Here is a 115,343-nt window from a genome sequence, read left to right as displayed (position 1 = left end):
GATTCTGGGCGCAAATTGTTCAACTGGTTGCATTCTGTTCTCACAACATGGCTATTCTCAGCTTTTTCACTCAGAACAGACTGTTAAGTTTCTCTTTTACTTTCTCTTTGAGGCGTTCTTCTTCCGCTTTGCGCTTGGCTTCCAATTTTGCTTTAAGGCGCGCTTCCTCCGCTTTACGCTTGGCTTCAAGTTCTGCCCTCAATTCCGCTTTTTTTTGTGCCAACTGAGCGTTGAGTTTGGCCTTTTCTTCCGCCAATTTTTGTTTCGCTTCTTGCTTAGCAAGATTAGCAAACAACTGCCCAAACCCTTTCAAGTCAGGACGACACAAACCCGCTGGATCATCACTAAACTGACCTTGACAGACAATTGGAAATGTCAATTTTGCTAAGGTGTCATTAACCCGACAGGCCTTGTCTAACTGACTGCCAGCCATACCAACGTTGGCTTGATAATCCAGCGAATGATTCGGCAAGGAAATCACACCATCACCCGTCACTTGCAGGCCCGCTGAGCGAATCGCCAAACCTGGAGTGGAAACCTGCCCTTGCTGTACGTGAGCTGGGAAACGTAAGGTTTCAAATGGCGTGTCTTCGCCAAACTGAGCGCCATTGATTTTTTCTTTGCGTGTGGCAGCAATGCCTTCACACACGGTTTTGGTCAGGTTGGTGCCCACTAAAGCTCCCTTTTTGATTTCAACCAAAAGATCCCCTTGCAGTGATGACATCAAGGCATCCACACTGTTGCCGCGACTCTTTAGCTCACCATTTAAGTAAGTGGCCCCCGCCACTTTATCCATGTCCATCAAGTCCTTCAGCAAAGGCTGGATTTGCACACCATCTATGGCTGGCTGAATAGCCATACTCGGTGTAGCACTGCGTACATCAAGACTCAAGTGAACCGACACCTTGCCTTGATACAAACTGGCTTGCAGAGGAGAAACCCTCACCAAGCCCCGTGATTGTGTGCTGTCCATTTCCAGTTTGTCTATGGTCAGATTTTTTACCTTGATATTATCAAATACCAAACCCAGATGGCCGCTCAAGCTTCGAATCAGTTCCTCTGGAATGAGTTCCTGTATGGCTGAGGAAACATGGTTACTTGACGATTCACTGTTGTTTTTTTGTTCTGTAATAACGACCTTTTGCTCAACCTTCTCCGCTTCCTCTTCGCTTGGCTCTGGCAAATAACGATCTAGATCCAAATTCGCTCCTGCCAGTTTGATGTCCCAATGCAAAGGCGACAAAGATAAGACAGCATTGGCCTCCATCTTAGTGTCATCCAATTGTATTGAGATAGGCTGCGCTGTGATGCCATCAAGACTGCCTTCCACTGCCACCTCAGCTTTTAAACGAGTCAAGGCTTTTTCATCGGCCATCTCTGGCACAGTGAGGTTTAATTTTTCCATCAGAGTACGAGGGTTAAACTCATTAACAGACAAACCCACAGTAAATTGTGGCGCGCTCAATACTTGGTAAGCTTCAATTTTGGCGTCCACATCCATACCCAAGGTACTGATGGCCAAACCATCCACCAAGACATTTTCTTGCGGTAGATCCAAGCTCACTTTGGCGGCACTGACCTTCGCCTCAAGCGGGCTGGCTGGCAAGCTTTGCGAGGTCACCTTGGCATTAACTTGCATGCCATCAAACTGCATAGATTCTCGCTCAGGAAATACGGTCAGCAAACTTTTCAGATCCGTTTCAATTTGCGTCACTTGTGCGCCGTTTAAATCACTCTGAGTGACTTTGGCTTGCAGCTGCATCGGCCAAGCTTTATCCCATTGCACATCTTGCAACTGAACATCTAACTGAGCCTGAATCCATTGTTTACTCTGCTCATCGCGGTAACTGACTTGCGCGTTTTCGATACGCAACTCATCCAGTTGAATGTCTGGAATGGTCAACTGGGTATTAGGAGTCGAAAAGTCCTGCACACTTGTTACCTTGGTCGCATTGCTTGCTTTGGCGTCCTTCTCTGTTAATTGAGCTGAAGTCGTTTGAGACGCTTCTGTATCTGGTAGAGTGAATTGCCAATTGCCTTGGCCTTGGGCGTTTTTCACTAGGTTGGCTTTTAGGTTCATCAGATTGACTTTATCCACCTGGATACGACGCTCGAACAAGGGCAAAATGGCTAGCCCAAATTCTGCTCGTCCAAACTCCACCACCTCAGCTTGCCCCCCTAAAGCCACACCTATGTTTTCCAATTGCAGCCCTAACCAAGGGAAGAAAGACCATCGAATGTCACCGTCCAAGCGTAGAGTAATATTGGCTTTTTCCAATGCCATGTTTTTCAATTCGTCTTTAAAATCGTTAGGGTTTACAAACAACCCAACGTAGGCCAATGCAGCTCCCAGTAATCCAAAGAGTATCAGCAAAAAATACGCTACTCGTTTCAACCAAACCATAAAAAAACGCTCCCTATTCAACGCCATACCACGCGCCATTGATAACAAAAAAACACCCGTAGTGAACAAGATGGGGGTATCATCATATCATTGCTAACCAATCTTAATCGATGCAATAGGGAGAACTCATGAAAAAACCTCGCTTCAAGGCATAGCCGCTAACCTGCCCTCGTTCTATAATAGGCGCACTATGTTAATAAAGTGGCGGTCAGTCGCCATCTACTGTGGAGAAACCAATCAATGTCCGATCGCGTTGCCAGTGTCGAGCGCAATACGCTTGAAACTCAGATCAAGGTGTCGATCAACCTAGACGGTACCGGTAAATTTAACTGCGTCACAGGCGTACCTTTCCTTGACCATATGCTTGAGCAAGTCGCTCGTCATGGATTAATCGATTTAGACATTCATGCAGTAGGCGATCTCCACATTGACGCTCACCACACAGTGGAAGATTTAGGCATTACCCTTGGACAAGCCTTTGAGATCGCTGTGGGCGATAAAAAAGGCATCAAACGTTATGGTCACGCTTATGTACCGTTAGATGAATCACTTTCTCGTGTGGTCATCGACTTCTCTGGTCGTCCTGGTTTGGAAATGCACGTGCCCTTTACTCGTGCTTCCGTTGGTGGTTTTGATGTGGATTTGTTTTCAGAATTCTTCCACGGTTTTATCAATCACGCCAAAGTCACCCTGCACCTAGACAACTTACGTGGTAAGAACACTCACCACCAAGCTGAGACAATATTCAAAGCTTTCGGTCGCGCTTTGCGCATGGCATTGGAAGTGGACGAACGTATGTCAGGTCAAATGCCTTCTACTAAAGGTTGTTTGTAAGCCAAGTTGTTTTAGGACGAGAAAATGAGCCAAGTAAAGACATCAACCGTTGCTGTCATCGACTACGGCATGGGCAACCTCCACTCGGTAGCCAAAGCGCTAGAACACGTAGCCGATGAACACACCCAAGTGATTGTCACCAGCGACCCGAAAGTGATTGATGCGGCCGATCGCGTATTGCTGCCCGGTGTCGGGGCAATTCGCGATTGTATCGGTGAAATGCACAACACAGGTTTGGTCCCCAGCATTCGCAAAGCCATGCAAGAAAAGCCATTTTTGGCCATTTGTGTGGGCATTCAGTCACTGATGTCACACAGTGAAGAAAACGGCGGCGTGGATTGTTTAAATCACTTTGAAGGTAACGCGTTATTTTTCGGTGATAATCACAAAGACCACGATGGCAGCAAACTCAAAGTGCCGCACATGGGATGGAATCAGGTCAAACAGACGATTGATCACCCGCTTTGGCAGGGCATTGCTGACAATGCTCGCTTCTACTTTGTACACAGTTACTACGTTGTACCCAGCAACCAAAACGAAGTAGCCGGGACCTGCGACTATGGTCTGGAATTCTGTGTGGCACTGGCTCGCGATAATGTCTTCGCGGTGCAATTCCACCCAGAGAAAAGCCATAAAGACGGTTTGCAACTCTACAAAAATTTCATCCATTGGGATGGTAAAGCTTAACGCGCTCTCTGCATTGCAGTATTAGGAACCAATATGGGCTTAGCAAAACGAATTATTCCTTGTCTGGATGTCGATAATGGTCGCGTTGTAAAAGGCGTGCAATTTGTCGATATCCGTGACGCCGGTGACCCAGTTGAGGTTGCCAAACGCTACGACGAGCAAGGTGCCGATGAAATCACCTTTCTTGATATCACCGCCAGCTCGGATGATCGTGAGACTACAGTACACATGGTGGAAGCCATTGCCGCGCAAGTCTTCATTCCCTTAACCGTAGGTGGCGGCATTCGTACCTGTGACGACATTCGCCGCATGCTGAATGCTGGTGCTGACAAAGTGGGCATCAATACCGCGGCCGTCTTCAACCCAGAATTTGTGCGTGAAGCGGCACAACGTTTCGGCTCTCAATGTATCGTGGTGGCGATTGATGCCAAGAAAGTCAGCGCCGATGGTGAACCAGACAAATGGGAAATCTTCACCCATGGTGGCCGCAAACCAACGGGCTTAGACGCTGTTGAATGGGCGAAAAAAATGGTCGACTACGGTGCCGGTGAAATTCTTCTTACCAGCATGGACCGTGACGGTACCAAGAATGGTTTTGATTTAGGCGTCACTCGCGCCATCAGCGAAGCGGTTCATGTGCCCGTCATTGCTTCTGGTGGTGTGGGGAATTTGGATCATTTGGTTGACGGTGTTACCAAAGGCAAAGCCGATGCCGTCTTAGCCGCCAGTATTTTCCACTTTGGCGAATACAGCATCCAGCAAGCCAAACAACGCATGGCTGACGCTGACATTGAAATGCGCCTATAGATCAAATGTGAAATTGTATTGTCCTAAAAAAAGCCTACTCGTTTTAAGTAGGCTTTTTTTATCACTGTTTGCCAGAGGGCAAATATGTCGAGTTAAAAAACTCACTCTTTAAATCTAGACGTTATCTGAACACTTCGCCACCTTGGATCGATTGAATTTTATTATCAATTTCCAACCTCTTACATTCAGATTCAATTTCTTACAATCGACTCCTTGTTCACATATTAAACAATTTAATATAGTAAATGCGATCTATTTGTGGAAAGGAGGCAATCATGAAAAAAAATCTACACATTATTGATCGTTCGTTACGTGGCATTATTGGCGTGACAGTTACCGCTTTCGCTTTGCTTAATGGCGACTATCTTCAAGAGCCAATATTGGAAATATTGCTTGGCGTTTTTGGTGTACTCAATTTAATATCGCTCGCGACAGGTTGGTGTCCTGTTTATCACCTAGCCAACATTAGCACTCGAAAGCCTGAATAAACTTATTTGAATGCCAGATTTCAAAGAGCTTGATCAAGACAAATCGCCAAAACTCAGACTCATTCTAGGCTGTCTAGCCATGGCATTTTTTGTTTCTGCTATTTACATCACGGTGTCATACCGACTCGCCTCTGATTTGGGGCTCAAAACAGAACTCAACGCGTTGCACCAGCAAACCATGCTACTGCAATCTGAAATCACACAAGACCCAACGCTTTCTGAACAAAAACTCACACAGTTTGTGAACACCATATACTTACACGATCATGTGCAGCTACCGATTCTGTACGTTCAGATAGAAGGTGAAGAATTCAGCTGGTCTAAACGCCAAGGCATCACAGAAACCGACCTAGTAAAACTGTTAGACAGTATACAAAACACTATCAAGGCCAAAGCTCATACAAGCCAATATCACTCAATGCCTAATGGCAATGAGACCTTCGCTGGAAAAAAATATTTATGGCAGGTAAGTCGCTTAGGCCAGTATAAAACAACCGTCATAATTCAGTCGCAAAGTCTTGAAGACACCTTGTCTTACATTATCAAAAGACTGTCTATCACTTCATTACTGGTTTTTTGGTTGGCCATTTGGCTTGCCTTAACCATTTCGTCATGGATTAACCAAAAAATCGAAGAAAAGAACCACGCCCTACGCAAACTGGCAACCTATGATGCGTTAACCAATTTACCCAATCGTCTATATCTCAATAAGGTGATGAGTCAGTTCATGGGCAAAAAAGTATCAAGCAAACACCAGCAGCCTGCGAAAGAAGGCTGTTTGTTTGTTATTGATTTGGACAACTTTAAAGAAGTAAATGACACCTTTGGTCATGCAGCAGGTGATGAGTTACTCCAATCCGTCGCCAATAAACTTGCAGGCAATATAACAGAACAACAAATATTGTTTCGGATCAGCGGTGATGAATTCATCGTCTGGTCACCTGATACAGGTATTGAAGAAGCAAAAGCCACAGCTCAAGCTCTGATTCTTGCCTGCAATGAACCTGTCATGATCAATCAGCTTTACATCAATACTGGAGCCAGTATTGGTTTTGCCCATTATCCATCCCATGCTAATGATTATGAAACCCTAATGATTTGTGCAGATACCGCCATGTACGATGCCAAACAAGGCCGTAAAGGTTGGAGTGTGTTCAGCCAACATAATAGATCACAAGGTGTACATCGTTTGGAACTAAGAGCGGACTTGGAAGAAGCGTTTAGTTCACAGCATATCTTGTTAGATTATCAACCTAAGGTGAATCTTGCCGACGGTAAAATCGTTGGTGTTGAAGGCTTAGCGCGCTGGCACCATCCAATTCATGGTGTACTTTCTCCTGATCACTTTATTGAGCTGATTGAGCAAAGCGGTCGCATTCAAGAATTTGGTCGCTATATCATTAAACAAGCAATAGAACAGCTGGCCATCTGGCAAAAACAAGGCATCAAGACCCCAATTGCCATCAATATTTCGCCTTTTAGTTTGTTGGATCCTGAACTGCTGGAATTCACCATAGCGCTTTTGAAACAGCATACTATCCCTTCACACAGGTTAGAAATTGAACTGGTGGAATCGTCCATTAGTATCAACCTAGAGTACATTTTCAAACGCTTGCATGAGTTCAAACAAGCCGGCATTAAATTGGCTATTGATGACTTTGGTACGGGTATGAGTTCTCTCTCTTATATCAGCCATCTGAATGTGCATTTCATCAAGATAGATAAATCATTCATACGAGATGTGGAGCAGGACACCAAGAAAAAAGCCGTCATTTCGGCCGCTATTCAGCTCGCTAGAAACTTTAATAGTGCAGTCATTGCAGAAGGTATCGAAACGCAACAACAAGCGGATATTATTAAAGAAATGGGATGTGAGTATGGCCAAGGCTACTACTTTGCCAAACCCATGTCAGCAAAGAAAATGACTCTGTTGATACAAGCCGATCAACCTCTGCCTTTTACAACAGAGTCATAGCGATACAGTAATTTAGACTAGTCCAAGTCTAGACCATCAAAATCACTGGCATCATGACGTTCGTGTAATTGAGCACCATCACCGAATGCACGGTTCACCACACGACCACGCTTCACCGCTGGACGCTCTTCTAGGGCTTTCGCCCAACGCAGCAGATGGGTGTAACTCGATACGTCTAAGAACTCAGCGGCATTGTATAAGTTACCTAATACCAAGTTGCCATACCAAGGCCAAATAGCGATATCGGCAATGGAATACTCATCACCAGCAAAGTAGGTATGTTCAGCCAAATGCTTGTCCAAGACATCCAGCTGACGCTTGGTTTCCATGGTAAAACGGTCTATCGGATATTGCATCTTTGTCGGCGCGTAGGCATAGAAATGTCCAAAACCACCACCCAAATAAGGCGCTGAGCCCATCTGCCAGAACAACCAATTTCGGCACTCGGTTTTCGCTTTATGATCTTTTGGAACCAAGGCATCAAATTTTTCCGCCAGATATTGCAGTATGGCACCCGACTCGAAGACACGAGTAGGTGGTGTGGTACTGTGGTCCATCAAAGCCGGAATCTTGGAATTCGGGTTAATATCAACAAAACCTGAAGAGAACTGATCACCTTCACCAATGTTAATAAGGTAGGCATCGTATTCCGCTTCCTTAATGCCCATTGCCAATAGCTCTTCCAACATAATGGTGACTTTTTGACCATTAGGCGTTGCCAAAGAATGCACTTGAAGTGGGTGCTTACCTACCTCCAAAACCTTTTCATGTGTTGCCCCTGAAATGGGGCGATTGATGTTAGCAAACTGGCCGCCATTCTTACTTTGCCATTGCCAAACTTTTGGTGGTACGTATTCCTGCTTATTGTCATCACTCATACTACTTTCCCATTAATACTCTGTAAGAAATGTTCGATCTTGATCGTCTATTCTCTATGGTTATTAAAGATACTTAATTCATTATGGGCTTGAATCATCTCTAAACAAGCACATAACGCAAATTTAATGGGCAAAAAAATAAAAAGCCCACATGAGGTATACAAATGAAGCGTCTTAATTCTAAAGCTCTATTCCATAAATTAGCGTTAACAGCAGGGATAAGTTTGTCTCTGACAATGGCGTCATCCGTCCAAGCAGAGCAACAGAGTATGGTAGTGGCAGGTGGCTGTTTTTGGTGTGTGGAATCTGACTTTGAAATGGTGCCTGGCGTCATTGATGTCATCTCGGGTTACACAGGTGGACAAACGCCCAATCCAAGTTACAAACAAGTCTCTATAGGTAACACGGGGCATTTCGAAGCCGTCACTATTTTATTTGATGACGAAAAAGTATCACTAAACACATTGGCTGAATACTTTTGGAAAACCATCGACCCGACGGATCCAAATGGACAATTTTGTGACAAAGGTGAACCTTATCGAACTGCCATGTTTTATCAAAATGCCGAACAAAAAGCGGTATTTGATGCGTCACTGGACAAGGTAAAGTCGACCAAGCCTTTTTCAGCAGACATAGTCACCCCCATTTTGCCCGCGGCGAAATTCTACCCGGCGGAGGAATATCACCAGAGCTATTACACTAAAAATCCTATACGTTATGCTTTCTATCGCTCAAGCTGTGGGCGCGACCGACGTATTGAACAGCTATGGGGAGAAGTGACTAGCAAGGCATATCATTAATACGAAAAAACAAGGAGTGAATCCACAACGGCTTGTAGAGAAGGGGCTCAGCTTCTAGTATAAAACCCCATCATCCATTAGAGGTAATGACGTTTGAATCCCATTCTACAAGCCCAAAAATCTCATAAATCGATCCGTCAGTATACCGTCCAAAGTATCGACAACGCGCTTTTAGAGGAACTGATCGCCGCAGCACAAGGTGCGGCTTCTTCCAGTTTTATCCAAGCCTATTCCATCATTCAAGTCACTCAAGCCGAGCAGCGCCAGCAAATCGCCAGTTTGTCTGGCGGCCAAAAATGGGTCGAACAAGCGGCTGAGTTTCTTGTCATTTGTGCCGATTTGACCCGTGTTGAATATTGCAGTCATAAACAAGGTCTGGGCGCTCTTGAAGGTCAAACCGAACACTTTATTGCCGCTACCACAGATGCCACCTTTATGGCGCAAAACTTGATGTTGGGTGCAGAATCCGTTGGCTTAGGTGCGGTGTTTATTGGCGGCATTCGCAATGATCCGCAACAAGTTGCCGAGCTGTTGGCGCTCCCCGATCAGGTGTATCCCATCTTCGGACTTTGTTTAGGCTATCCAGACGCAGAGCCAGAATGTAAGCCTCGTCTGCCCGTAGCCAGTATTTTACACAAAGACCAATATGATTCCTCACGTTGTGCCGCAGACGTCGAAGCCTATGACGCCCAAATGCAAACCTATTACGCCAGTCGCAACAGCAATCAAAAGCAAAGCAACTGGTCTGAACAAACCGCCGCAGCGGTTCAAAAGAAAAAACGCGAACACATGCTAAGCTTTTTACAGGCTCGCGGTTTTCTGAAGCAATAACCCTTTACTATCTAGATTAAATCGAAAAAGGAAAGCTCATGTTAAAACATGTCCCTCAGGTCACTTTCAAAACTCGTATTCGTAATGAAGCCCTTGGTGGTCCAAACCCCTTCGAGTGGAAAGACGTTTCCACAGACGATTTGTTTAAAGACAAAAGCGTGGTTGTCTTTTCCCTACCGGGCGCCTTCACACCAACTTGTTCAACCTCACATTTACCTCGTTACGAAGAGCTTTATGATGAGTTCAAAGCACAAGGAGTCGATGCCGTTATATGTATTTCGGTAAACGATGCGTTTGTGATGTTCCAATGGGGTAAAAGCCAAAATGCCAAAAATGTCTTCTTATTACCAGACGGTAATGGTGACTTCACCCGTCAGATGGGCATGCTAGTGAAAAAAGAAAATCTAGGCTTTGGCATGCGCAGTTGGCGCTATGCGATGCATGTTGAAAACGGCGAAATTAAGAAAATGTTTGCTGAACCAGGTTACCAAGACGATGCACCAAGCGATCCATTTGAGGTATCCGATGCTGACACCATGCTGAATTATCTAAAAAGCCGTTAAACTGAAACCCTAGACACACAATACTTAACAAAAAGGGATCGCTTCTTATCACGCTGTCCCTTTTTTATAAACTCGCTTTAAGGTCTAATTTTACTATGTTTTAAATTGATAAAGTCATTATAAGTGGGAGTCGATTTATCATGCTAAATTTTTTAAAGCAGAAATCCATTCTCATTAATCTGGCACTTTCTACCAATCATTTGCCATCTTGGCGGAAACTGGTCGCCTATATGATTCTCTTCATACTTGGCGGCATTTTTATCAATCGTTATCTCTACATTATTACTGAAAAACAGGCATTAGAAAATTACGTGGGTCGTGTTATTGACAGAACACAGCAAGCGATTTTTCAGATGAGCTCAGGACTTAATCAGGCAAATAATATAGAAGAGGATCTGTGTTCTATTGAAGGCCTCACGCAATTAAAAATCCTGATACTAAAATACCCTTATGTTGAGGACATAGGGCACATTAAAAACAACCAACTTCGTTGTTCCGCTATTTGGGGAGAATTTTCGCCCGCCATCACCTTGCCAAAAAACTTGTCACAGGATTCCAGTTTTGATCAAACCTGGCCTGATATCGAAAACCTTTTTCATGAACAACAAGATCGTATGGTAGTGCGTTATCAAGAAGTGTTCGTCATTCCCTCACCAACCATCTTTCTTGATATTCCTCGTAACAACCCAAAAACCGGCAGTGTATTGTTTTCATCACAAGAAAATAACATCTACCAATTACTAAACGACATCAACATGGAAGAAGCACAGCACATCATTAATCACCCTAATGATGGCATCCCATTTATGCCATCAAAAGACAGTGGCATTTCCATTAAAATTTGCCCGGCTGGCTTTAGTTTTTGTGTGGCAGGCATAGATAAACGCATTGGCATTTTTGATATGCCGGTTTGGCAGTGGTTTATCAGCATCATCATAGGGATAGTATCTTGTTTATTGTTTTTAAATAGCACAACTCGGATTAAAGAAAGCCGTTTATCGCTACTCAGACGTCTAAAAAGAGCGATTAAAAACAATGATATATATTCCCTTTATCAACCCAAAATAGAATTAGCAACAGGAAAAATTGTTGGCGTGGAAGCCCTTGCACGCTGGAATGACAAACTGTTGGGCTTTGTGTCTCCTGACCAATTCATCCATTGTGCCGAACAAAAAGGCTTAATTACAAAGCTCACGCGCCAGTTAGTCGAAAAAAACATCAAAGACATGGCGAGTATTCTCACAACCCATCCAGACTTTACGCTTAGCATCAATCTCTCTATCCAAGATTTGGCTGACAATAGTTTGTTGCATTACATTGATCGTCTAATACACAAACAAGGTATTCATACGGAACAAATTGTACTTGAAGTGACAGAGAGATCCGCTGTAGAAAACAACACACTGAAACAAACCACCAAGCGCTTTCTTCGTAAAGGGTATCAAATGTCGATTGACGATTTTGGTACGGGCTTTTCCAATTTATCTTGGCTCACAGCATTCCAGCCAAATGAAATCAAAATCGACAAAATCTTTATTCAATCGATTGGCACCCAATCCGTTAATCAAATTACCTTGAATGGTATCTTTCAATTGGTCAGCAACTTGGATGTGAAATTGGTGTTTGAAGGCATCGAGTCGTTGGATGAAGCGAAATACTTAGTACAACATTCACCTCATGCCATTGGCCAGGGCTGGCTTTATTGCAAAGCCGTAGCCCCTAAATCCGTACAAGAAATGATCATCAATGCCCCCTTTAAAGGAGTTAATGATCAATCGATAACCGAAATACTAGACGTCACTGATGATGAGTCTTAAAGCTCAAAAAAACCTCCTACTCACTTTATTAAGAGCTGTAGAAGTCCAGAAACTCTAACTCATTTTCTATTTTGCCTGCATCTTGTTGCAGTTCATGCAGCACTTCGTTCATCTTAACCAAGCAAGCTTGCACCTCATTTAGCAGAGCAAAAACTTGCGTCATCGTTTGTTCCGCAGAGCCCTCAGTGTCATTATTGGCATCCATCTGCGCTAATTGAGTTGCAATGTCTGAAACCTGCTTCTTCAATTCTTCCGAATTCGCCAGCCATTCAGACTCCAACAGACCAGTGAGCATGTGTTTTGCTCCCACCAAATGATTCATTACCCTGTTGTTTTTCTTAACGGCATCGGCCACTAACTGCTGCACAGACTGACCAGAAGCAGATAATGAATCGGTATTCTGTTCTATGGTTTTAGACACCCGCTGGAGACTGTCTAAGGTGTATTTAATGTGCTCAAAGTTGTCTTTGATTATAGCCAGCACACTGCCTTTCGTAAAATGCGCTTCCATGAAATGGTATAAGCCTTCCCGCTCAACCTTGCCCATTAATTCGTGCACCTTCTTAGGATCAGTACCGATCAATTTCCCTGTGCTTCTAAAAGCCCAGAACAAGCTCAACACAATCAACACCACAAGGATAGCCATAATGCCAATAAGTTGTGCCATGAAGGAATATACCTTGCTATCAATACTGTCCATGTAAACCCCGATACCCATCATCCACTTCCATTCCGGCAGTAAGGTCATACCATTAATCTTGATAAACAACTGGTCTGAATTAGGCTTGGTACTCTCCCCTACGGTAAAAGCAAAAGTAGACTTGGTCAGCTCACCAATATATTTAGGGTAGGAGGATTGGAACTCTCCAATGACATTCTCTTTAACATGTACTCTGGCAATACCATGCTCATCATTGGCCCAAATAAAAGAATCGCCGTAACGCATTCCTGATAACAGCTGCTCTATATTCTGTTCTGCTTGTTCGCGTGAGATCTGCCCAGATTTTTCTTTATCTATGTAATGTTTCGCTTGATTCATTGTAAAGGCTAACACGGTTTGCAGTTCATGCTTCCTTGCGTCAATCATTTCGCTCTTCATGCCCTTTGCTGTGAAATACACAATAACAGACATGGATACGATAATTAGGAGAGTAATTACTATTAACTTACTAGACAGTTTCATTGAGCTAAACCTCAAATACAAGAATGCATAGTGAACTATATCCGCTCTCCCTGAGAAGTATCGTTTCTTTATGTAGTTTTTTTGCAAGTCAGCACCCTACTTCTGGCAAGTTTATTGGGCAACAAACTTGTTTTGATAAACGCTTAAACACAACTCTACAAGCACTTCTTAAACCATCTCCTACTAATCAAAAGGCAGGAGTAATGGACTGAAAACTGGAGCAAATCAATCAAAGCTCAACTGGATCAACATGGTAAACCGATATTAAAGGAGTAAGTCGTGCTGCGTATGCTTTCAAGTAATCTGGACTGGTCATCAAGAATAGCGGCGCATCACAGATCGTAAAACCTCATATCTCATATATTGACGTCTGTTGGTTCATCATAATGCAGCCGCCCCTTCGATGTATGACGATAAAAATCAAATTTGGCGTTACCCAATGGAAGATGATTTTAAAGAGTAAGAAACAAATAATTTCATTAGCAATGCGGCTTAATATTCCATATAGGCAAATAATAGTTTTTTATGATGAATAATCAATGTCTGCTTTACGGATCAAACTAAAAAAGACTAAGGAGTTTGGGTAAGGGAACTCGTCTTTATCTTTTTTATGTTATTGATTTCGTGTTTAATGGGCTGTAGCTGCATATTTCTATCTTTTTCACCTTTATTAGGATCGTTTTCAGTAGGTGCTAAATTTATTAAGGCAAAAGTCTAGTCAATTGGACGATTTCGTCAGGTCTATTTTTTTGCCCTCATGGCAAAAAATGGTCTGTTGTCTTTTATTGTCTATTTTTCTCTCTCTCTACCTTCACCATCACTACTATCTTTATCAAGAAGTACGTTCTCTCGAAAACTATATCGGGGCGATTCGCTACAGAACAGAACAAGCATCATTTCAGATGAGAAGAAGTGTCGCGCAGGTACAGAATTCGGTGAATATTTGCTCGACACAGGATTTAAATCAACTACGAAAACTCGTATTACATTATCCCTACATTGAAGACTTAGGACGCATCACACCAGACAATAAACTGATTTGCTCCGCAATATGGGGACAGTTTACTCCGCCAATCCAGTTACCCGATCCCATCATCAGTGACGGCATATTGACACAAGCTTGGCCGAATCTAACCAACACTTTTGACACGGGTCAAATACGCGATATTTTAAGTTCTTCCGATGTATTTGTTGTCGCTTCGCCCACCATTTATTTGGAACTATCTCGTCAAATGCACAGCACTGGAGGAGTCCTTTACAACAAATACTCCAAGCATATTTTTCACATTTTTGATGACATGACTCACCAAGAAGCCATTGATGCCATACAAACAGCACCTCAATCCTTCTCATTATTTTCGACGAATCAAACACTTACCCTTACTACGTGCCCGATTGGTTTTAATTTTTGTGTATCCGGAATAGATAAAAATATTGGTGTCTTTGATATGAACTTTTGGCAGTGGCTAAGTGGTATGTTACTGGGGATTTTGATGGGAGTTTCATTGATTTTTCAGTGGATTTTTATTCATTCAAAACATCGTTCTATGAAGTACCGTCTTAAACTTGCCCTTAAACATCAGCAATTCTATTCACTCTATCAACCTAAGATTCAACTGAAAACAGGCAAAATCATTGGTGTTGAAGCCTTAGCTCGTTGGCAAGATAAAGAACTAGGAGATGTACCTGCCGATCAATTCATTGCTTGTGCTGAACAAAATGCACTAATCACACCGTTAACCCGTCAGTTATTCAGTCAAAACCTAATGGAAATGCAACACATTTTGCATGAAAAGCCTGATTTTACTCTCAGCATAAACCTATCTATCCAAGACCTGACTGACCAAAGCTTACTGTTATTCGTCGAAAAACAGATTACACAATATAAAATTAAGCCTGAGCAGATTATCTTTGAAGTAACAGAACGTTCAGCCGCCCAAAGTGATACCCTCAAACAAGCAACCAAACGCTTCATTCGCAAAGGTTATCAAATTTCCTTAGATGATTTTGGTACAGGCTTTTCAAATCTATCTTGGCTAACTGCCTTTAAGCCTAACGAAGTAAAAATTGATCGTATGTTTATTCGATCTATTGGCACACAAACCGTTAATCAAATCACTTTGAACAGTATTTTTCATTTAGTCAGTAAACTCGATGCTACTCTGGTATTTGAAGGCATTGAATCTTTACAAGAAGTCAATTATCTACTGCAACACACAAGCAATGCGATAGGGCAAGGGTGGCTGTATTCTAAAGCAATTGAAGCGACCACCCTCAATACACTGCTAAAGAATCAACCTTTTATGGATAATACCTTTTTAGAAAGTATAAATAAGTAAAATTAAGGCAAAGCCACTTTGTTTTAACTGTCCAAATGTTCCATCTCTTCTATTACTTTGACAAGATTTTGCCTTAGTTCACGACTATGTTCCGTCAGATGAGATGATTTTTCTATTAATTCACTTAATTGCAATGCTAAGCTCTCGCCTTCAAAAGCCACCGAACCATTGTCTTTAAGCAAGGAAATCAACTGTTCCGCTTTGTCTTGCGTCGTCTTCTGCTCCTCCAATACAGATTGCAAAGATTCATCAAGTATGGCGCTGTGCGCCATGACTTTCTGCATTATATCTTGTATCTCATAGCAAACCTGTTGAGATTGATAAAAACGCTCTTGAACCAGTGATAACAAACTCTCTTTGTTAAACTCATTCCTAATAAACTGTTCAACCCCTTCTGTTTCTACTTTCTGCAACATTGTCAGTGCTTGCTGAGGATCTCGACCAACCAGACTCAAAGTACTACGATAAAGCCATAGCAATATTAGGGCTAATACAATCCATAAAACGCCCCCTGCCATGACCAGCAATAGAATAGTAGGGGAAAGAATGTTATCCAACTCGTCTATATAAACCCCAATTCCTATCATCCATAGCCATTCAGGCAATAAGGTCATACCATTCACTTTAACGTATAAAGCATCCGAGTGAGGTTTTTTGCTTTCACCTGTGGTAAATAAAATGGGCGACTGCTGAGTAATGGCATTTATATACTTAGGATAGGAAGGTTGAAAAACCCCTAGAACCGAATCTTTAACATGCACTCGTGCAATGCCGTTGGCATCATTCGCCCAGATAAAATAATTGTCATACCTTGCATGGGATAAAAGAGTCATCACTTTATCTTCCGCCTCTTGAAGAGACAATTGACCCTTTTTTTGTTGTTCAATATAAGGCTGCACCTGACTCACAGTAAACGTCAGAATAGACTTTATTTCGTGTTTTCGGGCTTCTATTAAATTATGTTTAAGAAGCTCAATGGAAAGATAAATTAACCCAGATACGATCAAGGTCATCACCATCAACATCAAAGCAAACTTACTGGTAAGCTTCATACCTACTCCATCCAACTCACACTCAAGTAACGCAATTCTTCAATGACTCTAAAAAAATTTTGCCAGTTTACACAAAGTATCTTAAAAACTGCAGATCAAAATACTCATTCACATGAAGGGTAAAGGTAAAAAGAATAATTAAAAAATCTATATATCCGTTACCCATGCAATGCCTTTAGCGCATGCTCAGGGTCGGCATCGACGATTTTGAGTAAGGCACGAGCTGGCCCTGTTGGCTGACGGCGGCCCTGTTCCCAGTTCTCTAAAGTACGCTTGCTGCCCCCTAGCAAGCTAGCAAAGCGGCTTTGGCTTAAACCGGTTTTAGCCCGAATCGCTTTCACTTCTGGTTCGGCAAATTCCGTGATGCGTGCTGCTGTGTTTTGGCCTTTTATGATGTCATCGGCTTGTTGTACGCTTTCAAGCAATTCATTGAACATCTCGTTATTCACAGTGATCACCTTTCAATAACTACCATAACATTACCAAACTATACGTCATTGACGTAATATGTCGATTAATAATTAAACAATGATTGATAGCCGCAGATGACGTTCCATTCCCTTGTCGTCAAGAGAAATGAAAGCGAGTAAATCCTATGATCAAAAAAATCCCCATATCGACTTGCGACACGGGGATTCTCAGTAAGGAACAGAAAAGATTAGAGTTTTACCTGCAGCAGGCCTTCGATTACTTCCCTAAGCTGTTGTTGGATAAAGGGTAATTTACTTTTATCCAAGTGATATTCGTTTTGCTGCGCGGCGATTTCGTCGAGGTAAGTGGCTTGAGACAGTTCCAGCTGAATGGCGTGGATGCCCTTTTCTGGTTGGCCGAAATGGCGTGTGATGTAGCCCCCTTTAAAGCGACCATTTAGCACTTGCGTGTAATGTGGGCCAAGTAATTGCGTCACTAGGCTGGGCAATTGACTGTCGCAGGATTCTCCATCATTAGTGCCCCAGTTAAAGTCGGGCAATTGCCCTTCAAACAGCATGGGAACGTGAGAAGCAATACTGTGCGCGTCAAATAAGATAGCGTACCCAAATTTGTCTTTAAGACGCTTTAGTTCATTACCAATGGTGTCATGGTAAGGTCGCCAAATTTGTTCTTTACAGGCGAGTCGATGGGCATCCGAAGGGGTTTTTCCCGTTTTAAAAATCGGCTCATCGGTGAACAAGATATCTGGAAATAAGCCGGTGGTTTTGCTGCTGTACAAGGGCTTGTCATCATAAGGGCGATTCAAATCGATCACATAGCGAGAGTAATTGGCCTTGATGCAGCCCACGCCTAACGCAGCCAAATCCCCATACAATTCAGGAATGTACCAGTCGGTATCCGGTAATTTGGCGGCTTTTTCTGTCAAGCCTTCTGCCACTTCTGGGGTTAGATTGAGACCAGAATGGGGCATGCTGACCAACAGTGGCGAGTCGCCTGCATGAAAATCAAAAGGCGACGGAATAATGGGATTATCTAAACTCATGTGATGTTACCCTGCTGAATACGGTGTTTAAGCAACTGACCTCCCAACCAATAGCACAGCTCTCCCGGGCTTTCCACATCCCAGCAAACAAAGTCCGCCACCTTGCCAACCTCTAAGCTACCATGAGACGCAGATAACCCGAGAGCTTGCGCCGCATGAAGCGTCGCTCCTGCTAAAGCTTCTTCGGGCGTTAAGGCAAACAAGGTACAAGCCATGTTCATCATCAAGCGCAAAGACAAAGCGGGTGAAGTGCCCGGATTCGCATCGGTGGCAATGGCCATAGGAACCGCATGTTTACGCAGCCAAGCAATGGGCGGTTTTTGCGTTTCTTTCAAGGTGTAAAAAGCACCAGGTAACAAAACCGCTACCGTGCCCGCTTGTGCCATGGCTTTAACATCCGCTTCTTCAATGAACTCGATGTGGTCCGCCGACAACGCCTGAAACTTAGCCGCCATGCGAGTACCACCTTGTGAAGTAAGCTGCTCAGCATGGACCTTCACTGGCAAGCCTAATACTTTGGCCCTTTGAAAGTAGCGTAAGACTTGCTCAGGGCTAAAGGCAATGCCTTCACAAAAAGCGTCCACCGCATCCGCCATGCCTAGCTTGGCGATTTCCGGCAACACTTGGTCACACAGATAATCTATGTAAGCACCTTTATCATCAAACTCTGGTGGCATGGCATGGGCAGCCAAACAGGTGCGTTGAACGTGTATTGGCAACTGTTCCCCCAATTCACTGGCCACACGCAGCATTTTTAACTCACTGTCTAAGGATAAACCATAGCCAGATTTGATCTCGACCATGGTCACGCCGTCTTGCATGAGACTGCTCAAACGACGTTTGGCTGACGCCAATAAACTCGCTTCAGTAGCCTCACGGGTTGCCTTCACCGATGCAGCAATGCCACCACCTTGAGCGGCAATCTCTTGATAAGACACGCCATTGAGACGCTGTTCGAATTCACCCGCACGATTGCCACCAAACACCAAATGGGTGTGACAATCAATTAAACCGGGCGTCACCCAGCCACCCTCGAAATCCTGCACTTGCAAGGCCTCGTAAGGTGGTAAATCCGCCTGTTGACCAAGCCAGACAATACGACCATTCTTAACGCCAATGGCAGCATCTTCAATGACGCTGTATTGCCCATACTGCATGGTCGCCACATGAGCACCATACCAAAGGCTATCAAAACGAATAGGCGTATTGGACGAATGGCTAGTCTGACTCATTTTCTTCCTCTTATTCTCGTTGACGAGCGTATCGCTCTATTAGCCGTCAAGGCTCGGCAATAAGCCAGTAGGCATCATGCTGTTGTGAGAGGCTTCTTGCAGTAGCGCATTGGCTTTCTCAATGTCCGGCGCAAAGTACCTGTCTTTGTCATAAAACGGTACTCTGGCGCGCAATGCAGCGCGGGCTTGCTCTAATGGCTCGCTGGTTTTGAGTGGCTTACGGAAGTCCAAACCTTGTACGGCAGACAAAATTTCCACCGCCAAAATACCCCGCGTGTTTTCCGCCATGTCTTTCAAACGGCGAGCCGCAAAAGTCGCCATGGAAACGTGATCTTCTTGGTTGGCCGACGTCGGCAAGCTGTCGACCGAAGCCGGATGCGCGTAGGTTTTGTTTTCGCTGGCCAAAGCCGCAGCAGTCACTTGCGCAATCATAAAGCCAGAATTAACGCCACCATTGTCTACCAAGAAAGGCGGTAATTTACTCAAATTACTGTCGATCAGTAGCGCCATACGACGCTCAGATAAACTGCCGATTTCAGCGATTGCTAAGGCCAGATTATCGGCCGCCATCGCCACGGGTTCCGCGTGGAAGTTACCACCAGAAATGATGTCGCCTTGCTCAGCAAACACCAAAGGATTGTCCGACACCGAATTGGCTTCCACACACAGAGATTTCGCTGCATTGCGGATTTGCTCCAAACACGCCCCCATCACCTGTGGCTGACAACGCAGAGAGTAAGGATCTTGCACCTTCTCACAAGCTTGGTGTGAATCCCCCAACTCACTGCTTTCGCCCAATAAATGACGATAAGCAGCGGCCGCGTCCATTTGTGTTTGATGACCACGTACTTGATGAATACGCGCATCAAATGGACTACGACTGCCCAACGCTGCTTCGACTGATAAAGCACCACAAGTGATGGCCGAAGCGAATAAGTCTTCCGCTTCAAACAAGCCTTCCAGAGCAAAAGCCGTCGACGCTTGCGTGCCATTTAGTAATGCCAAGCCTTCTTTTGGCGCTAGGGTAATGGGTGACAAACTCGCCACAGCCAGAGCCGCTTGTCCCGAGATAATTTCACCGCGATAACGGGCTTGGCCTTCGCCTAATAAAATCGTGCTCATGTGCGCCAAAGGCGCTAAGTCACCGGATGCCCCCACCGAGCCTTTCTTTGGAATACAAGGGTAGACTTCCTTGTTTATCAAGGTGATAAGCGCTTGAATCACTTCCAGACGAATACCGGAAAAACCGCGCGCTAAGCTGTTCACTTTCAGCGCTATGATGAGTTTAACCGTGCCGTCTTCCATCAGCTCACCAATGCCCGCTGCATGAGATAACACAATACTGCGCTGTAGCGCTTCGAGATCATCCGCTGCAATGCGCGTATTGGCCAACAAACCAAATCCAGTATTGATGCCATAAACCGTTCTGTCTTCGGCAATTACATCGTTTACCACTTGGGTGCTGGCGTGAATGGCTGGAATGGCGGCGTCATCAAGGGTTAAGGTTATCTGGTGGCGACGAATGTGACGTAAATCACTTAAGCTCAATTGGCCGGGGTTAATAGTCAGTTCAAACATGCTGTTTCTCTCTTAATGTGATTTATCGCCAGTGATCATCGGCAAATTCAAGTTTTGTTCATGGGCACATTCTATCGCAATGTCGTAACCCGCATCCGCATGACGCATCACACCAGTGGCTGGATCATTGGTTAATACACGGGCGATTCGCTCTGCTGCTTGGTCGCTGCCATCACACACTATCACCATGCCGGAATGTTGAGAAAAGCCCATACCGACACCACCACCATGATGCAATGACACCCAAGTCGCGCCAGAAGCGGTATTTAATAAAGCATTCAACAAAGGCCAATCGGACACGGCATCCGAGCCATCTTGCATATCTTCCGTTTCACGGTTTGGACTGGACACGGAACCTGAATCCAGATGATCACGGCCAATAACGATAGGCGCTGACAATTCCCCTGATCTCACCATCTCGTTGAAAGCCAAACCTAACTTGGCGCGCTGTCCTAGTCCAACCCAACAAATACGCGCAGGCAAACCTTGAAATTGAATACGCTCTCGTGCCATATCCAGCCAATGATGAAGATGGTCATCGTCAGCAATCAATTCTTTGACCTTAGCATCGGTTTTGTAGATATCTTCTGGGTCACCGGATAAGGCCGCCCAACGGAAAGGCCCAATTCCACGACAGAATAATGGTCGAATGTAAGCGGGCACAAAGCCTGGGAAATCAAAGGCATTGTCGACCCCTTCTTCCATCGCCATTTGACGAATGTTATTACCATAATCAAAGGTCGGAATGCCCATTTGCTGGAAAGCCAACATGGCTTTTACATGCTCTGCCATGGACTGTTTGGCGGCTTTTACCACGGCTTGAGGTTCGCTTTGTGACTTTTCACGGTAAGTTTCCCAGCTCATGCCTAGTGGTAAATAGCCATTTAGTGGATCGTGTGCGGAGGTTTGATCGGTCACCATGTCTGGGCGAACACCACGTTTTACCATTTCCGGCAATATTTCGGCGGCATTACCACACAAGGCGATGGAAATGGCTTTGCCTTCTGCTGTGTATTTCTTAATACGTGCTAGAGCATCATCCAAATCGTCTGCTTGCTCATCCACATAACGCGTGCGCAGACGGAAGTCGATACGACTTTGCTGACATTCAATGTTCAATGAACACGCCCCTGCCAAGGTCGCCGCCAATGGCTGAGCGCCTCCCATGCCGCCTAAGCCAGCGGTCAATACCCAGCGGCCAGTCAAGTCACCGTCATAATGTTGACGTCCGGCTTCCACAAAGGTTTCATAGGTGCCTTGCACTATGCCTTGGCTGCCAATGTAAATCCACGAACCTGCGGTCATTTGACCGTACATGGCCAAGCCTTTGGCGTCTAATTCGTTAAAGTGTTCCCAATTGGCCCAGTGAGGTACTAAATTCGAGTTGGCAATCAAAACACGCGGCGCATTGCTGTGAGTTTTGAACACCCCAACCGGTTTACCGGATTGCACTAAGAGGGTTTCGTCTTCTTCTAGCTGAGTCAAAGACTCGACTATCTTGTCATAACATTCCCAGTCACGCGCTGCACGGCCAATGCCGCCATACACCACTAACTCTTCTGGGTTTTCTGCAACATCTGGATCCAAATTATTCATCAACATGCGCATGGGTGCTTCCGTCAGCCAAGACTTAGCCGTGAGTTGTGTTCCTGTTGCGGCCTTTACCACGCCAGCGCGGTAACGCTTTGCTGCATTGCTTGAGTGAGACATATCAACTACCTCATGTGTGCGTTTTATTAGATACCATTTGACGGACAGCGCTTAACAAGATGTCTTCAATGGAAAATTAAATGTATATACAACTTAAAATCTAAAATAGTGTCCTATTTCGCAACATGCAAGCATTTTTTAGAAATAAATTAAAATGCACCGCTAGATAATCCAGATTGAAAACCAAGCTTGTATATACAATATAAATATAGAATACTTACTCCATTTTTCTAATCTTTGAGTTTATGCTGAGCTTTCTTAAAGGGGATGCAGATGAATACCAGCAAACAGCGTCAAACCTTCTTTGCCAAACAAGCATGGCTAACCACGGGCTGGCAGAGCAATGTGCTGTTTCAGGTTGAAGACGGCATGATTACGAAATTGGCCATCAATCAAACAGCGACCGACGAGAGTGTGGTGTTATCTGGTCCAATATTGCCTAGCATGCCGAACTTACATTCCCATGCGTTTCAGCGCGTCATGGCAGGTATGGCGGAGGTCAGTTTGAACCCCAATGACAGCTTTTGGAGCTGGCGAGACTTAATGTACAAGGTGGTGCAAAAGCTGACCCCAGAAGACACGCGAATCATCGCCACTCAGTTATACATAGACTTGCTCAAAGCAGGATACACACAGATCGCAGAATTCCATTATTTGCATCATCAGGTGGGCGGCAAGCCTTATCAAGACAAGGCCGAAATGTCGAAGCAAATGATCCAAGCCGCCAATGACGCAGGCATCGGCATAACCTTGTTACCTGTGCTCTACAGTTATTCCGGTTTTGGCGGGCAAGCAGCAAGCCACGGACAAGCCCGATTTATCCACACCACAGAGGATTACTTACAGCTCTTGGCGAATTGTGGACAAGCGTTACAAGCTGAGCCGCTGCACAAGCTGGGGGTGTGTTTTCATTCCCTGAGAGCCGTCACCAAAGTACAAATAGAAAGCGTATTGAGCTCGATAAAAAGCGAATGTCCAATTCACATTCACATCGCCGAGCAGCAAAAAGAAGTGAAAGATTGCTTAGCTTGGAGTGGCCAACGCCCAGTGCAGTGGTTGCATAATGAAATCGGCTTTGATGCCCGCTGGTGCTTAGTACATGCCACCCATTTAGATTCGCAGGAAATACAGAATATCACTCAGCAACAAGCCGTAGTCGGTTTGTGCCCAACTACAGAAGCCAATCTTGGCGATGGCATTTTTCCCGCCACGGATTTTGAACAAGCCAATGGTCGCTGGGGCATAGGCTCAGACAGCCATGTAAGTTTGTCGCTGGTGGAAGAGTTACGCACCTTGGAATATACCCAACGCTTGCGCGATCAGCAACGCAACCGACTTCATCGACCGACTCAGTCACACATTGGCGATAATCTCTATCAGCAAGCCTTACTGGGTGGCAATCAGGCTTGTCAGGTGACCATTGGCTTACAAGAAAATCATCGCGCCGACTTTATTGTGCTGGACGAAAACGCGCCATTTGTTGCCGCCAGCCTGCCAGACGACTTAATTAACCGTTGGCTATTTGCTTGCAATGACCACCTTATTAAAGACGTCTACGTGGCGGGCAATGCAATCATTAAAGACTTTCATCATGCCGAAGAAGCGCAACACAAAGCGAACTTCATTAAGGTGATCAAGAAGGTCATGTATGACGGTTAAACTACGACCAAGAGTTCATTGCGCTTAACAGACAAATTCTACGGGATTGCGATTCATACTGTCTGTTAAAAACAGACCAAGTTATCCACATTTGTTTGCAAACACCGGAAAGTTAGCGGCCAAAATGACCAAACAGCTGAAAGCGTGAGCCTGGGTGCAACAGACGAGCGACCGTCACAATATCGTCTCCAGACCAAGTGCGGCGTTTAATTTGCAAACAAGGTTCTTGTGCGGATATTTGCAGACGTTGGCACTCTTCGGCACTCGGTAAAATGGCTTCCACCAAGTGTTCCCCTTCCGTCATGGGAGCAACACTCATCAGGTATTCATAAGAAGTATGTGCGACAAAATCTTGTTGATCATACTCAGGGGCCAAACTGGCATTGACGACACGTTCTTCAATTTGAATCGGCAAATCATTCTCGTAATGCAGTACCACAGAACGGAAAATACTGTGATTGGTGCGCACCCCTAAGCTAACCGCTTCTTCAATACTGGCTTGTGCAGATTCCAATACTAAAAGCTCAGACTTGTGTTGATGACCTCGGGCGGCGATTTCTTCGGCAATGTTGTGTACTTCAAACAAAGCAGAATGGGCTTTTTTTTCTGCCACAAAGGTACCTAGCCCTTGATGTCGAACCAAAAACCCTTCCGCTGTTAACTCACGCAGAGCGCGATTGACCGTCATGCGGCTTACGCCCAAGGCTTTCACCACCTCCAATTCTGAAGGAACACGCTGGTTAACCGGCCATTCTCCAGTGGTAATTTTCTGCATAATGGCCTGCTTTAACTTGGCATAAATAGGCTGTGATGCATTGGGCAAATCATCAAAAAGATTCGCGACATTAATCCTAGTTGCTGGCTCAGACACAAAAAAATCCATTACTGCTTGAAGGTATGCAAATTATACCGTTAGTCAATCGAAACAAACAATTACCCCATACTTATAGCGGCATTAGCCATAAAGCAGACAACCAACACAGTCCCATGGTTAAGGAAAAAATAACCCCCCAACGTGGTGTATGCGCGGGTATACCGGGTTGCTTTTTGAGGCCTCGAACCATGCCTTCAATAAGACGCTCATTAAGGCGAATCTCATGATACAAGACAGCCAAAATATGAATCGCGACCAGGGCTAATAAATAGTCAGGCAATGTATGGTGAATCGACACTAAAAAGCTGGCGGTGTCTTCGGACACTAAACTATTGAAAGGGCCGAACCAGAAAATATCGTCACTGGAAAAAAGACCGCTTGCCCACTGCGCCGTCAAGGTCACTAGTAAGGCAATCACCATGAGCGCTCCCAAAGGATTGTGCCCAAGGTAATGTAAAGGCTTGCCAATGATCAAAGATTTCGCAAAGTGCCAAACCACTTTAGGGCCGCGCACAAACTGACTAAAGAGCGCATAACGAGAGCCGTAAAAACCATACAAAACTCGCGCAATCACTAGGCTAGACAATCCGTAGCCAAAGTAGAAGTGGTATTGCATATAATCCTCCTCCGCTTTGCCTGTTAGAATCAAACCCGTAAATAACACCACCAATAACCAGTGAAAAATCCTTATTGGCCAATCCCATACCAGTGTCGATTTCATTTTCATCCCCTGCCCGTTTGAAAATCGTTTTCTACTTGTAAAGTAGGTTACATAACCACTATGCTTCAAAAGTATGTTCTTATAAAGACAACCATGGCGAAGTAAGTTCAATGATGATACTGATCTTGTTAGTAATTTTAGCCCTTATTCTGGCTTTATTGATATACAGCAAACTTTTCAGTGGCCGTTTTTTCAAACGTCATCACTTATTAGTAGAAGCCGATCAGCAAGAATTAATTGAACATTTGCAGGATTTGAATAATTGGTTAAGTTGGCTACCTTGGTTACTTTTTAATAAGTCCGCAAAAGTGGAATTCGAATACGCCAACCCTTTATCTCCCTTGGCCTCTTGCTTAGTTTGGCAAGGTGATTTGATCCAATCTGGTTGTGTTTACTTAGAAGCCAGTCGCCCCAATGCGCCATATTTTCACTGCTTAATTGAAGCGCCTGCTTTCTATCCAAGCGACCTTCACTTCAATATCGATGTCACCAAGCAAAAACAAGGCACCTTGATCAGTTTCCAAATCACCGGAAAACTGCCTTTCTGGCGTCGTTGGCAACAGGCTAATTACGCCATTCGCGCTGACAAGGACGCGGAGCTGGCGATGCTATTATTACACCAGCATTTACAACACAGCACCTTATCAACGAACTTCGCAGATCAAGCTAAGCATTCGTCTGACGTAAAGATACAGACCATCTTTGATTTTTTAGGCGCTACCCAATTAACGAACCTAGATGCGGTCACTCGACCCTTTACCGTCAACCATCAACCCATGTCACAAAAAATGGATCAAGGCTTTCATGAATTGATCACCGCATTAGGGCCAGAAAATCCACCCGCAGGTCCCAGCTTCGCTCTGTACCGACAAGTTGATCTTGCTCATCACGTGTTTACTGGTAGATTAGGCATTCCCGTGCAAAATATGGTGCCATGTGAATTGTGTCCGGAGCGAATCGCACTCAAGGGCGACTATTTAACCTTACGCTATACAGGGCGTTATCAATTCTTATCTGTAGCCTGGCATGTTTTATACAGTTACATGCGTCTTAGCAAAATCAAACCCCGTCGCCATCATGAAGGTCTTGAGATATTTGAGACTGGTCCAAATCAAACCGAACAACCTAAAGATTACGTTACCAAAATTTATCTACCTGTTAAATCATAGCAGTGTTCCATCCTAAAAAAGTGATGAAAAAGCGACTCTGATGGAGTTTAGGCCTTCAACCCAGTTGAAAACATCAACCTATTCGCTTTAGTATCCAAATAGATTGCTCTTGTTATGCCTCGTTGAAATTTGCCTTGATGAGAATAAACGCCTCACAGCAAAAACAAACGCCAGAAACATAAGCTTCACCTTCCCCCTGAACGTTACGACAAGGTTCAATGGATGATTTCCCATGTCGTGTTTAAATTGTCGAATGTTGACTCATTCGCATCTTCTTTTAACGACAAGAGTTTGCTATGACTACACTATATAAAAATCACATTGCTACCTTATGTGCTCGCTACGAAGCGGCCATGCAGCATTTCGCATTAGATGCCATTGTATTAGCCTCAGGGAACAAGACGTATTACTTCCAAGACGACCACAGCCATCCTTTCCGCGCCTATTCTGGTGCTCAACAATGGCTTCCCTTTAGCCTAGGCGCCGAAACCTTCATCGTACTCAAGCTGGGGCAAAAGCCAGAATTAATTTGGCCTGTCCGTGATGATTTTTGGCACGCAACAAATTCCATTCCCGAAGGTGATTGGCAATCCTCATGGCAACTTACCCCCTGTCGAAAAACAGACAATTGGCATTTGGACTTACCCACTAAAACCGCTTGGCTTGGTCCAAACAAACTCGTATCCATTCCAATATGCGAAGGATTACAAGCCTATGTGGACTTTGATAAAGCGATAAAAACGGATTTTGAGATTCATGCCATGGAGCAAGCATCCAATGCTGCCGTAGCAGGTCATTTGGCGGCTCATCAAGGGTTTCTTGAGGGGAAAAGTGAATTGGATATTTATCTCGCCTTCTTGTCTGCTAGCCAACAATCCTCCTCACAAGAACCCTATCCTGGGATAGTGGGTTTAGATCAACATGCAGCGGTACTGCATTACGAACATAAAAGCACGCAAGCCCTTAAAAATTCTCGTACCTTGCTAATCGATGCTGGTGCCAACTGCCGCGGTTACGCCAGTGATATCACTCGCACTTACAGCCGCCATCAAGACGATTTTGCCGCACTCATTTCTGGCTTAGATGAGCTGGAACAGTCACTTTGCCAACAAGCCATCAGTGACCTTGCTTTTCGAGACTTGCATTACACCGCACTAAAAGGCATAGCCGCCTTGTTACAACAACATGATATTTGTTCTTTGAGTGTTGAAGAGCAACTTGCCAAACGCATTCCTCAAGTATTTTTACCACACGGTTTAGGCCATTTATTGGGATTGCAAGTACATGATGTGGGCGGTCATCAACAAGATAAATCGGGCACCCTGAGCCAACCCGATAGAAATGCACCTTTTTTGCGTCTTACCCGTACCTTGCAGGAAAATATGGTAATCACCATTGAACCTGGGCTGTATTTTATTCCTATGTTGTTGGAAAAAATGCAGTCCGAGATCAAGCAACATGGCTGTAATCTAAAACGTATTAAAGATTTCTTACCTTATGGCGGAATCCGCATCGAAGATAATATACAGGTCAAAAAGAATACTTCTATAAACCTCACTCGTGATGCTTTTGAGCGTAAAAATAAACTCACCTAACAACTTTAAATTGATCGGCCTGCACCTCACCAAAGAACAAATTTGGTGCAAGGCTATCAAGCTCAAAAATACGGGCAAATCGACTATAACTCATTACTTTATATTATATTTTTATTCATTTTAGATATAAAACACTGTTCCAAATTGAGCCATAAATTCAATAAAACACCAAATCAGTGCATAAAAAATAATAATTTAATCCATTAAATATTTAGAATCTACTATCATTCAGTCAAGTTTCAGTCAAAGAATCTAGATAAATGTTTAGTTACTAGCAAATAAAACTAAACTTCAATTGACACCAAACAAGTGGCAAAACTTTTGCTTTTTTCTGTCCTCCCCTTTCGCAATTACATCGAACGTAGTTGAACAAAGTGCAACGGAGCATAAAAATAATGACATTAAAAAGTAACAATATGGCGCTTTCCCCAAAAGAACGAAAATGGCTTCCTTGGTTTGGAACCAATGGCCGTTTATCTCTCTTTAAATCTTGTTATCTCAACCGACACACCTACGCAAATGTTGAAAAAACCTTTGAAGGTATTGCCAACACTCGAGTAAAACTACTCAATACTTGGGTAAATAATCAGTGGTCACAGTTAGAAGTATTATTGGAAATCATCTCTGAGAACTTTCCCAACATTGACTCGGCAGCACTGGAAGAAAGGTTCAATATCGTCGCCGACGTAAGTGAATATTTTGTCATTGATGAGCAAGGAATAGTCATCAACTCGACCGAGAAAGCTCGAATAGGCCAACAGGATCTCAATCCAAAAGCGGTTGATGAAGGGCTAAAGGACTATTTTCTACATGGGCCATATGTGGATCAAAACACATTGAAAATTGGCCCATCTAGCTCAAAGTTCCATGACGCAGTGACGCTCATGTTTTATCTGCCAATAAAGCATAATGGTCAAGCACTGGGTGCCATTTGCGCACGGGTGCCAAATGATGTCTTAGGGGACATCATTCAGCGTGAAGCGGGTCACATTTATAAAGAATCTGGTGACAATTATTTGTTTATGGTCAAACCCCATTTTGATCCGAACATTTTGCCAGGAATAGCCTTATCCAGATCACGCTTTGAAGATGACACCTTCAGTCATGGTGAAAACCTCAAAAGTGGTGTTAACACAAACTGGGGCATCGTCAAAGTACAACGACATACTGAGTTCGAGATTCGCTTTACCGACCCTGCCACTCAGCAATTGCATCCAGGTGTAAGAGAAACGATTAAGAATGGTCACAACCTTTTTGTGACCTATCCGGGTTACTCCGACTATCGTCACATTCCCGTCATAGGTAAGGGTGTAACTTTCCAACTCAAAGGCAGTCCAGATATTTGGGGCATGATGTGTGAGGGAGATTTAGAAGAAGTCTACCGACGTCGCTCCATCAATATAAAATTGATGGAAGGTTATCTTTTAGCCTCCACCTTTCCCTTACTGATTTGCTCTGCTTTACATGCCTATACTGACCTTTCTATTACCAGTGATTTAGCCATTTCATTTGCTTGTCTGCTCTTTGCTGGAATCTTGTTCAACCGCTTGGGCACGCATAAAATCAGTCGCAACATGAGCCAAATGACGGAAGTCATTCAAACCATCGCAGAAGGCGAAGGCAATCTTAAGCAACGTTTGCATGGTGAGCTGAGTAATGATGAAACAGGGGATCTTGGACGCTGGATGAACAGCTTCATCGACAATCTTGATCACACCATAGGGGAAGTCATTTCCGCCAGCAAAAATGTGAAAAACTCCAACCAATTCATGGTTCACACCAATGAAGAAGCCAAAGATGCCTCTCATTATCTGGCCAGCACTGTGGAAGACATGCTCAGCATGTTCCAGAAACAAGTGGACGAAGTGGAAAGTGCTTCTCAAACCGCCAACAACCTCAAAAATACAATGGATCAAGTGGTTGCCAACGCCAAGCAACGTTTAGAGGACGCCAAAACGGGTACACAAGAAATTCGCGACGTGGTGCGTACTTCAGCAGAATCGGTCAAATCCTTAGATCAAAAAACCAATGAAATTGCTGGTATCATCACCACCATTTCCGACATTACCAACCAGACCAACCTATTGGCCTTAAACGCTGCTATCGAAGCGGCGCGGGCAGGCGAGCATGGTCGCGGTTTCTCAGTAGTAGCCGATGAAGTACGAAGTCTGGCTGCCAAAACCGCAGACGCAGCGGAAGAAATTCAAAACATGCTCGAAGGCATACAAGCAGAAACTCGCAATGCGGTTCATTTCATGGAAAAAGGCGCAGAAAACGTCGACCGCAATCTACAAGTTAACGAACAATCTAGTAACGAAGACAACAGCCTGTATGAATTGGTGGATACTTTATTTGAGGCCATGTCGCTGCTCAATGAATCCAACAAGGAAAATGCCAATACCGCGCAAGAAATGGGAGCGGCCACAGAGCAAATGAAGCGTTCTATTGCCGCTTTACAGCGACGCTCATCGCGTGTCGGACTGTCTGCTTTAAAGCTCAATTCCTTAGTGGGTCAATTCCAAGTAAGTAAAAACTAACGCCAAAGTCAGCAATAACAATAGCCATCATCATGCTGTTGTTATTGCTGATCAAGGTTTACAAAGAATTTCGGCCAACTTTGAAGAAAGACATAAAAGCTTTTTCACTCTCTCCAAGCCATTTAAAATTCTTCCGCCGCGTCCCATAATGCATCCCACAAATGTTGCGAACTGGCTATATCACTTAATACGAAAAAACGCCCAGGTGTAGCTTCCAACGCGGCATTGATAACGATGGCATTAACTCGCGCGACAGAGGTCTGAGCAACCAGATTTTCCAAAAAAGCATGCTGACTCAAATCCACACCGCACACCTTTGCAAACATGGATTCACAATCCTCACCACGGCAAAGAAACATGGCGTGACTATGCTGACAATACAAACGGTATATGCCTTCCAGTTTGAGTGCCTGCACCTCCATATCCATTAAGCGCTCGGCATTTTGCTGAGTTTCATCCAACAACCAGAACTCTGTATTACTTAAACGCACCACTCGAATACCTGATACATCTAACAAAGAAAGGTTTGGCTTAGCTGGAACAGGCAAGTGCTCGGAAGCTAAAAAGGCTTCCACATCAGGGCCTCGAAAACCGATACGTGAGACTTGCGTGTAATCCTCTATCTTAATGCGGCTTGTTGTTGAAGACGTAGGATGGATTTGTGTTGTGCGCAGCTCAGGCTTAGCATTAACGGCAAATAAAAACATATTAAACCACCTCCTGACGAGTACCTTCTGGATCATAAAATGGCAATGCCACCACCCTTGCCAAGACCGCTTCTCCCGACACACGAATAGGTATTTTGTGACCTATGTCTTGCTGATCAATGCCAACAAAGGCAAGGCCTATGTATTCCCCTAAGGTAGGAGAATATTCGCAGGAAGTGACATTACCAGTGATATTGGCATCGCCACCAACACCATCCAGTACAATGTGCCCTTCTTCAGGTTTCGGTAGGGTCTTGTCTAAGGTAAAGCCAACCAGTTTACGCGTTTGCTCACGGGCCATCACAATATCAACGGAGCGGCTACCAACATAGAAAGGCTTATTGCGGGCAATCGCCCATTCTAACGACAACTCACCCGGATGGGACATGCCATCTGTGTCTTGACTGACAATGATGTGTCCCTTTTCAAGGCGCAATAATCGTTGCGTCTCAACCCCAAATGGACATAGATCAAATTCTTCTCCCGCCGTCATCAATAGATCCCAAATCTTGAGGGCAAATAAGCTTGGCATATGCACTTCATAACCCAACTCGCCAACAAAGCCCACTCGCATAAGACGAACAGGCATGCCAAGTATGGCACCTTCTCGGTAACCTAAATAGGGAAATGCCTCATTGCTAAAATCCACATCCTGACAGACTTTTTCCAGAACTTTACGCGCCAGCGGGCCGGCGACGTTTACGGCAGCAAAAGCAGAGGTCACATTGGCAATATCCACCTGCAAACGCCATTGGGCATTCCACTTGGTCATTTCTCGATAGACAGTATCGACCCCACTGGTTGTCGCCGTCACATAGAAATGATTTTCCGCAATTCGACAAGCCACCCCATCGTCTACCACCACACCCTGCTCATTGGTCAATACTGCATAACGCGTTTTGCCAATCGGTTGTTTTATAAAGGCAAAGGTGTACATACGATTCATGAATTCGGCAGCATCCGGGCCTCGTAGCTCAATTCCCCCCAAGGTACTTACGTCGATCATACCAACGCCATTACGTACCGCTAAGGCCTCACGCTCAATCAAAACATTACGATCTTGTTTTGGGCCATAAAATGCCGGACGTCGCCAAATACCCGCAGGGATCATATGCGCACCCAATTCAACATGACGCTGATGCATGGGCGTGTATTTATGAGGGTTAAAAATGCGCCCAGCAATACTGGCCAGCTTCTCTGGAGCAAAAGGCGGACGCGCCGTTGTTACTCCAGTTTCACTGACGCTTCTTTGCGTGGCTTGAGCCACCAAACGCGCCGTTGGCAAGGCTGAATGACGTCCTTGTGACGGCCCCATGCCGACCGTAGAAAAACGCTTCACCAGTTGCACATCTCGGTAGCCAAGGCGGGTCGCATTGACAATATCCTTGGCTTGCAAATCTTCATCAAAGTCGACAAAGTCTTTGCCTTTTGGATGTTTGAAGATAGGCCAGTCGAAATTAGTTTTTCGCTCACAGATGACCTGTGGAAGAGCCGCATCCGTTAACTTGAGACCCAGCAGAGCATCCTGCGCAGCGCGCTGTCCATCCAACACTACCTTTTCCAGCTCATGAACACCGTTCACTGAGCCTGCAATGAACACATTGTTGGGTAAATTCGATAAGCTAAAGCGCGCACTGGCATCTTCGTATTCCAATTGCGCCCCGCCCTGACAAAGCAATTGGTAAATGGGCATATAGCCTGCCGACATACACAAGAGGTCACATGGAATGGTCACTCCATCCATCACCACTTGCCCTTGTCCTGAAATGCTATGAACCTTTACCGCCGCCAGATGCTTTTTGTCGTTGGTCGCAATGGCCTCATAAACGGTCGCTTGTCGCTTGACCTTAATACCCAATCTCTCAACTTCTGCGAGTAATTCTGCCTCAACGCCTTCTTTACGCATGTCCACCAGCAAAGACACCTGTACGCCATTCTTAGCCAATTCAATGGCGGCAAGGTAACCGTCATCATTACCAGTCAACACAACGGCCTTTTGCCCTGGTTTAATCGCATAATGTTTCATTAAACGCATGGCTGCGCTGGACATCATGATGCCCGGCAAGTCGTTATTGCGAAACACCACATGCTGCTCAAACGCACCAGAGGCCACCACACATTGTTTGGCGCGCAGCTTAAACATTCTGTTGCCCTGAATGACTGGCAAGTAATTATCGGCAAACCAAGCATTGCAAGTAGCATTGACAAGTACACGAATCTTAGGGTGTTGTTTCACCTTTTCCACTAAGCTAGATAAGGTGTCCTCTGCCAACTGACCTTCCATATCAAAACGATGGTAGGTTAATGCGCCACCCAGTTGCGGGTTTTCATCGATCAATATAACATCTGCGCCCCCATCCGCCGCATGAATAGCGGCCGATAAGCCTGCAGGGCCAGCACCAATAACAGCAAGATCACAAAACGCGTACGCTTTATCATGATAAGTCGGTTTGAAATCAAGATCCGCCACACCTAGACCGGCTTTTTTGCGAATAAAAGGTTCCCATTTATCCCAAATGCCTTTTGGCTTATAAAAAGCACGATAATAAAAACCCACCGGCATAAAACGGCTGCCATAGCCCAGCTTGGCGTCTTTGTCATGCTCTAAAGAGCCATTGTAGTTTTGTCCCATCACCACAGCTTGGTCAGCCACCTCAACTCGGTCGGCTAAGACATTGGGCTCTTGGGGCAACTGCACTAGTGTATTGGCATCCTGACCGGCCATGGTCAAAGGGCCTCTTGGTCGATGATATTTAAAGGAACGTGACATTAACCATTGACCATTCGCCACTAAAGCACTGGCAATAGAGTCACCTTGAAAACCACGATAACGAGTGCCTTCAAACTCAAAACGGATTTCTTTGTTGCGGTCTATTAATGAACCAAGTGGTGCTGCCAGACGCTCTAAACCACTCATTTTGACACCTCCGAAGCAGAATCTGTCTGAGCAAATTCAACCGTTTTTTGATACAAGTCACTTGGATCAAAGGTTCGTAAAATTTCGTCTGAAGCCGTATGTCGTTCGGCAATAAACCAATATCCAGAGGGGGAATGGAACCACCATTCTTGGACAAGTCTAATGGTATTATCTGAGTAGAAAACATAGTCAGCCCATTCTTTATCAGTACAGGTTTTATGGTTGGGCATGGTTTTTACTTCACCACCATAAACAAACTCTGAAATGTTTCTTGGGCCATTCAGTGGGCAAGTCATTAGTTTCATTGCGATCTCCTAGTGGCTAGCGGCCGTAGCGCCCATTTCATTGACTTGACGGAAAACATCAAAACGATCCATGGCAAAAGGCGCAATCAATTCAGGTACTTGGCCGCCACTGGCAACCAGTTCCGCCATGGTCTTGCCACAGATAGGCGTTGATTTGAAGCCCCAGGTTCCCCAGCCCGCATCAAGATAGTAATTCTCCACTGGGCTTAACCCCATGATAGGACTGTAGTCAGATGTCATGTCCGTGATCCCTGCCCATTGACGCATCAATTTGAGATTTGCCATGAAAGGAAACATCTCGACGGCACTGGCTAGCAAGCTTTCTTTGAGATCTAAGGTAGAACGGGTGTTATAAAGCGGATAAGGGTCTGAGCCACCACCAAATACAATTTCTCCGCGACCCGTTTGCTGCACATAGCAATGCAATGCAGATGAACTCACCAAGGGATCTAAAAAGGGTTTCACTGGCTGCGTCACCATGGCTTGTAATGGATACGTGGTAATCGGCATCTTGATACCCGCCATAGCAGCGACCAGAGAACTATTGCCTGCAACCGCTTGCACCACACAAGCACAACTCACCTTGCCACGATTGGTTGTCACACCTGTCACCTTGCCCTGTTCAACCGTCACCCCAATGACTTCGGTCAGCTGGTGCAACTCAACACCTCGTTGAGTTGCACCCTTAGCATAGCCCCACGCCACCGCATCATGACGTGCGGTGGCACCATCGATGTGCCAAAGACCAGCAAGAATAGGCATGTCAGCCGGATTCATATTAAGTGTTGGTACCAATTCTTGTATCTGTTGCGGATCAATCAACTCCGTACGCCCACCAAAATGTTTATTGACTTCAGTACGTTGACGAAAAGAACGCACTGTGGCGTCAGTGTGGGCAAGAGTTAACTGACCACGAGAGGAGTACATGATGTTAAAATCAAATTCGTTTGACAGACCCTGGAACAAATCCACTGATTGCTTATAAAACTTTACCCCTTCGGAGGTGAGATAGTTAGAACGAATCACTGCCGTGTTTCGAGCCGTATTACCACCACCAAGATAGCCCTTTTCCAAAACGGCAATGTTCGTCACTCCATGGTACTTGGCAAGATAGTAAGCAGTAGCAACACCATGGCCACCACCACCGATAATCACCACATCATAGTGACGTTTGAGCTCTGTTGGCGCAGGCAAGTCTGCGTCTTTCTCAAATGGGTAATCGTTAGAAAGCCCATATTTCAATAATGAAAATGGCATAGACTGTGTCCTCACTTAGCTAAGTGTATGGCGTAATCCGTTCACTTGATCTCTGGCATGTTTAGCGGCTGCCTACTCTAAAATACAAACAACAAAACTGATAAGACGACTCTCTGTGTCACTTTATGCGATGTCACTTATGTCGGTCACAAGATCGGGCCGAGTATTACTTAAAGACCACGGTTTTATTACCATACATAAAGACGCGGTGTTCTAAATGAAGACGTACAGCACTTGCTAAAGCCACCGTCTCAGTATCACGTCCCACAGCCACCAAGCGTTCTGGGGAATAAGAATGATCAACCGGCTGCACGGATTGTTCAATGATTGGGCCTTCATCCAAATCCGAGGTAACGTAGTGTGCAGTTGCACCAATCAACTTAACACCGCGAACATGAGCTTGATGATAAGGCTTGGCCCCTTTAAAACCGGGTAAAAAGGAGTGATGAATATTAATCGCACGACCATGCAGCGCTTTGCATAGACTGTCCGACAAAATTTGCATATATCGAGCCAACACCACCAGGTCGGTATGAGTCTCTTCTACGATTTGCAACAATGCCGCTTCCTGCTCAGGCTTATTCTCTTTCGTTACTGGCAAATACACAAAGCGAATGCCTTCACGCTCAGCCATCGCACGTAAATCTTTATGATTAGAAACAATGGCCGTGATCTCCATCGGCAATTCGCCTTTACGATGACGATACAACAAGTCATCCAGACAGTGATCAAATTTGCTTACCATTAACAGTACGCGCATCGGCTCAGCCGCATCAAACAGCTCCCATTCCATATCAAACTGGGAAACTTGGGCACCAAAACCTTCGCGAATTTTATCAAGAGACGTATCGGCGGATTCAATGCGACAAACAGCACGCATAAAGAATCGCTGATTTTCTTCATCGTCGTACTGATGCATCTCAGAAATGTAACACCCTAACCCCGCTAAGTAGGAAGTGACTGACGCCACAATGCCACTTGTGGCATTACAGGCAGCCTTAAGTACAAATGTATTTGATTCCGACATTTCTTCTCCAATAACGCGTTCACTAAACAAAATTCACACATCTGATTTGTTTATCTAAAGTAAATTAAATATATTATCAGGAAAATTAAATGACAATAACTTAACGAAAGTAAGTCAAAAATATCGCTAATTCCTACGCAGATGAATTTATCCTTTGTATTTGGAGAAAAAATGAACAAGACAACTGATTATCATGTGCCTGCGCTGACTCGGGGTCTGCACATTCTTGAGCTGTTTGATGCTGAACACAGGGTGTTGAGCACGCAAGACTTTGCCGATCATTTAAATGTCAGCGCATCCTCCACCTATCGGATAGTGCAAACCTTGCTTGATCGAGGTTACTTAAAAAAGGTGGCGCGCAATGCCTACGAACTGGGTCCACAAATTGTTTCCCGAGGTTTTGCCTACCTTGCAGGAAAAGAACTGATTGATATTGCTGCTCCATACCTTAACGAACTGCGAGATGAAACCTCCATATCCTGTCATCTGGCCGTGAGAGATGGTTTGGATACGCTTTATATCTATCGTGCTCAAGCGTCTCAGCGTCTATCGGTTAACATTCCTTTAGGCACCAGACTGCCCTGTCATACCAGCGCCATGGGACGTGTCTTATTACAGCAGTTAAGTGATATTGAGCTGAATGCCATGTATCAGACACAAGCATTAGACATGTATCCAAGCCCCCATCCACAGACCCTCTCTGAACTCAAACACTTACTTCAAGAGGAATGGCAACAGGGCTACTCAAGCAACCGCTCAGACAATGCCACCGCCATTGCCGCGCCGATTAAGAATTACCTAGGTAACACCATTGCCGCCATCAATATTTCGGGGGCAGATCAAGTCATGAACAACCCAGAAAAATTCGATATTGCCAAAAATCAATTATTAAAAGCGGCGCAGTCCATATCTTTGGTAGCGCCAGCATAAGCAAGATCAAAACAGAAAAGTCTGCGTATCTAGTACTTTGCAGAATATTCATAAAACGGATCTTTTCTTACATTTCATCAAAACGATAAGCCAAAACTTTCACCCCTGCTTTGACAACTTAACATCACCCTTTATAAGCATTTAACCACGCAAAAGCGTGGTTAAATGCTTTACTAGAGTTGGTTAGTAATCGTTAATATTGCTGTCCAGGGATCCAATTCGTCCCTGCTAAAGGAACTCGCGCCATGGCAGCCGCTTCGACATTCAAGGCCACCAAATCTTCAGGTTCCAAATTTCGCAGATCGTTTTTACCGCATGCCCTAGCCAAAGTTTGCGCTTCCAAGGTTAACACTCGCAAATAATTCGCCAATCGATTTCCCGCTGTCACTGGGTCCAAACGTTTCATGAGTTCTGGGTCCTGAGTGGAAATCCCCGCTGGATCCTTACCTTCTTGATAGTCGTCGTAGAAACCCGCCGCCGAGCCAATTTTTTGGTAATCCTCTTCCCATTTAGGATCATTACACCCAATTGCGACCAAAGCGGCCGTTCCAATTGCCACAGCATCTGCACCCAACGCCATGCATTTGGCAACGTCCGCACCATTGCGGATGCCACCGGATACGATTAACTGCACTTTACGGTGCATGCCCATTTCTTGTAATGCCTGAACCGCTTGCGGAATGGCGGCTAAAGTCGGAATACCAACGTGCTCAATAAAAACGTCTTGGGTCGCTGCCGTTCCACCTTGCATACCGTCAACAACAATAACGTCGGCGCCTGCTTTCACGGCAAGTTTTACATCATAATAAGTTCGAGTTGCCCCCACTTTTATATAAATAGGCACCTGCCAATCGGTGATTTCTCGAAGTTCTTGGATTTTGATCGCTAAGTCATCTGGACCAGTCCAATCAGGATGACGACATGCAGATCGCTGATCAATGCCTTTTGGTAGGTTACGCATTTGCGCCACTCGATCGGTAATCTTTTGTCCCAACAACATACCGCCACCACCAGGTTTAGCGCCTTGCCCCAAAACCACTTCGATGGCATCCGCTTTACGTAAATCATCTGGATTCATACCGTAACGTGACGGCAAATATTGGTAAACCAGCTTTTTAGACTGACCACGTTCTTCTGGCGTCATGCCACCATCACCTGTGGTGGTAGAAGTACCTGCAATAGAGGCCCCACGTCCCAACGCTTCTTTCGCATTCGCCGATAAAGCACCAAAACTCATTCCCGCGATGGTGACGGGAATATCCAGCTTAATCGGATTCTTAGCAAAGCGATCACCTAACACAACCGAGGTGTTACAGGTTTCTCGGTATCCTTCTAAAGGATAACGGGACATACTCGCTCCCAAAAAAAGCAAATCATCAAAATGCGGCACTTTACGCTTGGCACCAAAGCCACGAATATCATAAATACCTGTATCAGCAGCACGGCGTATTTCTGCCATGGTGGCACGATCAAAGGTGGCAGATTCTCTTAAGCTTGTAGTGTCGTTAGATTCGTTACTCATGATTCTCACCTCTAATATTTAGTATGCCGATGCATTATCAACTTTGAAGGTATAAAGCTGACGTGCCGAGCCATAGCGCTTAAAAGAAGCTGGATCCTCGTCCACACCAGCCTTGGCCAGCAGTCCGCTCAGCTCTTCAATATGCTCTGGGCGCATTTCTTTTTGTATGCAGTCCGCCCCAAGTGATTTCACTTCACCTTTAACATAAATATGCACTTCATAAAGTGAGTCACCCAAGGCTTCACCCGCATCGCCACATACGACAAGAGAACCAGATTGCCCCATGAAGCAACTCATGTGACCCACACTGCCCTTTACCACTATGTCCACACCTTTCATGGAAATACCACAACGTGCCCCGGCATTGCCTTCAATGACCAACAAACCTCCTTGTGCCGTCGCGCCTGCGGCCTGCGATGCGTCACCTTTTACACGTACCACACCTGACATCATATTCTCAGCAAGACCTTGACCAGCATTGCCATGAACGGTAACGCTGGCGGTTTTATTCATTCCGGCACAGAAGTAACCTGCATGACCGTGAATATCAACTTGCAAATCCGCATCCAGACCAACAGCAATATTGTGGTCCCCTTTAGAGTTGGTAACGCACCATTCTTGTTCGGTAAGTGAAGCCTGTTGAGCATGCAGTGCCTGGTTCAGTTCACGAATGCTGCTGGTGGCTAAATCAAATGTTTTCATGTTATTCCCCTACGACTTGCGTTCCCAAATGTAGAATCTTGCTGGCTCAGGTTCCCACACGGTGGCATGTTCAATACCTGGTAATGAAGCCAAAGCTTGGTACTCAGAGGCCATCGCCACATAGTCTTCTGTTTCCGCTAATACTGCAGGCTTACAGGCAATAGGATCACGCATCACAGCAAAGCCATCTTTGGTACCGATAGTGAAAGTGAAAAAACCATCAAGATCTTTCAACGCATTTTCTAAAGCCACTTTCAACGAATCACCATTATTTAAGCGCCAAGTCAGGTATCCGGCGGCTACCTCAGAATCATTTTCAGTTTCAAAAGAGATGCCCTCGCGCTTCAATTTATCACGTAGGCGATTATGGTTTGATAATGAGCCGTTGTGCACAAGACATAAATCGGATCCTGTAGAAAACGGATGACTGCCTTCCATGGTCACCGCCGACTCTGTCGCCATGCGAGTATGTCCTATAATATGACTGCCTTTCATACCCTCTAGGTTAAATTTCGAAGCAATGTTTTCTGGAAGGCCCACTTCTTTTAGAATCTCAATCGAATGGCCCGCACTCAGAATCAAAACATCCTTCGCATTCATGGCCATCCAATCACGTACACTCATTTCCGTTGCGTTCACTTTCAGTACTGCCACATTAGCGTTCTGCATCCAGTCCACTTCACAAGCCAATGCGGTGGCTAACTGATCCGCAAGATCTGCCCAATGAAAAGTGTCACTTGGATGACGTAAGGTTAACTTCACCCAATCAGAGGCAACATCATCACCATAAATCGCAAAGCCTGCACTGTCCGGGCCACGATCCGTCATCGCGACCAACATGGGTTCAAAAAGCGCACCCAATTTGCCTTCATATTTATCGTTTTTCAGATAAAGACCCACTATTCCACACATGGCAGAAACCTCTGTTTAATTAATTTTTTAGCTCACTGGTAGCAATTAGAAAAATTCAGCGTAGCGCTTCAGTTCCCAGTCAGAAACATGGCGCAAATATTCACCCCACTCCGCACGCTTAACCTTTAAAAACTCTTCAACAATGTCACGACCCATTGCGTCAACAAACACAGTGTCTTTTTCAAGCTCATCAAGAGCGTCTCCTAACGTCTGTGGGAGAATAGAAATGTTTTTCGCGATAATGTCTTCAAGTGTTAAATTGTATAGGTTGATATTCATTGGTTCACCAGGATCAAGCTCACGCTCAATGCCATCTAAACCCGCCGCAATCAAAGCGGAATGTACAAGATAAGGGTTACAACCTGAGTCAGGTAGACGGAACTCTAAGCGACCATAAGGCACACGAATTAAAGCGGAGCGGTTATTGTCACCATAACACTCATAAGCTGGTGCCCAAGTTGCCCCAGAACTATTACCACCCACCACCAGGCGCTTGTATGAGTTCACTGTTGGCGCCGCAAAGGCACAAATGGCCTTAGCGTGGGCAAGAATACCGGCCGTAAAGTGATAAGCCATTTTTGATAGCCCCATACCATACTTATCACTGTCATCACTAAACAAATTCTTGCCAGATTCATCTGTGATGGATAAATGGAAGTGCATACCATTACCTGTTTTGTCTGCAGCAGGTTTTGGCATAAAAGAACAAATAATGCCCATATCATTGGCTATCTCACCTGCGGCCATACGAACAAACGTAAAACGATCCGCGGATTCGAGAGCATCGCTGTAGGTATAATTGATTTCAAACTGACCGTTCGCATCTTCGTGGTCTATCTGATAGACATCAAAATCAACCGCTTGAAGCGCTTCAACTAAACGCTCCAAAAATTCTCGTGAGCGAGACAAGCCTTTATAGTCATAACATGGCTTATCTAGGGTATCTGAAGCATCCACCGGAGTTAACTGCCCACTTTCCCCTTTTTTAAATAGATAAAACTCTGGCTCCAATCCAGTATTCAGTGTCCAACCTTTTTCTTCCAAACGCTGCAATTGCTTTTTTAGCACCACACGGGAGCAATAAGGATAAGGCGCATTATTAACGTAACCATCACAAGCAAGACGCGCATAACCTGGCTGCCAAGGTACAATACTCAAGGTTGATAGATCTCCACGGGCGAGAAAATCAGGACCATGAGGTTCCATCGCCAATCCAGTAACAGCAAAACCTGCGAACCCAGCACCTTCTTCAACCACATCGAAGATATTTTTTGCCGGTACTGACTTAGTCTTGGCAACACCATGAATGTCAACAAACTGGGCAAGTACATATTTGATCTTATTTGATTCTAAAAAACTTGTGACTTCGTTATATTGCATTACATTACTCCTAAGTTCATTTGGACAACTTATGGAACATTCAAAGCAAGCGACTATCATCATGTTCGCCCGAAAAATTCCTAAAGGGAAACTATTATTCCCTTCAAGAAAGCAAATATCTTGCCACGACATTCTCTTTAAGTAAATTTATTTTCCTTAAAAGAAATAAGCCAATGCTAAGAAGATAATGACTCAAAAAAAAGCTGCTACAATGAGCATACGAAGAATAAGGGTTTTAAGAAAATGACAAGCGACGCACCATCAAGACACATAAAAGCACTTAAAGAGGGCGAAATTAGTCAGGACAGAGAACAGTCGCCACGTTTGAGATTGGAAGATTACATTGCCATGCAAGTAAAACGTAAACGGATGGCACAAAACCTGAAAATAGCGGATGTCGCTCGCATCGCAAAACTCAGTCAAGGCATGGTAAGTAAAATAGAAAACGCGCAAGTATCGACAAGTTTGGATACGCTTGGACGCCTGTGTGATGCAATTGGCCTATCTATTTCACAACTTTTTGCCGACTATGATCGTCCTGAAGGGGGAGCTCAACATACAAAAGCAGGCCAAGGAATGGAAGTAGTCAGAAGAGGAACCGAAAAAGGACATACTTACCATCTACTGAATTACACTCGCGGTGAAACTCAGATTGTTGAACCTTTTCTCATCACAATGGACGATGCAAGTGAAATCTTCCCGACATTTTCTCATCCTGGACAGGAGTTTATTTACATCCTAGAAGGAGAAATCATGTATCGTCACGGTAATAAGCTTTACCACATGGAGAAAGGGGATTCTTTATCCTTCGATTCCAGCATTCCTCACGGACCAGAAGCGTTGCTTGATGTACCGATCAAACTGTTGTCTTTTATCACCCACAGTAAAGAGATCTAACAACGCACTGCAGCAAGTTATTGCTCTTATCTTAACCTCATCGACTTGAGATTAAATACAAATCTATTCTGATCCCCATCATTAAACTCACTAACGTTGCACCGGAGCTTGACTTTCGATCAATAATATATGAAATTTCACATATATTATTTACCACATATTTTTATTATGACGCCTTTAACTTTCTATAAATGCTTGGCAGATGACACTCGTTTAAAGACCTTATTACTGATTTCTCAGACAGGGGAAGCCTGCGTCTGTGATCTACAAGATGCCTTACAATTAGACCAACCAAAAACCTCACGCCATCTGGCAGAGCTACGTAAATGCGGTATTTTACAAGATCAACGTCGAGGCAAATGGGTTTATTACCAAATTCATGAACAACTGCCAGAATGGGCAAAACAAGTCATTCAAAATACGGCTCAACATAATCCTGACTACTATCAGCAAGCTTTAACTATCTTAAAAGCATGCCAAACGGCATCCAACCATTGTTGCTAACCATGAGGTTGATATGAAAATTTTGTACATCTGCACTCACAATCGTTGTCGTAGTATTTTGTCTGAAGCCATTACCAATGGCATGGCTAGCGATATGATCGAAGCCAAAAGCGCGGGCAGCCAACCTGTGGGGGAAGTTCATCCCTTGTCGATTAAATATTTACAGCAAGCAGGCTATGCCACGGACAATCTACACAGCCAGTCTTGGGATGACTTTGAAGACTTTGCCCCCGATCTGGTCATTACTGTATGTGACTCGGCAGCGGGGGAAACCTGCCCAGTATACTTCGGCAAGAGTTTAAAAGTGCATTGGGGGCTTGCTGATCCGTCCAAGTTAGAAGGCGATGAAACAGAAAAACAGCAAGCCTTTATGGCCTGTATTAACACCATTGAAGAAAGGGTGGCGCAGTTGAAAACCTTGGCTTCTCGCCAGCTGGATAAAAACCAGTTGAAATTTGAACTTGAGATTTTGGGGGCACAATAATGAGCCTACTGGATAATCGGCTGCCTAACCTAGACAGTGAGCAATTTCACATTCCTCACCACGATCAATTACAGGTTCAACCCAGCAACCACCAACCGCGCATTTTATTGCTTTATGGGTCATTACGAGAGCGCTCTTACAGTCGCTTAGTGGTGGAAGAAAGCGCGCGTTTACTCACCGCCATGGGCGCTGAAACCCGTATATTCAACCCAACTGGTCTACCGCAAACAGATACGGAAGACGAACATCACCCCAAGGTTAAAGAACTCAGAGACTTAATGATGTGGTCAGAAGGACAAGTCTGGTGTTCTCCTGAGCGTCACGGTTCGATGAGCAGTATCTTCAAAAGCCAAATTGATTGGGTGCCACTAAGCCTTGGTGGAGTAAGACCAACTCAAGGCAAAACCCTTGCCGTCATGCAAGTTTGTGGCGGCTCTCAGTCTTTCAACACAGTCAATCAAATGCGCATTTTAGGCCGCTGGATGCGTATGGTGACCATTCCAAATCAATCTTCTGTCGCCAAAGCTTTCTTAGAGTTTGAAGAAGATGGTCGCATGAAACCTTCGCCTTACTACAATCGCATTGTGGATGTAATGGAAGAGCTGATGAAATTCACCTTGTTGCTCAGAGACAATAAGGAAGTCTTCGTTGACCGCTATTCAGAGCGTGTTGAGAGTGCTGAAGAGCTCAGTAAAAGAGTCAATCAGAAAAGCATTTAATAAATTATTAGGACAACGCCATGGGATTATTTGAACGTTATTTAACTGTCTGGGTAGGGCTGGCCATTCTCGTTGGTATGATGTTGGGCAATTTTATACCTGACGTTTTTGCTGTCATTGCCAACATGGAATACGCCAAAGTCAATTTGGTCATCGCGGTTCTTATCTGGTTAATGATTTACCCTATGATGGTGCAAGTGGATTTTTCAGCCATTAAAAATGTCGGTAAACAAACCAAAGGCTTGGCATTAACGGTTGTGGTAAATTGGCTTATTAAGCCTTTCTCCATGGCCTTGCTGGGTTGGTTGTTTTTCAAAGGCTTGTTTGCCGATTGGGTGGACCCGCAGACCGCCAACGAATACATAGCTGGGATGATTTTGCTGGGAGTAGCACCCTGTACCGCCATGGTCTTCGTATGGAGCCAACTGACCAAAGGGGACGCCAATTACACCTTGGTTCAAGTCTCCATCAATGATGTCATCATGATCTTTGCCTTTGCTCCAATCGCAGGCTTCTTATTGGGCGCAACCGACATTCATGTTCCTTGGGACACTCTATTGGCTTCTGTGGTGCTATACGTATTGATTCCATTAATTGCGGGTGCGATCACGCGTAAAAAACTAGACAAAGCCAATGATCACTCCAAATTAAATGATTTCCTTAGCAAGATGAAACCTTGGTCTATCATAGGATTAGTTGCGACAGTGGTACTGTTGTTTGGTTTTCAATCGGAAACCATTCTAGCCAAACCTCAAGCCATTATTTTGATTGCCATTCCATTGCTGATTCAAACCTATGGGATTTTTGCCATTGCCTATTGGTTGGCAAAGAAATTCAAGTTACCCCACAAAGAAGCGGCACCTGCCAGTTTGATCGGTACCTCTAATTTCTTTGAATTGGCCGTCGCAGTGGCGATCTCTTTGTTTGGTCTGCACTCTGGTGCGGCCTTAGCAACGGTAGTCGGCGTGTTGGTCGAAGTACCAGTGATGTTGTCCTTGGTTTGGTTTGCCAATCGCACCCGACATTGGTTTGCCTAAATTCACTATTAAAAGGCAATTCGCGTAAAACTCTACACTGTAGATAAGCCAAGCTTCAACATAAACCTCTAAAAGAGCAGAATCACCTTACTCTTTTAGAGGGCTACTTGGCGCTATCAATGTGCTTCTGACTTAGCGGCTACAGATCCTTGGCCTGACATTTTTGAACAAGACCTTGAATCGCAAACACATAACCCTGTACCCCCATTCCCACCACGATACCGCTAGCGACTGGGGAAACGTAGGAATGGTGACGGAAAGACTCACGAGCGTGAACATTCGAGATATGCACTTCCATCACAGGAACATCCGCTCCCTTGATGGCATCATGAAGTGCAATAGAAGTATGGGTATAGGCACCCGGATTAAACACCACGCCTAACAATTCACCCGACTTCACCTTCTGACCTGCCTGATGAATCCAGTCTATTAAAGCGCCTTCATGATTAGACTGATGACATTCTACTTCATAACCCAAAGCCGCTGCCGCTTGCTCACACATTTGTTCGACATCCGCTAAGGTTTCATAACCATATTGCGCAGGCTCGCGTGTTCCTAACAAATTTAAATTTGGGCCATTGAGCACCATGATGCTTGCCATAATTACTCCTAAATATCTTACTCTTTATGCGGCTTAACCTGCCGCCATAAAGCGCAACAATAAACTTAATGTTAGGAACGATAATACAGTTGTGAACAATAAGGTGCTAGCACAGAAACTTCGCTGTCCATATTCTCCACAAATAATGGGGTAAGTGCTGAACATTGGCATGGCCGCAAATAAGATAACCGACAATTTAAAACTGTGCGCCATATTGGGTGTGAAATTGAGCAATAACACCACCAACAAGGGAAAGATCAATAATTTCCCCGCTGCAACCAGCAAAATAGGGGGAAACTGACCTTTAATAGACACTCCCACCAAGGCACCGCCAATCACGACCAAAGCCGTAGGCGCGGCTCCCGCTGCCAAAAACTCAAGACCTTGTTGGGCAAAACTTGGCACTGGCAAATTAAATAAGGAAAATACCAAGCCTGCACATAAAGCAATCAGTAAAGGGTTACTAACAATGCGCTTGCTAACCACTCGCCATAAACTCACCGTATGCGTTTGAGAACGCATCTGCTCTCTACCTAACATTGTCTCAATAAATATCAGGCACACAGGCAACAGCACTATGTTTTCAACCATGATTGCCATCACAAAAGCCTGTGTCATTGGCTCATCAAAAAACTGCAGTAATACCGGAAAACCGATAAAAGCACTGTTTGACATGGTCGCTCCGACACCCATTACGCCACTGCGAATCCAGTTCTGACGCAACATTTTTGCGGCAATCAAGACCGTGATAAAAAAGGCACCGATACCGCCTAAGGCATACACCAACATATAGCTTGGATGAAACACCTCCTGTATATCCATCACCGACAAGTTGACAAAAATCAGGGCAGGCAATGCCAGATAAAGTACAAAACGGCTTAAACCAGATAGCGCCTCACTGGCGATTAAACCAAAGCGAACCGCCAAAAAACCAATAAAAATCAATAAAAAAATCGGCGCCGTTATCTCTAACACCACTTCCATAACAACCCGCCTCAATGATTAGAAAAAAATTCGCTTAGATTAAAAATGGCCATTAACATTTAAAATACGTATCTCAGGATTCATTTTTGATATAGTCTCTTAAAAGTATAAAATTTGAGGGTTCTATGGAAGCATCCATTCCAAACTTAAGACACCTCCGCGTGTTTTTGGCAGTGACTGAACTAAAGAGCATCACGCGCGCCTCAGACAGTATCTTTCTGTCACAACCAGCAATTACTCAGGCCATTGCTAAATTAGAATCCTCCCTCGGTACCTTACTGTTTGAGCGTCATTCTGACGGCATGTACCCAACCGCCTCAGGAGAAATTTGGCAAAAACGTGTTAGCCGGGCCATTAATCACATTCATACGGCCACCCAAGACATAGTTAAAGATAACAAAGACACGGCTCCCAAAAACCTAGTCACTCTCATCAGTACCACGCAGTTACGTGCTTTAGTGGCTGTCAGTGAAGCGCAAAACTTCAGTATTGCAAGTCGTAATTTGGCGGTCTCTCAATCTTCCGTACATCGTGCCGCAAGAGACCTAGAACGCTTACTTGGTGTGACGCTTTTTGAAAAAAACAGTCTCGGCACCAGCGCAACTAAAGCCGCACAAGCCTTAGCCAAAGCCACCAAATTAGCCTTCAGCGAATTGCGCCAAGGCATACACGAAATCAACGCCTTACAATATAAAGACGTTAGTACCATTACCATCGGCAGCATGCCATTGGCACGTATGACCATTTTACCCAAGTCGATTTTACGTTTTAATGAACGACACCCAGATGTCAATATCAAAGTGACTGAAGGGCCTTATAGCGACTTACTTCACCATTTACGACAAGGTGATATTGATATAATTTTGGGAGCCTTACGCTATCCAACGCCAGCCGATGATGTGATTCAAGAAGAGCTTTGGTCACCGCCTTTGTCCATTATTGCCCGTAAAGATCACCCTTTACTTCAACATGACCAGATCGACGCCCAACAATTAACTCAATACTCCTGGGTCGTACCCACGGAGGGCACACCGACTCGACAAGCCTTTGAAGATATTTTTGCTGATGCCAAGATTCCTTTGCCGGCACGCTTAGTCGAGTCCAGTTCTCAAATTTTAATCCGTGAATTATTGTTGGAAAGTGATCGCCTAACCCTAATGTCTGCGCATCAAGTTGAGCGCGAAATTAATATTGAATTACTAACTGTCATCCCTTTTCCATTAGAACATACGCGTCGCCCAATCGGCCTATGTGTCCGAAAAAGCTGGCTTCCAACCCTAACACAGTCACATTTTTTAAGCCTACTAAGGGAGATCTCTGAGCAATTACGTTGAGTCTTTTGTATTTAGCATTGCAAAAAACGAATATCATAAGCGCTTTATGGATTACCCCTTATAAAAGTCCAGTGCTAGATTGTCTAGCAAAACAATAAACCTTCTTCCCATTAGGAGTTAACCAATGAGAATTTGTATTGCAGGTGCCTCAGGCGCTTTTGGTATGAAACACATGGACGCCATCGCAGCGATTGAAGGCGCAGAAGTCACTTCCGTTGTGGGAACTAAAATCGATACCATCAAAGCGTTCGCTGAAGAGCGTGGTGTGGCGCACTTCACTACCGACCTTGCCGAAAGCCTCGCACGTGATGATGTGGACGCTGTCATTCTTGCTACACCTACCCAAATGCATGCAGCGCAAACCATTCAATGCCTTGAAGCAGGCAAACATGTGATGTCTGAAATCCCCATGGCAGACAATATTGAAGACGCGCGTAAAGTCGTTGAAGTGAAAAACAAAACAGGGTTAGTAGCCATGGCTGGTCATACCCGTCGCTTTAACCCATCACATCAGTGGATTTATAATAAGGTACAAGCAGGTGAACTCAAGATCCAACAAATGGATGTTCAGACCTACTTTTTCCGCCGCTCCAACAAAAATGCCTTAGGCAAACCTCGTTCTTGGACAGATCATTTGCTATGGCATCATGCTTGTCATACCGTGGACTTGTTCCAATATCAAACAGGCGAGACAGCTACTAAAGTACAAGCCATGCAAGGTCCAATTCATCCTGAATTAGGCATTGCCATGGACATGAGCATTGGTATGAAGGTAGCAAATGGGGCCATTTGTACTTTGTCATTATCATTCAATAATGATGGTCCATTTGGCACCTTCTTCCGTTACATTTGTGATAATGGCACCTATCTTGCGCGTTATGACGATTTATATGACGGCAATGACAATAAGATTGATCTAAGTGGCGTGGCCGTATCCAACAATGGCATTGAATTACAAGATCGTGAATTCATTGCTGCTATTCAAGAAGGTCGTGCACCAAATGCCTGTGTAACCCAAGCCATTGATGCTATGGAAACTTTGCACAAATTAGAGCAATGTCTGGACGACTAATTTGGGGAAGTTCAAATAAGCCCCTTTTAACCAACAGGAAGCCCATGGCTTCCTGTTTTTGTTATTGTTTCATTAACGAGTAACAAGGACATCTTATGTCAAAACATCCACACCTATCCGACCCAAGTATTGGCCTTGGCTGTATGAACTTATCTCATGCTTATGGCTCTCCCGTTCCTCATGAAGAAGCAGTAAAAGCATTACAAGCAGCATTTGATATGGGCTATCGTCATTTTGATACGGCAACGCTATATGGTGGAGGAAAAAACGAACTTTTAGTCGGTGAGGCCTTAAAGGATCATCGTCAAGAATTCTTTCTGGCCAGCAAGTGCGGTATGGCCATGGTAGATGGAAAAAAAACCATTAACGGCCGCCCTGAAAATCTTCGCCAACAATGTGAAGACAGCTTGCAGCGTCTACAAACTGACTACATAGACCTTTACTATTTGCATCGTCTGGACCCAGATGTTGCCATAGAAGAAAGTGTGGGAACACTGGGTGATCTGGTTAAAGAAGGCAAAATTGGCGCCGTCGGCTTATCTGAAGTGTCCGCTGACACAGTAAAGAAAGCACACAGCGAATTTCCCATTACCGCCTTACAGTCTGAATACTCCTTGTGGACACGAAATCCTGAAATCGCGGCGTTAGATGCTTGCAAAGCGTTAGACATCAACCTCGTCGCATTTAGCCCATTGGCGCGCGGTTTTCTAGCAGGCTCTTTGATGGATGCCTCCAAATTAGAAGCAAAGGACATTCGTAACAATATGCCCCGTTTTCAGGCAGATCACTATAAACACAATTTAGCATTACTGGATAATTATCTTTCTTTAGCAAAAGACATAGGCTGTACACCAGCACAGTTGGCATTGGCTTGGCTAAAAGGAAAAGGCAACCATGTTGTCCCCATTCCAGGTACTCGTTCGATACAGCACATGGAAGACAATCTAGCTGCAGGACAGTTAACATTGGATCAACAGCAAATGAGCTTACTGAATGAGATGATCAATCAAAAAAATGTATCAGGCCCTCGCTACAATGCGGCTCAACAGAAAGAAATAGATACTGAAGAATTTTAATCCATCGCCCTGCTCAGTTGCTTATACAAAGAAACTGAGCAAGCTCTTTCCCTCAACTAAATAATAAAAAAAAATCAACTAGTTGAAAAAAATCTGGCATTTTTTTACCCATTTTTTGATTATTTATACATTTCTCTACCTAGCATTTCATTCCCTTACGATTTTAGTACGCGAACATCATATAAATTTTAATTCTGAAAATTTATAGTTTTTTTCAATATGTAGGAATAAACTGACAAACATGTAGTGAAAACTTCATGCAAATATTTCTATTTTTTAGAACATTCGTGTAACGGATTCGGTAGTAAGGATTATTATGTTCTTTAGCAAAGCCAAAAATGAAAAGTTATCGGCAGAGAAAGATGCATTCTCTGAGAATGTGGCCTTTATTTCAGCAATGAACAAATTCTGCGCCACCATCAGTTTTTTTCCTGACGGTACGATTATCGAAGCCAACCAACACTTCCTTAATGCGGTCGGTTATAATCTGGAAGAAGTCAAAGGACAAAAGCATAAGATTTTTTGTCCTGAAGAGGTGGCAAACAGTGTTGAGTATCAGAACTTCTGGCCACAACTTGCCTCCGGAAAATGCCAACAAGGCACCTTTCTCCGCCGTAAAAAAAACGGTGACGACCTTTGGATTGAGGCGACATACTTTCCCATCGAACAAGATGGCAAAATCGTGAAAGTGGTTAAAATTGCCTCCGATATTACCGCAGCAAAACATGAAGCCGACAGCCATAAAGCTGTATACAATGCCATTGACCGTTCCAATGCAACAATTGAATTTGAACCCGACGGGACCATCATTACTGCCAATGATAACTTTTTAAAAACCATGGGGATCAATGCCGTCACAGACATTGAGGGCACACACCACAAACAATTCTGTAAAGAAGAGTTTTATCAGCAACACCCAAACTTCTGGCAAGAATTGGCCAGTGGCGATTTCAAATGCGGTCGCTTTGAGCGCGTCAATAAACAAGGTGAAACAATTTGGTTAGAAGCGACTTATAATCCTATTTTTGATGACAATGGTAAGGTCATCAAGGTATTAAAAGTCGCTGCTAACATTACAGATCAAATTAACCAACAATTGGCGATTCAACATGCTGCCGAAGTAGCGCATTCTACCTCAGTAGAAACCGCACAAGTATCAGAAAATGGTGCACATATTTTACAACGCACAGTGGAAGCCTCGAACCAGATAGTTAGTGATATTGATGCTTCAACAAAACTGATCGAAAGCCTGAGCCATCAATCCGAGGAAATCACTAAGATAGTTAACACCATTGGTTCCATTGCAGATCAAACCAACCTATTGGCTCTAAACGCTGCGATTGAGGCTGCTCGCGCTGGCGAACATGGCCGAGGCTTTGCGGTGGTTGCCGATGAAGTTCGCACCTTAGCGGCAAGCACTAGTACCTCTACAGTAGAAATCGAAACTATGGTCGCGCAGAACAGCGACTTAACTCGTCAAGCCAAAGCCAGTATGAGTAAAGTTAGTGAACGTTCAGGAGAGAGCGCACAACTGGTGGAAGAGGCGGCGGGCATTATCCAAGAAATCCTAGCAGGAGCAGAACACGTAGCAGGAACAGTGAATAAACTACTTGATGGAAACAAAAACTAAATTAGCCAGACTAAACGAAAAACACCATCACACTAATGTTGTGATGGTGTGTTAACTTTGAAAGCGAATCACACTTTTTATGTGCTTGGCATCTCGTGCTCAAGCAATAATACCCCTGCCCCAGTATTGGAAATAGGTGCATGATAATTTCGATGCAATTCGGTCACTTTTCCTCTTAATACGCCACGCATCGCAATCCACATATTGAGTTCAACGGTCTGCGCACCACCAATTTTAACCAAATCGAGATTAGAATATGTGGTCAGCTCTTCAGGCGTATCCACAAGCTTATCCATACACTCAATATCAAACTCTCTATTCAAGGTACCAGCCGCCTCACCATCTAATTGATGAGATAAACCACCCGTGCCAAAAATAGCGACCTTCATATCCGAATCAAAAGACTCAATGGCCTTACCAATTGCTTGTCCTAAAGCATAACAACGCTTAGGTTGTGGCATTGGGTGTTGCTCACAATTGATACAAACCGGAATCACTTTCACATGACCATATTCATTACCTGGCCACATCAAACTAAGAGGCACAGTTAGACCGTGATCAACCTTCATTTCTTGACAAATAGTCATATCAAAACCATCTTCCACTAGACTATTGGCGATATGCCAAGACAACTCAGACTCCCCCGTTACTGGAGGAATGGTCGCTATACCCCAGCCTTCATCTGAATTGTGGTATTCATCCGCCACGCCAATCGCAAAGGTAGGCTTTTTATCAATAAAAAACTCCAAACCGTGATCATTATAGAAAAGTACAATCACATCAGGCTTTTTCTCATTTAGCCACTTACGCACGGGTGGATAACCATCAAAGAAAGGCTTCCAATAAGGTGTTTCTTCCGCTTTATTTGCCATTGCATTGGCAATCGCAGGAATATGAGAGGTTGTTACTGCACCAATAATATTCGCCATTATGCTTCTCCTGAACCACGTTTCACCAACATGGCTTTGAATTCATCAACACTCATTCCCGTTTGAATGGCACCAATATCTTGCATGTTAAGTTTTAGCAGACCGGCAAACTTAGCCACATAATAAATACTGCCACCTTGCTGTAAGAGTCCAATGATGTCTCGCTCATGAATGGCTTTAATCTGTGCTTCTGTTAAGCCAAATTTGGCACAATAAGCATCTGGGTCTTTATTGAACTCGTCACGGGCCGATTGCTCATTAAACGAGTAACACATTTTGTTCAACCCATAGCCTTTCTTTGCCATCTTACCGTCAAACAGATACGTACCTGGGATTTCTTGCGTGTCATTTGCTGCCATAGTCAGCCTCTCTTTATTCTTGTTACGCTTATATTTGCTTAGTCTTGCCAATACAAGCGCATTGGATTATCAACCAGCAAAGCTTGTTGCAACTCTTTTGTAGGTGCGATCTGAGGAATCACATCCACTAGAAGACCATCGTCTGGAACGTGTGTTTTCATATTAGGATGTGGCCAATCCGTTCCCCACAATACACGCTCAGGAAAGGTTTCGACTAAACGATGAGCAAAAGGCACCACATCGCTATAATCCGGTGCTTGCAAGGTCAAACGCTCTGGACAGCTGACCTTACACCATACATTTTCGTTGTCCGCCATGAAATCAATAAAACGTTGGAAGTCAGGATGATCTACCCCTTTCTCGACATCAGGGCGTCCCATATGATCGACCACAATCGTGGTATTGAGCGCTTTTAAAAACGGAATCAAATCTTCAAGATCAGGCGCTTCGAAATACACCACAATGTGCCAACCGAATGAACGTATTTTATCAGCGATGGAAAAGAATACTTCCCGAGGAGTACTATCCACTAAGCGTTTAACAAAATTAAAACGTACCCCTCGCACTCCCGCTGCGTGCATTTTTTCCAGTTCTTCGTGAGTGATTGAATCGTCAACAAAAGCAACGCCTCGTGCCAACTCTCCCGCCGTATCCAAAGCATCCAACAAAGCGGAATTATCGGTACTATGGCAAGATGCCTGTACAATCACATTGCGTGAGAAACCAAGATGATCGCGTAAGGCAAACAATTGGTCTTTTGATGCATCACAAGGTGTGTATTTACGTTTTGGATGATAAGGAAATTTCTCGGCTGGGCCGAACACATGACAGTGCGCATCTACCGCTCCAGCAGGCGCTTGGTATTTGGGCTTGCTTGGGTTTGGATGAAATGGAAGATAATCTTTGTCCATCATAATTCAGTTGCCTTATTGTACTTGTTCAATAATTTGTCTTGCTCATTTTCAAGACCCAGCCTTTTAGGCAGACTTGTTATTAGCGTGAGCAAACACCTGACCATCAAAGAGTTTTCTGGCAGTACGTAAAATCGCCGCCGTCTGCAACTCCCCTTGGGCGTTTTTATCTAAAATCACTGTCATGGCACCAATCGGATGCTCAACGTCTAGGGACAATTGCTCACCGTCAGTGTAATGCGCCACTTCATTTGCTGGAGAACCGGGCAAAATAGCTGCCGTGGCCACACTAACGGCTCCCAAAACGCCAATCGACGCATGACAACGATGAGGAATAAAGGTTCGCGTTGAAATAGCACCGCCATGCATTGGCTTACTGACCATGGTCATTTTGGGAACCGACTTGTCTTTCACGTCGCCTAAATTCATACGCGGACCAAGCTGCAAGCGAATGGATTCCAGCTTAGCTTTTAATGCCTCGTTGGCTTCCAGCTCTTCTCTGGATTCCGTACCTTGAATCCCCATGTCAGCGGCTTTTAACACCACCACTGGCATACCGTTATCGATGCAAGTTACTGATACGCCATCTACTTCATCGACCACATTGCCAGTTGGCAATAAAGCACCACAAGTGGAACCAGCAGTGTCTTGAAAGACAATAGGCACAGGCGCTGAATAACCAGGAACCCCATCGATACGAGCATCCCCTTCGTACTGCACTTGTCCCTCTTTTACTTGCACGCGAGCAACTGCCACTTGTTGTGTATTTTCCATGAAAATACGTACTGAGGTTTCACCCTCTTGAGCTTTCACTAAGCCACGTTCAATGGCAAAAGGTCCAACACCGGCCAAAATATTGCCGCAATTTTGTGCATCAGTCACTACGGCTTGATCAACAAAGACTTGCAAAAACAAGTATTCCACATCCGCATCATCGCGCTGAGCTTTTTTCACAATCGCAACTTTAGAAGCCAGAGGGTCAGCACCGCCAATGCCATCAATTTGCCTGTCATCGGGAGACCCCATCAAACGCAATAAGAGCGCATCTCTCTCAGCTAAGTCACTGGGCAGGTCTGTAGCGAGAAAATATGCCCCCTTAGAGGTACCGCCTCGCATCCACATGCAAGCCATACCTTGACTAGACATACTTAAGCCCTTTCTCTTTCAATCGAGGGCGCATATTGTAAATATCTAAACCCAGCTCACCATTTGCCATACGTACTCGTTTGGCTTCTTCATTGGCCATTCGAGCGCGCGCCAGCTCCAAAACTTCTGCCGCTTTTTCACGACGAACCACGACAACTCCATCATCATCCGCGACGATCACGTCTCCTGCGTGCACGGTTTCATCCGCGCAAACAATCGACACATTGACTGAACCTAGGGTTTCTTTAATAGTGCCTTCAGAGAAAATGGCTTTTGACCAAACGGGAAAGTCCATTTGACGTAAATCTCGCGTATCACGTACGCCGCCATCAATGACCAAACCAACTACTCCGCGAGCCTGTGCCGAGGTAGCTAAAAGGTCACCAAAGAAACCATGATTAGAAGGTGATGTGGGTGCAAAAACCATAACATCACCCGCCTGACACTGTTCTATAGCGACATGCATCATCCAGTTATCACCCGCTGCACCAGAAATGGTAATAGCAGAACCCGCAATGGTTTTATCCATCTGAATCGGACGCATGTAGTGAGCCAACAGGCCAACTCGACCTTGTGACTCATGAATAGTCGCAACGCCGCATTCTGCCAAGCCATCAATCACGGCTTGATCGGCACGCTCAATATGTTGAACTACGATATTTTCTCGCATGATTAACCCCTTATGCTTTCAGACGGCTGAACACGCGACGCGCATTGCCTTCGAAAATTTCTTGTTTTTGTAATGGGCTCAGCGCCGTATTGTTATCAATATAGCGCTTAGTATCATCAAAATAATGACCCGTTTCTGGGTCGATACCACGAACAGCACCAATCATCTCAGAAGCAAATAAGATGTTCTTAGTTGGGATAATATCCAACAGTAAATCAATACCACGCTGATGATAAACACAAGTATCAAAGTAAATGTTATTCAACACACGCTCAGCCAAATCAAACCCTTTATCCTGAGCCAAACCACGGAAACGTCCCCAATGATAAGGCACTGCACCACCACCGTGGGGAATAATGATCTTCAAGTCAGGAAAGTCTTTGAACACATCCGACATCATCAATTGTTGGAAACCCGTAGTATCGGCGCCCAAGTAGTGTGACCCTGTTGTATGGAAACAATCATTACAGGCCGCAGAAACATGCACCATTGCAGGAATGTCGTACTCACACATTTTTTCATAGATAGGATAGAAACAACGATCCGCAAGGGACGCATCTTGCCAATGACCGCCGCTTGGATCAGGATTTAAATTAATACCAATAAAACCCATTTCTTCTACTGTACGGATAATTTCAGGAACCGACTTAGCTGGGTCAACACCAGGGGATTGTGGAAGTTGCGCAACTGGCGCAAAATTGTCAGGAAATAAATCGCAAACACGACGAATCAAGTCGTTTTGGTGTTCTGTCCAGTATTGGCTAGTGTATTCATTACCAATATGATGTCCCATCCAGCTAGCACGCGGAGAAAAAATCGTCAGATCGGTGCCGCGTTCTTGTTGAAGTCGTAACTGGTTATTGATGATGCTCTCACGAATTTCATCATCTGAGACGACAACCTTGCCTTTCTCGCCAACAAATGAAGGATCTTTAGCAACTTGTTGTTTTTGAATGTCTCGGTATTCGCCAACACCTGGCGGCGTTGTCGTATAGTGACCATGGCAATCTATAATCATGTTACAACTCTCTATTCTTATTAACAGTAACAAATGAGATACGATGTCTCTGATTTCATTTTTATATGAGAGAGTATTGATTTACGAGAGGTATTTGGCTATTTCAATTTAGCCAAAAGGGTATTACATTTTGAGATAACGTTTTTTATTTACCATAATCAGCCATAAAAAAAGCCGCAACAAGCGACTTTTTTAAAAAAGGCAAATCCCTTACTGCATCTGGCTTAACACGTATTCAGCAGAGCTAACTTTGTATTCACCAGGTTCGTCAAGCCATAACTCTTGTACTATACCATTACGAACTAACATGGCATAACGACGACTACGTATACCCATTTTTGCCGCCGAAATATCCAACTCTAAGCCCATAGCACAAGTAAATTCAGCCAAACCATCCGCGGCCATTACAAGGTTCTCAGCATTATTTGCTTGCCCCCAAGCATGCATCACAAACACATCATTCACGGACAAGCAGACCACTTCATCGATGCCTTTTTCTTTTAAAGCATCATAATGAACAACAAAACCTGGTAGGTGGCTGGCGCTGCAAGTCGGTGTAAAAGCCCCCGGAACAGCAAACATAAGAACCGTTTTTTCTGCAAAGAATTCGGTTACATCAACCGTCTCAGGACCTTCTTCTCCCATCACCTGAAATGTGCCATAAGGCAACATATCACCAACAAGAATCGACATTCTATTTATCTCCAGTGAGTTAGGTTGCGCTATAGTAACGCAACCTCTCTGCAAAACACCATCATACAATTTTAAATTGACCGAGCAATTCTTTTTGTCGCGTCGCTAATGAGGCCAAACCTTCACTGTCTCGAGCGCTGTTTTCAGCTCCTTGAGAAGCTTCTTCCGACATGCTAGAAATCTCAATAACATTATCACTGATTTCATGAGCAACAGCGGATTGCTGCTCCGCCGCTGTGGCAATTTGTGTACTCAGGTCACGAATTTCTGCCATATTTTTTTGCAATTCCGACAAAGAAGCGCCCACAGAACGTGATTCTTCCACACTGGAAGTCGCATTTTCACGACTTTCTTCCATACTGCTAACGGCCTTTTTAACACCTTGCTGTAACTGGCCAATTACATGTTGAATTTCTTCTGTAGAATTTTGGGTTCGGGTTGCCAGTGTTCGAACCTCGTCAGCCACCACAGCAAACCCTCGTCCCTGCTCACCCGCTCGTGCCGCTTCAATCGCTGCATTTAATGCCAATAAGTTGGTTTGTTCCGCAATGTCTTGGATAACATCCAAAATACTGTCGATGTTTTTCGAGTATTCATTTAACTGATTGACCACACCAGTGGAGTCTTCAATTTGCGCCAAAAGCTGCTCAACCTTACGAATATTCGCGTCCATCTGTGAACGATTCTGCCCCGCTCTTTGGTCAACGGATTGGATTTGATGCAAGATGAATTCAGAGCTCTTCGCCACTTGCTCAACTGTCGAGGCCATTTCAGACATGGATGAAGCGACTTCCGTCGTGCGCTCATTTTGCGCTCCCATTAAACGCTTAGACTCACCAGCGATATGAACATTACGGCTGGCCGATTCTGCTACCTCTGACGAAGATTGATCAATCTCCACCATCACTTTTTGCAATCTTTCCACTAAACCATTTACCCACAAAGACAGTTCACCGAACTCATCTTTGGTTTGTACTCGGCTACGTTGAGTGAAATCACCTTCGGAAATTAAACCCAAGACTCGCATTACCTCTTTCAATGGCGAACGTATACTTCGACTGACCCACAAAGCCACTAGCACAGCAATAGCGATAGAGATAACAAATACAATCACTATAATCATACGCGATACACTGGCTGTACTATTGGCCTCTTGTTTCGCTGCGGCCGCCATAGAGGCTGTTTCATCTAATAGAACCGCAACAGCTTCTTCTATGACCTTCATGCCATCAGACAATTGCTTCGCCAATTGTTCAGATTCCTGAGTTAGACGGGTGTTTTCAAAGTACTTGTTAATCACCCCATCTTCCGATTGCACACTCTTTTCAATTTCATCCAACAAGCCGTTGATGTTATCGTCATTTAAATAGGATTGTTTTTCACGCAGACTGGAAATCACCTTGTTCATGTCTTCACGCAAGCCTTGCATGCTAACAAGGTCGCGCAGATCAAAATAATCGTTTATTGACACTTGCAGGCTTTGCGCCTGGCTGACCATATAAGAAGCAGCAAATTTGACTTCAGAAGTATCACCATCTTCTTGTAGGAAGGCTAAATCTTCAGACGTAAAATTCACAGCGTCTTTTAAATCGAGTTTTTCATCAGGAATAGCGGCTTGAAGATCCAACATGCGCTTGTGATTAGAAAAAGCAATATCTGTGTTCTGCAAGAAAGCATTTACTTGTAAGGTGATGGTATCAAGAGCTTCTTGCATAACCGGTGAACCATCAAGTTCTGCCGCCAAATCCTTGGTTATTTGCTGATAATCAGCTTGCAAAGCTTCAAAACGCTGAGACAAAAGCGTTAACGCATCAGGCGATTTGCTTAGCAAATACTGCAAGACCGTTGCATTGGATAACGCCAAGTCATCCTTCAATTTATTACTATTATTAGTGATACTCGCAACTTTACCTGTCACCACATTTAATCTGTCTTCCACTTTGTTGGTACCAACAAAACCTGACGCGGCTATCATCAATAAGAGTAACAACAACACACCAAATCCAAGTAAAATTCTTTGTATCACGGATAACGACATAATTGTCCTCTAAATCATCTTTTTAATGGCATTTTTCGAATTCGAAGGAAAAAGTTTGACCGAATATTCAAAATCATAACACTTTCTTTACTGGCTTTAACAACATACACATGACAATTAATGGCTTTTTTGGGTACAAGAGTCCGAAAAATTGTCTTTAATTTCCTTCATCTTAATGATCTGTTAGATTTAATCTCTTTTAATCATAGTCAAATAATTACTTGCCATTATGGACCTTCCTCTTTACGAAAAGATTGCTAACCAAATAGAGCAACAAGTCCTCGAAGGGATTTTTTTGCCTGGTGTTAAGATTCCGTCGGTTCGTAAATCCAGTAAACAACTTGAAGTCAGTGTCGCCACGGTTTTACAAGCTTATAGCTTGCTGGAAGATCGCGGTGTCATTAAAGCTCGACCTCAAAAAGGCTACTTCGTCCAAGAAACCAGCCTAAAACCAGATCAAGCTTTGGCTTCACCTCTGCAGCAGACGGAAGAATCCATACAGGCTTTGTTGAATAAGCTATTGCATGTCTCTCAGGATGAAAATATCACCCAATTTGGCGCAGCCATTCCCAAAAGCCATTTCTTACCCATACGGCAATTGCAACGATCTGTTGGCCGTTTAATGCGCCTCGAACCGGAAATCTGTGCGGCTTATGAATTCACACCTGGGTCATTAAGCCTGCGCAGACAAATTGCCATTCGCATGCTCGACAGTGGCTGCCAGTTGCAACCTAACGACATCACCATCACTCTAGGCTGTCAAAATGCCCTAATGCTAGCTTTGCAGGCCGTCACCCAAGCAGGCGATACCATTGTCATTGAAAGTCCTGCCTACCACGGCGTGCTGCAAGCAATAGAAGTCCTTAAGCTCAACGCCATAGAAATTCCTTGTCATGAACTGAGTGGCATTGATTTAGACAAATTGACAGAAACGCAAAAACAATACGATATCAAAGCTTGCGTGGTCACACCGAACAATCAAAATCCAACAGGTGCGACCCTGAACCAACAAGCCCGGAAAACATTAATTAATTTGTCAGAAAAACTGGATTTCATCATCATCGAAGACGATGTATATGGGGAACTCAGTTATCAAGATAAACGAGAACGCTCTCTCAAGGCTGATGATATTTATGAACGTGTGATTTATACCAGTTCGTTTTCGAAAAGCATCGCGCCTGGCTTTCGTATTGGTTGGGTCATAGGAGGTCGTTTCCAAGCTCAAATAGAACATTTAGCCTATGTGCAATCTTTAGCCATCCCAACCTTAACACAAACAGCGATTGCTAATTTCTTGGAAAATGGTGCCTATGATCGCCACTTACGTAAAACCCGTGCGACTTATCAAGAGAACTTAACGCGTTGTCAGACACTCATTGCCGAACATTTTCCCAAAGACACAAGTACCTCTTCTCCCAGAGGAGGCTTTTTATTATGGGTCACATTGCCCAAACAAATTGACAGCATGCAGTTACACACCCAAGCCTTAGCAAAAAATATTGGCATCTTACCTGGCTTAGCATTCAGTCTAAGCGGTCAATACATACATCATTTTCGCTTAAATTATGCTCTAAATTGGGACTACAACACAGATATTGCACTAAAAGAGTTAGGTTTTTTATGCCAGCAACTTATGACGCAAAACTAGGTTCATATCCGCAAATAAATAGGGTAGGATCGACAATGAACGAGTAGTTAATCCGTATATAAGTAGAAGTTATGATTATAGATATACGCATGTTTAAATCCATCTGTACAGGCCGGACAAAAAGCGTACAATTCGCATTCTTTTTAAATACTCAGCCATTATGGCCGTTAACTTGAATATCTGAATGAAAAACTGGCTTTTTTTGTGATGGAATTTGTAGCACATCCGAGAGAACTTCCTTTAGACATTACCCTAATTGAAGATCAGCCTTTTCCAGCGATTTGCGAAAATCGCAATGGTTTTGTCGGTATCACTTACTTGAGTCATAACCCATTTACAAATGGTTGCTCAGTACAAATAACGCTTGAAGAAATTGACCCGAACTTTTGTGTCTCTGGGCGCATTGCGTCGTGCAGCAAAGAGGGAGAGGAATACCGCATCGCCATAGAGTTCCCCACCAAAGAAGAATGTTATTGTGTACGTATGATAGAACAGCTTTCTCAGATTGAACATTATCGACGTCAAGCCAAGAGCCAAGGTCGACGCCTAAACTACAATGAAGCCGCTGCCGAATGGATTCAGAAATTTGCCGCTAGCTTCCCTGCATTTACCGTCTAAAATTAGACTTTCATTTTCACAACAAATACTTTTCAAAACGAATCTCATTATGACAGCAACCCTTTCCCAAGGTGATCTTGAAATCATCACCGCACAACTTGGTCGTACTCCTAGTGGCATTAATGCTATCGCGCACTATTCACCCAAAGGTACGCCACAAGTATTAGAGATGGAAACTTGGGTATTTGACCAACCTTTTCCAACCTTGTACTGGTTATCTAGCAAAGCCATCGACAAGGCGCTGGCTAAGATCGAAAGCCAAGGGGTAGTAAAAACATTAGAACAACGCATCAAAGAAGACCCAGAATTACGCCAAGCACATCATGCATCACATCAAGATTATGTGAATAAACGCTGGCAAGTAATGAGCGATGAGCACAAGAGCATCATCGAAGAGAAGGGGTTCAAGCCACTATTCGAAAAATTGGGAATCGGCGGCATTGCGAATTGGGATCAAGTACGTTGTTTACACATGCATTATGCACATCATTTAGTTGGTGATAATGTGATTGGCCGCATTTTGGACGAAGAATACAAGATTCGCCAAGTGGCAGACGCGGAATAATGTCGCTAACAAACAAAAAAGAGGCTCTGCTGTTTCCAGCAAAGCCCCTTTTTTAGTGAATCAAATTACTGTGCCGCAGCGACTTGCAGTTTCTTTTTCAGTTCTTCAGGGGTTTTCACCGTAGGTAAAATAACACGGATACGATTGAACGCATTTTTCGCCACTTCGGCACGCTGCGCATAAGTCGTTAACGCGCCACCCGTCCAACCAGCAAGTTTGACCATCTCATTTTTAAAGTTATTTCCTGCCACTCCGTGACCACCTAACTCCATAAGTGCATCTTCAATTAACAAGTAGCTAGGACGTTCCCCGCCGAACTTCATAAAATCATCCTGTTGCACTTCAGCAAACTGCTTTGACATCACTCCAACCTTCATTTGTACTTACGATACATTTAAATTAGCCAGAATTATAAATTGGCACAAGTCAACTCGTGTAGCAAAACGTAAATCTTTACTATGAATTAGTACGAGTTCGGTCAACCGCTTTCTGCCACCCCGAGTAAAGTGCATTACTAGAGACTTTATCCATTTTCGGTTGAAAAAGTTTATCAGCCACCCATAAGTCCGCAATATCCTCTAAGGAATGATACATTCCCACTTTAAGACCTGCTAAGAAAGCCACCCCAAGAGCCGTTGTTTCCGTCACTTTGGGTCGTTCAACTTTAACCTCTAACAAATCGCTCAAAAACTGCACCATAATGTCGTTCACAACCATACCGCCGTCGACGCGCAAGGTGCGAAACTTCGCGCCATCTTGTGCCATGGCCTCAACAAGATCTCGTGTCTGGTAACAAACCGAGCGCAAGCCTGCGCTAACAATGTCTTCAACACTGGTATCGCGAGTCAAACCAATCATAGCGCCACGGGCATCTGGATCCCAATAAGGCGCACCCAGCCCAGTAAAAGCAGGCACCAGATAAACCGAGTCGGCATTCAAGGCTTTTTGCGCCAAACCTTGCGTCTCTTTGGCATCGCCGAAGAGTTTAAGGCCATCACGCAGCCATTGAATTGCCGCACCAGCAACAAAGATGCTGCCCTCTAACGCATAGGTCACTTTTCCATCGAGACGATAACCCACTGTGGTCAGCAATTTATTCTCTGACTGTAATGCTTTGTCCCCTGTGTTCAAAATCATAAAGCAACCCGTTCCATAAGTGCTTTTCACCATACCGGGTACAAAACAAGCTTGTCCCACTAAAGCCGCTTGCTGATCCCCGGCGATACCATTTACTGGAATCTCAGCACCAAGCCAAGACGCATCAATCACACCAAAATCAGCGCTGCAATCCATGACTTCAGGAAACAACACATCGCCAATTTCAAACAGCTCAATTAATTCTTGATCCCACTCTTGTTGATGAATATTAAACGCCATGGTTCGCGCAGCATTAGTCGCATCCGTTTTATGAGATTGTCCTTTGGTTAGCTGCCACAATAAATAACTGTCCACTGTACCGAAAGCCAATTCACCCGCTTGTGCCTTCTGCTTAGCCCCTTCCACATTTTCCAATATCCAACGGATTTTGGTGGCTGAAAAATAAGAGTCGATCAATAAGCCCGTTTTGTCTTGTACCTTTTGCGCCCAACCCTGTTCTACCAAAGATTGACAATAAGCACTGGTGCGACGATCTTGCCACACAATCGCATTGTAAACTGGCTTGCCTGTTTTGATATCCCACAATAGGGTGGTTTCGCGTTGGTTGGTAATACCTACGCTGATAATATCTTGAGCTGAAATAGCGCTTTCATTAAGCACAGTTTGGCACACTGACAATGTCGAAGACCAAATGTCATCGGGGTTATGCTCTACCCAGCCGTCATTGGGAAAGATTTGCGGGAACTCTTGCTGCGACTGAGCGATGCGGTTTCCGCTTTCATCGAATATAATAGCGCGTGAACTTGTCGTACCTTGGTCAATAGCAAGAATATAGTGGGCCATGATGCATTCTCTTTGAGTTCGTAGTCACTTTAACGAGCGACTTATTTGTTGTTTTGTTTTTTGAACATTAATATTCAAATTCGAATATTCTATATTAAAAACCAATGGGGACGCCTTTAGCAAGGGTTACCTTTTGAGGAGTTGAAAACGCTATGGGGCAGCTTTCTCGCCAAGACAAAATCGTCGCTTTAGTTAAAGAACAGGGTTATATCTCTATTGAAGAACTGGCCAGTCAATTTGCCGTGACACCACAAACCATACGTCGCGATATTAATGAATTAGCCAAAGCCGGTCAGCTTCGCCGTCACCATGGCGGCGCCAGCTTCGAATCCAGCACCACCAATGTGGCCTACGCTACACGGCAAATTCTGCAGCACGAAGCGAAAGAACAAATAGCCAAACACATTGCAGCCGAAATACCCAACAATGCCTCCTTGTTCATCAATATCGGCACCACCACCGAAACCGTAGCACGCGCCCTGTTAAATCACCAAGGCTTGCAAGTCATCACTAACAACTTGAACGTTGCCACGATTTTGAGTAGCAAGGAAGACTTTAATGTCATCATAGCTGGCGGCACAGTGCGTTCCCGTGATGGCGGTGTCATGGGAGAAGCGACCATAGACTTCATCAATCAATTCCGAGTGGATTATGGCATAGTCGGCATCAGTGGCATTGACCCTTTGGATGGCTCGTTACTGGATTACGATTATCAAGAAGTGCGAGTCGCACAAAGCATTATTTCCAATTCCAGAAATGTGTTCTTGGCCGCCGACAGCGCCAAGTTTGGTCGCAATGCAGTAGTGCGTTTAGGCAATATCACGCAAGTCGATCGCTTATTTACCGATGCACAACCACCAAAAGCGATTCTCAAGCTAATGAAAGAACACAAAGTTCGATTGGAACTTTGCCCTGCTAAACACTAGTGTGACCACTAGCGGAATACCCCGCCCCCTTTATTGGTTTACTTTATGCCTCTATGAAGAGGCATGCAGTCATGAAAACTTCACATTCATACCCTTGATATCCCCACCTAACAGGTTTACTATCGAAAACAAATGTTCGTTTTCGAACATAATTAATTTTCGATTTTGAGGCTCAGTATGATTCGAACACATTTTGATCTCTTCGTTGTAGGCGGTGGCATTAACGGAACCGGCATCGCAGCTGATGCGGCTGGCCGTAGCTTAAAAGTTGGGTTATGCGAAATGGGTGACCTTGCAAACGCCACCTCTTCATCAAGCAGTAAGCTAATACATGGCGGCTTACGCTACCTAGAGCATTATGAATTTCGTCTGGTTAAAGAAGCCTTAAATGAGCGTGAAGTACTACTGAAAGTCGCGCCACATTTGGTCACTCCAATGCGTTTTCAGATGCCACACCGTCCGCACTTGCGACCAGCATGGTTGATTCGTATCGGTATGTTCCTGTACGACACCTTAGGAAAACGCGAAACACTTCCAGGCTCCAAGCGCATTAAATACGGCACTGATAGCCCACTAAAGGATGACATTTCACAAGGGTTTGAATACTCAGACTGTTGGGTCGACGATGCTCGCCTCGTTGTGACCAACGCATTGAGCGCTCAACAAAATGGAGCTGCAATTTATGCGCGCACTCGCTGTACTTCTGCCAAACGCATTGATGGCAAGTGGCACATCCATTTGGAGGACTTACTCAGTAAAGAAACCTTTGAAGTAACTGCTGATGGCTTAGTCAATGCAGCAGGACCTTGGGTATCCTCCTTCATTGAAAGCAAGGTGGAACGCAAAGCTCCTTATGGTATTCGTATGATCAAGGGCAGCCATATAGTCGTACCTAAGCTCTACCAACACACTAATGCTTTTATCATGCAGAACACGGATAAGCGCATTGTGTTCGCTATTCCATACCGTGAAGACTACACACTGCTTGGCACCACGGACGTTGAATACAAAGGCGATCCTAAACAAGTAGCCATCTCGGAAGAAGAAACCAACTACATACTGCAGGTGGCCAACGATCACTTCAAACAAAGCTTAACACCAAAAGACGTGGTGTGGAGCTACTCAGGTGTGCGTCCGTTATTAGAGGACGAATCTTCCGATCCTTCTGCAGTAACCCGTGATTACACATTGCATCTTGATGATGATTTGGGTGCGCCATTGCTGAGTATCTTCGGCGGTAAAATCACCACTTATCGTAAACTGGCCTTGTCAGCGATGAAAAAACTAGCCCCTTTCTACCTGCAAATGGGCAAGGAATGGACACACAGCAAACCGCTTCCAGGCGGTGAGTTGGGGATGTCATTGGACGCTTATGCAATGCAGCTACAACAGGATTATCCTTTTATTAGCACACATTTAGCGCAGCGATTCGCTAACAGTTATGGCAGTCGCACGCAATTGATTCTCAGCAACCTAGATTCCGTTGCGGCATTGGGCAAAGATTTCGGTAACGAGTTGTATCAAGCTGAAGTGGATTATCTGATTAAACAAGAATGGGCTCGTAGCGCAGAAGACATTCTATGGCGCCGAACCAAACTGGGTTTGGAATTCACTGATGGCCAAGTCACGACTCTAGAAGAGTACGTTCAATCTAAGCATTAATCCGCGACGTCTTCTGTACCTTTGCCCACCTAATCGGTTGTTTAGGTGGGCTTTTTTTGCTTTACTAGCGGCCTCTTTATTTCTTTATCGCTAAGCATGGAAACTCGCCATATGGATCTCACCTTATTCGACCTATCAATTTGGATCTATATGGCTTTGTTTGCGACTGCCTTTATTGCAGGTCTTATTGATGCCATTGCAGGTGGTGGTGGTTTGATCACTTTGCCGGTTTTATTAGCCGCTGGACTATCTCCCGCTCAAGCACTTGCCACCAACAAGCTGCAAGGTTGTGCTGGTACGTTATCCGCTTCTTATCACTTTATTAAGAAAGGTCAGGTGGATCTGAAACAGATGCTACCCGCCATCTTAATGACAGCCATCGGTGCCATGTTAGGCACTTTATTGGTTGCTTACCTAGACAACAGCTTGCTGCTCAAAGCTGTGCCCATTATCTTAATCGCCGTCGCGGTTTTCTTTTTCTTCTTACCCAAAGTTCAGCCTTATCTAGCCAGTAAATTTTCTCTAAGCCATTTACAATTTGCCATTATTATTGGCACCAGCATAGGTTTTTATGACGGCTTGATTGGCCCCGGAACAGGCGCTTTTTTCTCTACTGCTTATCTGTGCTTAATGGGCCTAACCCTCGTATCGGCGACGGCCCATACCAAAATTCTTAATGCCACCAGCAATGTATCCTCTTTGCTGGTATTTGCTTTCAGTGGTCATATTATGTGGACACTGGGCCTTGTGATGGGCATTGGGCAATGGCTGGGAGCTCAAATTGGTTCACGCTTAGTGATTACCAAAGGCGCTAAACTGATTCGTCCAATGGTCATCATTATGTGTTTGGCCATCTCCATTAAATTACTCTTTAGCCAATAGCCGACAAATCTTCCGGTTTGGTTAAAGTATCTTCTGGCGAGTAGCGATAGCACTCCGCCACCAGCCAAGTCAGTAATTGTTGGACAGGCTCTCTTTGATACTGTGCTTCTGGACACGCAAAAACATAGGCGTGTTTTTCATCCAACACATAGTCAAAAGGCTTCACTAATCGGCCATGCTGAATATCGTCCATCACCAATGGCGTTCTGCCTAAGGCGACGCCCTGCCCCGCAATCGCCGCTTGCACAGCAAGGTCACCACGGTTAAAGCTGATACCACGGGATGGTTTCACCCCTTTGGCATTGGCCAATTGCAACCATCTTTCCCATTCCGCATAAGGACTTGAAAAGCGCCATTCCGAATCGTCATTGAGTAAGGGCACACTGGCTAATTGGTCGACATGCGTTAAGCCTCGTTGTTGCAAAAAAGCGGGACTGCAAACAGGGAAAACCTGATCCTTCATCAATGGCACTAAGTGACTTTTAGCCTTATGCACGTGGCTGTGAACGATGGCCACATCGATTTGATCGCGCTGAAAACTGACTTCCCTATCATTGGCTTGGATACGTAATTGCAAATCTGGGTAGGTTTCTTGCAGACTACCAAGGCGAGGGATTAACCATTTGGTGGCAAAAGACGGCATCACCGAAACTGATAAGATATTGGAGCTTTCCTCTTGCTGTAAATCACTGATTAAGCCACTGATTTCATTGAAACTGTGATTTAATTGTACCGCCAATCGTGCTCCTGCCACCGTCAATTCCAAGCGCTTGTGATGACGGGTAAACAAGCTAAATTTTAAACGCTCTTCTAACTGACGGATTTGTTGACTCACAGCACCTTGAGTTAAATGCAACTCTTGTGCGGCTTTAGTAAAACTCAAGTGACGGGCTGCTACAGAAAAAGTATTTAACCCTGTCAAAGGAATCGACTTCATAACACACTGCCTAGAACGAAAAATAAAAAGTGTAGCAAAAATCAGCCATTTCTTGCATTAATATAGCTAATGCAAAAGCCTAAATTTTATCGTTTGTCAGCTCACTGAGTTTGTCTAAAATTAGCAACATAACTTTAGATTCACCAATAATCTAAAGTGTGCTTTCGTACAGCCCTAACTGTACGATCCCTAAGGCAAGTTCCCACAGTCTTGTCTTAGGCGAATATCACCATTCCCACAGGATGTTGCTATTCAAGCTGCTAGTTACTTTTATTTAAGCTGGACACTTGTCCGGCTTTTTTTATGGCTTTTCCTTACTACTCGCCTTTTTATTATCACGTCTTCAAGCACAAAAAAAGCGATGACAGAATCATCGCTTTCTAATCAACCTAATACCAGTAAGCTTATTAAGCTGCTTGATTTTCTAATAGCTGAGCTTTTGAAAACTCGCCTTGCGCAAGTTTTTCCATCAAGCGTACCACTTGGCAGCTGTAACCGTATTCATTGTCGTACCAAACGTACAATGTTGCTTGGTTTCCACGCACTTTAGTGGATAAAGAGTCTAGGATACCCGCTTGCTGAGAACCGATGAAATCGGAACTCACCGCATCGGCTTCTTCACTGTAGCCAATCTGACCTGCCAACTCGGCACTGCCTGCAGCAGCTTTTAATAGCGCATTAATTTCTTCAACGGATGTCTCAGCTTTTAGGTTCAAGCTCAAGACAGCAATGGATACATTGATTACCGGAACACGGATCGCGCTACCGCTTAATTTCCCTTCTAATGATGGAATGGCTTTTGATACCGCTTTCGCCGCGCCGGTTTCTGTCATTACCATGTTCATGCCTGCAGCACGACCACGGCGGTCGCCTTTATGAATGTTATCAATCAAGTTCTGATCGTTGGTATAGGCATGCACTGTCTCAACATGACCAGATTCAATGCCAAACTTGTCTTCTAATACGGATAAAATAGGCGTGATGGCATTGGTCGTACAAGACGCTGCAGAAACAATCTTGTCTTCTGCCCTTAAGTCCGAATCATTCACACCAAACACCACATTCTTCATAGCTTTGCCAGGTGCTGTTAACACAACACGATCAATACCTGGACGATTAAGATGCACACTCAGGCCATCATGATCACGCCAACGTCCAGTATTGTCGACCAATAAAGCATTATCGATACCATGGGCTTGATAGTCGACTTCAGCAGGATCCGACGCGTAAATAACCTTTACTTTGTTACCATTGATCATCAAGGCTTGGTTTTCTTCGTCCGCTTTGACTATGCCGTCGTAGGCACCGTGCACAGAATCGTATTTGAGCAAGCTAGCGCGCTTTGCCAAATCCGCCTTACCCGCATTACGCACCACAATGGCTGCCAATTTCATCCCCGGAGTCGTGTGACCCAGAGCACACATACGACGAGCCAATAAACGACCAATGCGGCCAAAACCGTAGAGTACAACCGGCACTTCTGTTCCTTCGGTCGATTGCGCTTTCAACAAACTAGCAAGATCAGCTTCAGCCAATAAATCTTCCAGTTCTACACTAGATTGTCTTGCATCACTGGCATACAAATCTTCTAAGGCTGCATACACTTGCGTTAGATCCACTTCTGGATGCTGATCAAATGTTGCCATCAATCCGGTGACAGAGTCGGCCATCAGAGTATTACCTGCTAGCTGAACCTTAATGGATTTTTCGCGGCCTAACTTACCCAAAAGTGGAATCATAGATTCGACTTGTGAGAGTGATTGTAACCAAGTGCTTGTCATGCTGTGCCCCCAAGTGACGCTATCGTATCAATATGGGCGCAAGTTTACCGTCAGATTTGACCAATAACAAATTGTAAGAAGACTACAAAAAGTCTTTAAAATCCGTAATTTAGAGATTTATTTTATAGAAATAACGAAATATCAGCAGGAAGCTAGAAACTTTACTACAGAATAAAATTCAAAAAGCGAAAATGAGAGAATCTGGCCCTTTTTTGTTGTAAATTAGCAACGAAAATCGACAGGAAATTTCATCATATTTTTTTACAAATGACGCTTTCTTTCCGCCAACACGCCTAAAAAACAAAAACAAGCGAGTACCAGCACTGGACGATATACCAAATCCACTTGGGTAATTCCCCAATACACTAATGGCTGAGTCCATAATGTCAGCAAGCCGTAGCCAAAGGTACACATGAGAATAAAAGCCGATATGCGTGCAAGGAATATCCAGGACGCTACCATACGCTTTAAATAGCCATTAATACGATCCCCGTAAATCACCAAACACGTGGCCACCAAGGCCAACGAAACATCTTGTAGATGCGGCTGTAATAACTGAGCCAAACGAAGATTAAGATCAAGAAAAAACATAGCAAAGGGTCACGTCGACGTTAATTATTGCGAGACAGAGATTCTACATCAATACGGCCTGAACGTTGAATCACTTTAGGTCGTTCATCAAGATACATGACAGACACATCAAAAGTGGTATTTTTAAGCATTATCTTCGTATAGTCTCGCAACCACCATTCCACCTTCCCAACACCACTGGTCAGGCTACCTATACTGGGAACACCATATTTTTTGAACAAGAGTTCGCCTAAAGCACGACGTTTACTGTCACTTTCCACCACACCAGACAATAAAGCTTTTTCTATAAAACCAGAGTCGTTGCTATAGACCATCAAGTCTGTGACACCCAAAATGCCTTCCGGCCCCAAACTAAAACTTTCTATACCCTCTTGATAAGAAGGATAACCCTCTACGCCCATGGATTTGAGATATTCCTCTAAATCCGTGAGTTTAAGATTATTGAAAGGTAAACCAAACAATTCAGACGTTGTCGCCACACGCACGACATTCGCTTGCGTATTCGCCCATACGAACTGCGTCACCAAGCAAGACAAGGCGAGGACAGCTGAAGCAATCACCTTAAGCATGAATCTATCCCTACATACATCGATATTCCACTTTTTCGGCACTAAAACCACACAACCTGATATATAATACAACACGATTCGCTCCGACAACTCAAGGAGCACAGACGCTTTATTTTATTTGAGGTAATACATGGCACTTGTTATTGGCATCACTGGCGTATCTGGCAGCGGAAAAAGTCGACTTTGCTCGTTACTAGCAGAAGGCCAAGATTCAAAAATTACGGTTCTTTGCCAGGACAGCTTTTACAATGGCTGCGGTAGCATAGATCCGGATGTCTACAACTTCGATGATTTGAGTTCATTGGATATAGAAAGCCTGACATTGGCCATTCACAACTGCAAAAATCGCCAACAACCGAATGAGATCCCAGTTTACGATCACTCGCAACACAAACGTGTTGGCTACCGAAACTTAGAACCAACGCATGTGGTCTTAGTAGAAGGTCACATGATGTTTCAAGACCCAGGCATTCGTGATGCTGTGGACTATCTATTATTTGTCGATACGGATATGGACATCGCCATTGTACGTCGATTGAAACGAGACATTGCAGAGCGTGGTCGTGACGTAAATGAGGTGACCAGCCGATACATGCGCCATGTACGCCAAGCCGCCATAAAAACCATCGGCATTCGTGACAAAGCGGACTTCATTATCCCTAATAATCAGAGCTTCACCAATGCGGCCAATTTATTACGCAGCCACATTGATTATTTACTCAAAGAAAAAGGCGCTAAATAGCGCCTTTTATATAACACTGGATAAGACCCTTACTTCTTAATATCATCAAAGAAGCGTTTAACGCCATCAAACCAACTTTTTTGTTTTGGAGAATGATTCGTACCTTCTCCCATGGTCTCGGCCAATTCCGTCAATAACTCTTGCTGACGCGCCGTTAAGTTTACCGGAGTTTCCACCACCACTTTACAGATCAAATCACCGACTGGGCCACCGCGAACGGGTTTCACCCCTTTATTACGCAGACGGAATAATTTACCTGTCTGACATTCCGCGGTCACTTTCAAACGCACACGACCATCGAGAGTTGGCACATCAATTTCGCCACCTAATGCCGCTGCGGTAAAGCTTATCGGCACCTCACAATACAAGTTCGCCCCGTCACGCTCAAAGATGCTGTGCGGTTTCACCGACACCTGAACAAACAAGTCTCCCGCTGGACCGCCATGAGTACCCGCTTCGCCTTCACCAGATAAACGGATACGATCCCCCGTATCAACGCCAGCAGGAATTTTCACATTCAGTGTTTTGTATTCTTGCTTGCGACCTTGACCATGACAATCTGGACAAGGATCAGCAATCACCTGACCTTGGCCATGACACTCAGGACAGGTCTGCTGCACCGAAAAGAAACCTTGTGACATACGCACTTGACCCGCACCACCACAGGTTCCACAGGTTTTTGGAGTAGAGCCTTTCTTCGCCCCTGTACCGTCACAAGTATCACAAGCGACTAAGGTAGGAATACGAATTTTCTCTTCGCAACCCCAAACCGCTTGCTCTAAATCCAATTCCAAAGTGTAACGTAAGTCGGAACCACGACGCGTGCGGCTTTGACCGCCACCACCGCCACCGCCACCGCCAAAGATGTCACCAAATACATCACCAAAGATATCACTGAAACCACCAGCACCAGCACCGCCAAAGCCACCAGCTTGACCACTTACGCCTTCATGACCAAAACGATCATAAGCCGAACGTTTTTCTTCAGAAGACAATACTTCATAGGCTTCAGCCAGTTCCTTGAATTTATCAAGTGCTTCTGGGTTATCTGGGTTCTTGTCTGGGTGGTACTTATTCGCTAAAGAGCGATAAGCTTTTTTAATCTCTTTCTTATCCGCGCTTTTGGACACCCCAAGAACGTCGTAATAGTCTCTTTTGCTCATCGCAGGTATTCCTGAATCGTAAAAGTCTGCATGTTTTATTTAAGCATTCTCAAGCTCGCTTAAACAGCAAGGCACGGTATTCACCGTGCCCGCCATCACTTGCCTCGCAATGAGGCGGTTTCATCAGCATTGACGATTATTTTTTATCGTCTTTTACTTCTTCAAATTCCGCGTCTACAGCATCGTCCTGAGGTTGTGCTTGTTCAGCACCTTGCGCTGCACCTTCAGCCGCTTCCGCGTCTGCATACATCTTCTGAGCCAAAGAACCAGACGCTTGCGTCAAGGCATTGGTTTTCTCTTCGATCTTTTCTTTGTCGTTCGAAGTCAAAGCTTCTTCCAATTCAGAGATCGCCGTTTCAATGGCGGTTTTCTCTTCTTCAGTGGCTTTATCGCCAGCATCAGCAAGTGTCTTACGAGTCGCGTGGATCATACCGTCAGCTGTGTTACGAACTTGTACAAGCTCTTCAAACTTACGATCTTCTTCCGCATTCGCTTCCGCGTCTTGCACCATTTGCTCGACTTCTTCATCGCTTAGACCAGAAGACGCTTTGATCACGATAGACTGCTCTTTACCGGTCGCTTTGTCTTTCGCAGAAACGCTCAAGATACCGTTCGCGTCGATGTCGAAGCTTACTTCGATTTGTGGCACACCACGTGGCGCAGGTGGAATGTCAGCCAAGTCGAAACGACCTAGAGACTTGTTCTGAGCCGCTTGTTTACGCTCACCCTGCAAGGCGTGGATAGTCACTGCATTTTGGTTGTCTTCTGCTGTCGAGAAAGTTTGCGATTTCTTAGTAGGAATCGTGGTGTTTTTCTCGATCAAAGTTGTCATCACGCCACCCATTGTCTCGATACCGAGAGACAGAGGCGTTACGTCTAGCAATAGAACGTCTTTCACGTCACCGGCCAATACCGCACCTTGAATAGACGCACCGATGGCAACCGCTTCGTCTGGGTTCACGTCTTTACGTGGCTCTTTACCGAAGAATTCGGTTACTTTCGCTTGTACCAAAGGCATACGAGTCTGACCACCAACCAAGATAACTTCGTCGATATCAGAAGCAGACAAGTCCGCATCTTTCAGTGCTTGGCGGCAAGGCTCTAGAGACTGAATCACCAATTCTTCAACCAAAGATTCCAACTTAGAACGGGTCAATTTCACGTTCAAGTGCTTAGGACCAGTCGCATCCGCAGTGATGTAAGGCAAGTTTACTTCTGTTTGAGAAGAAGACGACAACTCCACTTTCGCTTTCTCACCCGCTTCTTTTAGACGCTGTAGTGCTAATGGATCGTTGTGTAGATCAATGCCAGTGTCTTTCTTAAACTCAGCCGCCAAGAATTCGATCACACGCATGTCGAAGTCTTCACCACCTAGGAAAGTGTCACCGTTAGTAGACAAAACTTCGAATTGCTTCTCGCCATCAACGTCAGCAATCTCGATGATAGAGATATCAAAAGTACCACCACCAAGGTCATAAACCGCGATAGTAGAATCGCCAGAGTTTTTGTCTAGGCCGTACGCCAATGCCGCCGCGGTTGGCTCGTTGATAATACGCTTAACATCTAGACCAGCGATCTTACCAGCGTCTTTCGTTGCTTGACGCTGCGAGTCATTAAAGTAAGCAGGCACAGTGATAACCGCTTCTGTCACAGACTCACCTAGGTAGTCTTCTGCAGTTTTCTTCATTTTCTTTAGGACTTCAGCAGAAATCTGTGGTGGCGCTTTCTTGTCGCCTTTGATTTCTACCCAAGCATCACCGTTTTCAGCAGAGATGATTTTGTAAGGCACCATAGAAATGTCTTTCTGTACCACATCATCTTGGAAACGACGACCGATCAAACGTTTAACGGCAAACAAGGTGTTCGCTGGGTTCGTAACCGCTTGTCGTTTTGCTGACTGACCTACTAGCACTTCACCATCGTCTGCAAAAGCAACGATGGAAGGCGTTGTACGATCACCCTCAGCGTTTTCAATTACACGTGCTTTTTCACCATCAAGAACAGCTACACAAGAGTTAGTTGTCCCTAAGTCGATACCAATGATTTTACCCATCGTTTGTTTCTCCAATAAATTCGTTTGTAACAAAGTTAATTCTGTATTTGGGTACGCTTAAACACTTTTCAAGCGTCCAGTGTCAAAAAAATGACGTTTTTTATGCAGCGCTTGAAACCACTACCATTGCAGGTCTCAACAGACGACCGTGCAAGGTATAACCTTTTTGCACAACGTCCATCACAGTGTTGGGTTCCAACTCAGGGTTTGGCACCATAGTCATCGCCTGATGCAAGTCTGGATTGAACGGTTCGCCATGAGGATCAACGGCTTTGATGTCAAAACGACCAAGGGTTTCAAGCAAATCTTTCAGGGTCAATTCTACCCCTTCACGTACTGGGTCGGTTTCCTCTGTGTCGGTCGCCGAAGCAAGGGCACGCTCTAAGTTATCCGCCACATTCACGATGGCTTTGGCAAATTTCTCTAAGCCAAACTTATGCGCTTTCTCAACGTCCTGTTCCGCACGGCGACGAACGTTTTGCGCGTCCGCTTGGGCACGCAGCGCCGCTTCTTTATACTGGGCTACCTCTTCCAATGCTTTAGCAAGCTCATCATCCGCTTCGGCTTCTAATACTTCCGCTTCTGGCTCCAGCAGTTCTTCTACTGCTTCTGTTTGCGCTTCATTTTGCAAATCTTGCTCCGCCTCTTGGTTAGGATTTTTTTGCTGATCACTCATCTTTTAACTCCAAATAACAGAAACTCTCTTTCTCTGTGCTGGGTATATGGGGACAGCTTTTGACCTTTCAATACTAAAACCGCATAAAATTTATGGTGATTAATTGTTATGGCACCACTTGTCAAAAAACAAACAAATACTGTATAAATAACCATATAAAAATTTTCTCTTTGTGGAGCCAATTATGCTAACCAGCATCGCAATATCCAATTTTGCTATTGTGGAGTCCTTAGAGCTTGAGTTTAAGCAAGGCATGACAGTCATTTCCGGTGAAACGGGGGCCGGTAAATCCATCATGGTGGACGCTTTGTCCTTGTGTTTGGGTGACAGAACCGATGCCGGTGTGGTGCGCCACGGAGAGAAAAAAGCCGACATTAGCGCCAGTTTCGACATTCAGCTTTACCCTGATGTGCAAGCATGGCTTGAAGAAAGAGATTTGGAACAAGACCAGCACTGCATATTGCGTCGTGTTATCAGTAAGGAAGGTCGTTCCAAAGCCTACATCAATGGCCGCCCATGTACCTTGAGCGATTTAAAAGAAGTTGGCAGTCAGCTGGTTGATATTCATGGTCAGCACGAGCATCAGTCTTTATTAAAGAAACACGCGCAACGCCAGCAGTTGGATGAATATGGTCAGCTCACGGACCTCAGCAAACAAGTACAACAGCAATATGCTGTTTGGCGCCAGCTGAAAGACGAACTCTTTGCCAAGCAAAATCAGTCCGCCGAGCAAGAAGCCAAGGTGCAATTACTATCTTACCAAGCGCAAGAGCTAGAACAGCTGGATCTGAAAGCCGGGGAAATCGAATCCTTAGAGCAAGAGCAGACCTTTTTATCCAATATTGCCGATTCACAAATGAAGGCTTACCAAGCCAGTAATGTATTGGCGGATAATGAAGAAGGCAGCATTTGCTCTTTATTGAATCAGGCCATCAACAGCGCCAGTCAAATCAACCCGCAAACTCAAGCCCTCGAAGGCGCATTGGAAATGATGAATGCGGCTTTGATTCAAGCTCAAGAAGCCACAGACAGTCTGCGCCACTACCAAGACACGCTTGAGCAAGATCCAGAGCGTTTAACCGCCATTGAGAGTCGTTTATCCGAGATTTACGACACGGCTCGTCGCCACAAGTGCTTACCTGAGGCGTTAATTGCTTTGCGTGAAAGTGTGGAAGCCGAACTGGCGCAACTAAAAGGTGGCGAAGAAAGTTTGGAAGCCTTGAAGGAAAAGGAAGAGCAAGCCTACGAGCAACTTACCGCGCTAGCCACCACACTTACCGAAAAGCGCATTGTCACTAAAGACGAATTGGCGAAGAAGGTCGAAGAACAAATACACGGCTTAGGCATGCCTCACGCCCGCTTCTATATTCAATGCCAACCACTCAATCAAGTGACCGCCAATGGCTTTGAGGACATAGAATACATGATCGCTTCCAACCCAGGCCAACCAGCGCAAGCCTTACGCAAGGTCGCGTCGGGTGGTGAATTGTCACGTATCAGCTTGGGCATTCAAGTGGTAACAGCGCATACCTCTACCATTCCCACTCTGGTATTTGACGAAGTGGATGTGGGCATCAGTGGCGGTATTGCTGAAGTGGTGGGTCGTATGTTGCGCTCAGTGGGCCAACGCGGGCAAGTCTTCTCGGTTACTCACTTAGCGCAAGTGGCGGCGCAAGGTCATCAGCATTTACGTGTCAGTAAAAAAGTCGCTAATGAAGCCACTTCTTCGCAGGTTGAAATATTAAAGGAACAAGATCGCACGCAAGAGATTGCACGCTTACTGGGTGGCATTGAGCTAACCGAACAAACCCTAGCTCACGCCCGAGAGATGCTCAGCAACGTTCAACTGCAATAACGTTCAACAGCAATAACGTTCAACAGCAATAACGTTCAACAGCAATAAGGCGCCGTTTAAGTAAGATAGAGCATCATCAGAATCAAACCGCCTTGGGCCTACTGCTCAATAAAGAAAAAGGGCTTAAACCCTAAAAGTTTAAGCCCTTCCATTGCTCACAAAGAACGCCACCTTACAGCGGCACCCTTCGCTATTGCTCTTATATTCATTGTGCTTGAATAAAGCGCGCTTCGCTTATTTTTTCTTTGGACGTACGTAGATGATCAAACTGTGATCTTCAATATCGTAACCGTGTTCTTCCGCAATCTCATGTTGACGCTTTTCGATCACAGGGTCAACAAACTCGATCACCTTGCCTGTGTCTAGACAAATCATGTGATCGTGGTGATCGCCTTTTTCCAATTCAAACACAGCGGTACCTGCTTCGAAGTGGTGACGCTTAACTAGCCCAGCGGTCTCGAACTGAGTCAATACACGATAAACCGTTGCCAAACCTACGTCTTCACCTTGATCCAGCAGAGTACGGTAAACATCATCAGCACTTAAATGATGGTCGCCTGCTTTTTCAAGAATTTGTAAAATTTTCACTCTTGGCAAGGTTACCTTGAGTCCCGCTTTCTTTAGCTCTTGATTTTCACTAGTCATGAGTCATTCTCTATTTCGATCTTGTTGATAATTACTTTATCATTAGCATACCAACTAAGGATAATACCAATGAAAAAATCAGTTTTAATTTTATGTACCGCCATGACGCTTAGCGCCTGCAGTCTATTTCCACCGCCTTACAAAGTACCTGTCGCTCAAGGCAACCTAGTAACACAAGAGCAGTTTTCACAGCTTGAAATCGGCATGTCAGAATCACAAGTGACGTATCTACTGGGCAATCCCATGATCAGAGATACTTTCAAACCCGACGAGTGGCACTATCAGTACACTTCTCTCTACGCCGCACCAGAGACCAAAGAAAGTGACATCACCAATCTGGTGCTGACTTTCGACAATGGCGTTTTAACCAACATTAAAAACAACTAAGCCTTAGGGCTTTTTGCTGCTCGGTTGGCCCTAGCCTGTTTAGGGTCAACTTTCAGCTCACGATACAACTCCACTCGCTCGCCTTCTTTTAGCATCTGTTGATCCGCATCGCGCACCGCTTTACCAAAAATACCTAGTTTCACATTTTCCACGTCTAACTCTGGGAAAAAGACATTGATGTTAGAACGTCTAACCGCTTCACGAACCGTGCAACCTTCTTCTACCTCCAAAGACACGATTTTTTGCTTTTCCGGCAAAGCGTACGCTACTTCTACTCTCATATCATTCACCATATACAACTTTCGCGCGCTTACTGAAAGAATCTACCATGGTATTGGCAATTTGGCTAAATACACCACCAAATGCAAACTTAAGCATGCCACTCAATTCAAAATCGATACTCAAAGCGATTTTACAACTGTTAGGCGACACTTCTGTGAAACTCCACACACCGTGCAAGCGTTTGAACGGACCCTCCACTAACGTCATCTCAATTCGACGCTGCGGTGCCAATAAATTCTTGGTCGTAAAAGCCTGTTTAACGGGGCCTTTACCCACCTCCAATGACGCCACAATTTCAGCTGGAGTTTGCGATAATAGCTTGGCACTTAAACAACCCGGTAAAAATTCAGGGTAAGCATTGATATCATTCACTAAATCATACATTTGCTCACAAGTATAATTAACATGAGCAAAACGCTCTATATGACTCAAACTAGGCTCCTATCCAACCTGCTAAGGTAATCACCACCATAGCGGGAATACTGATGTATTTTAATATTCTATACCACCATTCAAAATGGCTAGTTTGTTTGGTGATCATTTCATTCTGCAACATGGTACGCGGAATAAACCAAGCCACCAATATTGACAACAAAATCGCCACCAGAGGAAGCAATATCTTGGAGGTAACTCCATCCAACAACTCAAAGAAATTCAGATCGAAAATGATTTTATTGTCCCAATGGTTAAAGGACAACAATACTGCGATACCAATAAACCAAGCCGCAATACCCAACAACAATGCCGCTTTTAGGCGAGCGATGTAAAACTTCTCATGCAACCAAGCAACAAACAATTCCAACATAGAAATAGCAGATGTGAGCGCGGCAATGACAAGCAAAGCAAAGAACACACCAGCGACTATCTGCCCTGCTGGCAAGCCACCAAAAATAATCGGCAACGACACAAAGGTTAAACTTGGCCCCGCTTCCACATCAATTTGAAAAGAGAATACCAAAGGAAAAATCAACAGTCCGGCGAGCAAGGCCACTAACAAATCAACACCAACCACTATGCCGCACGCACGCGTAATGGACATCCGCTTACTCATATAAGCACCATAAGCAAACATGGCCCCCATGCCCACGCTCAAACTAAATAGAGCCATGCCCACCGCAGCTAACACCACATCAAAAGTAATGTCTTGCCACGACCAAGCAAACATAAACTCAAGAGTTTTAGACATATTGCCAATCGATATGGAATAAATCGCCAAGCCCAACAAGGTCGCCACCAAAGCCGGCAACAGAATACGCACTAATGCAGACAAACCACGGGTTACTGATTGACCTACGGTTAATACCACCAGCACCATAAACACAGAGTGCCACAGCAACATTTCCGAAGAGTTTGCCAACAAACCTTCGAACATGGACTCAGCACCAAGCTGACTGATGTCTTTAAATTGCCCTGACAAAGCGCGTTCAAGATAAGCAATCGACCATCCAGCAATTACGCTATAAAAGGTGAGGATTAGAAAGCCCGTAATACCAGCCAGCCAGGGCACAATGACCCAAGCTTTATGCACAATATGGCGCTCGCTTAAATCATTCACCGTATCAACGGGATTGGAGCGAACCGTGCGACCTAATGCCACTTCAGCAACCAACACTGGCAAGCCTACCAGTAAGAGACACAAGCAATACACTAACAAAAAAGCACCGCCACCATTTTGCCCTAGCACATAGGGAAACTTCCAAATATTTCCCAAGCCGACTGCCGACCCACTGGCCGCAAAAATAAATATCCACGGACTTGACCAAATACCTTGTAAACATCGACTTTCAGGCATAAATTTAGGCTCTAACAAAACAACTCAAATGAATAAGCGGCACACGGTTTTCAATTCATGCGCTCTGCCCAGATAAAATTTAGTAAACAGATGTGAATTTTCCACCATTCAGACACATACCTCAAGAAAAGCATAGGTTTTTGCAGCTATCGACCGTATAATTTTCAACTATGAGTAAAGTTAAGAAAAAATCCAATAGCACTGGCACCATCGCCCTCAACAAGCGCGCTAAGTACGATTATTTTGTTGACCAGAAATTTGAGGCCGGTTTGGTTCTGTCTGGCTGGGAAGTAAAAAGTCTGCGTGAAGGCAAAGCACAACTTGTTGATTCCTTTGTTATTATTCATCAAAACGAAGCATGGCTAGTAGGTGCGCGAATCACCCCTTTATTAAGTGCCTCCACTCACGTGGTGTGTGAACCTTTGCGTCAACGCAAGCTATTAATGAACCGCAAAGAAATTGATCGCATCATCCAAGTCACTGAGCAGAAAGGGAAAACCTGTGCTGCCATGGCGTTGTACTGGAAAGGCAATAAGATCAAATGCGAAGTGGCACTGGTTACAGGTAAAAAAGACCACGACAAACGTGACACAGAGCGTAATCGCGATTGGTCCCGTGATAAAGAACGCCTAATGAAACACAAAATATAACGTGTGGAATCATGGTATCTGACTAGCGAAAGCCGCAAGGATTCGTTAGAATGGCCGCAACTTCGGGGATGACATGGTTTCGACGCCGGTTACAAAACCTGAGGTGCATGTCGAGAGCGATACGAGATCTCGTAAATCCACTTGTATCATTTAAATAGTCGCAAACGACGAAAACTACGCTCTAGCAGCTTAATAACCTGCTAGTGTGCTGCCCCCAGGTTGCTTGTAGCCCGGGATTCCGCAGTATCATAAATTACAAGATGCTATCCGATGCCCTGCCTGGGGATAAGGATCTAAGATCAATCAGGCTCGCCGATTACACCCTGTCCTTCGGGCGGTAATAGGTCAAAAAATAGAAGTGACTAAACATGTAGAGCCGATGGCAGAGGACTGACGGACGGGGGTTCGACTCCCCCCATCTCCACCAAATTTAAAAAACCTAATGACTTCGGTCATTAGGTTTTTTTATGTCTTGCAATCGAGCCCGTCGGAGCTCAATTAGGCTTTTAGTGTGAACGCCTGAGACAGTGCGTCTTTTAGGGATGCATCCATGTCTGCGTCTTTCATCACGCCGGCTTCGGAATCAAACACTTCATAGAACTTAGGAACAGATAAGGCGGCTTTCACATCGGCAGCAAAGTAAGGTGCTGAAGCTTGTGCCGCTGCTAATACACTGGCGCCCCCCATTGAGCCAGGAGAAGAGGCTAGCAATACCATTGGTTTGTTTTGATATACCTTCATATCGATACGAGACATCCAGTCGAACAAGTTTTTGTACGCTGCTGTGTATGAGCCATTGTACTCTGCGAAGGAAATGATCACGCCATCAGCGCTGCCGATCTTGTTGAAGAACTCGGTTGCTAGGGCCGGCATGCCTTCTTCATTACGCTCTGGGCTGTAAATGGGCATTTCGTAATCATTAATGTCTAGAATTTCCACATCCGTTGCCTCGACCAATGACGATGCGTACTGAACAAGCTGTTTGTTTATGGATTTTTGGCTATTGGTAGCAGCAAAAGCGAGTAGTTTCATGTTATCTCCATCTCATGTGTGTGAATCACAGGTCTCGTTTTACGAGTTGATACCACTCACTATAAATAATTTATGCTAAGAAATTAATAAGCGTATTGTTAAATCATTATTTCTCTTTGCTCAATAATGGCACTTCTTACCATGCATAAGCTTCTGGAGTTGGCTGGTTTCTAAGTTGCTTGCCAGCTTGAATAGGAAATAATGCGTCTAAGCAAGCTAAGGTATCATGGCTCAAATTCGCTTCAAGTGCTGCTTGCAAACCGTCAAATTGCGCCACGGTTCTGATGCCGACAATCGCACTGGCGACAGCAGGATTAGCCAATGTCCACGCTATGGCTAAAGCATTACCAGGTATATCCAAGGCTTTGCAAAGATCATCATATTCCCGTAATTTCGGGCCATAAGTGGCTTCATCTAATCCATACCAATCCATTACCGCTTTCGCACGCGAACCTTTCCGGTTACGGTCGCTACCGGCGAGCAAACCGCCAGCTAATGGCATGTAAGCCAGTATGCCTATGCCAAAATCCTCTGCACATGGCAATAAATCCAATTCAGAATAACGACAAATTAAGCTATACATGGTTTGTTCAGAAATAAAACCTAAATGACCTAATTGAGCAGCCTGCATTTGATGTTTTGCCAACCCCCAGCCATTGTAATTACTTGCACCAGCGTAAATCACCTTGCCCTGATTCATCAAACGATTAAAGCTCCCCCAAAGTTCTTCTCCAGGTATGGTTCGATCCAAATGATGCACCTGATACAAGTCAATTCGATCCGTTTGCAGGCGAGACAAAGACTCCTCGATTTGTTTATGTATTTTATAAGCCGACAAACCCGCTTCTTCATTTGGTAAATGTGAAGCAGGTTTCTCTTGATAAACCTTTGTCGCTAATACAATACGATCTCGTTTTGTTGGATTTTTCGCCAACCAGTTCCCAATAATGGTTTCACTCGAACCCCAATGCGGATTGCCATAATCGTTAGAGGTGTCGATAAGATTAATGCCCATATCGAGCGCCATATCGAGAATGCGATGACTCTCTTTTTCTGTCGCCGACACGCCAAACGTCATAGTACCTAAGGTGATCGGACTGACTTTAAGATTGGTTCTGCCTAGTTTGCGATAATACATTTGGATACAAACCTTTATATAATTGAAAGAAAATTCATAATGACTAAAGGCTAAGAAATAAATAATATGGCGTAAATGACAATAAAGAACGATATTCTGCCAATGCACTTTACTCGAAGCATTTACTTTGTTCTCTACCCTGACTCGGCATTACTGGATTATTCTGGGCCATCAGGTGTTTTTGCTGTGGCAAACGAACTCATTAACGATACTGTCTACTCGCTTCATTGCGTTTCATCCACAGGCGGACTCATTCGGCAAAATACCAATGTTTACATTGATACCTTAGCATTTGACCATACGCAGTTAAGCGTCGAAGATACCGTTTTAGTCATGGGCGCTCCTAGCTCAGCCTTACAACAGGCCATGGCCGACCCTGCCATCAGACAATATCTTGATTACTCAAGTCAGTTATGTGGTCGTTATGGCTCGGTTTGTACGGGGGCTTTTATATTGGGCGCGGCAGGCCTTCTCGATCATAAGCAAACCAGCACACATTGGGCATCACAGAAGTTATTAAAAGACAGCTATCCTTTGGCTCAGGTGAATCAAGACGCTTTGTATACGGTGGATGGCAACCTTTGGACATCCGCAGGGGTAACAACAGGGATAGATATGGCTCTTGCCATGGTCGAGCAAGACTTAGGACGATCCATCAAATCACAAGTCGCAAAACACCTCTTGGTTTATGCTCAACGCGCTGGACACCAATCACAATTTACTGACATCTTACTCGCGCAAACCCACCATGATGATAAATTCGCTCGTTTGATTGAGTGGCTACAAGAACATTTGCATCATCCGATAAAAGTGGAAGATATGGCACACTTTATGGCCATGAGTAGTCGTAGTTTTCATCGACACTTTACTCATGCATTTGGTCAATCTCCAGCCAGTTTTTTTGTTCAACTGCGTTTAAATCAAGCACAAAAATTATTACAGGCCGGTGTTCCTGTTGCACAGGTTGCCTCCAAGGTGGGGTTCAAATCTGTGTCCGCTTTTCGTACTGCCTTTAAAGATTTTACTGGCATAACGCCAAAGTTTTTCAGTGGCCTTGAGTGATCCATAAGAGAAGGGTGCGAATCCTCTTTTAAACCAACAAAATCGTCTAAATGCTAGGCAATTCTGTTTATCTCACACTACACTAATAGTAAGCATTGACTGGAGAAATCGGTATGAAAACAGGTACCCTCTTTGTGAGAGACATTATGTCCCGTGACGCTCATTACGTTTACCCTGATACCAGCATAGTAGATTGCATAAAAGGGCTGACAAAACGTCATTTAGCCGGTGCTCCGGTAGCAGATAAACAAGGGCATTTGATTGGTTTTGTCTCTGAACAAGATATTTTGCCTGCGCTAATGCAAAGTGCGTATTACAGTGAAGAGCCCAAAGACGTAAGTTCAGTAATGACGACCAATGTGCTGAGCGTCAGCCCCAACGATCATATTATTGAAATCGCAAAAATGATGTCTGAACCCAAACCTAAAATGTACCCTGTGGTGCAAGAAGGTCGTATTATCGGCATCATTACCCGATACCATGTCACTAAAGCCTTACTAGCCGATCTGGAAGTCGCTGTACCAGTTTAAGACAAATCAAACGACACAGTCACAAGGTACGACACAACCTTACATTGCTTGTGATGCTGCTTTTAACCTTCTGTGTTCAGAGCCTGTTGGTTGAGATAACACTCAGCCTGGGTTCTGCCCATGTATTTACCTAAGGTTTTCAACGGCACCTTGGTCAAGTCGACCATAATCAGACCGTCCAATGCATCATTAAAATCATGATCCAGATTGAAACAGATCAATTTACCGTTCATTTTAAGGTATTGTCTGAGCAATACAGGCAAACCTTTCCCTTGCTCCATGCGCGCCAATATCTTGGACAAGAGTTCCGCACTGGTTAACGCTGACAAAAGAGTCGGCTGCCAAAACTCGGCTGTATCCTGAGCCAAAGGCGTGCTTGCTTTAACTAGCTTGGCTCTTTGTTGATCATAATGGTGCAAAGACAAGGTTTGCATCATAAGTTGTCGAGCGCAGTTACTGTAATCTTTACTGATACTGACTGGCCCAAATAAATGGGTGTATTGCGGATTGCGCGATACTATTGTGGCAATGCCTTTCCATAACATCAGCAAAGAATTCAAGTTCTTTTGGTAGGCCTCGGCCACCACCGAACGACCCACCTCAATACTCTTGCCCATACTGGCCAAAAAACGTTGATCATATTGAAATAAACTACGTGAGTACAAAGCTTGTAGCCCTTTCTGCTCAAGTAACTGATCCACAAATCCGAGGCGATAGGCGCCAACAATTTTTTTGTCCGCGTTATGCCACACAAATAATTGTTGGTAGTAATGATCGTATTCATCCAGATCACAAGCCAAGCCACTGCCTTCCCCTACCGCGCGAAAACTGAGCTCTCTAATGCGTCCTATTTCTTGCATTATATTAGGCAATTGCTCACGCCCAGCACAATACACAGCAAAATCCCCTTGTTCCAATAGCAAGGCCTCGGCCGGTAAAGCCATTATGTCGTCAAGCAATTGCTCAGTCGCTAATGGCGCAACAACTTGCGGTAAGTTTGCTGATCCAGAATCAGTGGACAATAAGTAGGTGTTAAGGCGCAAATAATGCACTAAGTCCTTTTCATCACTAAAGCCCTTGAGCTCAGAATAATCAATCGCTTGGCCAATCGATAAACGAATTTTTGAGGCGCGCTTATTGAGTAATTCTTTGGCCAACATCGCGGTTCTTAAAAGCGGATGTATTCGCCCTGCGCGATAAAACATAGGACTGTTTTGTCCATCAATAAAAATAGGCACCGCGGTAGCTTCACTGCGATTAATAAACTTGGCAACCGAGTGACGCCATTCTACGTCTGCCAATACGTTACTGCCTTTAGGGTAGGTCGATACTTCGCCAGCAGGAAAAATAACCAACACACCGCCATCAGCCAAATGCTGATTGGCCTCACGAATTGCCACACTGTTGGTTTTAGTAGCTTTACTGCCACCGAACACATTCACGCCGATAAAGAGATCACGAATTTCAGGTAATCGCTTGAGCATTTCATTTGCCAGTACTTTCACATCCTGACGTACACCCGCCAACAAATCGGCCACTATCACACCTTCAATGGCCCCCAACGGATGGTTGGCTACGATTACAACTGGGCCTGTTTGAGGAATGTTCTGCAAAGAGCCCGATGCCAGTTGATAATCTATTTCCAATGCTTTGAGTGTGTAATTCATAAATTCAAAGCTGGACTGAGTGGGGATACGTTGTTGATACAAGGCATCCAATTTACTCAACCCCGTCAGCCACTCCAAACATTTTTCAGCAAGACCAAATGGCGTGACTCTGGGCAAACGAAATGGGCTATCTATCATCTTCTTCTCTCTTTTCTTGACTTACTTTGGCATCATTTCTGGCCAGTTTTGGTCTGCTTGAGTGATGTGTAAACGACGATCATCATCCCATTTTTGTTTTACCGATTTGTTATAGTTGAGGTATAACTTGCCATTGACAATCGCCCATTGCTTTGGATCCGATGAAGCAAATCCCTTATTTGCAGAAACGGCCCAAGCACAATAGCCACCATATTGGGGGGCGTATTTTACAGGATCGGCTAAAAACATATCCAAATGCTGTTGCGACGCAAAATACCAATCCGCTCCCTGGTATTGGGTTGTGAACTTACTACTGCCCTCTACCGCTCGTTGTTCGGTAAAATAGGCAACAGTATCATAACCATTAAGGGCTTTATTACTAAAAAAACTCGTTGAGATAGGGTCTTCTGCCCACACTAATTGACTGACAAAAAGACCGAGAATGGCGATAAATTTTTTCATTATTTACTCCTTAGGAAGCCACCGACATAGCGGTTTGTTTAGATAAGGTAAGACGACTGTTTACTAAACTGTTTGGCGTCAAATAACGACAAGGTGAACCAGCCACATAACTCATGTGCTGCTCGTTAGATGACACAGAAACATGCGTAAAACTAACGGTTTGCGCATCGTCACGATGCAAGCAAACCGATTTATAGAGTAGATCTTTGTGATGGTGACAATGAAATGCTAAGTGCCTCCCTTGATCCACATCATCCGCCACCAAGTCTTGATAAACTCGGTGTCGATATTCACTGACTTCAGCCAACTCGACAGCAGAGGAAAAGACGGGAGATCTTATGTCATTTATACGCAAGTTCTCACCATCCCAATGAAAGGCTCGAACTGGGCTTTCTTGTTTACATAGATCAAGGTCAAAAGCCAATAAAATGAAAGGAGCAAACCGTTTCATCTCAACCTTGCTAAGCGCCTTTTCAACTTCCTCAGTTCCAATATGCTTGGCTAAACGACTGAGTAATACACCGCGACTCGTCAGTGGAGGTGGAGGCATCTTACCTTGGTAATTATTTAGTAAACATAAACTTAACCCAGCATCATTAGTGCTGATCCAACTGCCTTGTCCCACTGGATCAATTGGCATCATCACTTTCACCCCTGCCAACTCAGTTACGCTTGGAGGCAAGGCTTGAGCACGGGTTATTTGTTCATCTCTATTAAAGTAAATCTCATAGCCTGTCGGTGAAATTGACCAGCTTACAGAACACATAATTAAGCCTTCCTCATATAAGACAAAGTGGTAGCAGCATAGCCGAAATCATGGTCGGTCTGACCGCCCAACAAAGTGACCGCCACTTTGGTCATGGCAAAATGATGGGTGGCATGCAAAGAGACAAAAGTTATTTCACGCTCTAATGTCGACCACATCAAAGCAGATTGGCAATCACACACAGACACTTCCGATAGCACTTGAACAGATTGTTTGATGTCGTTTAACTGAAGCCTTTCCAACCAGTCAATTAATTGTTCAGTCTCTAAAATTGCCTGTTGACGACAGCTCTCCACCAGATGACCACGTCGTCTTTTGTTGTAGTCAATAATGTCTTTACCAGATTCACATGTCCCCATAACTAACAGCACCTGATACACATCCAACAAATGACGAAAATGTTCTCCAATACTGCTATTCACATAGGGTTTTGCCGTGCTTTGATATAATTCATCCGTTAAACCCAACAATAAGCCTTTACCTTGCTCTAAGGTCTCAATCGCACCTTGAACAACGACTAATTCGCGCCCCGATAGAACCTTTTCAGCGATACTTTTTTTCCATCTGGATAACATATGCTTGTCTTCCTGTGCCTTTATCAAAAAAACGGAGCCATCATTTAATCCGTTGCTGGATATTGTTCCGTTAAACGCTTTTCTTCACGCCACGCACTCAGCAACTCTTTCAAAGAAGGGGGCTTGTGCCCCTGCTTTTTTTGTTTGGCTCCAATAGCAAACAAAAGACGATACTGCTTAAGCAACACACTTAGAATGTTCATCAAGGAGGCATTTCTGTCCCATATATGAGCCGCTTCACTACTGGCTCCATTGAGTTCCAAAATGGTGAATTTTTCGCCCTGCATAAAGTCATGCAAGTTATCGAATTTGATGTCCAAGCGGCCGTAGTAATAGCCATTTACGTCCTTCAGAATGTGGTCTAATTTGCGCGTGAGTGCTTCGGTAATGTATTGATTGCCATCTCGAAAAATAGAACCACGACTGTGACTGCCGGCGAACGCCAGTTGGAATTCCTCGCCTTGCTCTGGCACCCAATCCAATAAGGCTTGATGACGAGGTAGGTAAAGATGAGCAAGTTTACCGGCTCGCGGATTTTGTCGAATCAGCTCCTCTAAAGTAAGTTGTCCATCTCCTACTACAGACGGGGCGTATTTCAGCGTAATAGAGAAGATCTCACCTCGCTCTGAATCGGGTTGACGCACATAAAACACGCCCGCTTCCGCCTGATAAGGCGCTTTTTTCTGCAACACAAATCGCGCATCTTGTGGAAAAGCCATAAAATAATCCACAAGCTGTTGTTCCGATTGCAATAATTTCACTCCAACACCACGACATCCTAGATCAGGCTTAGCGACTAATGGCCATTTTAGATCCAGCTCTCTTAACCTTTTGAGGGTTTTTTCTACCTGTTCAGAGATGGCATCAGCACTCTTCTCTACTATGCAATAAGAAGCAATCCAAGGCTGTGCTGTTTCTCCGGCGAGGCTCATAATCTCGTGTTTTGATTCGCCCACCATGCCGCTGAGTTTAATACTAGGGTTGGCAATTAACGGCAAACGCAGATCCCGGTAATAGATCGCTTGCAACAAACTTTGCAGTACTACTGGCGTATAAAAAAACCAAGCAGGCATAAACTCAAAAGGCGATATAGCACGATTCTCATCAGCCTCTAGTAATGGCATACCGCCATTGACCCTATGTGCTGGAATTAACTCAATTTTTGCTAATTTTTCCACTGAAGTCCTCTCAAAAAACTCAACTTTATTAATCGATTCACACCCAGCAAAACAACCAAAGCGGCAATAGCAAACCACCATTGATAAGCCGTTATATCTAGCCAAGCTTGGCGACCAAACCAATAAATCACACCAAACACTAACCCTGTCCAAAGCGCCGTTGCCGACAAGACCACCGACAAAAATTTCCAGATGGGAAGAGCAATGAAACCTGCCAAAGTAAAACCTAATGTTCTAAAACCCGGTACAAAACGAATCACGAAAAGGTTAAACACTTGCTGATGTTGAAAACGCTTTTTGACCATTTGAAAGTAGGGCAATTTATAAAGACGCCATCTGAGATAACGCCATCGTTTTGCCCCACGCCCCAAGGCGTAAAGCCCCAGATCTCCTGTCGCAATGCCAATAAATATGGCCAATAAAGCCAGCAACGCAGACATATCACCTTGCACCGCCATGACAGCGGCACTGACAATGGCCAAATCCTCCGATAAATACGACGTTAGAACGATGCCAACAAACATCACACCCAGTGATGAAGAAGACTGAATTAATAAGGTTTGCAACGCGTCAAACACTCTTTTTACCTTTAATAATGTATTGGCTGCTTAGTGTTAGTCGCATGCAATGTGAAAATTGTTACAACAGATTTAAATTCGATCAAAATAAATGGCTTTAGACTGGCTTCCTGCACTAGGAAAGGAACAAACAAGTCCACTGACTAGTGGTAACCTGCTCCTGCCTTGCTCTAATCCCTTTCCTCAGCTAAATGTGGCGATGCGTTTATTCAATTAGATCGTCCACCAAAGAGGCGTATTGCATAATGAAACAGATTACATTAACGTTATGTTATAACATTAATGTAATCGACTTTAGTGAGTGCCTTCCATGAATAAACTCCCAGTTACGGTACTGTCTGGATTTCTTGGTGCCGGTAAAACCACCGTATTGAGCCACATTCTTAACAATCGCCAAGGTAGAAAGGTCGCGGTCATCGTCAACGACATGAGCGAGATCAATATCGACTCGGAAATTGTGCAGAACGAAGTGTCTTTTAACCACAACGAAGAAAAGCTGGTTGAAATGAGTAACGGCTGTATTTGTTGCACATTACGAGAGGACCTACTAGAAGAAGTGGGCAAACTGGCTCAAGCTGGAAAATTCGATTATCTCGTCATTGAATCAACGGGGATTTCTGAGCCGTTACCAGTAGCAGAAACTTTCACCTTTACCGATGAAAACCATGTCTCTTTATCTGATGTCGCCCATCTCGATACCATGGTCACAGTGGTGGATGCGGTTAATTTCCTAGTCGATTACAACCAAGCCAAATATTTAAAAGACTCTGACGAATCTCTCGGTGAAGACGATGAGCGGAGTATTTCCGATCTGTTGGTGGACCAAGTGGAATTTGCTGATGTGATTCTCATTAGTAAAACAGATCTTGTCAGTGCCAAAGAAATCGACAACCTGACCGCTATTCTAAAAACACTTAACACTCACGCACACATCATTCCAATTGCGAATGGCAATATCGATGTAGATCAGGTTATTAATACTGGTCTGTTTAATTTTGAACGAGCGCAACAAGCCCCTGGCTGGTTAAAAGAAATGCGAGGGGAACACATTCCAGAAACCGAAGAATATGGTATCAGTAGCTTTAGTTACCGAGCACGACGCCCCTTTCATCCAGAAAAGTTTCATCGTTTCATTGGCAACATAGATACATTCGGCAAACTCATCCGCTCAAAAGGTTATTTTTGGCTCGCCTCAAGACCAACATTTGCAGGTCAATGGAGCCAAGCTGGAAGCATTGCACACTATGGATTTGCTGGTGTGTTTTGGCGCGCCATCCCCAAAGAAAACTGGCCTACTGACAAAGACTATTTAGCAAACATAGAAAAACTGTGGCAAGAACCTTTTGGGGATATGCGTCAAGAGATGGTGTTTATCGGACAGAATTTAAATAAAAACGCCATGATCAGAGCCCTAGACGCATGCCTATTGAATGAATATGAAACCTCTCTCGGCAAAGATTACTGGTTGAATTTAAAAGATCCATTCCCCGCTTGGGGACCTAACCATCCATAACAAGCTAAATACAAAGGAAAACGATATGAAAAAGCCATCTGCTCTTATTATCAGTGCCCACGCTGCTGACTTTGTCTGGCGTGCAGGTGGAGCAATCGCCTTGCATGCCGAGATGGGCTATGAAGTAACTGTGTTGTGTTTATCTTATGGCGAGCGAGGTGAAAGCGCTAAGTTATGGAAACAAGACAAAATGACCTTGGAGCAAGTAAAACAAGTTCGGCGAAACGAAGCGCAGGCAGCTGCGCAAGCACTAGGTGTTCATGACATACAATTTTTTGACTTAGGAGATTATCCGTTAGACCTGAACAATGAAGCCCGACATCGTCTTGTCGATGTGATTCGATCTGTACAGCCAGATTTCATGATGAGCCATTCCCTTTGGGACCCATATAACACAGATCACATGAATACCACTCGATTTGTCCTAGAAGCACGCATGATAGCCCAAGCTTGGGGGCATAATCCCGGCGAAAAAGTTCTTGGTGCCCCCCAGTTGTATTTATTTGAACCTCATCAAACAGAACAAATGGGATGGAAACCCGATACTTTTTTAGATATCACCCAAGTTTGGCACAAGAAACAAGCCGCCATTGAATGCATGCAAGGGCAGGAACATCTCTGGCATTTCTACACCAATGTTGCCGAAAATCGCGGCAATCATTTTCGACGCAACTCAGGTGGTCAAGCTGGCGGACGCAATACCGAATATGCAGAAGGTTTTCAATCTGTTTTCCCGCGAACGGTGGACAGGTTATAAATCGAAAAACACAACCTATCCTAGGTAAAAATGAACAGTCGTCGCTTTGATAACTGAAAGGGCATTTCTAGCCTCAAACAGATTACGAAACTTCGAGCCTGACATAATCGAATAAGAGATCTTCTAAAAGAGGAAGTGCACATGAAAAATCAAATTCCTGTTACCGTACTCACTGGCTTCCTCGGCAGTGGAAAAACCACCTTACTGAATCGTATTTTATCGGAGGAACATGGTCTTCGTATTGCTGTTATCGAAAACGAATTTGGCGAAATTGGTATTGATCAAGACCTGGTCATTAATGCCGATGAAGAAGTCTTTGAAATGAATAATGGCTGTATTTGTTGCACAGTACGAGGCGATTTAATTCGTATTTTAAGCGAATTGGCTCAGCGCAAAGACAAGTTTGATCGAGTCATTTTAGAGACCACGGGCATGGCAGATCCTGGACCTGTCGCACAAACATTTTTTGTTGATCAAGATATTCATGAACAATATGAATTGGACGGCATTATTACTCTTGTTGATGCCAAGCATATTCAAAACCATCTCAATAGCAAAACGGATGAAGTGATGGCACAAATTGCATTTGCTGATCGCATCATAGTAAACAAGCTTGACCTAGTCCCTAAGAATATCTCATCCAAACTTCAGCAACGTTTACAAGAAATGAACCAAATGGCCGATATTTATCCGACCACCATGGCCGACGCTCCCATTGCGGAACTATTAGACATTGGTGGCTTTAACCTTGAACGAGCCATGGAAATAAAGCCAAACTTTTTAGAACCAGAATACCCTTTCGAATGGGGAGGAATTTGGCAATTGCCGACCGCTGGACATTATCATTTTCAGTTAGAGAATGGCCCTGATCCTGATATGACAATCCTCTTATCTGATGTGAATGAAATCTCTGAAACCACCATATTAAATCAAGCAGAAAATGTGTTTGGTGAGTTTTCAAAAAATGCCCTCGCCATAAGCCACCAACAAACCATGGATCACACTGACACCTGTTATCAACTCCAACTCACTGGACGCCACCTTTACGAATTTTTCTTTGTGACGGAAAAACCGAAAACAATAGCGCTTTTTTCTCAGCACACTCCGGAAGAATTTGAACTAAAACTAATTAATGACGACAATATCGAGTGCCGCCCAACAGCCGAACATTATTTTAATGCTGAACACGAACATGACGATACGGTATCTTCTGTTGCAATAGAACTGCCAGGATTATTTGATATGTCAAAAATCAATGCTTGGCTTGATGCCTTTCTACAGATCAAAGGAGTCGATATTTACCGTATGAAAGGCGTCGTGGGTGTAAAAGGCGAGCGTCATAAAATCGTATTTCAGGGAGTGCATATGATCTTTGGCAGTCAAGCAGGCAAACCTTGGGATGATGAAAGCCCAGTGAATCGCATGGTATTCATTGGTAAGGATCTGGATGAAAACTATATACATCAATCCTTACAAAGCTGTTTGGCTTAAAAAAAATCAGTCAGACTTGTATACCAAAATTATTTAAGAGCTATGTTCCATGAAAGACATTAAAAACATTTTCCGTAACCTTGAAAAAAAGCTTAAGCAATCAAAATGGTTTGCAGAGGATTGGGAAATTTATAACCGTGGACCTTACTTACAACTTTATAAGACCAGTTGGCATAATCACAATCAAGGTGGGATTCATTTCGAAACCTATATTGAAGCGCCTCAAATCAAACAAAAATCTTTTCCCATTTGTTTACACGCAGAAGAAGATTGCCCATCCAGAACGGAATTTATCCAGCGACTTTTAAACCGAGAAGAAGATCGTATTAAAGGTTGGAAAGGCTATCAAATTATCGCTAAAGATTATCATGTTCTGCAAAAGACAATGCCACTCAACTTCAAGAATCTAGAGCAACGCCTTTACGATGAGTTGAATCAATTGAGAAAACTGGCACCGAGTATAGAGTTAGTGTTACAAGAACTTGAAACTTAATATACATACTGGAACTGTAATAAGCACTTGCTGTGTTTTGGACACAAAGAATGAAATCTCAAAAAAGCCCTTGTATTGACGTTTGTGTATTTTCTGGCCCAAAAGGCTGGTGTATTGGTTGCGCACGTACTCGACAAGAATGCCAGCAATGGAAAACAATGAAACCTTACGATAAAAACTTGCTCAAAAAGGCCCTCACAAAAAGATTGCATCAGTTAAAGAGCCAAGCCAAAAAATAATCCGCCTTTAAAAATTTAAAATCAACAAATTAACGAAAAAAACTACCACGTAGTAATTCAATAACCTCAATTTAGCCAATATTTCCAATCCCTATTTCAGCTTCAATTCTGCAGGGTGACGTCACCCAAAAACACCGTACCTCTTCTGTCACAATGAATCAAAAACAAACCCTAATCAGCCTCTTCCTATAACACTATAAGATCTTAAAAATAGAGTTTTTATAACAAACTTTTATTAATCCAACCGTTGTTTGTTGCGTATGCAACTATACTGATGGTAAGCCACATAAGATTAGGGCGTGGCTGTATCAGGCATTTTTCCAAATATTTAGGCACTAGATAGTAACGAGGGGGAATCCATGATCAATCATGTTTGGGGTCTTATTCATCATCCAGATAAAGAATGGCGAGCCATAAACGAAGAACACGAAACCGTAAGTCACATGTACTACCATCATGTACTTTGGATGGCAGCCATTCCAGTAGTGAGTGCTTTTATCGGCACCACGCAATTTGGCTGGTCAATTGGTGGAGAATCCATCAAGGTATCGATAATGACTGGTTTAGGACTGGGTGTCTTATTCTATGCGTTAATTCTGGTCGCTGTGGCTATGGTCGGCAGTGTCATTCACTGGATGGCACGCAACCATACTAATCGCCCGCCACGACAAGAATGCATTGTCTTTGCAGGCTATATAGCGACACCACTCTTCTTAAGCGGTATTGTTGCCATTTATCCAATTATTTGGCTTTGTTTACTGACCTGCGTTTTGGGCGTCATCTACACAGGCTACTTGCTGTATCGTGGTACGCCGAGCTTCTTAGGCATCAGTAACAAACAAGGCTTCATTCTTTCCAGTACCACATTAGGCATTGGTGTCTTAGTCCTTGAAGCATTATTAGCCATAGTGGTGTTAGTTTGGAGCTTAGGGTCTGAGCACAGCATAGTATGGAAATTTTTTCAGTAAGATTTTGATTTATAAAAACAATCCATCACTTCTTATAACAATCGACGGAACTTTTCCGTCGATTCTCGTCTCAAATTTACTTATTCTTAAACGCAATCTGTGATAATTTGGTCGGATATTGATTTAGGTAATGGTTTATCGGGCAAGGATGAACCAAACATAGTAGTATGACGGAATGCATTTATTGCCTATATTTTAGGAAACAACATGCTAGTACTCTGTTTTAACTCTGTTTTATTACCATTAACTAGGAAGGAGTTATTCCCTTGAGTTCACTGATCTGGCTTCCATTTCTCCCTTTATTAGGGACTCTGGTTCCTCTTCTTAGTGCCCGCTTAAGCCGAACGGCTTGCGCTTTTCTTACAGCAGCACTACCCGCACTCACTCTTTTGCTCGTGTTGGCCTACGCTGGAGACATTTTCCAAGGCCAACAATTTCAGGCCATATTACCTTGGATTCCGACCATTGGATTAAATTTGTCTTTCCGTTTGGATGGCTTGGCTCTGTTGTTTGCCATTTTGATTCTTGGCATTGGCTTACTGATCATTTTGTACGCACGCTATTATTTGTCGGCACAAGATTCCATCGGTAAATTTTACGCTTACCTGATTCTATTCATGTTTGCCATGTTAGGTGTAGTATTATCTAACAATCTGATTCAAATATGGTTTTTCTGGGAATTAACCAGTATCAGTTCCTTCTTATTAATCAGCTTCTGGGGACACAAAACCGAAGCTCGTAAAGGCGCTCGTATGGCGCTTACCATCACAGGGGCTGGCGGTCTTGCATTATTGGCAGGCCTTCTGATCTTAGGTAATACGGTTGACAGCTTTAACCTACAAGACATTTTAGACAGCGGCGATTTCATTAAAGCCAGTGCCAACTACCCAATCATAGTGGTACTTATTTTACTCGGCGCGTTCAGTAAATCTGCACAATTTCCGTTTCATTTTTGGTTACCTAATGCCATGGCTGCACCAACACCAGTCAGTGCTTACTTGCACTCTGCCACCATGGTGAAAGCCGGCATCTTCTTAATGGCAAGATTCTATCCTGCCTTAGCGGATACCAATCTCTGGTTCTTAATCGTCAGTTTGACTGGTTTAGCCACCTTTCTGGTGGGCGCTTACATTGCTATTTTCCAGCACGACCTCAAAGGCCTATTAGCCAACTCCACCATCAGTCATTTGGGACTCATTACTCTGTTATTAGGTATGGGAACCGATTTGGCAGCCGTAGCAGCCATATTCCATATCATTAACCATGCCACCTTTAAAGCTTCCTTATTTATGGCGGCAGGTATCATAGATCATGAATCTGGTTCGCGTGACATGCGCCAACTCAACGGCCTATGGAAATACATGCCTTACACGGCAACGCTTGCCATGGTGGCATCAGCTTCTATGGCGGGCGTACCTTTGCTGAATGGTTTTTTATCAAAAGAAATGTTCTTTACCGAGACTCTACACCAAGGTTCATTGGGCTCATTATCTTGGTTCATTCCTATCTTAGCCACCCTAGGAGGCGTGTTCGCGGTTGCCTACTCAACACGCTTTATCCATGACGTGTTCTTTAACGGCGAACCCATTAACCTGCCCAAAACCCCGCACGAGCCACCACGCTATATGCGTGTCCCGGTAGAAGTGCTCGTTGCTTTGTGTTTGCTAGTGGGCATATTCCCAAGTTTAGTGGTAGGAGATTTGTTGTATGCAGCAGCAAGCGCCACCCTAAACACACCTCCACCAGAATACAGTTTGGCAATTTGGCACGGTTTTAACTTCCCACTGCTCATGAGTGTAGTGGCCTTGATCGGCGGTTTGTACATGTACTATAACCGCACTCATTTATTTAAATTCCAGGCACAGTTCCCTGCCAGTGACCCGAAACTGGTGTTTGAAGGCGTAGTTCAATACCTGACCAACAAGGCGAAGAGCATTATTGCAATTACAGAAAATGGCTCTTTACAACGCTACATTTTCTTAACCTTAGCATTGGCAGTGGTGATGACAGCCTCTTCCCTAATAAAGCTGAACACTACGGCAGGACAACGTCCAGAAATCCCTGTCGACGCCTTATCGATTACCTGCGCCGTACTATTGACCATTTCAGCACTAGCAACCGTTGTTTGGCACAGACGCCGTTTGGTGGCCTTGTTAACCTTATCCGTAGTGGGACTAATTGTTTCCTTGGCCTTTGCCCAATTCTCCGCTCCAGACTTGGCGCTTACGCAACTGTCAGTGGAAGTCGTCACTGTGATCTTGCTGATTTTGGCCCTATTCTTCTTACCACAAAATACCCCTAAAGAGTCCTCACCGCGCCGTGTTGTTCGTGACCTAAGCTTGGCATCTTTAATCGGGGGTGTGGTAGGCACCATTAGTTATGCTTTGATGACTCGTCCATTGGACACAATTTCAACTTTCTTCACAGCCAACAGTAAAACTGGCGGCGGTGGCACTAACGTGGTCAACGTCATCTTGGTAGACTTCCGTGGCTTTGATACCTTAGGCGAAATCACGGTATTGGGCATTGCAGCACTAGGAATATACAAACTTATTGCCCGAATGAAATTATTCATGCCATCCTCAGACGATAATGGCTTGACCTGGTCAACTGATCGTCACCCCATTCTATTGTCTGTGATCTCACAAAGTTTATTGCCATTAGCCTTGCTGGTGTCAGCATACATATTCTTGCGTGGACATAACTTGCCTGGTGGTGGTTTCATTGCCGGCTTAATTACCTCTGTTGCTATCATTCAACAATATATTGCGCATGGTGTGGAGTGGATTAAAACTCGCATCAAGTTGGATTATCAAATCATGATAGGTTGCGGAATTGGCATTGCTACTCTCAGTGGTCTTGGCAGCTGGGTCTTCGGCCATACTTTCTTGTCCTCATGGTTTGATTACTTCTATTTGCCAGTAATAGGTAAATTTGAGCTAGCCAGTGCCATGATTTTCGATTTGGGTGTCTACTTGACGGTTGTCGGAGCCACCATGTTAATTCTCGCCAATCTAGGTCAGCTAACCACCAGCGAGCGTCCTATTCAAAAGGAGCATGATTAATGGAAGGTTTATATGCATTCTGTGTCGGCTTGCTTACCGCTTGCGGCATCTTTTTAACCTTACGTGGCCGTAGTTTTTCTGTGGTAATTGGCCTGACCTTACTTTCTTATGCGGTCAACCTCTTCCTGTTTGCCAGCGGCCGTTTGAAGTTAAACGCGGCCGCGGTTCTAGGTGAATCAGAACAATACAGTGACCCATTACCACAAGCCTTGGTACTGACGGCTATCGTAATCGGTTTTGCCATGACGGCCTTTGCCGTCATTCTTGCCATGCGTGCTCGTGCCGATTTGGGTAATGACCACGTGGATGGCACCTTACCAAAACCACCCGCAGAAGCGCCGACTAAGTCATCTGGAGGCAATAAATAAATGCAGCATTTGAGCATTTTCCCTGTTTTAATTCCGCTGCTGTTTGGCGCGATCATGTTGCTACCCCCCATTTCGCGAGATTGGCAATCGCAACGCGTGACCTCAGTAGTAGGCACGCTATTTTTAATGATTTCTGCCGCATTTCTGCTTTACCAAGTAGATAGCGAAGGGACACGTCTATACGCATTGGGTGGCTGGCAAGCACCTTTTGGTATCGTCCTAGTGGCAGACAGGGTATCTAGCTTGTTAGTGCTGTTAACCAGCTTTTTAGGCTTTGCTGTTATGCTGTATGCCATTGCTGGACGCGACAAAGGCGGGGCCTATTTCCATCCATTGTTTATGTTCCAATTAATGGGTATAAACGGCGCTTTCCTGACCGGCGATATCTTCAACCTTTTTGTCTTCTTCGAAGTGCTGTTGATTGCTTCTTATGCCCTGCTCATTCATGCCGGTGGCAAACAAAAAACACAAGCCACTGTACATTATGTGATCCTCAATCTAGTGGGTTCCAGCTTATTCCTGTTCGGTTTGGGTATTTTGTACGGCACCTTGGGCACATTGAACATGGCGGATATGGCCGTCAAAGTGGGACAATTGGAAGGGGAAACAGCCACTTTGGCCAAAACGGGAGCCTTGTTGTTGCTCGTCGTATTTGGCTTAAAAGCAGCCATGTTACCAATGCACTTTTGGCTGCCTAAAACCTACGCCATTGCCTCTGCACCTGTGGCTGCCTTGTTTGCCATTATGACTAAGGTAGGCGCATACAGTATTTTCCGTGTTTATACGGTAATCTTCGGCGAGCATGCAGGCGAATTAGAAAATATAGCCACCCCGTGGTTGTGGCCGTTAGCTCTGTTAACCATCACCATCGGCAGTATTGGCGTGTTGGCTAGCCCAAGTGTCAGAACTTTGAGTGCCAACTTGGTCATCGTTTCAAGCGGCAGCATATTGGCTTGTGCGGCCATCAATTCAGTTGAAGCGACTTCTGCCGCCTTATATTACATGGTACACAGCACCATTGCCTCTGCGGCGTTATTCTTATTGGCTGATATTATCAGTCGCCAACGCGGACAGGCAGAAGATCGTTTTGTGAAGTCGCGCATCTTCTCTCAACCTAAACTGTTAGGCTTTGGTTTTGCCATTGCAGCCTTAAGCCTAATCGGTATGCCACCTTTCTCCGGCTTTGTAGGAAAAATCATGATACTTCAGGCAACCCAATCTTCGGTACAAACCATGTGGGTTTGGCCGTTAATATTATTGGGCAGCCTAGCCGCCTTAGTTACCTTTTCTCGAGGTGGCACAACCTTATTTTGGCGTCATAACGGTTCTCCAGCAACAGAAAGTGAGCCGGCGAAAAACAGTGAAATTGCAGCCATCCTATTGTTGATGCTGGCCGCACCTTTGTTGGTTATCTTTGGTGGTGTGATCACTGAATATACCTTGCAAGCCGCCACGTCATTACATGATATCCAAGCTTCAGCCTACGACTTAATTCCGGGAGTAAGCCGATGAAACTGTTACCCATGCCATTTCACAGTGTTTTACTCTTTGTTGTTTGGCTGCTGCTCAATAATTCCACGAACGCTGGACACATTGTTTTGGCCTTGTTTTTTGCCATCAGCATCCCTTTGTTAATCAATGGTATGCATGACCAGCACCCTAAAATACTCAAGCCTTGGAAGGCCATTGCTTATGTTTTAATGGTGATGAAAGACATAGTGGTAGCAAATGTAGAAGTGGCACTCTGGATTATAGGTCCAGTGAAAAAATTAAAACCGGGCTTTGTGGCCATTCCCATCAAAATTGAATCCGATTTAGGCATTACCATTCTCGCCAGTACTGTGTCGTTAACACCGGGAACAGTCAGTGCAGAAGTATCACAAGACAAACAATGGCTGTATGTTCATGCTTTGCATGTGGAAAATGAAAAAGACCTGATAGACTCCGTCAAACAGCGCTATGAAACGCCGATTAAGGAGATTTTTGGATGCTAACTTACACTATCTTTATTGTGGCCGTCTGTATCTGTATTGCCTTGTTCTTAAACTTATGGCGTTTGATGGCAGGCCCAACCATTTCTGATCGCATCTTAGCCTTGGATACCATGTACATTAATGCCATTGCTTTGATCCTGCTGTACGGTATTTATGCTGACACTGCCTTATACTTCGAAGCGGCCTTGCTGATTGCTATGCTGGGATTTGTCAGTACTGCAGCACTTTGTAAGTACTTACTTCGCGGCGATATTATTGAATAGGACTAAACCATGCCATTGTATCTGGAAGTTATTATCTGCTTTTCGCTATTACTAGGTGGGATCTTTTTATTAATAGGATCATATGGATTGGCACGTTTACCCGATATTTATATGCGGTTACACAGTCCAACTAAAGCCTCTACCTTAGGAATCACTGGCGTCCTAGTGGCGTCTATGATATTCCAAAGTCACGCTAAAGGCTTTTTGTCCATTCAGGAGTTTTTAATCACTTTATTCTTGTTGATTACCGCACCTGTGGCAGCCAACATGATCGCCAAAACCGCTCTACACCATAGGACCAAAGCGCTCGACAAAACCCAAGGGCAGGATCTAATGGAAACCATTCGTGAGCGTCACTCCCCTAACCAGCAACACGATGCGGAGTAAATACATCCACCATGGCATCCCCTATCAATGGTCTTTCGAAATAGTAACCTTGAAATATTTCACAACCAAGGGATGACAAAGTGTCTGCTTGAGAGCGTGTTTCCACCCCTTCCGCAACAATCAATAGTTCTAAATTTTTTGCCAGATGAATAATGGTTTCACAAATCTTCGCATCTTCAGTATGACTATCACACTCTTCCACAAATGACTGATCGATTTTCAAGGTATCCAACGGCAAACGTTTTAAATAACTTAAAGAAGAGTATCCTGTACCAAAATCATCTATCGCTATTCTGATATCAAGGGCTTTTAAATCCGCCAGTACTTCGACGCAACGAGTTATATCTTGAAGCAAAACGCCTTCGGTAATCTCAATTTCCAATAGGCTACCAGCGACATCATATTCTACTAATTTCTGTGCCACAAAAGGCACCAAAGAATCTGAAACCAAATGACGACCTGACAAATTCACCGCCACAGGCACCGCCCTCAGACCTTGCTGTTGCCAATGCTGAATTTGCCACAAGGCTTTGTCTATCACCCATTCGTCTATTTTGACAATCAAAGATGATTCTTCTGCAATCGGAATAAATTCAGCAGGTGAGATCATACCCTTGTCAGGATGCTGCCAACGAATCAGCGCCTCCACGCCAAAAAGTGTCTTACCATCACGTGCCACTTTCGGTTGAAAAACCAGAGAAAACTGGCCATCGTCCAAAGCTTCGTGAATTTCTTTATCAAAACCAAACTTCTTAGTCACCACGTTCGCCATTTCTGGCGTAAAGAACTGCGCATTATCTCGTCCTTTCTCTTTGGCATAGTACATAGCAATATCGGCTTGCTGGATCAATTTATCCGCAACAATCGGCACATGATTAGTAAAGGTAATGCCGATACTCGTTGGTATAGTAAAGTCTTGCTCGTTAATGTGAACAGGCGCACGCATGGCCTGCAAAATATTTTCAGCTCTTTCCAGTAACAGACTGTCAGTAACATTTTGCGTCATCATTATGACAAACTCATCGCCCCCCCAACGCGCAATGACATCGTGTTCCGCTGATACTGAGGATAAGCGCCTAGCCACTTCACACAAAAGCTCATCTCCGGCTTTATGTCCTAAGGTATCATTAATGATTTTGAAATTATCGAGATCAAGGAACAACAAACCCACTGAGGTTTTCTGCCTAGTGGCAATCAGTAAGGCACTCACCAGAGCATCCATCAAATAAGTACGGTTATACAAACTGGTTAAAGGGTCACTGTAAGCTAAAAATCTGAGTCGTTCTTGCAGTTTAAGCTGCTTACTCATATCTCGAATGTGCAATGTGTATTCGCTATCTGAATTGCTATCGGTATTGGCCTTGGTAATAGCGATTTCTGCTGGAAAATCGTGGTTCGGACTGCGCTGCAAGCGGAACGGATTGCGTCGGTTCAATATTAAGCCACTGGAAGACGAAAAGCCTGAATTGAGGCTTTCAAAGATTTTTTTACGATCCACCTCAAGCACAAACAGACCAATGAAACTCTTTCCTTCCACCTGTTTTTTCAAACAGCCAAAGGTACGCTCAGCCGCCGGATTAAATTCGATAACCGAGCCAAAGCGATTGATAGTGACAATACAATCCATGGACGAGTTTAAAATAGCGGACTTTCGCATTTCACTCTTTTGGAAACGCATCAAGGCATCATCTCGCTGCGCAATTTCACTGCTAACTCGATCAATCACCTGATTGTATTTGTGGGCAATCTGTCCCACTTCTGTAAAAGGCTCTTCCGGAACGGGCTTAGAAAAATCGGCGTTATTTTGCTGATATTGCATAGATGTGAGCAAATCCAACAATTCCGTTGTGGCCTTGTGTTCCGCCACGTTCAGACCTTGCTCTTCTTGCTCTTTGGTTGCTCGCAACGGCATTACTCGATTAAGCAACCAAATACCCGCGTAACCCACCGTAAAACAATAAGCCCCTATGGCAGCCACACCTAATGATTGCACTCCCAATTGCGCCCAGAAATTCAAACCATTATCAATTAACTGAGCATTACCAAACAAAGCGACCGCTATCGTGCCCCAAGCGCCAGCGAATAAATGCGCTGGGACCACATCAAGTGCATCGTCTAAACGCAACCTTTCCATCAGCAAACTGCCAAAATAGACAATCACGCCAGAAACCGCACCAATGATAATCGCGCTGCCCGGTGACACCACATGACAAGAGGCCGTAATGCCAACTAAACCTGCAATGGTGCCATTCAGTACAAAACTGACTTCCACAAAACCATCACGAAAATAATTAATTCCGGCAGCAATCAGGCCTCCCCATGCCGCAGAAATAAAGGTATTGAGAATGATCAAAGGCACATCATTGGTCAAGGCTAAGGTACTGCCACCATTAAAACCAAACCAACCAAACCAAATCAGCAAAGCCCCCAATGCGGACAAGGGTAAATTGTTCCCGGGTGGTAACCGAATACCTTGTTCAAACCGTCCGAGCCTTGGGCCAATAATCATAATGGCGGCGAGTGCCACCCAGCCCCCCACCGAATGCACCACGGTTGAACCCGCAAAATCAATAAAACCTAGACTTTCTAACCAACCTTGTGGCCCATTTCCACCGTACACACCTGACCACGCCCAATGACCAGCAATGGGATAAATAAAAGCACTGAGAATTAATGTAACCGCCAAATACCCCATAAAAGTCATGCGCTCAGCGACAGCGCCAGAGGTTAAGGTTGCGGCCGTTCCACAAAACATCATTTGAAAAATAAAGAAACTGATTTGCCAAGGAGAATGCTCATAATCAAAGGCAAAATCACTGGTGCCGAATAAACCCAGTACGGAATCACCGAACATGATGCCAAAACCAAAGCACCAGAAAAGTGTCGTAGAAATGATAAAATCAGAGATATTTTTTGCTGCCACATTGATGCTGTTTTTACTGCGAATGCGGCCACTTTCCAAACATAAAAAACCCGCCTGCATTACAAACACAAATGCTGCGGTCACTAACAACCAATTAAAATCTGCCATTTTCACCCTAACAAATACAGTCTAAGAAAAATAACGCACCAAAATAAAACACACGATCCACAGTGTGATACTAAATACAAGCGGCCTAATCCGTTAGACGAGGCAAGGAACAGGGGATAAAAACCATCCATATCCAGCTCAAAACATAGAAAGAGCAAGCCACAACAGGGTACAAACCCATATCATAGCCAATGGAATGATTCATACCTTCCTTGAGTTTTACAGCCTAAATTGCCATGTTTGACGAGGGTAGAGTTTACTATTCAATAGTTGCGCCAACTCTTCGACTTTTAATAGATTTCTTCATGTTTTTCACTTTGTATGCATAAAACACTAATCAACCGTCTACATAGCAAAAACCACTTCAGCTGCGGCTTCATGCAGACTGACCCAAAAAAGAATCTTCATTCAGAAAAGCCACCTTTTATATTCCAAAAAAGTTTATAAAATCGAATTGTAATAACTAAATATTTTAAGTATTCTTGCACTTAATTAAGAATGAATAGCATTAAGACTGAGGTTTACCATGCAATTAAAATCTGGCGTTTTCAAAAGTATACTTAGCAGTTTGCTGCTTAGTAGCGCCATTCAGGCGTCTGCTGCAGACCAAACCATCTTGAACACTTCATACGACATCGCACGTGAATTGTTCGCTACTTACAACCCAACTTTCCAACAGCATTGGCAAGAAAAAACAGGGCAAACTATTGAGATCAAACAATCTCATGCAGGCTCCTCTAAGCAAGCCAATGCCATCATGAATGGTCTACAAGCGGACGTGGTTACCTTTAATCAGGTGACGGATGTGCAAGTTTTACACGACAAAGCTCGCATGATCCCAGCGGATTGGAAAGCCGAATTTCCAAACAACAGTTCGCCTTATTACTCAACGACGGCCTTCTTAGTGCGTAAGGGCAACCCAAAAAATATCCAAGATTGGGGAGACCTAGTCCGTGATGATGTTGCTTTGGTTTTTCCAAATCCAAAAACCTCTGGTAATGGTCGCTACACCTACCTTGCTGCATTGGGTTACGCACAAAACACCTTTGGCAAAAGCAATGACAGCCAAATCGATGATTTTCTTAGCACTTTCTTGAAAAACGTGTCTGTGTTCGATACTGGTGGTCGCGGTGCAACGACGACTTTTGTCGAGCGTGGCATTGGTGACGTACTGATTACCTTCGAATCAGAAGTGAACAACATTCGCAATCAATACGGTGCAGATCAGTACGAAGTCGTGGTGCCAAAAACCTCTATCTTGGCAGAATTCCCCGTTGCGGTTGTGGCAAAAAATGCTAAAAAGCACAGTACAGAAGAAGTGTCTCGGGAGTACTTAAATTATCTTTACAGCGAAGCATCGCAACGCCTATTGGCTGGCTTTAACTACCGCATTCACAACCCAGTAGTCAAAGCCGAGTTCGCTGAAAAGTTTCCTGACGTTAATTTGTTGACCGTGGAAGAAATCGCTGGCGGCTGGCCTAAAGCCACCAAAGAAATTTTCCGTAACGGTGGCAAGCTTGATCAGCTTCAGCGCCGCTAAGCGTTAAAACCAAGCTTAAGCCGAGTGCGTTCGCGTATTCGGCTTTTGTCGTTTCAAAGCGCAATCAGAAAATGGCATTAACCAACCTTCTACAGGCAATACCATGGCAACACATTTAAGCGTGGCGCAACCACGTCCCAAACACAAAAAAGTCCTACCAGGGCTGAGTTTAAGCCTTGGCACTTCGCTGCTCTTTATCAGCCTGATCATGCTACTGCCTATGACTGGCTTAATCATGCAATCTATTGACATGGGGTGGGACGAATATTGGTACGTGATCACCAATGAAAGGGTGGTTGCCAGCTATAAGGTCACCCTGTGGGCGGCCTTCTTTGCGTCCATGTTTAACGGCTTATTTGGTTTGTTATTGGCGTGGATTTTGGTGCGCTACGATTTTCCTGGACGTCGCATACTCGACGCTTTGGTTGACTTACCCTTTGCTCTACCCACCGCGGTAGCCGGTATCACATTGGCAACCTTATACTCGCAAAATGGTTGGTATGGGGATCTCTTAGCTCAACTTGGCATCAAGGTAGCCTATACGCCGATTGGTATTATTCTCGCTATGGCGTTTACCAGCATTCCTTTTGTGGTTCGTACGGTGCAACCGGTATTGGAAGAACTGTCCGTTGAGGAAGAAGAAGCCGGCATGACCCTAGGCGCGTCCGATTGGGCGGTATTTCGTCGCGTTATTTTCCCTGCTCTTTGGCCAGCACTGATGACAGGCATTGCTTTGTCGTTTACCCGCAGCTTAGGAGAATTCGGTGCGGTTATTTTCATTGCGGGCAACATGCCGTATGTCAGTGAAATCACTTCATTAATGATTTTTGTGAGCCTACAGGAATTTGATTTCCCTGCCGCCAGCGCCATTGCGTCTGTGGTCTTGATGGCATCGCTCATTCTGTTGTTTGCAATTAATCTATGGCAAGCGCGTTATTTACGTCGCTTACACGGACAATAAAGAGGAGCTTGATGAATGTCTAAACCCTCATCACAAGGCCATAAGTTAAGAGTCGGTGACCGTCCGTTGGTGAAATACAGCTTGATTGGCATCACCTTCGTCTTAACCATCATTTTATTAGTGTTACCCCTGATTTCTATTTTCCAACAGGCCTTAGTAGAAGGCGTGGGCCATTATCTGAGCAGCTTGGTTGAAGCCGATACCTTGCATGCCATTGGCTTAACCCTGTTTGTCGCCTTGCTCACTGTGCCGATCAATTTGGTCTTTGGGGTGCTGTTCGCTTGGGCGGTGACGCGTTTTGAATTCCCTGGGCGCAAACTTTTGATGACCTTGATGGACATTCCTTTTGCCGTATCTCCTGTCGTGGCAGGTTTGTTGTACTTATTGCTCTATGGCAACAATGGCTGGATTGGATCTTGGCTCTACGATCAAGACATTCAACTCATGTTCGCTTGGCCGGGCATTGTCATGGTCACTGTGTTTGTCACCTGTCCCTTTGTTGCCCGTGAACTGATTCCACTGATGCAGCAACAAGGTCGCGAAGACGAAGAAGCCGCGGTAATTCTTGGTGCCTCTGGCTGGCAACTCTTCCGTCGCGTCACCCTACCGAACATCAAATGGGCCTTGATCTATGGTGTCATTTTGACCAATGCCAGAGCCGTTGGCGAATTTGGTGCCGTGTCTGTGGTATCCGGTAATATTCGCGGTGAAACCAACACCTTACCTTTGCATGTACAACTGCAATATGAGGATTACCAAGCGGCAGCGGCTTTCGCCAGTGCTTCGTTATTAGCCTTAATCGCGCTGATTACCTTGCTGTTCAAAGCTTATATTGAATGGCGCCAAGAAAAGTTATTGAACCATGAGTCAGAGAAACAACAGCAGGTAACAAAATGAGCATTCTGATTGACAATATTTCCAAACACTTCGGCTCATTTCAGGCCTTATCGCCCTTATCACTGAACATTCAGGAAGGCGAAATGATTGGTTTGCTTGGACCTTCTGGTTCAGGTAAAACGACTTTATTGCGCATCATTGCTGGGTTAGAAGGCGCTGACACAGGCCGTATCCAATTTGGCGAACGGGATGTGACCAATCTGCATGTGCGTGATCGTCGCGTTGGTTTTGTGTTCCAAAACTACGCGTTATTTCGCCATATGACAGTCGCGGACAACGTCGCCTTTGGTCTACAAGTATTACCTAAGTCAAAACGCCCGAGTAGTGTTGAAATAAGCAAACGTGTCAGCCATTTACTGGAAATGGTACAACTTGGCCATTTGGCGCAACGCTATCCTTCACAGCTTTCTGGCGGACAAAAACAACGTATTGCTTTAGCCCGTGCGCTTGCCACCAAACCCGAAGTACTACTGCTCGACGAACCCTTTGGTGCCTTGGATGCCAAAGTACGTAAAGAACTGCGCCGCTGGTTACGTGGATTACATGATGAGTTGGGCTTCACCAGTGTGTTTGTCACCCATGATCAGGAAGAAGCATTGGAGCTATCCGACCGTGTTGTGGTAATGAGCAATGGCCACATTGAACAAGTAGATCAACCCGGTGACTTGTATGCCTCACCAAAAAGTCGTTTTGTGTTTGATTTCTTAGGCAACGCCAATGTATTTGAAGCCACACACCAAAATGGACAATGGCAAAATGGCGTGGCTAACTTACAATTGCCCGCCAGCACACCGCAAAAATCAGGGCAAGTTTATCTTCGCTCTCATGAGTTTTTTGTTTCTTCAATGGCGACAGAAAGTGCCTCTTTGCCGTTAAAAGTCATTGCCATCAATTTGATTGGTGCTGAAGTGCGCTTAGAGTTGTCACCTCTAGATTGGCACAGTGAGGATATCTGGGAAGTGGATTTACCACACAAAGCTTTTGATAAGCATTGTTTTGAAAAAGGCCAAACAGTATTTGTGACACCTAAGTCAGGCTACTTCTTCGCCAATGGCGAACAAGAGCACGTTCCGATCCAGTGGTCTTAATATACTTAGACTAACTATAAATTACTTAGACCATGAGGCATTAGAGCCTCATTAAGCTCTTAATATGACAAAAGGCGGCACGTCCTAAGGCATCGAGGTTGTAGCCGCCTTCTAGTACGGACACAATGCGCCCTTCACAGTGTTCATCTGCCACTGCCATCAATTGCTCAGTAATCCATACATAATCGCTTTCATCCAAGCGCAATTGCCCCATTGGGTCTTCCTTATGCGCATCAAAGCCTGCCGAGATTAAAATCAATTGCGGACGAAACGCCTGCAAACTCGGTAACAATTGCTCACTAATGGCTTGGCGGAACACCTCACCGTTAGAACCCGCTTCCAAGGGAATATGGACAATATTATCGTGAGACGCACCAGGATCTGCATAAGGATAAAAAGGGTGCTGATAACTGGATGCGTAGAGAACGCGTTGATCACTTTGAAAGATGTTTTCTGTGCCATTGCCATGATGAACATCAAAATCGACGATGGCCACGCGTTCTAAACCCAATTCAGCAACCGCGTAATTTGCTCCCACCGCAACGTTGTTAAACAAGCAGAACCCCATGGCTTTATCAAATTCCGCATGATGACCTGGTGGTCGAACCGCGCAGAAAGCATTATCCACTTGCTTATTCATCACCAGATCAATGCCTTGAATCACCGCACCTGCTGCATAAAGAGAAGCATTTAAGGTATGTGGCATCATGAAGGTATCTGGATCTAACTCAACCTGCCCTTGCTCAGGAGAACGCGAAAAGATGGCAGCGACATAATCGGCATCATGGGTTGCCAAAAGTTGTTCACGGCTAGCGGCTTGCGCTTCGAAACAACGCAGAAAGTCCATCAATTGCCCGTTAATCAAACGATTCTGAATGGCACCAAGACGCTGCGGGGATTCTGGATGATCCGCGCCTATGTTGTGTTTGTCACAAAGATAGTGGGTTATGTAGGCTGTTGTCATAAAGTTTGATAAGCGCGTCAGAGCTTTTATTATTGGCTTGCCCTTTATCAAGCCACACCTTTACCAAGACAGTCTACCCTACCATAGTCTACAATTCTTCAGATAACCCCTTGTGTTATCTTTACACAACGATTCGTATTGCAAGGAATAATCAACGTGAGCTTGCACGCCTTAGAACCGCTTCTTGCCCCAAAATCCATGGTAATTTTGACCGGCGATGATCCGCACAATCCTTTGCTGCTGGCTCTACTCTCGTCCCTCAGTAATGCGCCAAAACAATGTCCTATTCAATTAGTCGGTGTGCTACCAGAGCATGACAATGACTTCCCCCATGTCGTCAATTTAGCCAGTTTAAAGCAACCAACTGATTTGGCGGTTTTAGTGGGTGAATATCGACAGCAAAGCATGCAAGACATCATTCGCGAGTGTGGACAGGCAAGCATACATTCCCTTCTTATGTTGTCTTGGACAAATACTCCGACTCAGGAATTAAACGATTGTCTTCGCGAACACAATGTGCGCTTGCTTGGCCCTAATAGCTTTGGCGTTTGTCGTCCCAAACAAGGCGTATACGCTTGGCTTGGCCTAACTCATCCTTTACAGGGAAAATTGGCGCTTATGTCTCAGTCAGGCACAGTTGCAAGCGCCTTGGTCGATTGGGCTACGTGGCAAGGCATCGGCTTTTCTCAAGTGGTTGCCATGGGAACCCCTGTTGATGTGATGCCTTCTCAAGTCTTAGATTACTTATCACGGGACTTTGATAGTCAAGCCATCTTGATATTCTTACAAAAAATTGGCCGACCGACTCGTTTTCTCAGTAGCCTTAGAGCCACAGGGCGAAGCAAACCTGTTGCTGTGGTTGCCGAACACGCTCTGGGAGCCGATCAAAGAGTTTTAGACGCCGCGTTAAGCCGCACCGGCGCGGTACGTGGTCGTCGTCTTAATGACCTTATCGCCGCCGCTTCCGTCATGACCAATGCCAGACGTGTCAAAGACGGCTCTTTGCTCATCATAGGCAATGGCGCAGGGCCAGGTGAATTGGCCGCACAAAGGGCAATGGAATTAGGCATTGACCTGTTAAATCCTTCAGGAGAATTGCAACACAAGCTAGAGCACACCATGGCGGGCAGAGGTGGCATAGGGCCAGTCACCACAGTATGGGCCAGCACTGCCAGCGACCTTTATATCCAACTTGCAGCAGACGCACTCAGCTCAGAACATTGTGGTGCCGTTTTGCTCACATTAAGCCCAACCGCCCTGATGGACATAGACAGTTTGTACGATTTGGTCACTCACTTGCACCGCACTCAAAAAAAACTGGTCATGGTGTGTTTATTGGGCGGTGGTGGCATGACCAGAATGCGTACTCGTATTAATGAAGCTGGTATACCAACCTTTCGCACACCAGAAACGGCAATAGAAGGTTTTCAGTTTCTAGTTCAATTTCAACGTAACCAACTGCTGGCCAAACAAGCCGCAGACAGTCATGCTTTTCGCTTTCAGATTGACGTACAACAAGCCAGTCAGCATTTATTAAAACTCAATCGTCGCAAGCAGGAAGTGTTTGGTTTAGACGATTTAAAAGACTTATTCGAGCTTTTCCATATTCGCCTAACCTCTAGGAGACAGTCTCAACACTTACTCAACGCTCCAATTCATCTAAGAGTTTTCCAAGACCCTGTCTTCGGCCCTGCTATCGGTTTGGCACTAGAAGGCGCACAACAGCATCAGCAAGCCGAAGCTGTGGCCTTACCGCCACTTAATACCCTATTGGCGAAGGATTTAATCGCACGAGCTTTCCCAGGTGAAAGCAGTTATGAGCTCGAAAGCTTATTACGCAATCTATCTACCCTAGTATGTGAACTGCCTGAAATCGACACCTTGGATTTAGCCGATGTTCGATTACATGACAGTGGCAGCCTCTATGCTCATGTTGAGGCCAGCTTGAAAGACAGTCGAACATTACGGCGTTATGAGCATTTAGCAATCCAACCTTATCCACGCCAATGGGTAACAGAACTCACCCTCAAAAACCAAGAACTCGCGATCATTCGCCCCGTATTACCAAGAGATGCCGTGATCATGGCGGACTTTGTTCGTAACCTGTCTCACGAAACCCGCTATTTTCGTTTTATCTCTAACATAGAGGAACTCACGCCAAGAATGCTCGCCACCTTGTCACACATAGACTATGACAGAGAAATGGCGTTATTGGCGGTCGTTGAAAAAAATGGAAATGATTTACTCATAGGCACCGCCCGCTACATAGATAACTTTGACGACCAGAGCTGTGAATTCGCCGTGGTATTAGGAGATGAATACCACGGACTCGGGCTTGCTTCCTATCTAATGCGACAACTATTTAAAGTAGCCTATGACAAAGGGCTCAAAGTCATGAAGGGAATAGTATTGGCCGAGAACAAGCGCATGATACAGTTCTGCAAACATCTAGGCTTTAGCATCCAACGGGACCCAGACGACATAGGACAGGTGATTGCGACGATTAGATTAACGAAAGGACTCATTGGGGAATGAGGGGGAGAGTTCCTAAAGACGTAAAAAAGCCCTGACAAGCTATCCTATCAGGGCTTCTTATGTTTAAAGCTTGACGATATTTATGCCCTTTTACCACCTATGCTTATCCCCTTGTGGGACTCTCACATGCTTTCCTTTCATCATAAGGCCCCACACTACCATCGGCGATGGCGAGCGCCTGCGGCGTATAAAGAGCCACTTCTGTGTTCGGGATGGGATTAGGTGGTTCACTTTTCAAAATCGTAGGTTTGATAAGGGTGGCACGACCGCTATCAAACGAGGAGTAATTTGACTTTCCTCCAGACGTAAAAAAGCCCTGACAGGTTATCC

The 115,343-nt window shown here is 44.5% G+C and carries 108 protein-coding genes, 1 other RNA gene and 1 pseudogene (1 of these 110 running past the window's edge); 55 read left to right on the top strand and 55 right to left on the bottom strand.

Annotation, left to right across the window (positions count from 1 at the left end; all coding sequences use genetic code 11):
* Both mutY and ACXAH2_RS06615 read right to left on the bottom strand, forming a co-directional pair.
* Positions 1-33: the start of an A/G-specific adenine glycosylase gene (gene mutY / locus ACXAH2_RS06620; RefSeq protein ID WP_475077384.1), read on the bottom strand. Its footprint begins 1,038 nt before the window's first position; 33 of the gene's 1,071 nt are visible here — the first part of the coding sequence; it begins with the start codon at positions 31-33; its stop codon lies beyond the left edge, outside the window.
* A gap of 37 nt (positions 34-70) precedes the next feature.
* Positions 71-2,431 carry an AsmA family protein gene (locus ACXAH2_RS06615; RefSeq protein ID WP_475077383.1) on the bottom strand — a complete coding sequence of 787 codons (2,361 nt, stop codon included), beginning with the start codon at positions 2,429-2,431 and terminating at the stop codon, positions 71-73.
* A 213-nt stretch (positions 2,432-2,644) separates the two neighbouring features.
* Here ACXAH2_RS06615 and hisB point away from each other — a divergent pair, with 213 nt between their 5' ends.
* From hisB to ACXAH2_RS06590, 5 genes are all read left to right on the top strand, one after another.
* Complete coding sequence (gene hisB / locus ACXAH2_RS06610) at positions 2,645-3,238, top strand: imidazoleglycerol-phosphate dehydratase HisB (protein WP_475077382.1); 594 nt, start codon at positions 2,645-2,647, stop codon at positions 3,236-3,238.
* A gap of 24 nt (positions 3,239-3,262) precedes the next feature.
* Positions 3,263-3,925 (top strand): imidazole glycerol phosphate synthase subunit HisH, encoded by a 663-nt coding sequence (gene hisH / locus ACXAH2_RS06605; protein WP_475077381.1) that lies wholly within the window; start codon positions 3,263-3,265, stop codon positions 3,923-3,925.
* A 33-nt stretch (positions 3,926-3,958) separates the two neighbouring features.
* Positions 3,959-4,732: an imidazole glycerol phosphate synthase subunit HisF gene (gene hisF, locus ACXAH2_RS06600; RefSeq protein WP_475077380.1), complete on the top strand. Its 774-nt coding sequence runs from the start codon at positions 3,959-3,961 to the stop codon at positions 4,730-4,732.
* Between the two features lie 275 nt (positions 4,733-5,007).
* The gene (locus ACXAH2_RS06595; RefSeq protein WP_475077379.1) at positions 5,008-5,220 is read left to right on the top strand and encodes a YgaP family membrane protein; all 213 of its coding nucleotides are present in this window, start codon (positions 5,008-5,010) and stop codon (positions 5,218-5,220) included.
* A 10-nt stretch (positions 5,221-5,230) separates the two neighbouring features.
* The gene (locus ACXAH2_RS06590) at positions 5,231-7,195 is read left to right on the top strand and encodes a putative bifunctional diguanylate cyclase/phosphodiesterase (RefSeq protein ID WP_475077378.1); all 1,965 of its coding nucleotides are present in this window, start codon (positions 5,231-5,233) and stop codon (positions 7,193-7,195) included.
* A gap of 17 nt (positions 7,196-7,212) precedes the next feature.
* On the opposite strand, the gene yghU is transcribed toward ACXAH2_RS06590, so the two are convergent.
* Positions 7,213-8,073 (bottom strand): glutathione-dependent disulfide-bond oxidoreductase, encoded by an 861-nt coding sequence (gene yghU / locus ACXAH2_RS06585; RefSeq protein WP_475077377.1) that lies wholly within the window; start codon positions 8,071-8,073, stop codon positions 7,213-7,215.
* 164 nt (positions 8,074-8,237) lie between these two features.
* On the opposite strand from yghU, the gene msrA reads away from it, so the two are divergent.
* The 4 genes from msrA (at position 8,238) to ACXAH2_RS06565 (ending at position 12,084) form a co-directional block, all read left to right on the top strand.
* Positions 8,238-8,873, top strand: a complete 636-nt coding sequence (gene msrA, locus ACXAH2_RS06580) for a peptide-methionine (S)-S-oxide reductase MsrA (protein ID WP_475077376.1) — start codon at positions 8,238-8,240, stop codon at positions 8,871-8,873.
* Positions 8,874-8,966: 93 nt separating this feature from the next.
* Positions 8,967-9,704, top strand: a complete 738-nt coding sequence (nfsA, locus tag ACXAH2_RS06575) for an oxygen-insensitive NADPH nitroreductase (RefSeq protein ID WP_475077375.1) — start codon at positions 8,967-8,969, stop codon at positions 9,702-9,704.
* A 38-nt stretch (positions 9,705-9,742) separates the two neighbouring features.
* Positions 9,743-10,267, top strand: a complete 525-nt coding sequence (locus ACXAH2_RS06570) for a redoxin family protein (protein ID WP_475077374.1) — start codon at positions 9,743-9,745, stop codon at positions 10,265-10,267.
* Between the two features lie 140 nt (positions 10,268-10,407).
* The gene (locus ACXAH2_RS06565) at positions 10,408-12,084 is read left to right on the top strand and encodes an EAL domain-containing protein (protein ID WP_475077373.1); all 1,677 of its coding nucleotides are present in this window, start codon (positions 10,408-10,410) and stop codon (positions 12,082-12,084) included.
* 28 nt (positions 12,085-12,112) lie between these two features.
* Here the strand turns inward: ACXAH2_RS06565 and ACXAH2_RS06560 are convergent, their stop codons facing one another.
* The gene (locus ACXAH2_RS06560) at positions 12,113-13,267 is read right to left on the bottom strand and encodes a cache domain-containing protein (RefSeq protein WP_475077372.1); all 1,155 of its coding nucleotides are present in this window, start codon (positions 13,265-13,267) and stop codon (positions 12,113-12,115) included.
* Between the two features lie 767 nt (positions 13,268-14,034).
* Between ACXAH2_RS06560 and ACXAH2_RS06555 the strand changes: the two genes are divergently transcribed.
* A complete protein-coding gene (locus tag ACXAH2_RS06555) occupies positions 14,035-15,606 on the top strand; it encodes an EAL domain-containing protein (protein ID WP_475077548.1) in 1,572 nt (523 codons plus the stop codon).
* A 23-nt stretch (positions 15,607-15,629) separates the two neighbouring features.
* On the opposite strand, the gene ACXAH2_RS06550 is transcribed toward ACXAH2_RS06555, so the two are convergent.
* The 6 genes from ACXAH2_RS06550 to hutU all read right to left on the bottom strand — a co-directional run bounded on the left by ACXAH2_RS06550 (position 15,630) and on the right by hutU (position 22,652).
* Positions 15,630-16,658 carry a cache domain-containing protein gene (locus ACXAH2_RS06550; protein ID WP_475077371.1) on the bottom strand — a complete coding sequence of 343 codons (1,029 nt, stop codon included), beginning with the start codon at positions 16,656-16,658 and terminating at the stop codon, positions 15,630-15,632.
* 158 nt (positions 16,659-16,816) lie between these two features.
* Entirely contained in the window at positions 16,817-17,107 is a 291-nt protein-coding gene (gene nadS, locus ACXAH2_RS06545; protein WP_475077370.1) for a NadS family protein, read from the bottom strand.
* A 209-nt stretch (positions 17,108-17,316) separates the two neighbouring features.
* Positions 17,317-18,132, bottom strand: coding sequence for an N-formylglutamate deformylase (hutG, locus tag ACXAH2_RS06540; protein ID WP_475077369.1), 816 nt, complete (start codon positions 18,130-18,132; stop codon positions 17,317-17,319).
* The gene (gene hutI / locus ACXAH2_RS06535) at positions 18,129-19,364 is read right to left on the bottom strand and encodes an imidazolonepropionase (protein ID WP_475077368.1); all 1,236 of its coding nucleotides are present in this window, start codon (positions 19,362-19,364) and stop codon (positions 18,129-18,131) included. Before hutI ends, hutG begins: the two co-directional genes overlap by 4 nt.
* A gap of 39 nt (positions 19,365-19,403) precedes the next feature.
* Complete coding sequence (gene hutH, locus ACXAH2_RS06530) at positions 19,404-20,942, bottom strand: histidine ammonia-lyase (protein ID WP_475077367.1); 1,539 nt, start codon at positions 20,940-20,942, stop codon at positions 19,404-19,406.
* 12 nt (positions 20,943-20,954) lie between these two features.
* On the bottom strand, positions 20,955-22,652 hold the full coding sequence (gene hutU, locus ACXAH2_RS06525) for a urocanate hydratase (protein WP_475077366.1): 1,698 nt from the start codon (positions 22,650-22,652) through the stop codon (positions 20,955-20,957).
* Between the two features lie 273 nt (positions 22,653-22,925).
* Here hutU and ACXAH2_RS06520 point away from each other — a divergent pair, with 273 nt between their 5' ends.
* The gene (locus ACXAH2_RS06520; RefSeq protein ID WP_475077365.1) at positions 22,926-24,311 is read left to right on the top strand and encodes a formimidoylglutamate deiminase; all 1,386 of its coding nucleotides are present in this window, start codon (positions 22,926-22,928) and stop codon (positions 24,309-24,311) included.
* Between the two features lie 112 nt (positions 24,312-24,423).
* Here ACXAH2_RS06520 and hutC read toward each other — a convergent pair whose 3' ends face one another.
* Together hutC and ACXAH2_RS06510 are read right to left on the bottom strand one after the other, a co-directional pair.
* Entirely contained in the window at positions 24,424-25,182 is a 759-nt protein-coding gene (gene hutC, locus ACXAH2_RS06515; protein WP_475077364.1) for a histidine utilization repressor, read from the bottom strand.
* Between the two features lie 73 nt (positions 25,183-25,255).
* Positions 25,256-25,906, bottom strand: a complete 651-nt coding sequence (locus ACXAH2_RS06510; protein ID WP_475077363.1) for a cytochrome b/b6 domain-containing protein — start codon at positions 25,904-25,906, stop codon at positions 25,256-25,258.
* 110 nt (positions 25,907-26,016) lie between these two features.
* Between ACXAH2_RS06510 and ACXAH2_RS06505 the strand changes: the two genes are divergently transcribed.
* The 3 genes from ACXAH2_RS06505 (at position 26,017) to ACXAH2_RS06495 (ending at position 31,207) form a co-directional block, all read left to right on the top strand.
* Entirely contained in the window at positions 26,017-27,075 is a 1,059-nt protein-coding gene (locus ACXAH2_RS06505) for an AraC family transcriptional regulator (RefSeq protein WP_475077362.1), read from the top strand.
* 296 nt (positions 27,076-27,371) lie between these two features.
* Positions 27,372-28,670, top strand: coding sequence for a Xaa-Pro dipeptidase (gene pepQ / locus ACXAH2_RS06500; RefSeq protein WP_475077361.1), 1,299 nt, complete (start codon positions 27,372-27,374; stop codon positions 28,668-28,670).
* Positions 28,671-29,065: 395 nt separating this feature from the next.
* On the top strand, positions 29,066-31,207 hold the full coding sequence (locus ACXAH2_RS06495; RefSeq protein ID WP_475077360.1) for a methyl-accepting chemotaxis protein: 2,142 nt from the start codon (positions 29,066-29,068) through the stop codon (positions 31,205-31,207).
* A 122-nt stretch (positions 31,208-31,329) separates the two neighbouring features.
* On the opposite strand, the gene ACXAH2_RS06490 is transcribed toward ACXAH2_RS06495, so the two are convergent.
* The 5 genes from ACXAH2_RS06490 to purU all read right to left on the bottom strand — a co-directional run bounded on the left by ACXAH2_RS06490 (position 31,330) and on the right by purU (position 37,420).
* The gene (locus ACXAH2_RS06490; RefSeq protein ID WP_475077359.1) at positions 31,330-31,914 is read right to left on the bottom strand and encodes a sarcosine oxidase subunit gamma; all 585 of its coding nucleotides are present in this window, start codon (positions 31,912-31,914) and stop codon (positions 31,330-31,332) included.
* Position 31,915: 1 nt separating this feature from the next.
* On the bottom strand, positions 31,916-34,831 hold the full coding sequence (locus tag ACXAH2_RS06485) for a 2Fe-2S iron-sulfur cluster-binding protein (RefSeq protein WP_475077358.1): 2,916 nt from the start codon (positions 34,829-34,831) through the stop codon (positions 31,916-31,918).
* Positions 34,828-35,136: a sarcosine oxidase subunit delta gene (locus ACXAH2_RS06480; RefSeq protein WP_475077357.1), complete on the bottom strand. Its 309-nt coding sequence runs from the start codon at positions 35,134-35,136 to the stop codon at positions 34,828-34,830. Before ACXAH2_RS06480 ends, ACXAH2_RS06485 begins: the two co-directional genes overlap by 4 nt.
* A gap of 9 nt (positions 35,137-35,145) precedes the next feature.
* Positions 35,146-36,393, bottom strand: coding sequence for an FAD-dependent oxidoreductase (locus tag ACXAH2_RS06475; protein WP_475077356.1), 1,248 nt, complete (start codon positions 36,391-36,393; stop codon positions 35,146-35,148).
* A gap of 166 nt (positions 36,394-36,559) precedes the next feature.
* Complete coding sequence (purU, locus tag ACXAH2_RS06470) at positions 36,560-37,420, bottom strand: formyltetrahydrofolate deformylase (RefSeq protein WP_475077355.1); 861 nt, start codon at positions 37,418-37,420, stop codon at positions 36,560-36,562.
* Positions 37,421-37,591: 171 nt separating this feature from the next.
* On the opposite strand from purU, the gene ACXAH2_RS06465 reads away from it, so the two are divergent.
* Positions 37,592-38,350: an IclR family transcriptional regulator gene (locus ACXAH2_RS06465; protein WP_475077354.1), complete on the top strand. Its 759-nt coding sequence runs from the start codon at positions 37,592-37,594 to the stop codon at positions 38,348-38,350.
* A 193-nt stretch (positions 38,351-38,543) separates the two neighbouring features.
* Here the strand turns inward: ACXAH2_RS06465 and ACXAH2_RS06460 are convergent, their stop codons facing one another.
* From ACXAH2_RS06460 to glnT, 4 genes are read right to left on the bottom strand one after another with little or no spacing between them, the layout of a single operon-like run.
* Positions 38,544-39,872 carry an FMN-binding glutamate synthase family protein gene (locus ACXAH2_RS06460; protein WP_475077353.1) on the bottom strand — a complete coding sequence of 443 codons (1,329 nt, stop codon included), beginning with the start codon at positions 39,870-39,872 and terminating at the stop codon, positions 38,544-38,546.
* A gap of 18 nt (positions 39,873-39,890) precedes the next feature.
* Positions 39,891-40,574: a GltB/FmdC/FwdC-like GXGXG domain-containing protein gene (locus tag ACXAH2_RS06455; RefSeq protein WP_475077352.1), complete on the bottom strand. Its 684-nt coding sequence runs from the start codon at positions 40,572-40,574 to the stop codon at positions 39,891-39,893.
* A gap of 9 nt (positions 40,575-40,583) precedes the next feature.
* Positions 40,584-41,486: a class II glutamine amidotransferase gene (locus ACXAH2_RS06450; protein ID WP_475077351.1), complete on the bottom strand. Its 903-nt coding sequence runs from the start codon at positions 41,484-41,486 to the stop codon at positions 40,584-40,586.
* Positions 41,487-41,531: 45 nt separating this feature from the next.
* A complete protein-coding gene (gene glnT, locus ACXAH2_RS06445; protein WP_475077350.1) occupies positions 41,532-42,866 on the bottom strand; it encodes a type III glutamate--ammonia ligase in 1,335 nt (444 codons plus the stop codon).
* Positions 42,867-43,109: 243 nt separating this feature from the next.
* On the opposite strand from glnT, the gene ACXAH2_RS06440 reads away from it, so the two are divergent.
* The 5 genes from ACXAH2_RS06440 to arsB all read left to right on the top strand — a co-directional run bounded on the left by ACXAH2_RS06440 (position 43,110) and on the right by arsB (position 46,507).
* The gene (locus tag ACXAH2_RS06440; RefSeq protein ID WP_475077349.1) at positions 43,110-43,763 is read left to right on the top strand and encodes a helix-turn-helix domain-containing protein; all 654 of its coding nucleotides are present in this window, start codon (positions 43,110-43,112) and stop codon (positions 43,761-43,763) included.
* A 129-nt stretch (positions 43,764-43,892) separates the two neighbouring features.
* A complete protein-coding gene (locus tag ACXAH2_RS06435; RefSeq protein WP_475077348.1) occupies positions 43,893-44,267 on the top strand; it encodes a metalloregulator ArsR/SmtB family transcription factor in 375 nt (124 codons plus the stop codon).
* A 13-nt stretch (positions 44,268-44,280) separates the two neighbouring features.
* The gene (locus ACXAH2_RS06430) at positions 44,281-44,751 is read left to right on the top strand and encodes an arsenate reductase ArsC (protein ID WP_475077347.1); all 471 of its coding nucleotides are present in this window, start codon (positions 44,281-44,283) and stop codon (positions 44,749-44,751) included.
* The gene (gene arsH / locus ACXAH2_RS06425; protein ID WP_475077346.1) at positions 44,751-45,470 is read left to right on the top strand and encodes an arsenical resistance protein ArsH; all 720 of its coding nucleotides are present in this window, start codon (positions 44,751-44,753) and stop codon (positions 45,468-45,470) included. Before ACXAH2_RS06430 ends, arsH begins: the two co-directional genes overlap by 1 nt.
* 20 nt (positions 45,471-45,490) lie before the next feature.
* The gene (gene arsB / locus ACXAH2_RS06420; RefSeq protein ID WP_475077345.1) at positions 45,491-46,507 is read left to right on the top strand and encodes an ACR3 family arsenite efflux transporter; all 1,017 of its coding nucleotides are present in this window, start codon (positions 45,491-45,493) and stop codon (positions 46,505-46,507) included.
* A 139-nt stretch (positions 46,508-46,646) separates the two neighbouring features.
* Here the strand turns inward: arsB and aroQ are convergent, their stop codons facing one another.
* Positions 46,647-47,108, bottom strand: a complete 462-nt coding sequence (aroQ, locus tag ACXAH2_RS06415; RefSeq protein WP_475077344.1) for a type II 3-dehydroquinate dehydratase — start codon at positions 47,106-47,108, stop codon at positions 46,647-46,649.
* A gap of 33 nt (positions 47,109-47,141) precedes the next feature.
* Positions 47,142-48,092, bottom strand: coding sequence for an AEC family transporter (locus ACXAH2_RS06410; RefSeq protein ID WP_475077343.1), 951 nt, complete (start codon positions 48,090-48,092; stop codon positions 47,142-47,144).
* Positions 48,093-48,217: 125 nt separating this feature from the next.
* Here ACXAH2_RS06410 and ACXAH2_RS06405 point away from each other — a divergent pair, with 125 nt between their 5' ends.
* The 5 genes and pseudogenes from ACXAH2_RS06405 to ACXAH2_RS06385 all read left to right on the top strand — a co-directional run bounded on the left by ACXAH2_RS06405 (position 48,218) and on the right by ACXAH2_RS06385 (position 53,204).
* The gene (locus ACXAH2_RS06405; protein ID WP_475077342.1) at positions 48,218-49,426 is read left to right on the top strand and encodes a LysR family transcriptional regulator; all 1,209 of its coding nucleotides are present in this window, start codon (positions 48,218-48,220) and stop codon (positions 49,424-49,426) included.
* Positions 49,427-49,550: 124 nt separating this feature from the next.
* Positions 49,551-50,498 (top strand): Gfo/Idh/MocA family oxidoreductase, encoded by a 948-nt coding sequence (locus ACXAH2_RS06400; protein ID WP_475077341.1) that lies wholly within the window; start codon positions 49,551-49,553, stop codon positions 50,496-50,498.
* 95 nt (positions 50,499-50,593) lie between these two features.
* A complete protein-coding gene (locus ACXAH2_RS06395) occupies positions 50,594-51,574 on the top strand; it encodes an aldo/keto reductase (protein ID WP_475077340.1) in 981 nt (326 codons plus the stop codon).
* 316 nt (positions 51,575-51,890) lie between these two features.
* Positions 51,891-52,658 (top strand): annotated as a pseudogene (locus tag ACXAH2_RS06390) (PAS domain-containing protein); the annotation flags it as partial.
* 105 nt (positions 52,659-52,763) lie between these two features.
* Positions 52,764-53,204, top strand: a complete 441-nt coding sequence (locus ACXAH2_RS06385) for a methyl-accepting chemotaxis protein (protein ID WP_475077546.1) — start codon at positions 52,764-52,766, stop codon at positions 53,202-53,204.
* 77 nt (positions 53,205-53,281) lie between these two features.
* Here ACXAH2_RS06385 and ACXAH2_RS06380 read toward each other — a convergent pair whose 3' ends face one another.
* From ACXAH2_RS06380 to ACXAH2_RS06345, 8 genes are all read right to left on the bottom strand, one after another.
* The gene (locus ACXAH2_RS06380; protein WP_475077339.1) at positions 53,282-54,133 is read right to left on the bottom strand and encodes a class III extradiol dioxygenase family protein; all 852 of its coding nucleotides are present in this window, start codon (positions 54,131-54,133) and stop codon (positions 53,282-53,284) included.
* Positions 54,133-54,492, bottom strand: a complete 360-nt coding sequence (locus ACXAH2_RS06375; protein WP_475077338.1) for a protocatechuate 4,5-dioxygenase subunit alpha — start codon at positions 54,490-54,492, stop codon at positions 54,133-54,135. Before ACXAH2_RS06375 ends, ACXAH2_RS06380 begins: the two co-directional genes overlap by 1 nt.
* A 38-nt stretch (positions 54,493-54,530) precedes the next feature.
* Positions 54,531-55,406 (bottom strand): amidohydrolase family protein, encoded by an 876-nt coding sequence (locus tag ACXAH2_RS06370; RefSeq protein WP_475077337.1) that lies wholly within the window; start codon positions 55,404-55,406, stop codon positions 54,531-54,533.
* Between the two features lie 63 nt (positions 55,407-55,469).
* Positions 55,470-56,549, bottom strand: a complete 1,080-nt coding sequence (locus ACXAH2_RS06365; RefSeq protein ID WP_475077336.1) for a 4-oxalomesaconate tautomerase — start codon at positions 56,547-56,549, stop codon at positions 55,470-55,472.
* Complete coding sequence (locus ACXAH2_RS06360) at positions 56,542-57,219, bottom strand: 4-carboxy-4-hydroxy-2-oxoadipate aldolase/oxaloacetate decarboxylase (protein WP_353666366.1); 678 nt, start codon at positions 57,217-57,219, stop codon at positions 56,542-56,544. The genes ACXAH2_RS06365 and ACXAH2_RS06360 overlap by 8 nt, the downstream gene beginning before the upstream one ends.
* 10 nt (positions 57,220-57,229) lie before the next feature.
* Positions 57,230-58,237 (bottom strand): amidohydrolase family protein, encoded by a 1,008-nt coding sequence (locus ACXAH2_RS06355; RefSeq protein ID WP_475077335.1) that lies wholly within the window; start codon positions 58,235-58,237, stop codon positions 57,230-57,232.
* A gap of 210 nt (positions 58,238-58,447) precedes the next feature.
* Entirely contained in the window at positions 58,448-58,930 is a 483-nt protein-coding gene (locus tag ACXAH2_RS06350) for a redoxin family protein (protein ID WP_475077334.1), read from the bottom strand.
* Positions 58,931-58,991: 61 nt separating this feature from the next.
* Positions 58,992-60,968 (bottom strand): methyl-accepting chemotaxis protein, encoded by a 1,977-nt coding sequence (locus ACXAH2_RS06345; protein WP_475077333.1) that lies wholly within the window; start codon positions 60,966-60,968, stop codon positions 58,992-58,994.
* Positions 60,969-61,197: 229 nt separating this feature from the next.
* On the opposite strand from ACXAH2_RS06345, the gene ACXAH2_RS06340 reads away from it, so the two are divergent.
* The 3 genes from ACXAH2_RS06340 to ACXAH2_RS06330 all read left to right on the top strand — a co-directional run bounded on the left by ACXAH2_RS06340 (position 61,198) and on the right by ACXAH2_RS06330 (position 63,799).
* Positions 61,198-62,616, top strand: a complete 1,419-nt coding sequence (locus ACXAH2_RS06340; RefSeq protein WP_475077332.1) for an aminotransferase-like domain-containing protein — start codon at positions 61,198-61,200, stop codon at positions 62,614-62,616.
* Positions 62,617-62,823: 207 nt separating this feature from the next.
* A complete protein-coding gene (locus ACXAH2_RS06335) occupies positions 62,824-63,234 on the top strand; it encodes an energy transducer TonB (protein WP_475077545.1) in 411 nt (136 codons plus the stop codon).
* A 49-nt stretch (positions 63,235-63,283) separates the two neighbouring features.
* Positions 63,284-63,799 carry a DUF501 domain-containing protein gene (locus ACXAH2_RS06330; protein WP_475077331.1) on the top strand — a complete coding sequence of 172 codons (516 nt, stop codon included), beginning with the start codon at positions 63,284-63,286 and terminating at the stop codon, positions 63,797-63,799.
* A gap of 65 nt (positions 63,800-63,864) precedes the next feature.
* Here the strand turns inward: ACXAH2_RS06330 and ACXAH2_RS06325 are convergent, their stop codons facing one another.
* Together ACXAH2_RS06325 and glpK are read right to left on the bottom strand one after the other, a co-directional pair.
* On the bottom strand, positions 63,865-64,161 hold the full coding sequence (locus tag ACXAH2_RS06325) for a hypothetical protein (RefSeq protein ID WP_475077330.1): 297 nt from the start codon (positions 64,159-64,161) through the stop codon (positions 63,865-63,867).
* 94 nt (positions 64,162-64,255) lie between these two features.
* On the bottom strand, positions 64,256-65,740 hold the full coding sequence (gene glpK, locus ACXAH2_RS06320; protein ID WP_475077329.1) for a glycerol kinase GlpK: 1,485 nt from the start codon (positions 65,738-65,740) through the stop codon (positions 64,256-64,258).
* 152 nt (positions 65,741-65,892) lie between these two features.
* Here glpK and ACXAH2_RS06315 point away from each other — a divergent pair, with 152 nt between their 5' ends.
* The 3 genes from ACXAH2_RS06315 to ACXAH2_RS06305 all read left to right on the top strand — a co-directional run bounded on the left by ACXAH2_RS06315 (position 65,893) and on the right by ACXAH2_RS06305 (position 69,210).
* Positions 65,893-66,666 (top strand): DeoR/GlpR family transcriptional regulator, encoded by a 774-nt coding sequence (locus ACXAH2_RS06315; RefSeq protein WP_475077328.1) that lies wholly within the window; start codon positions 65,893-65,895, stop codon positions 66,664-66,666.
* Positions 66,667-66,843: 177 nt separating this feature from the next.
* Positions 66,844-68,328, top strand: a complete 1,485-nt coding sequence (gene glpD / locus ACXAH2_RS06310) for a glycerol-3-phosphate dehydrogenase (protein ID WP_475077327.1) — start codon at positions 66,844-66,846, stop codon at positions 68,326-68,328.
* A gap of 111 nt (positions 68,329-68,439) precedes the next feature.
* Positions 68,440-69,210 carry a TSUP family transporter gene (locus tag ACXAH2_RS06305; RefSeq protein ID WP_475077326.1) on the top strand — a complete coding sequence of 257 codons (771 nt, stop codon included), beginning with the start codon at positions 68,440-68,442 and terminating at the stop codon, positions 69,208-69,210.
* On the opposite strand, the gene gcvA is transcribed toward ACXAH2_RS06305, so the two are convergent.
* The 4 genes from gcvA to ACXAH2_RS06285 all read right to left on the bottom strand — a co-directional run bounded on the left by gcvA (position 69,200) and on the right by ACXAH2_RS06285 (position 73,088).
* Complete coding sequence (gene gcvA, locus ACXAH2_RS06300; RefSeq protein ID WP_475077325.1) at positions 69,200-70,147, bottom strand: transcriptional regulator GcvA; 948 nt, start codon at positions 70,145-70,147, stop codon at positions 69,200-69,202. The genes ACXAH2_RS06305 and gcvA overlap by 11 nt on opposite strands.
* Positions 70,148-70,554: 407 nt before the next feature.
* Positions 70,555-71,928: a glyceraldehyde-3-phosphate dehydrogenase gene (locus ACXAH2_RS06295; RefSeq protein ID WP_475077324.1), complete on the bottom strand. Its 1,374-nt coding sequence runs from the start codon at positions 71,926-71,928 to the stop codon at positions 70,555-70,557.
* Positions 71,929-72,189: 261 nt separating this feature from the next.
* Entirely contained in the window at positions 72,190-72,519 is a 330-nt protein-coding gene (locus tag ACXAH2_RS06290) for a DUF3392 domain-containing protein (protein WP_475077323.1), read from the bottom strand.
* A gap of 20 nt (positions 72,520-72,539) precedes the next feature.
* Entirely contained in the window at positions 72,540-73,088 is a 549-nt protein-coding gene (locus ACXAH2_RS06285; RefSeq protein WP_475077322.1) for a uridine kinase, read from the bottom strand.
* A 130-nt stretch (positions 73,089-73,218) separates the two neighbouring features.
* Between ACXAH2_RS06285 and ACXAH2_RS06280 the strand changes: the two genes are divergently transcribed.
* Complete coding sequence (locus ACXAH2_RS06280; protein WP_353666381.1) at positions 73,219-73,830, top strand: uridine kinase family protein; 612 nt, start codon at positions 73,219-73,221, stop codon at positions 73,828-73,830.
* A 29-nt stretch (positions 73,831-73,859) separates the two neighbouring features.
* Here ACXAH2_RS06280 and dnaJ read toward each other — a convergent pair whose 3' ends face one another.
* The 3 genes from dnaJ to grpE form a co-directional block, all read right to left on the bottom strand.
* A complete protein-coding gene (dnaJ, locus tag ACXAH2_RS06275) occupies positions 73,860-74,993 on the bottom strand; it encodes a molecular chaperone DnaJ (protein ID WP_475077321.1) in 1,134 nt (377 codons plus the stop codon).
* 136 nt (positions 74,994-75,129) lie between these two features.
* Positions 75,130-77,046: a molecular chaperone DnaK gene (gene dnaK, locus ACXAH2_RS06270; RefSeq protein WP_475077320.1), complete on the bottom strand. Its 1,917-nt coding sequence runs from the start codon at positions 77,044-77,046 to the stop codon at positions 75,130-75,132.
* 100 nt (positions 77,047-77,146) lie between these two features.
* The gene (gene grpE / locus ACXAH2_RS06265; protein ID WP_475077319.1) at positions 77,147-77,722 is read right to left on the bottom strand and encodes a nucleotide exchange factor GrpE; all 576 of its coding nucleotides are present in this window, start codon (positions 77,720-77,722) and stop codon (positions 77,147-77,149) included.
* 184 nt (positions 77,723-77,906) lie between these two features.
* Between grpE and recN the strand changes: the two genes are divergently transcribed.
* Positions 77,907-79,577, top strand: coding sequence for a DNA repair protein RecN (gene recN, locus ACXAH2_RS06260; RefSeq protein WP_475077318.1), 1,671 nt, complete (start codon positions 77,907-77,909; stop codon positions 79,575-79,577).
* 234 nt (positions 79,578-79,811) lie between these two features.
* On the opposite strand, the gene fur is transcribed toward recN, so the two are convergent.
* On the bottom strand, positions 79,812-80,222 hold the full coding sequence (gene fur, locus ACXAH2_RS06255) for a ferric iron uptake transcriptional regulator (protein WP_353666386.1): 411 nt from the start codon (positions 80,220-80,222) through the stop codon (positions 79,812-79,814).
* Between the two features lie 69 nt (positions 80,223-80,291).
* Between fur and ACXAH2_RS06250 the strand changes: the two genes are divergently transcribed.
* On the top strand, positions 80,292-80,609 hold the full coding sequence (locus ACXAH2_RS06250) for an outer membrane protein assembly factor BamE (protein ID WP_475077317.1): 318 nt from the start codon (positions 80,292-80,294) through the stop codon (positions 80,607-80,609).
* Here the strand turns inward: ACXAH2_RS06250 and ACXAH2_RS06245 are convergent.
* Genes ACXAH2_RS06245 through ACXAH2_RS06235 form a run of 3 tightly spaced genes read right to left on the bottom strand, consistent with a single transcriptional unit; the run spans position 80,606 to position 82,683 of the window.
* Positions 80,606-80,890 carry an RnfH family protein gene (locus ACXAH2_RS06245; RefSeq protein ID WP_475077316.1) on the bottom strand — a complete coding sequence of 95 codons (285 nt, stop codon included), beginning with the start codon at positions 80,888-80,890 and terminating at the stop codon, positions 80,606-80,608. The two genes, ACXAH2_RS06250 and ACXAH2_RS06245, sit on opposite strands and share 4 nt — an antisense overlap.
* A 1-nt stretch (position 80,891) precedes the next feature.
* A complete protein-coding gene (locus ACXAH2_RS06240; RefSeq protein ID WP_475077315.1) occupies positions 80,892-81,323 on the bottom strand; it encodes a type II toxin-antitoxin system RatA family toxin in 432 nt (143 codons plus the stop codon).
* Position 81,324: 1 nt separating this feature from the next.
* Positions 81,325-82,683 (bottom strand): sodium-dependent transporter, encoded by a 1,359-nt coding sequence (locus ACXAH2_RS06235; RefSeq protein ID WP_475077314.1) that lies wholly within the window; start codon positions 82,681-82,683, stop codon positions 81,325-81,327.
* Between the two features lie 170 nt (positions 82,684-82,853).
* Between ACXAH2_RS06235 and smpB the strand changes: the two genes are divergently transcribed.
* Together smpB and ssrA are read left to right on the top strand one after the other, a co-directional pair.
* Positions 82,854-83,333 carry an SsrA-binding protein SmpB gene (smpB, locus tag ACXAH2_RS06230; protein WP_475077313.1) on the top strand — a complete coding sequence of 160 codons (480 nt, stop codon included), beginning with the start codon at positions 82,854-82,856 and terminating at the stop codon, positions 83,331-83,333.
* A gap of 64 nt (positions 83,334-83,397) precedes the next feature.
* Positions 83,398-83,760, top strand: a transfer-messenger RNA (tmRNA) gene (gene ssrA, locus ACXAH2_RS06225).
* A 71-nt stretch (positions 83,761-83,831) separates the two neighbouring features.
* Here the strand turns inward: ssrA and ACXAH2_RS06220 are convergent.
* On the bottom strand, positions 83,832-84,365 hold the full coding sequence (locus tag ACXAH2_RS06220; protein ID WP_475077312.1) for an NADPH-dependent FMN reductase: 534 nt from the start codon (positions 84,363-84,365) through the stop codon (positions 83,832-83,834).
* A 136-nt stretch (positions 84,366-84,501) separates the two neighbouring features.
* On the bottom strand, positions 84,502-85,503 hold the full coding sequence (locus ACXAH2_RS06215) for an aldo/keto reductase (RefSeq protein WP_475077311.1): 1,002 nt from the start codon (positions 85,501-85,503) through the stop codon (positions 84,502-84,504).
* Positions 85,504-85,578: 75 nt separating this feature from the next.
* On the opposite strand from ACXAH2_RS06215, the gene ACXAH2_RS06210 reads away from it, so the two are divergent.
* Positions 85,579-86,565 carry a GlxA family transcriptional regulator gene (locus ACXAH2_RS06210; RefSeq protein WP_475077310.1) on the top strand — a complete coding sequence of 329 codons (987 nt, stop codon included), beginning with the start codon at positions 85,579-85,581 and terminating at the stop codon, positions 86,563-86,565.
* A 113-nt stretch (positions 86,566-86,678) separates the two neighbouring features.
* A complete protein-coding gene (locus ACXAH2_RS06205) occupies positions 86,679-87,095 on the top strand; it encodes a CBS domain-containing protein (protein WP_475077309.1) in 417 nt (138 codons plus the stop codon).
* Between the two features lie 62 nt (positions 87,096-87,157).
* On the opposite strand, the gene ACXAH2_RS06200 is transcribed toward ACXAH2_RS06205, so the two are convergent.
* Genes ACXAH2_RS06200 through ACXAH2_RS06175 form a run of 6 tightly spaced genes read right to left on the bottom strand, consistent with a single transcriptional unit; the run spans position 87,158 to position 92,459 of the window.
* Entirely contained in the window at positions 87,158-88,900 is a 1,743-nt protein-coding gene (locus ACXAH2_RS06200) for a lysophospholipid acyltransferase family protein (RefSeq protein ID WP_475077308.1), read from the bottom strand.
* A gap of 21 nt (positions 88,901-88,921) precedes the next feature.
* A complete protein-coding gene (locus ACXAH2_RS06195; RefSeq protein ID WP_475077307.1) occupies positions 88,922-89,362 on the bottom strand; it encodes a YHS domain-containing (seleno)protein in 441 nt (146 codons plus the stop codon).
* A 10-nt stretch (positions 89,363-89,372) separates the two neighbouring features.
* On the bottom strand, positions 89,373-90,128 hold the full coding sequence (locus ACXAH2_RS06190) for an NRDE family protein (RefSeq protein WP_475077306.1): 756 nt from the start codon (positions 90,126-90,128) through the stop codon (positions 89,373-89,375).
* A gap of 2 nt (positions 90,129-90,130) precedes the next feature.
* Complete coding sequence (locus ACXAH2_RS06185) at positions 90,131-90,703, bottom strand: hypothetical protein (RefSeq protein ID WP_475077305.1); 573 nt, start codon at positions 90,701-90,703, stop codon at positions 90,131-90,133.
* A 44-nt stretch (positions 90,704-90,747) separates the two neighbouring features.
* Positions 90,748-91,881, bottom strand: a complete 1,134-nt coding sequence (locus ACXAH2_RS06180; RefSeq protein WP_475077304.1) for a D-alanine--D-alanine ligase — start codon at positions 91,879-91,881, stop codon at positions 90,748-90,750.
* Complete coding sequence (locus ACXAH2_RS06175; protein WP_475077303.1) at positions 91,869-92,459, bottom strand: DedA family protein; 591 nt, start codon at positions 92,457-92,459, stop codon at positions 91,869-91,871. The genes ACXAH2_RS06180 and ACXAH2_RS06175 overlap by 13 nt, the downstream gene beginning before the upstream one ends.
* A gap of 310 nt (positions 92,460-92,769) precedes the next feature.
* Between ACXAH2_RS06175 and zigA the strand changes: the two genes are divergently transcribed.
* The 12 genes from zigA (at position 92,770) to ACXAH2_RS06115 (ending at position 103,997) form a co-directional block, all read left to right on the top strand.
* Positions 92,770-93,972, top strand: a complete 1,203-nt coding sequence (zigA, locus tag ACXAH2_RS06170; RefSeq protein WP_475077302.1) for a zinc metallochaperone GTPase ZigA — start codon at positions 92,770-92,772, stop codon at positions 93,970-93,972.
* 25 nt (positions 93,973-93,997) lie between these two features.
* On the top strand, positions 93,998-94,729 hold the full coding sequence (locus ACXAH2_RS06165; protein ID WP_475077301.1) for a PIG-L deacetylase family protein: 732 nt from the start codon (positions 93,998-94,000) through the stop codon (positions 94,727-94,729).
* A 141-nt stretch (positions 94,730-94,870) separates the two neighbouring features.
* Positions 94,871-96,220, top strand: a complete 1,350-nt coding sequence (locus ACXAH2_RS06160; protein WP_475077300.1) for a CobW family GTP-binding protein — start codon at positions 94,871-94,873, stop codon at positions 96,218-96,220.
* 49 nt (positions 96,221-96,269) lie between these two features.
* Positions 96,270-96,713: a hypothetical protein gene (locus ACXAH2_RS06155; protein WP_475077299.1), complete on the top strand. Its 444-nt coding sequence runs from the start codon at positions 96,270-96,272 to the stop codon at positions 96,711-96,713.
* A 50-nt stretch (positions 96,714-96,763) separates the two neighbouring features.
* Positions 96,764-96,952: a DUF1289 domain-containing protein gene (locus ACXAH2_RS06150; RefSeq protein ID WP_475077298.1), complete on the top strand. Its 189-nt coding sequence runs from the start codon at positions 96,764-96,766 to the stop codon at positions 96,950-96,952.
* Between the two features lie 359 nt (positions 96,953-97,311).
* Positions 97,312-97,920, top strand: coding sequence for a Yip1 family protein (locus ACXAH2_RS06145; protein ID WP_475077297.1), 609 nt, complete (start codon positions 97,312-97,314; stop codon positions 97,918-97,920).
* A gap of 266 nt (positions 97,921-98,186) precedes the next feature.
* Positions 98,187-100,985, top strand: coding sequence for a monovalent cation/H+ antiporter subunit A (locus tag ACXAH2_RS06140; RefSeq protein ID WP_475077296.1), 2,799 nt, complete (start codon positions 98,187-98,189; stop codon positions 100,983-100,985).
* Entirely contained in the window at positions 100,985-101,353 is a 369-nt protein-coding gene (locus ACXAH2_RS06135) for a Na+/H+ antiporter subunit C (protein WP_475077295.1), read from the top strand. The genes ACXAH2_RS06140 and ACXAH2_RS06135 overlap by 1 nt, the downstream gene beginning before the upstream one ends.
* A complete protein-coding gene (locus ACXAH2_RS06130; RefSeq protein WP_475077294.1) occupies positions 101,354-102,865 on the top strand; it encodes a monovalent cation/H+ antiporter subunit D in 1,512 nt (503 codons plus the stop codon). It abuts the gene before it with no gap.
* Positions 102,862-103,347, top strand: a complete 486-nt coding sequence (locus ACXAH2_RS06125; RefSeq protein WP_475077293.1) for a Na+/H+ antiporter subunit E — start codon at positions 102,862-102,864, stop codon at positions 103,345-103,347. The genes ACXAH2_RS06130 and ACXAH2_RS06125 overlap by 4 nt, the downstream gene beginning before the upstream one ends.
* Positions 103,341-103,610, top strand: a complete 270-nt coding sequence (locus ACXAH2_RS06120) for a K+/H+ antiporter subunit F (protein ID WP_475077292.1) — start codon at positions 103,341-103,343, stop codon at positions 103,608-103,610. The genes ACXAH2_RS06125 and ACXAH2_RS06120 overlap by 7 nt, the downstream gene beginning before the upstream one ends.
* 9 nt (positions 103,611-103,619) lie before the next feature.
* Positions 103,620-103,997 carry a Na+/H+ antiporter subunit G gene (locus ACXAH2_RS06115; RefSeq protein ID WP_475077291.1) on the top strand — a complete coding sequence of 126 codons (378 nt, stop codon included), beginning with the start codon at positions 103,620-103,622 and terminating at the stop codon, positions 103,995-103,997.
* Here ACXAH2_RS06115 and amt read toward each other — a convergent pair.
* Positions 103,972-107,028: an ammonium transporter gene (gene amt / locus ACXAH2_RS06110; RefSeq protein ID WP_475077290.1), complete on the bottom strand. Its 3,057-nt coding sequence runs from the start codon at positions 107,026-107,028 to the stop codon at positions 103,972-103,974. The genes ACXAH2_RS06115 and amt overlap by 26 nt on opposite strands.
* Before the next feature lie 526 nt (positions 107,029-107,554).
* On the opposite strand from amt, the gene cysP reads away from it, so the two are divergent.
* The 4 genes from cysP (at position 107,555) to ACXAH2_RS06090 (ending at position 111,514) form a co-directional block, all read left to right on the top strand.
* Positions 107,555-108,568: a thiosulfate ABC transporter substrate-binding protein CysP gene (cysP, locus tag ACXAH2_RS06105; RefSeq protein ID WP_475077289.1), complete on the top strand. Its 1,014-nt coding sequence runs from the start codon at positions 107,555-107,557 to the stop codon at positions 108,566-108,568.
* A gap of 103 nt (positions 108,569-108,671) precedes the next feature.
* Complete coding sequence (gene cysT, locus ACXAH2_RS06100; protein ID WP_475077288.1) at positions 108,672-109,529, top strand: sulfate/thiosulfate ABC transporter permease CysT; 858 nt, start codon at positions 108,672-108,674, stop codon at positions 109,527-109,529.
* A gap of 15 nt (positions 109,530-109,544) precedes the next feature.
* Entirely contained in the window at positions 109,545-110,426 is an 882-nt protein-coding gene (gene cysW / locus ACXAH2_RS06095; protein WP_475077287.1) for a sulfate ABC transporter permease subunit CysW, read from the top strand.
* The gene (locus tag ACXAH2_RS06090; protein ID WP_475077286.1) at positions 110,423-111,514 is read left to right on the top strand and encodes a sulfate/molybdate ABC transporter ATP-binding protein; all 1,092 of its coding nucleotides are present in this window, start codon (positions 110,423-110,425) and stop codon (positions 111,512-111,514) included. Before cysW ends, ACXAH2_RS06090 begins: the two co-directional genes overlap by 4 nt.
* A 40-nt stretch (positions 111,515-111,554) precedes the next feature.
* Here the strand turns inward: ACXAH2_RS06090 and ACXAH2_RS06085 are convergent, their stop codons facing one another.
* Positions 111,555-112,478 carry a histone deacetylase family protein gene (locus ACXAH2_RS06085; protein WP_475077285.1) on the bottom strand — a complete coding sequence of 308 codons (924 nt, stop codon included), beginning with the start codon at positions 112,476-112,478 and terminating at the stop codon, positions 111,555-111,557.
* A 156-nt stretch (positions 112,479-112,634) separates the two neighbouring features.
* On the opposite strand from ACXAH2_RS06085, the gene ACXAH2_RS06080 reads away from it, so the two are divergent.
* The gene (locus ACXAH2_RS06080; protein ID WP_475077284.1) at positions 112,635-115,013 is read left to right on the top strand and encodes a bifunctional acetate--CoA ligase family protein/GNAT family N-acetyltransferase; all 2,379 of its coding nucleotides are present in this window, start codon (positions 112,635-112,637) and stop codon (positions 115,011-115,013) included.
* A gap of 103 nt (positions 115,014-115,116) precedes the next feature.
* On the opposite strand, the gene ACXAH2_RS06075 is transcribed toward ACXAH2_RS06080, so the two are convergent.
* Positions 115,117-115,343, bottom strand: a 227-nt coding sequence (locus ACXAH2_RS06075) for a hypothetical protein (RefSeq protein ID WP_475077283.1), incomplete at its 5' end; no start/stop codon positions are given.

The sequence above is a fragment of the Marinomonas sp. ABL3_031 genome (assembly GCF_056161265.1).
The sequence above is the reverse complement of the archived record's forward strand: the minus strand, read 5'-3'. Positions and strand labels throughout refer to the sequence as shown.

Coding starts and splice junctions, on each gene's coding strand:
- ACXAH2_RS06615 (WP_475077383.1), bottom strand. CDS start 2,431: ATGGCGTTGAATAGGGAGCGTTTTTTTATGGTTTGGTTGAAACGAGTA.
- hisB (WP_475077382.1), top strand. CDS start 2,645: ATGTCCGATCGCGTTGCCAGTGTCGAGCGCAATACGCTTGAAACTCAG.
- hisH (WP_475077381.1), top strand. CDS start 3,263: ATGAGCCAAGTAAAGACATCAACCGTTGCTGTCATCGACTACGGCATG.
- hisF (WP_475077380.1), top strand. CDS start 3,959: ATGGGCTTAGCAAAACGAATTATTCCTTGTCTGGATGTCGATAATGGT.
- ACXAH2_RS06595 (WP_475077379.1), top strand. CDS start 5,008: ATGAAAAAAAATCTACACATTATTGATCGTTCGTTACGTGGCATTATT.
- ACXAH2_RS06590 (WP_475077378.1), top strand. CDS start 5,231: ATGCCAGATTTCAAAGAGCTTGATCAAGACAAATCGCCAAAACTCAGA.
- yghU (WP_475077377.1), bottom strand. CDS start 8,073: ATGAGTGATGACAATAAGCAGGAATACGTACCACCAAAAGTTTGGCAA.
- msrA (WP_475077376.1), top strand. CDS start 8,238: ATGAAGCGTCTTAATTCTAAAGCTCTATTCCATAAATTAGCGTTAACA.
- ACXAH2_RS06570 (WP_475077374.1), top strand. CDS start 9,743: ATGTTAAAACATGTCCCTCAGGTCACTTTCAAAACTCGTATTCGTAAT.
- ACXAH2_RS06565 (WP_475077373.1), top strand. CDS start 10,408: ATGCTAAATTTTTTAAAGCAGAAATCCATTCTCATTAATCTGGCACTT.
- ACXAH2_RS06560 (WP_475077372.1), bottom strand. CDS start 13,267: ATGAAACTGTCTAGTAAGTTAATAGTAATTACTCTCCTAATTATCGTA.
- ACXAH2_RS06555 (WP_475077548.1), top strand. CDS start 14,035: ATGGTCTGTTGTCTTTTATTGTCTATTTTTCTCTCTCTCTACCTTCAC.
- ACXAH2_RS06550 (WP_475077371.1), bottom strand. CDS start 16,658: ATGAAGCTTACCAGTAAGTTTGCTTTGATGTTGATGGTGATGACCTTG.
- hutG (WP_475077369.1), bottom strand. CDS start 18,132: ATGAGTTTAGATAATCCCATTATTCCGTCGCCTTTTGATTTTCATGCA.
- hutI (WP_475077368.1), bottom strand. CDS start 19,364: ATGAGTCAGACTAGCCATTCGTCCAATACGCCTATTCGTTTTGATAGC.
- hutH (WP_475077367.1), bottom strand. CDS start 20,942: ATGTTTGAACTGACTATTAACCCCGGCCAATTGAGCTTAAGTGATTTA.
- hutU (WP_475077366.1), bottom strand. CDS start 22,652: ATGTCTCACTCAAGCAATGCAGCAAAGCGTTACCGCGCTGGCGTGGTA.
- ACXAH2_RS06520 (WP_475077365.1), top strand. CDS start 22,926: ATGAATACCAGCAAACAGCGTCAAACCTTCTTTGCCAAACAAGCATGG.
- ACXAH2_RS06510 (WP_475077363.1), bottom strand. CDS start 25,906: ATGAAATCGACACTGGTATGGGATTGGCCAATAAGGATTTTTCACTGG.
- ACXAH2_RS06505 (WP_475077362.1), top strand. CDS start 26,017: ATGATGATACTGATCTTGTTAGTAATTTTAGCCCTTATTCTGGCTTTA.
- pepQ (WP_475077361.1), top strand. CDS start 27,372: ATGACTACACTATATAAAAATCACATTGCTACCTTATGTGCTCGCTAC.
- ACXAH2_RS06495 (WP_475077360.1), top strand. CDS start 29,066: ATGACATTAAAAAGTAACAATATGGCGCTTTCCCCAAAAGAACGAAAA.
- ACXAH2_RS06490 (WP_475077359.1), bottom strand. CDS start 31,914: ATGTTTTTATTTGCCGTTAATGCTAAGCCTGAGCTGCGCACAACACAA.
- ACXAH2_RS06485 (WP_475077358.1), bottom strand. CDS start 34,831: ATGAGTGGTTTAGAGCGTCTGGCAGCACCACTTGGTTCATTAATAGAC.
- ACXAH2_RS06480 (WP_475077357.1), bottom strand. CDS start 35,136: ATGAAACTAATGACTTGCCCACTGAATGGCCCAAGAAACATTTCAGAG.
- ACXAH2_RS06475 (WP_475077356.1), bottom strand. CDS start 36,393: ATGCCATTTTCATTATTGAAATATGGGCTTTCTAACGATTACCCATTT.
- purU (WP_475077355.1), bottom strand. CDS start 37,420: ATGTCGGAATCAAATACATTTGTACTTAAGGCTGCCTGTAATGCCACA.
- ACXAH2_RS06465 (WP_475077354.1), top strand. CDS start 37,592: ATGAACAAGACAACTGATTATCATGTGCCTGCGCTGACTCGGGGTCTG.
- ACXAH2_RS06460 (WP_475077353.1), bottom strand. CDS start 39,872: ATGAGTAACGAATCTAACGACACTACAAGCTTAAGAGAATCTGCCACC.
- ACXAH2_RS06455 (WP_475077352.1), bottom strand. CDS start 40,574: ATGAAAACATTTGATTTAGCCACCAGCAGCATTCGTGAACTGAACCAG.
- ACXAH2_RS06450 (WP_475077351.1), bottom strand. CDS start 41,486: ATGTGTGGAATAGTGGGTCTTTATCTGAAAAACGATAAATATGAAGGC.
- glnT (WP_475077350.1), bottom strand. CDS start 42,866: ATGCAATATAACGAAGTCACAAGTTTTTTAGAATCAAATAAGATCAAA.
- ACXAH2_RS06440 (WP_475077349.1), top strand. CDS start 43,110: ATGACAAGCGACGCACCATCAAGACACATAAAAGCACTTAAAGAGGGC.
- ACXAH2_RS06435 (WP_475077348.1), top strand. CDS start 43,893: ATGAAATTTCACATATATTATTTACCACATATTTTTATTATGACGCCT.
- ACXAH2_RS06430 (WP_475077347.1), top strand. CDS start 44,281: ATGAAAATTTTGTACATCTGCACTCACAATCGTTGTCGTAGTATTTTG.
- arsH (WP_475077346.1), top strand. CDS start 44,751: ATGAGCCTACTGGATAATCGGCTGCCTAACCTAGACAGTGAGCAATTT.
- arsB (WP_475077345.1), top strand. CDS start 45,491: ATGGGATTATTTGAACGTTATTTAACTGTCTGGGTAGGGCTGGCCATT.
- aroQ (WP_475077344.1), bottom strand. CDS start 47,108: ATGGCAAGCATCATGGTGCTCAATGGCCCAAATTTAAATTTGTTAGGA.
- ACXAH2_RS06410 (WP_475077343.1), bottom strand. CDS start 48,092: ATGGAAGTGGTGTTAGAGATAACGGCGCCGATTTTTTTATTGATTTTT.
- ACXAH2_RS06405 (WP_475077342.1), top strand. CDS start 48,218: ATGGAAGCATCCATTCCAAACTTAAGACACCTCCGCGTGTTTTTGGCA.
- ACXAH2_RS06400 (WP_475077341.1), top strand. CDS start 49,551: ATGAGAATTTGTATTGCAGGTGCCTCAGGCGCTTTTGGTATGAAACAC.
- ACXAH2_RS06395 (WP_475077340.1), top strand. CDS start 50,594: ATGTCAAAACATCCACACCTATCCGACCCAAGTATTGGCCTTGGCTGT.
- ACXAH2_RS06380 (WP_475077339.1), bottom strand. CDS start 54,133: ATGGCGAATATTATTGGTGCAGTAACAACCTCTCATATTCCTGCGATT.
- ACXAH2_RS06375 (WP_475077338.1), bottom strand. CDS start 54,492: ATGGCAGCAAATGACACGCAAGAAATCCCAGGTACGTATCTGTTTGAC.
- ACXAH2_RS06370 (WP_475077337.1), bottom strand. CDS start 55,406: ATGATGGACAAAGATTATCTTCCATTTCATCCAAACCCAAGCAAGCCC.
- ACXAH2_RS06365 (WP_475077336.1), bottom strand. CDS start 56,549: ATGTCTAGTCAAGGTATGGCTTGCATGTGGATGCGAGGCGGTACCTCT.
- ACXAH2_RS06360 (WP_353666366.1), bottom strand. CDS start 57,219: ATGCGAGAAAATATCGTAGTTCAACATATTGAGCGTGCCGATCAAGCC.
- ACXAH2_RS06355 (WP_475077335.1), bottom strand. CDS start 58,237: ATGATTATAGATTGCCATGGTCACTATACGACAACGCCGCCAGGTGTT.
- ACXAH2_RS06350 (WP_475077334.1), bottom strand. CDS start 58,930: ATGTCGATTCTTGTTGGTGATATGTTGCCTTATGGCACATTTCAGGTG.
- ACXAH2_RS06345 (WP_475077333.1), bottom strand. CDS start 60,968: ATGTCGTTATCCGTGATACAAAGAATTTTACTTGGATTTGGTGTGTTG.
- ACXAH2_RS06340 (WP_475077332.1), top strand. CDS start 61,198: ATGGACCTTCCTCTTTACGAAAAGATTGCTAACCAAATAGAGCAACAA.
- ACXAH2_RS06335 (WP_475077545.1), top strand. CDS start 62,824: ATGGAATTTGTAGCACATCCGAGAGAACTTCCTTTAGACATTACCCTA.
- ACXAH2_RS06330 (WP_475077331.1), top strand. CDS start 63,284: ATGACAGCAACCCTTTCCCAAGGTGATCTTGAAATCATCACCGCACAA.
- ACXAH2_RS06325 (WP_475077330.1), bottom strand. CDS start 64,161: ATGTCAAAGCAGTTTGCTGAAGTGCAACAGGATGATTTTATGAAGTTC.
- glpK (WP_475077329.1), bottom strand. CDS start 65,740: ATGGCCCACTATATTCTTGCTATTGACCAAGGTACGACAAGTTCACGC.
- ACXAH2_RS06315 (WP_475077328.1), top strand. CDS start 65,893: ATGGGGCAGCTTTCTCGCCAAGACAAAATCGTCGCTTTAGTTAAAGAA.
- glpD (WP_475077327.1), top strand. CDS start 66,844: ATGATTCGAACACATTTTGATCTCTTCGTTGTAGGCGGTGGCATTAAC.
- ACXAH2_RS06305 (WP_475077326.1), top strand. CDS start 68,440: ATGGATCTCACCTTATTCGACCTATCAATTTGGATCTATATGGCTTTG.
- gcvA (WP_475077325.1), bottom strand. CDS start 70,147: ATGAAGTCGATTCCTTTGACAGGGTTAAATACTTTTTCTGTAGCAGCC.
- ACXAH2_RS06295 (WP_475077324.1), bottom strand. CDS start 71,928: ATGACAAGCACTTGGTTACAATCACTCTCACAAGTCGAATCTATGATT.
- ACXAH2_RS06290 (WP_475077323.1), bottom strand. CDS start 72,519: ATGTTTTTTCTTGATCTTAATCTTCGTTTGGCTCAGTTATTACAGCCG.
- ACXAH2_RS06285 (WP_475077322.1), bottom strand. CDS start 73,088: ATGCTTAAGGTGATTGCTTCAGCTGTCCTCGCCTTGTCTTGCTTGGTG.
- ACXAH2_RS06280 (WP_353666381.1), top strand. CDS start 73,219: ATGGCACTTGTTATTGGCATCACTGGCGTATCTGGCAGCGGAAAAAGT.
- dnaJ (WP_475077321.1), bottom strand. CDS start 74,993: ATGAGCAAAAGAGACTATTACGACGTTCTTGGGGTGTCCAAAAGCGCG.
- dnaK (WP_475077320.1), bottom strand. CDS start 77,046: ATGGGTAAAATCATTGGTATCGACTTAGGGACAACTAACTCTTGTGTA.
- grpE (WP_475077319.1), bottom strand. CDS start 77,722: ATGAGTGATCAGCAAAAAAATCCTAACCAAGAGGCGGAGCAAGATTTG.
- recN (WP_475077318.1), top strand. CDS start 77,907: ATGCTAACCAGCATCGCAATATCCAATTTTGCTATTGTGGAGTCCTTA.
- fur (WP_353666386.1), bottom strand. CDS start 80,222: ATGACTAGTGAAAATCAAGAGCTAAAGAAAGCGGGACTCAAGGTAACC.
- ACXAH2_RS06250 (WP_475077317.1), top strand. CDS start 80,292: ATGAAAAAATCAGTTTTAATTTTATGTACCGCCATGACGCTTAGCGCC.
- ACXAH2_RS06245 (WP_475077316.1), bottom strand. CDS start 80,890: ATGAGAGTAGAAGTAGCGTACGCTTTGCCGGAAAAGCAAAAAATCGTG.
- ACXAH2_RS06235 (WP_475077314.1), bottom strand. CDS start 82,683: ATGCCTGAAAGTCGATGTTTACAAGGTATTTGGTCAAGTCCGTGGATA.
- smpB (WP_475077313.1), top strand. CDS start 82,854: ATGAGTAAAGTTAAGAAAAAATCCAATAGCACTGGCACCATCGCCCTC.
- ACXAH2_RS06220 (WP_475077312.1), bottom strand. CDS start 84,365: ATGAAACTACTCGCTTTTGCTGCTACCAATAGCCAAAAATCCATAAAC.
- ACXAH2_RS06215 (WP_475077311.1), bottom strand. CDS start 85,503: ATGTATTATCGCAAACTAGGCAGAACCAATCTTAAAGTCAGTCCGATC.
- ACXAH2_RS06210 (WP_475077310.1), top strand. CDS start 85,579: ATGACAATAAAGAACGATATTCTGCCAATGCACTTTACTCGAAGCATT.
- ACXAH2_RS06205 (WP_475077309.1), top strand. CDS start 86,679: ATGAAAACAGGTACCCTCTTTGTGAGAGACATTATGTCCCGTGACGCT.
- ACXAH2_RS06200 (WP_475077308.1), bottom strand. CDS start 88,900: ATGATAGATAGCCCATTTCGTTTGCCCAGAGTCACGCCATTTGGTCTT.
- ACXAH2_RS06195 (WP_475077307.1), bottom strand. CDS start 89,362: ATGAAAAAATTTATCGCCATTCTCGGTCTTTTTGTCAGTCAATTAGTG.
- ACXAH2_RS06190 (WP_475077306.1), bottom strand. CDS start 90,128: ATGTGTTCTGTAAGCTGGTCAATTTCACCGACAGGCTATGAGATTTAC.
- ACXAH2_RS06185 (WP_475077305.1), bottom strand. CDS start 90,703: ATGTTATCCAGATGGAAAAAAAGTATCGCTGAAAAGGTTCTATCGGGG.
- zigA (WP_475077302.1), top strand. CDS start 92,770: ATGAATAAACTCCCAGTTACGGTACTGTCTGGATTTCTTGGTGCCGGT.
- ACXAH2_RS06165 (WP_475077301.1), top strand. CDS start 93,998: ATGAAAAAGCCATCTGCTCTTATTATCAGTGCCCACGCTGCTGACTTT.
- ACXAH2_RS06160 (WP_475077300.1), top strand. CDS start 94,871: ATGAAAAATCAAATTCCTGTTACCGTACTCACTGGCTTCCTCGGCAGT.
- ACXAH2_RS06155 (WP_475077299.1), top strand. CDS start 96,270: ATGAAAGACATTAAAAACATTTTCCGTAACCTTGAAAAAAAGCTTAAG.
- ACXAH2_RS06150 (WP_475077298.1), top strand. CDS start 96,764: ATGAAATCTCAAAAAAGCCCTTGTATTGACGTTTGTGTATTTTCTGGC.
- ACXAH2_RS06145 (WP_475077297.1), top strand. CDS start 97,312: ATGATCAATCATGTTTGGGGTCTTATTCATCATCCAGATAAAGAATGG.
- ACXAH2_RS06135 (WP_475077295.1), top strand. CDS start 100,985: ATGGAAGGTTTATATGCATTCTGTGTCGGCTTGCTTACCGCTTGCGGC.
- ACXAH2_RS06130 (WP_475077294.1), top strand. CDS start 101,354: ATGCAGCATTTGAGCATTTTCCCTGTTTTAATTCCGCTGCTGTTTGGC.
- ACXAH2_RS06125 (WP_475077293.1), top strand. CDS start 102,862: ATGAAACTGTTACCCATGCCATTTCACAGTGTTTTACTCTTTGTTGTT.
- ACXAH2_RS06120 (WP_475077292.1), top strand. CDS start 103,341: ATGCTAACTTACACTATCTTTATTGTGGCCGTCTGTATCTGTATTGCC.
- ACXAH2_RS06115 (WP_475077291.1), top strand. CDS start 103,620: ATGCCATTGTATCTGGAAGTTATTATCTGCTTTTCGCTATTACTAGGT.
- amt (WP_475077290.1), bottom strand. CDS start 107,028: ATGGCAGATTTTAATTGGTTGTTAGTGACCGCAGCATTTGTGTTTGTA.
- cysP (WP_475077289.1), top strand. CDS start 107,555: ATGCAATTAAAATCTGGCGTTTTCAAAAGTATACTTAGCAGTTTGCTG.
- cysT (WP_475077288.1), top strand. CDS start 108,672: ATGGCAACACATTTAAGCGTGGCGCAACCACGTCCCAAACACAAAAAA.
- cysW (WP_475077287.1), top strand. CDS start 109,545: ATGTCTAAACCCTCATCACAAGGCCATAAGTTAAGAGTCGGTGACCGT.
- ACXAH2_RS06090 (WP_475077286.1), top strand. CDS start 110,423: ATGAGCATTCTGATTGACAATATTTCCAAACACTTCGGCTCATTTCAG.
- ACXAH2_RS06085 (WP_475077285.1), bottom strand. CDS start 112,478: ATGACAACAGCCTACATAACCCACTATCTTTGTGACAAACACAACATA.